The following is a 115,343-nucleotide window of genomic DNA, read 5'->3' on the forward strand; positions in this document are numbered from 1 at the left end:
CGCGTTCTTACGCTGGCGCCAGCGTCATCAATAACCCCGGAACCAACAGACGCCGGGACTTATCCGGCCGGAGAATTCATACAGCGAGCCCGACGTTCGTCTACCCGTTTTGCAAACCATGCGGTGGTCAGATTACGCGTGATCTTCGGGCTTTCCAGTTGAATCCCCGGCAACATCTCTCTCGGTAGCGCTTTGCCTGCTTTGGTTTCCGCCAGCTGATACACCTTCTCGTACAGCGCCGTCTCTTCGAATGCCAGACTGTCGCCTTTCTCCAGTTGGCGACGAATCTCGCTCTCACTCATTCCCAGTGTGTTTGCCAGTTTACGTATCGCCAATTCTGTTTTGCCTGGCTCTTTGCTGTCGTAACGGATCAGATCGCCATCAAGCGCCAGTTTTACACCGCTGGCTTTGGCCACCGCATTCTGGAAAGCCGCATTACGACTGGCATACCAGCCAGCGTTAAAATCGGCGAAACGGAAAATAGGCGCACTGTAATTCGCAGGATAATTCAGCAGATGGTACGTACCGAACCACAGTCCGCCCCGGCGGGAGAAGACCTCCTGGCGCACCGTGCCTTCCATTTTCCACGGATACCCTTTGGTATGCTGCTCGGCAAACGCGATGCTAACCTGCATTGGGCCACCCGTGTGAACCGGATTGAGCGAACCAAACAGCGTCTGCCCCATGGGCACCATATTAATAAAATCATCAAAAATGGCGCTGAGCTGTTTCTCCGTTTTCACCGAGTCCAGACGTTCGCTGTAGCTCTTCCCTGTCGGGGAATTGATTTTCAACGCCGTATGGACCAGGAAAACGGGGATGTGCATACGCTCGGCACGTTTGTCGATCTCCTGCCAGGCAATTTTACTCAGGCCAGGCACGGCGGGGTCCGCCTGATAATTTGACTCTTGCTGTGCCACCGCCAGTACCGAACAAACATTTTCAACCGTCGGCGCCAGCCCCTGACTCTCAAAAGCCTTTGCCAGATCCTTCGCCCATGCCTCCCTGTCTTTCACACTTGCCGGCATTTTCTGGCGTACCACGCCTGCCACATCTACCGGTTTTTCACCCTTTTTTAAGGGCTGCGAGGGTTGGGTACTACAACCTGCCAACACCAGCACAGCCAGTAATGATAAGGGATAAAGACGGGATACCGCCGGCATAATGTTTCCTTTTGTTAGCCAAATGTGTTGGTCACTTCCTGAATTTCTTGCCCATCCAGTTCACGTTCAAAGCTGCGTAAACGTTTATAGATAGACATCAGCTCAACCAGCGTGGTCCACGAATTAATCAGATACTGGAAGGAGCCGCGCACCTGACCAAACACGTTGGTGATTTGCGTCATCAGACCCAACGTAATGGTACCCGCAACAATCGACGGAAACAGCAGGAACAGACCGAAAACATTATCCACCTGCAAATAGAGGATGCGGGCAATGTTGAAATACATATAGTGAAAATAGAGGCGGAAATAGTTCTGGCGCACCGCGCTGAATAATTCCCGTATGGTGGGCGGCGTAGCGCGACTGCCGTCATCTTCGCCGTAAACCAGTTCTTTACGATAAGCCGCTTCAACGCGCTGGTTTTTAAATTCCAGCCCCGGCAGTTTGATCCCCACCACGGCCAGCAAGCCGGTCCCCATCAGCGACCAGACGATCGCGGCAATCACCAGACCGTAAGGAATATGCCCCACCACCGGCAGTTCCGGCACATGCGCGGAAAGCGTGACCAGCACCGGCAAAAAAGCGATCAACGTCATGATGGCATTAATGAAACTCACGCCCATATCTTCGAGGGTAGATGCAAAGCGCATGGTGTCTTCCTGCACACGCTGCGCGGCGCCTTCAATGTGACGCAGGTGCTGCCAGTGCGCCATATAATGTTCGTTCATGGCGGTACGCCAGCGGAACACATAGTGGCTCACAAAGAAATTGTTCATCACGCCGATGACCACAGCGATCAGTGCAATACCGAGAAACACGCCCACTTCATGATAGAACTGCCCGATAGTCACTTTATGTGGCGAACTTAATGCCGTCTGGATCAAGTCATAGAATGGGGCATACCAGGCGTTGACGGCGACCCCCACTTCAACCAGAAACCAGGTGACGAAGATAATCAACGACGTGCCAAGAATTGACCAGTACTGCCAGCGGTGCGGGCTATAGATAAACCAGAACAGCGCAAACAGCCCCACGCAAATAATGTAGTAAGCGTAAAAAACCAGGTAGTCCAGCGACCAGAATCGCGCAGCGCTGATGGGAATATTACCGGACGCGCCCGTGATATGCGCAACCCAGGTTCCCCCACCCGCTTGCCAGAATATGACGGCAACCAACGCCCAAATAAATGCCGAGATAAAAAACGGCCCCGGCTTGGGGAAAAAAGACTTAAACATGATGCTCTCCTGCTAACTTCTTATCGTTATGACGACTGCTGCTTATTTTTGCGCCATAAACGGCGGTAATGCAGATCTGCGCCCACGAAAAACGAGACGGAACCGACCATTGTGACCAGGATCGTGGCGCTTAGTTCGCTTTCCAGGCTTCAGGAATTGTTTCGACGGGTTTCACAAAAACGAAATTCTCCGGCGTCCCGAGGTTACCACAAGCGTGGGATCACAAAAGCGAACTTTCACTCTCAAGAAAAAAAGCCCCATTTACTCGCCGTTACGTTTTTCACACTATCATTGCTCTATTTAGCGCTTTGCAGGCGCCGCTGAGTAGTATATACAACAAATCGTTCAGATCGCGTCGAGGCGGTCTGAAAGAAGAAGTGTGTAAACTCACACTGTTCTCTTCAATTAACTTATGGACACCACCGTTGAAACGTAGTCTGCTTTTTTCTGCCGCGCTGTGTGCGGCGTCATTGACACCTGTCCACGCGGCCCAACCGGGCCTCGATCCGGTTTTTGCTTCCGATATCGTCGATCGTTACGCCGAACATATTTATTACGGCAGCGGCGCCACGGGAATGGCGCTGGTTGTGATAGATGGAAATCAACGTGTGTTCCGTAGCTTTGGTGAAACACGACCAGGAAATAACGTCCATCCGCAGTTAGATTCTGTCATTCGTATTGCGTCGCTCACCAAATTGATGACCAGTGAAATGCTGGTGAAATTACTCGATCAGGGTACGGTGAATCTGCACGATCCGTTGAGTAAATATGCGCCCCCTGGCGCACGCGTACCGACATATCAGGGAACGCCGATTACGCTGGTGAATCTGGCGACCCATACCAGTGCCTTGCCGCGTGAACAACCTGGCGGTGCGGCGCATCGTCCGGTCTTTGTCTGGCCGACCCGTGAACAACGCTGGAGCTATCTCTCTACCGCAACTTTAAAAGCGGCGCCGGGTTCGCAGGCATCTTATTCTAACCTCGCGTTCGACCTGCTGGCTGACGCACTGGCAACGGCCTCAGGCAAGCCTTACACCCAGATTTTTGAAGAGCAGATCACCCGTCCGCTCGGAATGAAAGACACGACGTTTACCCCCTCGCCCGATCAGTGCAAGCGCCTGATGGTCGCGGAAAAAGGCGCCAGCCCGTGCAATAACACGTTAGCGGCCGTTGGCAGCGGCGGCGTGTACTCAACGCCAGGGGATATGATGCGCTGGATGCAGCAGTATCTTTCTTCTGATTTTTATCACCGCAGCAACCAGGCTGACCGCATGCAGACACTCATCTATCAGCGCGCGCAGTTGAGGAAAGTGATCGGCATGGACGTCCCTGGCAAAGCTGATGCCCTGGGGCTGGGTTGGGTTTACATGGCGCCGAAGAACGGGCGTCCGGGGATAATTCAGAAAACAGGCGGCGGCGGTGGTTTTATTACCTACATGGCAATGATCCCACAACACAATGTCGGCGCGTTTATCGTGGTAACGCGTTCTCCGTTGACCCGGTTTACCAGTATGAGCGACGGCCTCAACGAGCTGGTCACGGAGTTGAGCGGAAATAAACCGCGGGTGGTTCCCGCATCCTGAGTTAGTACTCTGAAGGCAAACGAGTGATGCCAACCAGTTTGCCTTTATTCATTACGATATAACCGCCCTTACGTAGAGCAGCAAGCACTTCGGCAACAACGGAGCGTGAAATCCGCGTTCTCTGGTGAATATAATTCATAACACCAATGCGAAAACGCAGTTCTTCATCCCACTCATTCATTGAGATCAACGTTGCCCGGATTTGTTCATAGGAGTTATGACCAATCAGCTCTAAATCACGCAATTCCATAATACGGTTTTTCCATGCCAGCCAGCAAAATGCCTCACGCCACAGATTATTTTTTTCAATTATGTTTATCGTTTGAGAAGAAGGAAGATGATATCCAGCGCAATTACCTTCCGTTATTAATTTATACTGCATATCATTTTTCATAACACCATCAGACAGCCCAATGATAAAGGGAGCCTGAGCAATACCTACAAGTATATGTTCTCCTCTCCATAGAGAAACGGCACCACTTAAGATAACAAACGTATTGCCCTTATGGTTATCATTAGAAAAAACAGTTTGTTTTTCGTTACACAACTCGAAGCAAGTGCCATATTTAGACAAACATTGATCGAGTTTACCAAATTCATTAACTGGTTTACTCAACGAGAGCATTTTTCGTCCTATGCAATAATGCCCATCAAATCCTTGACGGGCATTTCTTAGATTAAATAACTTTTAGTAATTTCCTCAGGGAGAAATAATTACCAGGTATATTTAACACCCACGTTTGCGGCCCAGTCTTGATCTACGTCACCACCACCGAGATAGTTAGCATCGGTATAAGCGCTGAAGTTTTTGGTGAAGCTGAACTGAGTACCCAAGCCAACACGTACCGCAGAACCTTCGGTGCCGTTGTCGATAGAGTCGCCGTTTACGTCAGCATCGTTGTTGGCGTCGTCGTAAACGTAGGCCAGTTTGAAGTACGGAGTCAGAGCCTGATCCTGGCTGTAAGTGAAGGTATAACCTGTATCTACACCCAGTTCATAGCGCATGCTGTCGTATGACTGGCCGTCAACTTTCATGTCGTTGCTCAGCTGGTAGTCATCACCAGACTGGAACAAGCCAGATACGCTGCCGTACGGAGTGACATAACCTGCATCACCCACTTTCCAGTCGTAACCCAGTTTCAGACCGAAGCCCCAGGCATCAGAGTTGGTGCTGCCGTCAACGTAAGTACCGTCGCTCATGGAGGCAGACAGATCGTTGTTGAAGTGAGAGTAACTCAGGCTACCATCAACAAAAATGTCGTTCGCAAAGTGAGCAGAAGAGTAGATGTAGGCAGTCTGACTGTCTTGATCCACCTGACCTGTACGGTCATTCATATCGCCTTTCGCAAAGCCTGCTGCCGCACCCACAGTCCACTTAGCGTTGTTACCGTCAACTTTGGTATCAACACCCACCATGATGCCGTTGACATCCTGATCGTAGTTAATGGTGCCGTTGTCGCCGTTGAAGTTACCACCAAAGTAACTAACCCATGCGCCACCATTATCTGTCAGGCCATGACGCGAGTTGCTCAGACGCGTACCTACGGTATCCTGCTCCAGATTCCAGATATTGCTGTTAGCAGACGGAATGCTCAGCGCCATGTTCGCGTAGTCGGTCAACTCCATCTGTTGCATTACAACTGTATTGCCTTTCTGCTCAGCCTGATAAGTGTAAGCGCCCAGATCGGCTTTGTTTGCCGCAGAGAAGGTTGCGGTGCTGTTCTTGTCATTCACATAGATCAGCTCTTTACCGCTGTAGTCAGCAACGGAGCCTGCACCTGTCGCGTTGTCGATACGTACTTTGTAGTTACCGGTTGCAGCTGCAACGTGGTCACCTGCATTATCCACTTCGGACTGGTCAGCAGAACTGTCGGCATCGCCATTACCATTAATGGTCAGGTGACCATCAGAGTTCATCGCAACCACACCGTAACCGTAGTTAGACTTCGTGGTGTCATTGGTACGGTCGTTGGTCAGGTCGGCATCCAGCACATAATCGCTGCTGTGAATGTCGAACACACCGGCATGGATATTACCGCCAGTATCAGTCGTGCTGGTCAGATTCAATACATCTGTACTGAACGGGCTGGCATCATACTGATCAACATTGACATCCAGCAGACCGCCGTTAGTCACGGTGATGGTGTTGGCATACAGCGCGGCATCAGCCTCATTCCAGCCAGCAGAGACATCGTCAGCCAGAGATACGGTACTGTTGTCGATAGTCAGAGTATCCGTTGCAACATGACCATCTTCTCCGATATTCAGGGCAGAACCGCCGGTCAGAGAGATGGAGTCAGAAACCAGTCGGGAATCCGCTACATTGACCTGAGAGCCGCTGTTGATGCTCAGCGTATCAATCAGAGATGCTTTGGTGGTATCCCACTCAGAACCGCCGTTCAGCGTTACGTTGAACAGACCGCTTTGATAAACTTCGTTGCCAACAACGTGACCGTCTTCATCATAAGCGGTACCGTCACTGTTAATGCCATAGGTGGACGATGGCCACAGGCTATTGGCTGCGATATCGATCAATGTTGCAGTCGCATCAGTACCCGCAGCTACGCTGTCATATACACCATCACCATCGGTATCGACCTGATGTACGGACATTGCCGCACCGACCCATTTGCTACCATTATTCAGGGTAACATCCATGCGGTCAGTACCATCCCAGCCGTTGGTGTCGACATTGGCGTCAGTATCACGATAGGAATCAGCACCGTTCGGGAAGAAGTTTTCGTCGAAGTTGCTGGAGAACACAACATCGCCCATCAGAGTAGAATTGCTGAGATTGACCGTCGTCTGCATCGCATTGTCTGCATACGGATTCGCAATTGCGGCAATCGCAACGTCATTAGCAGTCAGAGTATTGCTATAGTCACTTGCGTTATTGGTATTGCCGAACCAACCTGAAGTTCCTTCATCTGACCATGAACCTGAAGTCACGGTAGAATCAGTTACAGTGATGGTATTGTTGAACACTTCGCCGCTGTTTACGCCAGTGCTAACGGTGTTGTCGTCAATATCTTCCCACTCGTAGCCCTGGGTCAGAGTGATTCCCGCAACGTGTGAGTTATTTTGAATCGCCAGATCGACTTCCTGATCCAGCGTGATGGCGGTACCCAGGTTATAAACGTCTACAACGTGAGTATCGGCGGTACCATCAGTGTTAGTGCCATTATAGGTATAATGCTCGTAATTATCGTCGATCGTTGAGTTATCAACGGTGAGCGCCAGGCGATCATAAACATAGCCCGTATCACGACCATCTGCACAATCGCTTGTCATGCACTCGGAAGTAATCATTCCGTGCACGGTGCTGTTTTTGATTGTCAGGCTATTACTATTGGTATTCGTTGAAAGACCATCATCCAGATAGTAGGTTGAGATGACGCCGTTAACGGTCGCGTTATTGATTACCGGGTAGATATCACCGTTATAAACGCTATCGGTCGCGTAGTTGTTCCAGCCGACGTAACCATCATAATAAACGCCATCAGCATAAGTTGCGTCGTTATAGTGCGTAAACGTTGTGTAAGTAGTACCAGAAATGTCAGTGGAAGCATTTGCCTGAGAAGTGATTGCCAAAGTGCAGGCTAATGCTAATTTTGAGACTACGAGTTTCTTTTTCCAGGAGTGCATTTGTCATCCCTCCTCAGGGACGTAATATCGTTGATCCATCAATTATCAATGCGTAGAAAACATTATGTTTCGCAAGAAAGATTATGCGGTACCCACACTAAAAGGTTCAATTATTCTTTCCCGGCAGTCCGAAATCGGACAATAAACAAAAGCATCAGAAACCATCTAATAAAAACCAAAAAACACCATTAAAAATTAATGCGTTACATGTAAATAAAAAGGAGGAAACATACAAACCATCAATAATAAACCCAAGTAAAAACAAAACAACCAATAAATAACCAACGACCATTTAAATAATAACACAATAAAATATATTGACGTTTGAAATATGCGACAAATAACAATTCAACACACCAATATAAATATTTAGCCAGCTATAACAAAATATTGCTCAAATATTTATTTAATTAATCATGCAAGCAAAAGCATAAGGCCAACTTTCGTAAAACACTCGCGCGCAGGTTCAGGTATACTACCGCCTTCGATTCCACAAACATCAGGCATACCATGACAGACTTAATCCAACGCCCTCGCCGCCTGCGCAAATCTGCTGCGCTTCGCGCCATGTTTGAAGAGACAACACTCAGCTTAAATGACCTGGTGTTGCCGATCTTTGTTGAAGAAGAACTCGACGACCATAAAGCAATTGAAGCGATGCCCGGCGTCATGCGCATTCCAGAAAAGCATCTCGCGCGTGAAATTGAGCGCATTGCTAACGCGGGCATTCGTTCCGTCATGACCTTTGGCATTTCACACCATACCGATGACACCGGCAGCGATGCCTGGAAGGAAGATGGTCTGGTGGCTCGTATGTCACGTATCTGCAAACAAACTGTGCCGGAAATGATTGTCATGTCTGACACCTGTTTCTGCGAATACACATCACACGGTCATTGTGGCGTACTGTGCGAACACGGCGTCGATAACGACACAACGCTGGTCAATCTGGGTAAGCAAGCGGTCGTGGCTGCGGCGGCGGGCGCTGACTTTATCGCCCCTTCCGCGGCAATGGACGGTCAGGTACAGGCAATCCGCCAGGCGCTTGATGCCGCAGGTTTTACCGACACTGCCATCATGTCCTATTCGACGAAATTCGCCTCCTCTTTCTATGGCCCATTCCGAGAAGCGGCAGGCACGGCGCTGAAAGGCGATCGTAAAACCTACCAGATGAATCCGATGAACCGTCGTGAGGCGATCCGCGAATCACTGCTCGACGAAGCGCAGGGCGCTGACTGCCTGATGGTGAAACCGGCTGGCGCATATCTGGATATTTTGCGTGATATCCGTGAACGCACCGAACTGCCGATCGGGGCTTATCAGGTAAGCGGCGAATACGCGATGATCAAATTTGCCGCCATGGCTGGCGCGATTGATGAAGAGAAAGTGGTGCTGGAAAGCTTAGGCGCGATCAAACGTGCTGGCGCAGATCTGATCTTCAGCTACTTTGCACTGGATCTGGCTGAGAAAAAAATCCTGCGTTAAGTTGTTTTGCCGGATGGCGGCTTCGCCGTATCCGGCCTACAAAAATGTAGGTCCGGTAAGCGAAGCGCCATTAGTCATTCATCAGCCCGCCCGGAAGTAAGGCTTATCGCCCAGGATAGTCGCCCGGTGCATAATGCGCCGCTGCGGCGGGTAATCGGCGTTGGCGTAATGTTGCGTCACCCGATTATCCCAAATCGCCACATCATCGGGTTGCCAGCGCCAGCGCACCTGGAACTCAGGTTTTGTGATGTGGGCAAACAGGAGTCCGAGTAGCGCTTCACTCTCTTTTTTCGTCACATCGACAATCCTCGTGGTAAAACCTTCATTCACAAACAGCGCCTGCTTACCGCTCACCGGATGGGTACGCACGACCGGATGCAGCAATGGCGGGTGTTTTGCCACCGCCTCTAACCAACGCTGATGATCGTCTTCGCTTTTGCGATATTTATATTCCTGGAACGATTTGCGGAAATCATGCTCCGCGTGAAGGCCGCTCAACAACTGGCGAAAAGGCGCTGAAAGAGCTTCGTACGCCGCAATCCCACTGGTCCATAATGTATCACCGCCAGTTGACGGCAACTCTTTGGCCGCCAGAATCGCCCCGGCAGGCGGCGTTTCAATAAACGTCACATCGGTGTGCCAGTTGTCGTTGTCTGGCGGATTGTCGTTGTGGGTATCCAGCACGATAATCTCATCGACCCCTTCGGCATGCGGGTAGACCGGATGAATATGCAGCTCGCCGAAACGCAGCGCCAGCGCGCGCTGTTGCTGCGGCGTGATGGCCTGCTCGCGCAGGAACACCACCTGATGGCGCAGCAACGCGTGATACAGCTGTTCAAACTGGTTATCGCTCAGCGGGCGGGTTAAATCCGCACCGGAAACCTGCGCGCCAATATACGGCCCCAGCGGGGTAATACTCAGACGTTCACTCATTGTACTTCTCCATGCCAGGGCGTCAGGCGTCGCTGGAGCGCACGCAGACCCAGTTCTAAAAGAAAGGCAATCACCGCAATCACCGCGATCCCCGCCAGCACCACATCGGTCGCCAAAAATTCCCCCGCCGACTGCACCATAAAGCCTAAACCTCGCGTTGCCGCAATCAGCTCCGCTGCGACCAGCGTTGACCAGCCAACGCCCAGCCCAATACGTAATCCGGTGAGAATTTCCGGTAACGCGCCGGGCAGGGTAACAAACCACAGCACCTGCAGGCGGCTGGCGCCCAGCGATCTTGCCGCGCGAAGGCGAACCTGCTGCGCGCTTTTTACTCCCGCCAGCGCCGACATCGCGACAGGCGCAAAAATAGCCAGATAGATCAGCAGGATCTTGGACGTCTCGCCAATGCCAAACCAGATAACCATCAGCGGTAGATAGGCGAGCGGCGGCACCGGGCGGTAAAGCTCAATAATGGGATCAAGAATGCCGCGTACCGTCGGACTTAACCCCATCGCGATCCCGACCGGAATACCGATAATCACCGCTGCCAGCATCGCCAGCACAATACGGGTAAGACTGGCTGCCAGATGTTGCCACAGCGTGGCGTCCATAAAGCCCTGTGGCCCGGCGATGGCGATCAGCTTTTGCAATACCTGCTCCGGCGGCGGCAGAAACAACGGGCTGATCAACTGCAACGCCGCCACCGTCCACCACACGGCGAGGATAACCGTCAGCGTTGCGAGACTTAACGTTATCTGTCGCGAGAATGGCCAGCGCCATTTCAACGTCCGCTGACGCGGTTTATCACCAATCACCACACTCATGAAAAGGCCTCCCGTTGCTCAAAGACGCGGCTTAACACATATTCGCGGGTCTCAATAAACTGCGGATCGGATTTAATGCTGCGACTCGGTTCGCCCGCAACAAAACGGCGGGCAAAGTCCAGCGGCAGGCGTTCCAGCACCCGGCCTGGCCCTGGAGACAACAGCACCAGTTCGGTGGCCATAAATACCGCCTCCTCAATATCATGCGTAATCAGCAGTACCTTTTTGCCCGTCTCATGCCAGAGCGTCAGCAACAGGGTTTGCATCTGCTCGCGGGTAAAAGCATCCAGCGCGCCGAAAGGTTCATCCAGCAACAAAAGCTGCGGATTCGCCGCCAGCGCGCGAGCAATCCCCACCCGCTGGCGCTGCCCGCCGGAAAGCTGCCAGATAAAGCGTTTTCCCGCCACTTCCAGCCCGACCTTTTTCAGCATCTCCTGGGCTACCTGCTGACGCTGCGCTTTCTCTACGCCCGCCAGTTGCAGACCAAAAGCGACGTTATCCTGCACGTTACGCCAGGGAAGCAGACCTTCGTGCTGAAAGACCACACCACGCTCTGCGCCCGGGCCATCCACCGGTTTGCCATCCAGCAGGATGCTGCCGCGCTGATACGGCACAAATCCGGCAATCAGGTTCAGCAGTGTGGTTTTTCCACAGCCCGACGGCCCCAGCACCACCAGCAGTTCGCCGCTGTCGAGCGTCAGGCTGATATCGTCCAGCGCCGGTTTACCGCCGTAATCCGCAAAGAGATGGGAAATTTGCAGCATCAACGCCTCCTTTATTGCACGAAGCGGTCGGTGACGTACTGGCTGTAATCTGTCGCCACGGCGGGCACTTTGCCCTGCTCTTTGAGGAACTGTGCGGTGTCGATAATCGCTTTGTTTACCGGTCCGGTGAGTTCAGCCGTCTGTTGTTGCGGCGTCAGATAGGTGTTGCCTTTCACCAGTCCCGGCACGTCAGCTTCGGGTACACCGCTTAAGCGCGACAGTTTGCTGATGTTTTCTGGCTGTTTCAGCCATTCTTCAGGATTCGCGAGATAGGGTTGCTGGGCATCGATGGCGCTTTTGGCGAACGCTTTCACCACCTCCGGATGCTTCTCGGCAAAGTCTTTACGGACTACCCAGACATCCAGCGTCGGCGCGCCCCACTCCCCCACCTTTTCGGAGTCGGTCAGCACCTTGCCGTCTTTTTCCAGCGCGTTCACCGCAGGCGCCCAGACGTAGGCGCCGTCGATATCCCCGCGCTGCCAGGCGGCAATAATCGCAGGCGGTTGCAGATTCACAATCTCCACCTGGCCGGGCTTAATCCCCCAGTGCTTTAACGCCGCCAGCAGGCTGTAATGGGTGGTCGAAATAAAAGGGACGGCGATCCGTTTGCCGATCAAATCTTCGGGCTTGCTGATGTTTTTCTTCACTACCAGTGCTTCAGAATTGCCGAGCTTTGACGCCAGCAGAAAGACTTCAATCGGTACCTGCTGGCTGGCGGCTACCGCCAATGGGCTGGAACCGAGATTGCCGATCTGCACATCGCCGGAGGCCAGCGCACGAACGATGCTCGCGCCGCTGTCGAACTTGCGCCAGTCGACGGTGGCCCCGCTCTCTTTGGCGAATGTGTTGTCTGCCTGCGCCACCTTCGCCGGTTCCGCAGATGTCTGATACGCGACGGTGACGTTAACCGCCTGAGCCTGAAAAGCGATGAATGCCAGTGCGGCAATGACGGTGTTACGCGATGTTAAAGCCATATTGTCTGCTCCCCTGTCTTGTTATGGGGGCAGTATTTCGTGGTGGCGGGGTTTGATAAAGGAATTAAAAATTCTGGCTAAGAACAAAGCGTTTTTAGAAAAAAAGTGGCAATGGTTAGCGATTTTGCGCAGTAACAAGAGACACGCCTGGCACCAATGCCGGATACAGATGCCCCAGACAAAACATTGCAATTTTGTTACATTCATTACATAAATACGTCCCGGTGATTGCCAGCACAGTGCTGACAGGCATCATAGGGTCATAATTTGGCTAGAGAAGATGAATATGATTCGTGTTGTGCTGGTGGATGACCACGTGGTGGTTCGTTCCGGCTTTGCGCAATTATTAGGCCTCGAAGACGATCTCGAGGTCACCGGTCAATACAGCAGTGCTGCCGAGGCATGGCCTTCTCTGATACGCCATGACGTCAACGTCGCCGTAATGGATATTGCCATGCCGGATGAAAACGGCCTGAGCCTGTTGAAGCGACTGCGCGCGCAAAAACCCGACTTCCGCGCCATCATCCTCAGCATCTATGATACGCCAGCCTTTGTGCAGAGCGCGCTGGATGCCGGAGCCAGCGGCTACCTGACCAAACGCTGCGGACCCGAAGAGTTAGTGCAGGCAGTACGTTCCGTCGGCATGGGCGGCCATTATCTGTGCGCCGACGCGTTACGGGCGTTACGCGGTGGTAACCAACAGCCGCAGGTGCTGGATGTCCTCACCCCACGAGAACGCGAAGTGTTTGATCTCCTTGTGAAAGGTGAAAGCGTAAAGGAGATCGCCTTCCGACTCGATCTGAGCCATAAAACGGTTCACGTGCATCGCGCGAATGTGCTGGGCAAACTACAGTGCCACAGCACTATCGAGCTGGTGCATTTCGCGCTCGACCATCAGTTGCTGACGGGGCATTAAATGTCACGCAGCGTTCGTCACTGGGTGATCTCACTGTTCATTGTGTTGGCCTGGGGAACGGGCTGGTTGATGCTGTGGACGCTTGGATTTTATCTGACCCATAACGGTCAGCAGGCGGCGCTGTTTTTGCCGCACGGCGTCTATCTTGCGCTGCTGATCCTGCTGTCGCGCCGCTACTGGCCCGCTTTGGTGCTGCCACCGATACTGATGCTGCTCTGGCTACACAACGAGCAGTTGCTGAATGGGTATATTCTGCTGGCCGCACCGCTCATTAGTCTGATCCCCGCCAGCATTACTCAGACTTTCTGGCACCGGTTTCCCCTTTACTGGCAACGGCTAACGCTGCTGCTAGCGGCGGTTACCGCGACCTCATTACTTAACACCGCCCTGCTTTCACCGTTTATGAAAATCCCGGCGATGCTGCCCGGCCTCGCCTCGTTTACCGGGGGCGTGCTGCTGACGCCGTTCGTTTATCTGATCTTCGAATTTTTGCGCCAGCAGCATCGCTATCATCTGCTGGGGCTGGATACGAGTAACCCTCCGCTGCGCACGTCGCTCATCATCTGGTGCAGCCTGTTCTTTATTATCGGTATCGGCACTCAAATGGTGCTATCGCCAGAAATTGAACGCCTGCTGCTGATTGTTGTGTTTTTGCCCAACGTGGTCATGGCGTGGAAGTTTGGCTGGCAGGGCGGCGTGCTCTCCGGCCTGTTAGGAAGCATGATGATCACCATTGCCCGTCAGGTCGGCGTGGGATTCAGTAATCTCATTGAGCTGGAGATCTTCCTGGCAACTCAGGCGCTGCTCGGCATTGGTCTGGGAATTGCCATTAGCCGCCAACAGCATCTGGCGCAAAACCTGCATCACTATCGTCAACGCCTTGAGGCCGAATTAGCAGCCCGACGGGCGTTGACTGAAAAACTGATCCACACCGAGGAAGACACGCGAAAAAACCTCGCGCGCGAACTGCACGACGAAATCGGCCAAAACATTACCGCCATTCAGATCCAGTCACAGCTGGTGAAACGGGCGCGCGATCCAGAGCAAACGCTGGCTGCCGCCGCTCAAATAAACGATCTTGCCCGACGTATTCATCACTCGACCCGCCAGTTGTTACGCCAGTTACGTCCGCCCGCCCTCGATGAGCTGTCGTTTAAAGAGGCGTTGCATCATCTGGTCAACGAATTTGCCTTTACCGAGCGCGGCATTACCTGCCGCTTTGATTACCAGATAGCGCAACCGCCAGAGAGTGAAACGGTGCAATTCACCCTCTACCGCCTGTTACAAGAGCTACTGAATAACGTCTGTAAACATGCCGGTGCCAGCGAGATATCCATCGTGTTGCGCGAGCACAACGCACTCTTACATCTGGAAGTGAAAGATAACGGCGTGGGTATCATCTCAACAAAAATCCCCGGATTCGGTATTCAGGGAATGCGCGAACGCGTGAATGCGCTTGGCGGAGAATTGACGCTGGAATCGCAGCACGGCACGCGGGTAATTGTTAACTTGCCCACAGTTTTGCAACAAACCCCGTATTAACCAGGAAAAAGTCTTAGTCACTGCGGACTTTCTCTCATCCCCTTTGGTTTTCACTTTCCTATAGTCAGCGCAAACGGAGACGCCATGCACGCACGCCCAGCTACTGAAACAGACCAACAATACCGGATGCTACGTCCCCGGTTGCTGATGTGCATGGTCATCGGGTACGCCGCGTTTTATCTGACGCGTAAAAGCGTGAACTACATACTCCCGGCGCTGCAAACGGATCTTGGACTGGATAAAGGCGATATCGGCCTGCTGGGGTCGCTGTTTTACCTGACCTACGGCCTGTCGAAATTCACCGCCGGGCTATGGCACGACAGCCACGGGCAGCGCTGGTTTATGGGCGCAGGACTGTTCGCCACCGGACTGCTGAACGTGGTATTCGCCTTTGGCGAGTCACTGACGTTGCTGCTGGCGGTCTGGACGCTAAACGGATTTTTTCAGGGCTGGGGATGGCCGCCCTGCGCCCGCTTGCTCACCCACTGGTATTCGCGCAACGAACGCGGTTTCTGGTGGGGCTGCTGGAATATGTCGATCAACATTGGCGGGGCCATTATCCCGCTCATTAGCGCCTTCGCCGCCCATTCATGGGGCTGGCAGGCGGCGATGCTGACACCGGGGATCATCAGCATGGCATTAGGTATTTGGTTGACGCTGCAACTGAAAGGTACGCCCCAGGAAGAGGGATTACCAACGGTAGGTGAATGGCGACATGACCCGCTGGAACTCCGTCAGCAGCAGCAAAGCCCGCCGATGGGGTTAGGGCAAATGTTACGCACCACAATGCTGAAGAACCCGATGATCTGGCTGCTGGGCGTCTCTTACGTGCTGGTCTATCTGATTCGTATTGCGCTCAACGACTGGGGCAACATCTGGCTGACGGAAAGCCACGGCGTCAATCTGCTCAGCGCCAACGCGACGGTGATGCTGTTTGAAGTCGGCGGGTTGCTTGGCGCACTGTTCGCCGGATGGGGCTCAGATTTACTGTTCAGCGGCCAGCGGGCACCGATGATTTTGCTGTTCACGCTGGGGCTGATGGTCTCCGTCGCCGCGCTCTGGCTGGCGCCTGTGCATCACTACGCGCTGCTGGCGGTCTGTTTCTTTACGGTGGGCTTCTTTGTCTTTGGCCCGCAAATGTTGATTGGCCTCGCGGCTGTCGAATGCGGACACAAAGCGGCAGCAGGCTCCATCACCGGTTTTCTCGGCCTGTTTGCCTATCTGGGCGCCGCGTTGGCTGGCTGGCCTCTGTCGCAGGTGATTGAACACTATGGCTGGTCCGGGATGTTCAGTTTGCTCTCGGTCGCCGCCGTATTTATGGGTTTATTGCTGATGCCGCTATTGATGGCGGGTATTACAACCTCTCCCGGTCAAAGGATAAAACAATGAAAAAAACGCTGGTCACTACCCTGATTGCTTCCGGCATTGCGCTGGCAACCTTAAGCGGTGCAGCACAGGCCAAGGGTCGCCTGGTGGTTTACTGCAGCGCCACCAACGAAATGTGTGAAGCGGAAACCAAAGCCTTCGGCGATAAATATGACGTGAAAACGTCGTTCATCCGTAACGGTTCTGGCAGCACGCTGGCGAAGGTCGATGCCGAGAAGAAAAACCCGCAGGCCGATGTCTGGTACGGCGGCACCCTCGATCCGCAGTCTCAGGCCGGTGAAATGGATCTTCTACAGCCTTACAAATCGCCGAATCTGGAGCAGGTAATGGAGAAATTCCGCGACCCGGCGAAAGTTAAAGGCAACTACTCTTCTGCGGTCTACGTCGGTATTCTCGGCTTTGGCGTTAACACCCAGCGTCTGAAAGAGAAAAATCTGCCGGTGCCGAAGTGCTGGAAAGATCTGACCAAACCTGAATACAAAGGCGAGATTCAGATTGCCGATCCGCAAAGTTCCGGCACCGCTTACACCGCGCTGGCGACCTTCGCCCAACTGTGGGGCGAAGACCAGGCCTTTGATTACCTGAAACAACTGAACGCCAACGTCTCTCAGTACACCAAATCCGGGATTGCCCCGGCGCGTAACGCGGCGCGTGGTGAAACCGCCATCGGCATCGGTTTCCTGCACGACTATTCGCTGGAAAAAGAACAGGGCGCACCGCTGGAGCTGATCTCCCCGTGCGAAGGGACCGGCTATGAAATTGGCGGCGTCAGCATCCTGAAGGGCGCACGTAACCTCGACAACGCCAAACTGTTCGTCGACTGGGTGCTGTCGAAAGACGCACAGGAACTGGCATGGAAGAAAGGCAAGTCCTATCAGATCCTGACCAACACCACTGCTGAAACCTCACCGAACTCGCTGAAGCTCGATGACCTGAAACTGATCAACTACGACATGGATAAATACGGTTCTACAGATGTACGTAAAGCATTGATCAATAAATGGGTCAGCGAAGTGAAGATGGGTAAATAAGCATCACGATGACTTTCTCCAGGTAAGGTTACGTAGGCCGGATTAGGCAACGCCGCCATCCGGCAATTATCGTCACCCTGAATGCCGGATGGCGCCTACGCTTATCCGGCCTACGTCAGGATTGAGCACCGGAAAACGTATGTCACACACACTTGCACTCCATCCCGTGAAAAAACGGGATGCGATATTCCTTTGGGTTTTGCTGGGCTGGCTGGCGTTTGCCCTGCTGCCAAGCTGGAGCCTCGATTACGGCCTGCTGGAATCCACGGGCGATGAAATTCTTGAGTCCTACGGCTGGTCTCAGTTCAATATCAGCTGGTTATGGTATCTGCTGCCGAGTCTGCTGCTGGTACGCCCGTTCCAGGAGGCGAAACGCGAACAGCGTAGCCGCCATTACCTTGACGCGGGCTGGGCGCTACTGTGCATGGCGTTTATCGTCATCAGCGCCACCATTGAAGGGCGCGGTTTAGGCTATGCGACTATCGTGCTGTTTGTCGCGCTGGGCGCGATCATGACGCTGGCGCTGACCCGCCTCGAATGGCTGGGCGGCGACCGTTTTGTGATCGGTTCACTGGTCGCCATCGTGGCACTAATCGGCGTCTTTATCGTCTGGCCGAGCATCGCCATTTTTATCCCGATGTTCACCAACGACGCAGGCGAATTCGCCCCGCTGGCGTTTATGACCGTGCTGTCGCAGGCGCATATTATTCAGGTGATCCTCAACTCCATCGCCCTGTCGATTGCGGTGGGCGTAGGGTGTACCTTCTTCGGGCTGGTGCTGGCGATCTACACCACCCGCATCGCCAAACGCAGCGCCATTATCGGGCGCATCTTCTCCATTTTGCCGATCGTCACGCCGCCGTTTGTGGTCGGGTTAGGCGTCACGCTGATGATGGGCCGCTCCGGCTATGTCACCGAGCTGATGGTCGACTGGTTCGGCTTAACCAATACCAACTGGCTGTACGGTTTTACCGGAATCTGGCTGGCACAGGTGCTGGCGTTCACCCCGATGGCCTTTATGATCCTCGACGGGGCGATCAAAACCATTCATCCCTCGCTCGAAGAGGCGTCATACACTCTGCGCGCCAGCCGCTGGCAGACCTTTAACGGCGTCTTTGTTCCGCTGCTGAAACCGGCGCTGGCGAACGCGTTTTTGATCGTGATCGTCCAGTCGCTGGCCGATTTCAGTAACCCGCTGGTGCTCGGCGGTAACTTCGACGTATTAGCGACGCAAATCTACTTCTACATCACCGGCTCGCAGCTCGATTATCAGGCTGCCAGCACCCTCGGCGCGTTCCTGCTGCTGTTCTCACTGCTGGTGTTCTGCATCCAGTACATGTGGATCGGCAAACGTTCTTACGTCACCGTTTCTGGTAAGTCCTACCGTGGCGACGTGCAGCCGCTGCCGGTGACGCTGGTGTGGAGCGTGATCGCCATTCTGGCGGTGTGGGTAGCCTTTAACGCCCTGCTCTACGGCAGCATTTTCTACGGCAGTTTCACCGTCAACTGGGGCGTGGACTACACCCTGACGCTGGATAACTTCATCAAGCTGTTCGGCCAGGGGATGAGCGACGGGGCGTGGCCTTCACTGCTTGATACCCTGCTCTACGCCGGCATCGCCGCGCCGATCACCGCCGCCTTCGGTTTGCTGATCGCCTGGGTGGTGGTACGCCAGCAGTTCAAAGGTAAAAAGACCATTGAGTTCACCACCATGCTGTGCTTTGCCGTACCGGGTACCGTGGCGGGCGTCTCGTATATTCTCGCCTTTAACAGCGCCCCGGTTTACCTCACCGGAACGGCGGCGATAGTGATTATCTCAATGGTGATGCGTAACGTACCGGTCGGCATCCGTGCCGGGATCGCTGGCCTCGGTCAGATCGACAAATCACTCGATGAAGCCTCCCTCAGCCTGCGCGCCGGGAGCTTACGCACCATTACGCACATTCTGCTACCGCTGCTGCGCCCGGCGATCCTTTCGGCGCTGATCTACAGTTTCGTACGCGCCATTACCACCGTCAGCGCTATTGTCTTTCTCGTCACGCCGGACACCCGCGTGGCAACGGCCTACATCCTGAACCGCGTGGAAGACGGCGAATACGGGGTGGCGATCGCCTACGGCTCGATTCTGATCGTGGTGATGCTGGCGATTATTTTCCTCTTTGACTGGCTGATCGGGGAAGCTCGAATCTCCCGTTCAAAAGCCAAAAACCAGGCGTAATGGAGCGCACTATGAGTCAGAAAAATTTTGTTGAACTGCGCAACGTCACCAAACGTTTCGGTAACAACACGGTTATCGACAATATCAATCTCACCATCCCGCAGGGGCAAATGGTGACGCTGCTCGGCCCTTCTGGCTGCGGGAAGACCACCATTCTGCGTCTGGTCGCCGGGCTGGAGAAGCCGAGCGAAGGGCAGATTTTTATTGATGGCGAAGACGTCACCCATCGCTCTATTCAGCAGCGCGATATCTGCATGGTGTTTCAGTCTTATGCCCTGTTTCCGCATATGTCGTTGGGCGAAAACGTCGGCTATGGTCTGAAGATGCTCGGCGTATCACGCAGCGAAGTGAAAGCACGCGTCAAAGAGGCGCTGGCGATGGTGGATCTGGAAGGATTCGAAGACCGCTATGTTGATCAGATCTCCGGCGGTCAGCAGCAGCGCGTGGCGCTGGCCCGCGCGTTGATCCTCAAACCAAAAGTGCTGCTGTTTGATGAACCGCTGAGTAACCTCGACGCCAACCTGCGCCGCAGCATGCGCGATAAAATCCGCGAGCTGCAAAAGCAGTTTGATATCACCTCGCTGTATGTGACCCACGATCAGAGCGAGGCCTTCGCGGTGTCCGATACCGTGCTGGTGATGAACAAAGGGCATATCATGCAGATAGGCTCGCCACAGGATCTCTATCGCCAGCCTGCGTCGCGCTTTATGGCGAGCTTTATGGGCGACGCCAACCTGTTCCCGGCCACCTTCAGTCAGGAGTTTGTTGATATCTACGGTTATCGCCTGCCGAGGGCGCTGCATTTTGCCAGTCAGGGAGAAGGTACAGTCGGCGTACGCCCGGAAGCGATTACCTTAAGCGATCGCGGCGAAGAGTGTCAGCGCTGTGTGATTCAGCATGTAGCCTATATGGGACCGCAGTATGAGGTGACGGTAGAGTGGCACGGGCAGGAGATCTTATTGCAGGTTAACGCCACTCGCCTGCAACCGGACGTCGGCGAGCACTACTATCTCGAAATCCACCCGTACGGGATGTTCGTACTGGCAGATGCGGCGTGATGTTGTGCCGGGTGACGCTAAGCTTACCCGGCCTACATTTCTTGCCCGATAAGTGATGTTTTCGCAGGCCTGATACATTTGTAGGCCTGATAAGCGAAGCGCCATCAGACAATCAATGCCCGATGGCGGCTAACGCCTTACCGGCCCTACCGTCAGCTTCGCGTTTTTAAAGCGGCAATATCCTCTGGCGTGGTGCGACAACACCCGCCAATCAACCGCGCCCCCGCCGCCAACCACTGCGGCAGGTAATCCGCCAACCGTGCGCCGCTTTCGCCGTGCTGATGCCAGCTTTTGCTCACCGCGTCGTAATGCTCGCCCGAGTTCGGATAAACCACCAGCGGCAGCGCCGTCAGCCCCTGAAAATGCTGCAACGCGGCGGTGGTATTTTCCAGCGCAATGCAGTTGACGCCAATCGCCACCACCTGTGGGAAATGGCTGAGGAACGCGACCACCTCGCGCAGCGGCGTGCCGTCGCTCAGATGCTCGCTGTCGCGCAGGGTGAAAGAGAACCACGCACGGGCGCGCGGCCAGGCCTTCAACAGTTCTGCCAGCGCTTTGATCTCGACAAAATTCGGCATCGTTTCGCAGGCCAACAGATCGGCACCTGCGTCAAGCAACGCTTCCACGCGTGGGCGATGGAATGCCTGAAACTCTTCGCGGCTACGCAGGTAATCGCCACGGTATTCAGAACCATTGGCAAGAAACGCGCCGTAGGGCCCCACGGAGCCTGCCACCAGCAGCGTGCCCGCCTGCGGGTTTTCCGCCAGATATGCTTCCCGCGCTTTACGCGCCAGTTCAACGCTCTTTCCGATGAGCGCTTTTGATTGCGCCTCATCGAGGCCGCGCGCTGCTAAACCTGCTGGTGTAGCCTGATAGCTGGCGGTAATGGCACACTGCGCGCCCGCGCGATAGTAGTCCAGGTGAACCTCGCGGATCACTTCCGGGTTTTCCACCAACACTTTGGCGGACCAGAGCCTGTCCGCTAACGTACAGCCACGCGCTTCCAGTTCCGTTGCCAGCGCCCCATCCAGCAACAGGAAATCTTGCTTTTCGAGGATGGCGTTCAACGGATTATGCTGCGACATGTTGTGGCTCCTGTAGGGATTTTCGAAATTAATAAGCAGAAAATCACCCTATCACAATGACGCAAACGATAACCTGTACCATCGCCCATTTTTAACGCCCGTTCAAACCGGTTGCTGATGCCACACCCTAAGGGCTGGCGCTTGTCAGAGCGTAAGACGTAATGATTAGAAACAAAAAGGTGCGCCACCGGAGTGCCCCGGAATCCCGTCACCTTTATCGTCGGCTGGCCCCTCTCAGTGGTAGAGTAAAGTGTATTCATAGCAACCGGCATTGGCTGGCGTACGGACACAGGAATTAATGCGCATGGGAAAATCATTCACCGAAGTCAGCAAATTTTTAAGCTATGTCTTACGGCATCAGCCTGACGCGATCGGTCTGGAATTAGACAGCGAAGGATGGGCCGACATCGACATCCTGATTCGCTGCGCGGCCCAGGGAAATAAGCCTCTCGATCGGCAACTGATTCAGTCCATTGTCGAAACCAGCGATAAAAAACGGTTTGCCCTCTCTGCGGATGGACAACGGATACGCGCGGTTCAGGGCCATTCATCCCAACACGTTGATATCCAGTTTGTCGAAAAAATTCCGCCTGCATTGTTATTTCATGGCACAGCAACGCGATTTGTCGACGCCATTCATCAACAGGGACTCATCGCCGGTTCCAGGCAGTATGTCCATTTATCCGCCGATGAAGCGACGGCCACGGCAGTTGGCAAGCGACACGGAAAACCGGTGGTATTGAAGATTGATGCGCGCTTGATGCACGAGAAAGGGATTACATTTTATCAGGCAGATAATGGCGTCTGGTTGACCAAAACGGTGCCGGTAAGTTTTATTTTCTGGGAGGCGTAAGCGGTGCCGAAATTCTGCTTATCTGAGCCACAGAATTTCGGCACGGGTCAGTCCGAATGATTTCAGATCTTGAGCATTTTTACCGTGGCCTCGATGTCTATCTCATCTTCCGAGAAGATTAACGTCGTGCCCTGGAAGGTGGTGATTGCCAGTTTTTTCACCGAGCGCATTTCGCCAGGCTTCGCGTCTGTTTTGGGTCTGATATTGCTCATCAGGATCCCCACCGACAGCACCGCATTCTCTTTATCAATGCCGGTATCGACAGGGACTTCTTCGCTGTACACCAGGAAAGACTTGATCGAGGTGAGCTTAAGGCGCTCGCCCGCAATATAAATATGTTTGCTTTCCGGGACGACTTTCACCGCATACGCGGACAAGCCCTTGTTGTTGGTGGTCGGTTCGAAGGTCACCGCCGCATCTTTCTTGATAAGCTCCGGATTGGCGACCTTAATCACATGAAAATAACGGTTATCACCGTTTTCATCTTTGATAAATCCAAAGCCTTTATCTTTAAACCACGTTGTGATCGTTCCGTTCATCGCCATTACCGCCTGATTAATCGTTTATCTACTCAGTTTTGCAGCGCGCAGTGTAAAGCACAATGCCTGCACAGACTATGCCTTTGGCTTAAGTCTGGATGATCGTTGTTTACCACATCAAATCATCAGGTACTTTAAAGTCGGCATACGGATCTTCTTCATCCTGCTCTTCTGCACTCAGCGCGCTGTGTAACACAATACTGCTCACATCCCGCTGGGCAATCTTATCGGCTACGCTCGCGGGGATAATCGCGTATTCGCTCTCGCTACTGTTATCAACAACCAAACGCGCAATCGCAAGACGACCGTTGATCAGCTGAGCCTGGGTTAGCTTATCCACCATGATTTTTTTGATTAAATTATTGTCGGTGAAGTTAAACCCAATATCGCCTCTTGAAATGTTGATGCGGTTCATTTCAATGAGTTGCTTTACCTGAGCTTTATACTCTTTAGATAACGCAGCCTGTTTTTGTTGTTCGCTGAGCTGCTTGTCACGCTCAAGTTGCGCTTTTTTATTCTCTTCCACGGCCTCTCTTGCCTCACGAGCCTGAACGCGTGATTTTTTAGCCGTTCTCTGGACTTTGGCCATTTTTTTGCTGGTCACTAATCCAGCTTTAAGCATCTGCTCTTGTAAGGTGAGTTTCGTCATCTTCGTATCTAAACCGGTTGAATATTTATGGGGATTATACCTGTATTTTTTGAGGCTGTATCGGGTTGACGTCCCGGGTCACAGCTCATCTTATGGAGTCAGCCCCACGGACGTCCCGCCAGATTTTAGAGCTACGCTGTTCATCTTCTGGGTCAGAAAAAAGAAGATCTCTAAATGTGAATGGCACGATTATGCGGAATACTTACACTGAAGCTCTGACTTTGGGTGGTGCCCGCCTCTTTCAGGTCGTGCGTCGTTTTACTGCTACCGAGGGTAAAACCGATGCCACCGGTGCCCATCAGGCCGCTTTTTTTGGTCTCTTTAAAGCGCCAGGAGGTATCGGTATTGGTGGCGGCCACGATATCGACGTTGTTACCTGCGTGCAGGTTAACAGCATTATCAGCCACAACTGAAGAGCCTTTCACCAACAGATTCAACCGCAAGAAGATGGTGCAGTGGCTGGAGACGTTTCCGGGAGCGCTGAACGACACCGCCGATGTGCCGGTGTATAAGCGCGGGGACGGGCGCTGTATGTAACGGCGGATCGTGACAGATAAAAAGATCCCGGCGACTTGGCCGGGATTTCCGTTATTTCAATGTTTGATATCTTAACTCTATGTTGATTGATTGCAGAACATTCGATATTTGATCTAAGAAAGAAACAACCTGTTCTGGAAGGTCATATTTGAAATAAATCTCTATGATCTTTCGCGTTGTTCCTTGTGATGCTGGGAACACATCATATATCTCTCCGCTTTCAATAAAACTTATGTAAGTATTTATTTTTTCTTGAATTTTATACAAGTGTTCTTCAATGGGCACATCCCAAGTTAAATGATCCGAGATCGCCAAGCTAACTGTATTAGGGTTGTCGCTCGGTATACCAATAGAGTCAATTTTGCTCACATCTTCTACTGACATATTTACCTCTTTGGTGTTTTATCTGGTCTGATAATGTCAATTTTTGTCGGTGGTATCATAGTCCCACCTTCAAATCCTGGTTTTCCAGCTCCTGTTACAGTGGCGCCATTCTTTTCTATTTCAGGGTAACCAACTTTCTGATTGGGAGTCAGTGGAGCAGTCGACGAGCTCTTACACTCAATGCACGTAATATTACCTTGCTTGTCCTTGCTGATGATATCAATCCTGACATTCGTCCCACCTGGAGTTTTCACGGTAATCTCTCTTGCAGACACCGACTTATCGACACTATGTTCTTGGTAAACCTTATCCTCAAAAACCTTACCTTGTTCGTAATTCTGACGAACTTGATTTGATGGATTTGGTGAAGAAGTACCAGACTTTGCGCCCTCAGTGAAAATGTAATAGCCACCGTTATTCGAATAAATGACATTTCCGGCGGAGTCTACTTTACCAGTGTTGTTATAAACACCCCCCTTGGGTCCGACGACATTCCCGGAAGCGTTTGCTGCATAGCCTGAAGGTAGCTTTGTAGCAGCAGTGCCGGGCTTACCTGCTTTAGATGCACCGATGTTAACAGTATTACCATCCTCATCAACAAGGCCAGGTTTCATCATCGGGTTTATGTCAAAGATCTTTAATGGGCGATTACCATGCAGGCTCTTGATTTCCTCTTCATCGTCGCTGAGCGCATTATTCTCCGCAACATTCTTCCCGGCACTCGCCCCGGCAGCTGCACCAGACACATTCCCGCCTGCAATACCGCCAGCCATGCCCGCTGAAAGTGTTGCCAGTGTGCTCACGGTTTGCTTCTGGTCTTCCGTCAGCTTCGACGGGTCTGTGTTCGGGTAGAGACTTCTGGCGATAGCTACCGCGACCAGCTCACCGGACCCCGCGCCGACAGCGCCTGCCGCCGCGTTGTTACCCTGAAGCGCCGCCGTCACACCGCCGAGAATGGCGTGGGCAATGGCTTTTGCTGCTGTGTTGTCGTCAATACCCGCATGATGGCCGATGATGTTCGCCAGCTCAGGTGCCGAAGCCCCCGCCAGCGCGCCACCGATATTGCCGCCCGCCAGACCCTGCAACGCCGCCGTGGCCGCCTGGATACCGCGCTGGATATCGCTGCCGGTGCCGAACTTCTCCATTTCCTCTTTGTAAGCCTGCGAATTCCGCAGGCCAGCAAGATAATCCTGGCGCTGTTTCTCTGTCGCATTGGCTGGCAGTGTGGTTTTCGAATTGCTCTGGGCTTTCTTCAGTCCGTTCAGATCACCCTGCGTCCGCGCTATGTCCGCCACCTGGCTGCCGATTTCGCTGATCATCCCCACCGCTTTCAGGCGGTTCTGCTCTTTTTCCTTGTCGAAAATCGGGCTGATGCTGTCGTTGGTGTGCTCCGTGTCGCGGCTCAGATCCGCCACGTCCTGTTTCTGGTTTGCCGTGTCGCGGACAGTGATAGTCCCGTCAGCGATTGCCGCCTGGGTGGTGCCTTCCGCGTGACCGCTGTTGCCCGCCGCCGAAATCATCCCGCCCGGCATGTTGCCCTTGAACGTCTCCCCGAAGCTGCCGCCACCGCTCAGACTGATGCCCGAGTGCTGGGTTTTAAAGTCCGCCTCATTGTGGATATCGCTGAAGCCCAGCGTCCCGGTGTCGAGGCTGTTTTTATCCGCCGTTGCCGTGGATGCGATAACCGCCCCGTCAAGCTGCGTGTGGTTGCCGACGGTGATGTCAAAACCACCGTCTCCGGCAAACAGCCCGGTCTGCTCAGACACCGAGTCAAAGCGACTCTTCATCTTGTCCTGGCTGGCGTTGATGTAACCGGAGCCAGACATGCTGCCGAAGGTGAAGCTGCCGCCTGCCGCCACGCTGGTCTGCTTGCTGTCGTACTTGTTGGTGTCCTGCAGGCTGCTCATCAGCAGGTCGTGACCGACGTCAGCAATGATTGTATTGCCGTTGACCTGCGCCCCGTCGAGCACCGTGTCGTTCCCGCTTTTGATGGTGACAGTTTTGCCGCTGTCTATCGTGGTCTCGGTCCAGTCGGTGCCGTTGCCTTTGTCTTTCCCGTGCGTTGGCAAACACGCTGATGCCCCAGTTGCCGACGCCATAGGAGGTTGAGATAAGGAATAATAGATGACATCTTAACGAAATTATTAAAAACGCAACGTTACATGAATCGATATTAATTTCTGAAGCGGCCTCGCAATTTTTAATATTGCCCAACAACTTTATACTGTGTTTTTATTCAGCAAGGTATAATAGACACAGAGAAAAATAAGGTCACAACAGAAAAGTAACATAAAACGATAAATTCAGATTATTAAAGAACGCGATATGAAAGTGTAACCAGCACCTTCATACCGCTAACCACAAACAACTAAACAGGAGTTGAATATGGCTGACACAAATATTAAGCCAGAAGTTACTATCGCCAAAACAGATTCTGAAACTTTGGCCAATATTTCCAGAAATCGCGAAGCGGTACGCAAAAATGGCGACTGCGCGCTGGAAAAGAAAGCAGAAGGTATTTCTAAAAGCGTACGACGTATGACGGTGAGTTATGTCAGCACCCGCCACTACGATCGCCAGACCAAGAGAACCCGGCGCTACACCCGCTGTGCCAGCCTGCGCCTGAACGGGCGCTGGATGGAAGATGCCGGGTTTACTTCCGGAACCGAACTCGATGTTCGCGTGATGCCGGGCTGCCTGGTCATCACCACCCGCCCGGTGGAGACATCGTTTATGAAAGACCTGAACAAGATCAGTCGTTTGCCGGAGAAAGAGCAGGAGCATGTGAGGCGGTTTTTGCAGGGGGTGGCGGCGAAGGTAGTGCTTGAGGCGGTGTGAATGGGGAAGAAAACCCGCTGGATAAGGGCGGGTTTATCCTATTGTAGTTTTGATATATTAATTAGTCTTTCAGCTATTTTTTGTTCAGTACAGCTATCTCTGCCGAAAAACTGTTGACACCCACGTTACCGCCCTACTGATATTCACATACCCCTGAACAATAATAACTACTCTTGGGTAATTATCTTAATACTATTCCCATCCGGAATATCTCTTATTTGCAATGCAAGATTTGCTCTTGCTATCAGAGATTTATAAGTACATTCCAAATACAGGTTCTCAATATCATATGAACCTCCAGTGACAAATGGAATTTTAGGAACCAATCGATGACATGGTGGAATAGCCCCATGTAATTTTTGCCATGAATGCGCCAAAGAATAACCAGTTAATACATTATAATCATTCAATATCACATGACACCAGTCATTAATAGTTTCTGCTATTTTACTAAAATCTGCGGTTTCTGGATCAAAGCTATAAATCCCATCGTCTCGTACGCAAAACTGACTGCCAAACACATCCTCCGCAAAATACAATGCGTCAAGAGCCATATCATTGTAATAAGATATCCAAAGCGATTTTTCATTCCAGTCGAGCAAACCTATTTCTTCATCTGTTGATTCATAGGGGAAAACATGCAAAGCCGACTCAAAACCATAAAATCCATTTTTTACTGCTAATAATTCCTTCAGTTGTTCACATACGGATGAGCTAGTTAACGCAGAAAAATTATGGCTCGCTTGTTTAGTTGATAACTCATCACCACAAATGGATACTAATTTTTTAATATAAAAACTCATTTTTTATTTCCTCCATCAGTTTTAATGGTAACAGACGTGCCATCCGGTAAGTTACGACACTGTGCACCAATACAAGCTCCCGCTCCTCGGTTATCAGAAGGCGTGATTGGTCTAACAGAAGAGCCCGCCCCTCCTTCTTTAAACATTGCCGGTGGGTATTCATCGCGATCTAATCCTTTTACTGGAGGAGTATCTTGCAATGATTCCCGTCGCCGTTGCGCTGCACCACTACGATCTATAGTCAATACGGCTGGTTTACCCGCAGCCTGAGCATCTTCAATATGCTTAGCAGATTCAGGATACTTAGATTTGTTGATGATTATAACCTTACCACCATTACCCTGCACGTCTCCATCTTCATCCGTCAGCCCAATTTTCAATGGATTAATCGGAATAATTTTTATTGGACGATTACCATGCAGGCTCTTGATTTCCTCTTCATCATCGCTGAGCGTATTATTCTCCGCCGCATTCTTCCCTGCCTGCGCCCCCGTCGTTGTGCCGCTTGAGTTACCACTAACGATATTCCCCGCAAGCCCTGACGCTATCGTTGCCAGATTGCTGATGTACTGCTTATCGCTTTCGCTCAGATCGCTGTTCTTTTTACCCGGGAACATCTGGTCTTGAATGGCTCGGGCAGCCAGTTCTCCCGTCAACGCTCCCGCAGCACCTGCCGCCGCACTCTTGCCCTGTAACGAGGCCACCACACCGCCCAGCAGGGCATGAGCGATCAGCGCATCATCGTCGCTGAGGCCAGAACGATGCCCGATGATATTTGCCAGCTCCGGAGCCGATGCCCCTGCCAGTGCGCCCGCCAGATCTCCACCGCCAGCCAGCACGGTCAGTGCGGCAGTTGCCGCCTGGATACCGCGCTGAACCGCACCGCCCGTGCCGTAGAACGTCGACGCATTGTTGTACGCACGTTCTTCCACCGCAGCATCTGTGACCGCTTTTCCTTCCCCAGCCAGCTGCTGGCGTGCTTCTTCCAGTGATGCCGGATCTTTCGCCGCTTTACGCCCGGCCAGCTCACCCTGAGATCTGGCAATGTCTGCGGCCTGGCCACTAATGTCGCTGATAAGCCCGATTGCTTTCAGGCGGTTCTGCTCTTTTTCCTTGTCAAAGATCGGGCTGATGCTGCCGTTGGCATGCTCCGTGTCGTGGCTCAGGTCTGCCACGTCCTGTTTCTGGCTGGCCTTATCGCGGATGGTGACAGAGCCGTCAGCGATTGCCGCCTGAGTCGTTCCCTCTGCGTGGCCTTTGTGGCCACCGCCTGCCAGCAGCGTACTCGCCGCATTGCTGGCAAACCGCCCGGCGATACTGCCCCCGGTGTTAAACGAGCCGCCCGCGTGCTGGGTTTTAAAGTCCGCCTCATTGTGGATATCGCTGAAGCCCAGCGTCCCGGTATCGAGGCTGTTTTTATCCGCCGTCGCCGTGGATGCGATAACCGCCCCGTCAAGCTGCGTGTGGTTGCCGACGGTGATGTCAAAACCACCGTCACCGGCAAACAGCCCGGTCTGCTCAGACACCGAGTCAAAGCGACTCTTCATCTTGTCCTGGCTGGCGTTGATGTAACCGGAGCCAGACATGCTGCCGAAGGTGAAGCTGCCGTCTGCCGCCACGCTGGTCTGCTTGCTGTCGTACTTGTTGGTGTCCTGCTGGCTGCCCATCAGCAGGTCGTGACCGACGTCGGCGACAATTTTATTGCCGTTGACCTGCGCTCCGTCGAGTACGGTGTCGTTCCCGCTTTTGACAGTGACAGTTTTGCCGCTGTCTATCGTGGTCTCGGTCCAGTCGGTGCCGTTGCCCTTGTCTTTCCCGTGGGCCGCATTGACGTTGGCAAACACGCTGATGCCCGCGCCGTTGCCGCCCGCACCGATACTCACGCCCACACCGCCGCCGCTGCTGCTGTTCTTGCCGCTCGACTGCTGAGTATTCGCCGCGCCGCCCAGCAGAATGTCGTTCTGCGCGTCCAGCGTGGTGTCGCCGCCCGCTTTCAGCTGGCTGCCGGCAATCACGATATCGCCGCTGTTCGGACCTTTGCCTTTCCCGTTCGCGGTGATGGAGAGGTTATTGCCCGCGTTCAGCGTGCTGCCCGTCACCGCATCGCCGATATGCGCCAGGTTTCCCGCCGAAATCGCCACGCTACCGCCCGTAGAGCCCACGGTGCTGAAGCTCTGACTTTGGGTGGTGCCCGCCTCTTTCAGGTCGTGCGTCGTTTTACTGCTACCGAGGGTAAAACCGATGCCGCCGGCGCCCATCAGGCCGCTTTTTTTGGTCTCTTTAAAGCGCCAGGAGGTGTCGGTATTGGTGGCGGCCACGATATCGACGTTGTTACCTGCGTGCAGGTTAACAGCATTATCTGCCACAACTGAAGAGCCTTTCACCAGCAGATTCAACCGCAAGAAGATGGTGCAGTGGCTGGAGACGTTTCCGGGCGCGCTGAACGATACCGGTGATATGCCGGTGTATAAGCGCGAGGACGGGCACTGTATGTAACGGCGGATCGTGACAGATAAAAATATCCCGCCGGGTTAAGGGCGGGATTTTTGTTATTTACGAACGGTTTATTAATTGCTCTCTTGCTTCATTCAAGCTCGGAGAGTTTGCACCACCGGAAAAATCAGGATCAGCTGATTGAACAGGGTCATCTTCCCATCCACAAATAGGGCATATTTCATAGCAACCAAGCTCATCTATTGTTTTATTTCCACAGCATGGGCAAGGGTAAGTTTCACTATTCATCATTGCTTATTCCAATATTCGAGGCCTTTCTGTGGTTTAAACATTGTACGTGGCACACCATTTACGTCTTTCGAGGCAAATGTGTTAGTTGTTGGATTGTAATACAGAGTATCTCCATTAGGTCTGGTTTTAGTCAAAGTGCCTGCTGGCGGAGTCGTTACGAAGTTATGTGTAGCATCAACATATTGCTTCGAATTCTGGTACTCAGGGAATTCAGATTTATGTTTTTCCCAATGTCCATAAGCATTTGGCACTGGTTCATCTTTCTTAGTTTTGGTCCAAATTTTAGTATCTTTGGATTTTCCGCCTTTAGCTATCCCGCCGCCAGCCAGACTTTCCTCACCATTCTCATCAAGGACACCGACCTTCAGCATCGGGTTGATATCAAGGATGTTAACTTTATCCTTTTTACTCAGCGCATTATTCTCAACCGCATTCTTCCCGGCGCTAGCGCCTGTCGCCGCACCTGCCGTATCACCACCTGCAAGACCACCCGCAATACCTGCCGAGATGCTTGCCAGAGAACTGATGGTCTGCCGTTGATCTTCCGTCAGATCAGAAGTTTTCACACCAGGGTAATAGATTTCCGCAATGGCTCGCGCAATCAGTTCACCCGATGCAGCTCCAGCAGCGCCTGCCGCCGCGCTGTTCCCCTGAATAGCAGCCACTGCACCGCCCAGGATCGCATGCGCTATCGCGTTGACCGCAGGATCACCTTCCGTCGATTTCAGCATATGCGCCAGCTCAGGTGCCGAAGCCCCCGCCAGCGCGCCACCGATATTGCCGCCCGCCAGACCCTGCAACGCCGCCGTGGCCGCCTGGATACCGCGCTGGATATCGCTGCCGGTGCCGAACTTCTCCATTTCCTCTTTGTAAGCCTGCGAATTCCGCAGGCCAGCAAGATAATCCTGGCGTTCTTTCTCTGTCGCATTGGCTGGCAGTGTGGTTTTCGAATTGCTCCGGGCTTTCTTCAGTCCGTTCAGATCACCCTGCGTCCGTGCTATGTCCGCCACCTGGCCGCCAATTTCGCTGATCATCCCCACCGCTTTCAGGCGGTTCTGCTCTTTCTCCTTGTCGAAGATCGGGCTGATGCTGTCGTTGGCGTGCTCCGTGTCGCGGCTCAGATCCGCCACGTCCTGTTTCTGGCTGGCCTTGTCGCGGATGGTTATCGTGCCGTCAGCGACAGCCGCCTGGGTGGTCCCTTCCGCGTGGCCGCTGTTGCCCGCCGCCGAAATCATCCCGCCCGGCATGTTGCCCTTGAACGTCTCCCCGAAGCTGCCGCCGCCGCTCAGACTGATGCCCGAGTGCTGAGTTTTGAAATCCGCCTCGTTGTGGATATCGCTGAAGCCCAGCGTCCCGGTATCGAGGCTGTTTTTATCCGCCGTTGCCGTGGATGCGATAACCGCCCCGTCGAGCTGTGTATGATTGCCGACGGTGATGTCAAAACCACCGTCACCGGCAAACAGCCCGGTCTGCTCAGACACCGAGTCAAAGCGACTCTTCATCTTGTCCTGGGAGGCAGAGATGTAACCGGAGCCAGACATGCTGCCGAAGGTGAAGCTGCCGCCTGCCGCCACGCTGGTCTGCTTGCTGTCGTACTTGTTGGTGTCCTGCTGGCTGCTCATCAGCAGGTCGTGACCGACGTCGGCAATGATTGTATTGCCGTTGACCTGCGCCCCGTCGATTACGGTGTCGTTCCCGCTTTTGATGGTGACAGTTTTGCCGCTGTCTATCGTGGTCTCGGTCCAGTCGGTGCCGTTGCCTTTGTCTTTCCCGTGCGTTGGCAAACACGCTGATGCCCCAGTTGCCGACGCCATAGGAGGTTGAGATAAGGAATAATAGATGACATCTTAACGAAATTATTAAAAACGCAACGTTACATGAATCGATATTAATTTCTGAAGCGGCCTCGCAATTTTTAATATTGCCCAACAACTTTATACTGTGTTTTTATTCAGCAAGGTATAATGGACACAGAGAAAAATATGGCCACAACAGAAAAGTAACATAAAACGATAAATTCAGATTATTAAAGAACGCGATATGAAGGTGTAACCAGCACCTTCATACCGCTAACCACAAACAACTAATACGGAGTTGAATATGGCTGACACAAATATTAAGCCAGAAGTCACTATTGCCAAAACAGATTCTGAAACTTTGGCCAATATTTCCAGAAATCGCGAAGCGGTACGCAAAAATGGCGACTGCGCGCTGGAAAAGAAAGCAGAAGGTATTTCTAAAAGCGTACGACGTATGACGGTGAGTTATGTCAGCACCCGCCACTACGATCGCCAGACCAAGAGAACCCGGCGCTACACCCGCTGTGCCAGCCTGCGCCTGAACGGGCGCTGGATGGAAGATGCCGGGTTTACTTCCGGAACCGAACTCGATGTTCGCGTGATGCCGGGCTGCCTGGTCATCACCACCCGGGCCACGGAGACACCCTTTATGAAAGAACTGAACAACATCAGCCAATTACCAGAAGAAGAACAGCAGCAGGTGATGGCATTTTTGCAGGGCGTGGCGGCCAGAGTGGCGCTTGAGTCGGCGTAAGTGAGATAAAAAAATCCCGCCGGGTAAGGGCGGGGTTTATGATTGTGAGGATCAGTTGGGATCTGAGGGCGATTTTTCTCGGGCCTTGCGCTTGCGTTCGTCTATTTTAGCGAAGATCCATGAACCCACCCCTCCTGCAGAACCCGCGATAGTGCTTACAACGATGATATCTATAATTACGTCTCGCGTTAAATTCACCTTGCCATCAAAAATCAAGTCAATAACAGCACTAGCTATAAAGAAAAAAATGAAACAACAAGCAACAAGATAAATAACACTTAAAAATAAAAGTTTTAAGCTTATTTTTTGATTGTTTTTATTCATCAGCACCATTCGCCCCCTTCTTATTTATTTTATCTTTAACTTTATTACCAATAAATTCGCCGCCAACAGAACCAATTACATCACTAACAAAGCCAGAGTTTGGGCCTAAAACTGGTTTCAATACAGGCGGTGCAATCACACTAACCGTACTACCAAATGCCCAACCAGCCCCAGTCCCGGTTAAAGCACCTTTATCAGGCCCATCAGTAAATAGAGTTCCACCTGCCGCGATCCCTGCGTTCTGCCATATACTCCGTCCTGGTGCCAGTGCTCCAGTAATGCCTGCCGAGGCACTTCCCCAGTAATCCCAGCCTTTGTTTTCGTTGCCGGGTTTGCTCAGGTCGTACCACTGATACATACCATTAGCGCTTTCCGATATTACGGCACCGCCCACAACTTTTCCTACTGATGCTGCCGGACCCAAATAAGCGGCTCCTGCTATCAGCACGCCATCCTTATAACCATTCACGATCACTTTCGTGATATTAGTGCTGTCCGGCATATCGCCTTTTGCGATCTTATCCAGCCCGGCCTGCGTTTCTTCCGGTGTCAGGTTATTGTTTACCGCATACTGGTTCCATGATGCAGCCGCCGCAGCATTGCTTTCAAAACCATTACCAAAGCTCAGCGCATTATTCTCAACAACAACTCTTTCCTGTGCGGCTTTCTGTCGCTAACCCGGCTTTTCCCTGTCCTTTCCGTAGGTTACAACCTTTTTTGTCTGTTATACCTTCGCCCCAGGGATTTTTTGCACTGTTAAGCGTTTTTTGTCTCACCAACACCACAACCCTTGCAGTGACTTTTTGTTCTCATGATCCACTTTTTAGAATAAGTGGAAGATGAATGAGGTTTATGAAAATTCCCGAAGTTGATTAATCACACTATGTACCGTTCCTCGTGGAAGTATTGCTTCTTTAACTTTTCTTCCACAATCTGTGCTCCATACTAACCTATCGCCATTGCTTGTTTTGAGAAAATAAAGATAACAACCGTTATCACCCATCGCAGTACATGTTAAATCAAACAATCCATCAATTAGCACTTCGCCATCTCCGATAAAATAATTTCTGGCATTTTTGTAAAGAGCGATTGCATCAATAGATAAATCATTGACACTTAAGTCGGTGATGGTTGCCTTCGAATAAAAGCTAAACGTTGTTGTCAATTCAAAAACATCTACAACATCAAATAGTTTATTGCCCTCAATATATAACGAAAACATCCCATTTCGCCATATGTCTCCGGGTGTATTCCAAGATTCAACCACATCGAACTGAAATGCAAAAATAAAAGGATCACCGTAAATCATTTAATTCTTACCCCTAGTTGTTTCTGAACAGCACTTGGTATTTGGTCACTTGTCAGAGCATTTTTATCACCAGTGCTGCCGTTCCAGTGATATTGGCCATTTGTTCCTTCAAATCTATGCACATTTCCCTGATTATCAACAGCAAATCTAACTTCTTTATTCGAAAATTGCTTTGTACTAGGGATCGACTGCTCAAAGAGGCTAATCGAATCCTTAGGCTCAATCCCAGCATTAGGCCTATTACCCTGTTGTCCTAATGTATGTTTGGGATTCGACTTGTAAACCAAACCATTATTGGCCGTAACTGGCTCAGATACAGGGATCGCGCTTCCCTTACCTTTTCCAATCCCGCCTCCACCTTTCAGTGGATCGCCATTCGCATCTTCGATCCCGATTTTCAGCATCGGGTTGATATCAAAGATGTTAATTTTGTCTTTCTTGCTTAGCGCGTTATTCTCCGCCGCATTCTTCCCGGCACTGGCTCCCGTCGCGGCTCCAGCGGCGTTCCCCGTAGCGATCCCACCAGCCATGCCCGCTGAAAGACTCGCCAGTGAACTGACCGTCTGTTTCTGCTCTTCAGTGAGATTTTTCACGCCCGGATATAGCAGTTCGGAAATTGCACGTGCCGCCAGCTCGCCACTCCCTGCACCAATCGCTCCTGCCGCTGCACTGTTACCCTGAATAGCAGCCACTGCACCGCCCAGGATCGCATGCGCTATCGCGTTGACCGCAGGATCACCTTCCGTTGATTTCAGCAGATGCGCCAGCTCCGGCGCCGAAGCCCCCGCCAGCGCGCCACCGATATTGCCGCCCGCCAGCCCCTGCAACGCCGCCGTGGCCGCCTGGATACCGCGCTGGATATCGCTGCCGGTGCCGAACTTCTCCATTTCCTCTTTGTAGGTCTGCGAGTTACGCAGGTTTGCAAGATACTCCTGCCGCTGCTCTTCCGTCGCATTCGCCGGAAGATCGCCGTATTTCTCTTTTGCTGCTTTCAGTCCGTTCAGATCACCCTGCGTCCGCGCTATGTCCGCCACCTGGCTGCCGATTTCGCTGATCATCCCCACCGCTTTCAGGCGGTTCTGCTCTTTTTCCTTGTCGAAAATCGGGCTGATGCTGTCGTTGGCGTGCTCGGTATCGCGGCTCAGATCAGCCACATTCTGCTTCTGATTGTCCTTGTCGCGGATGGTTATCGTGCCGTCAGCGACAGCCGCCTGGGTGGTCCCTTCCGCGTGGCCACTGTTGCCCGCCGCCGAAATCATCCCGCCCGGCATGTTGCCCTTGAACGTCTCCCCGAAGCTGCCGCCACCGCTCAGGCTGATACCCGAGTGCTGGGTTTTAAAGTCCGCCTCATTGTGGATATCGCTGAAGCCCAGCGTCCCGGTGTCGAGGCTGTTTTTATCCGCCGTTGCCGTGGATGCGATAACCGCCCCGTCAAGCTGCGTGTGGTTGCCGACGGTGATGTCAAAACCACCGTCTCCGGCAAACAGCCCGGTCTGCTCAGACACCGAGTCAAAGCGACTCTTCATCTTGTCCTGGGAGGCAGAGATGTAACCGGAGCCAGACATGCTGCCGAAGGTGAAGCTTCCGCCTGCCGCCACGCTGGTCTGCTTGCTGTCGTACTTGTTGGTGTCCTGCTGGCTGCTCATCAGCAGGTCGTGACCGACGTCAGCAATGATTGTATTGCCGTTGACCTGCGCCCCGTCGAGCACCGTATCGTTCCCGCTTTTGACAGTGACAGTTTTGCCGCTGTCTATCGTGGTCTCGGTCCAGTCGGTGCCGTTGCCCTTGTCTTTCCCGTGGGCCGCATTGACGTTGGCAAACACGCTGATGCCCGCGCCGTTGCCGCCCGCACCGATACTCACGCCCACACCGCCGCCGCTGCTGCTGTTCTTGCCGCTCGACTGCTGAGTATTCGCCGCGCCGCCCAGCAGAATGTCGTTCTGCGCGTCCAGCGTGGTGTCGCCGCCCGCTTTCAGCTGGCTGCCGGCAATCACGATATCGCCGCTGTTCGGACCTTTGCCTTTCCCGTTCGCGGTGATGGAGAGGTTATTGCCCGCGTTCAGCGTGCTGCCCGTCACCGCATCGCTTTCGGCATGCTGCTGCGATTTGGATTTCTGGGTAGTCAGCGAGAGGCTCACGCCCATCGCGTTCGGGTCGCCCGTGGTCGCGGCCATATCCACCGCCTGCCCGGCCTGCACGCCCGAGAGGGCAGCTTTGGTCGCCTGCAACGCAGCCAGACGGCCATCGCTCTCCTCATGCGCATCCTGCACCGCGCTCACCGCGTTGTTAATCGCGCTGCCCACCGTGCCGGAGAGTGCCACCGTCAGCCCGCTTTTCTTCTGCTCGAAGGTTTCATCACGGGTGCGTTTGTCGTGTCCTGGTTCAATGATGACGCTGCTGCCGCTGAGGCTTAAATCTTTCCCGGCGACCAGATCCGCACCGCCGATATGCGCCTGATTTCCCGCCGAAATCGCCACGCTACCGCCCGTAGAGCCCACGGTACTGAAGCTCTGACTTTGGGTGGTGCCCGCCTCTTTCAGGTCGTGCGTCGTTTTACTGCTACCGAGGGTAAAACCGATGCCACCGGTGCCCATCAGGCCGCTTTTTTTGGTCTCTTTAAAGCGCCAGGAGGTGTCGGTATTGGTGGCGGCCACGATATCGACGTTGTTACCTGCGTTCAGGTTAACAGCATTATCTGCCACAACTGAAGAGCCTTTCACCAGCAGATTGTTCCCTGCCTGCACCTGCACGTTGTCACCACTCAGCAGCGTGCCCGCTTCACGGGTAGCGCTGTCTTCCTCGATGGTGTGCGTGGTTTTTTTACTGAGAAGTCCTTTTTTGGTTTTGGTTTTTTCCTGGTAGTGGTAATCGCTTTCGGTGGCGGTGGTGAGATTCACATCCCGGCCTGCCGCGACGCCGATATCCCCGCTGGCCGTCACCTGTGCGGCTTCCGAGTTCACATCCCGCCCGGCGATTATCGTGGTGTTGCCGCCGCTGGCAATTTCAGTTCCCTGCTGGCGCACCGATTCATCGATAACCGTTTTCTTTTTCGAACGCGAGCTGCTGCCGTCGGTGGTTTCTTCCGCCAGCAGGTTCACATCCCGCCCGGCCTGGATGCCGACATTCTTCTCCGCCGCCAGCCCTGCCGCCTGCGAGTTGATGTCCTGCCCGGCTGTCAGCACCAGGTTTTCGCCTGCGGAAACCGTGGTGCGGTCAAGTCCGCTGCTGTGCGACTCGCTGCCGCCGTTACGGCTGCTGTCGCTGGTCTGCTCCGCGTACAGATTGAGATCGTTGCCCGCCGCAAGCCGGGCGCTGCTGCCCGCTTTCACATCGCTGGCGGTCACACTGAGGTTGTTTCCGGCACTGATACCAAGATTGCCGCCCGCGCTGATGCTGCTGCCCTGCCAGTCCACTGATGAACGGTGGGTATCCGCGACCCAGCGTCCGGAGCGACCCTGCGCGTCGTTAATCTGGTTGGCATTGACCGCAATATCCCCCCAGGCATTCATCAGCAGTGAATCGCCCGCAGCAAGATTCGCGCCGGTGACGGTGATATCTTTCCCTGCCGAAAGCGACAGCCCGTCCTGTGCGGTAATCGACGCCGTTGCGCCCAGCAGTGTGTCTTTGAAGTTCACCGTGCTGTATTTACTTTGCGCGGTGATGTCAATCTGCTCTGCCAGCGTCAGGTTATTGATGCTGCCGTCGAGGCTCTCCAGTGCCACCGTTTTTCCGCTGATGGTGGAGCTGATGTTATTGATATCACCAATGGCGCTCAGGTCGAGGTTTCCCCCCGCCTGTATCAGGCCATTGTTGAGGTTGTTAATACTGTTCTGGCTGTCGAGGGTCAGATTGTTCTTCGCCAGTATCGAACTACCGGAGTTGGTGATATTGCCGCCCGCAAGCTGAACGTTATTCCCGGAAATGACGCTGCCGTTGTTCACGGTCACATCTTTCGGCGACAGGTAGAGCTTCGGTATCATCACCGTTTCGCCGTTGATGGTCGCCGTTTCCCACCACATCATGCTCTGCTCAAGCGAGGCTATCTGCTCAGCAGTCAGGGCCACACCAAACTTCAGCCCCAGTGACTGCTGCGCACTGGCAGCGTTGTCCATCAGGTAGCGCATCTGCTCGAGGTCTGAGCCAATGCCGTTGATGTAACGACTGCCCGTCTGGTTCAGCATGGCGTTACTGACGTAGCGCGTGTCGAACGCCGCATCGCCCAGGAAACGGTAGTCGTATTCCGGGTTCAGTTTGAGGCGATCCAGCATGTAGGCCGAGCCCAGGAACTGGTTTTGATCGGTATATGCGCTGTTGGTTTCACGCGGCGCATCGCCCGGTTTAATACCCAGTAATGCGTTCAGATCGCCAAACAGACTTTGATCAAGCTGACCCAGCCCGTTAAGTTTTGGGTTAACGTTGATCAGGTACGGGCTTTTCGGGTTATCAGAGACAACAAAGTATCCATTATTACCAGAAGGCAACGGATACGCGCTGATATCCACCGTTTTCCCCTGATAATGCCCCGATTCACGGCCTTTGGTCGTATTCAGAGAGGCGTCAGTGATATCCGCACGACTGAGTCCATTCAACTGCCCCAGGCTGGCGTTATTTTTCTCTGTTACGGAAATCGAGTCCAATGCAGTATTCGCAACGCTACCGCTATCCAGCGAACCACCACCGTTGATTTGTTGCAGCGCGTTTTGTAGCTGATCATTCCACTGCGGGGAGTTGACGCTAACAGCCTCGTTGCCCGCCAGCGTTTGCTTTTGCACCCCGCCGCTGATGCCCTGGTGGCTTAGGGTGTTCAGGGTTGGGGTCAGGATAGTATTAACCACCCCACCCGCGTTGGACGATGTTGTTTCATTGCCAATAGCGGTAGAGAAGTTTGCTGCTACATTACCACCGGCCTGAATAACCGAACGATAGATATCCCCATTTTCCTGGACACGGTCATGTCCTTCCAGAGTGAACTTTATCGTCGTCTCTTTTGGCAGCAAAATAGTTTCACCATTACTGGTCCTGCCTTCGTTATAGCGAGGAGGTAAAACATCTACGCTGTCTACAGCAAATTTTTTGTTCGAATACTTATCTGGGGAATATTTATAAATAAAATAATCAGTTAACGTTCCCGACTGCCAGCTTTGATTATTTAACGTGTTACCTGAAAGGGCGATATTGTTGTTTGCAAGAATATTACTGGCCAGGTTATCCAGAGAATAAGCACTCATTGTCAGATTGCGCCCGGACGCAATACGAGAGGCTCCCCCGGAACTGGTGACATCTGTTCTTATCTGGCTGGAAATGAATTTTTGCGGCGCAGAGTCTGCAAAAGGTGCGTAGTAGTACTGGTAATAATGATGGTAGCTACAGGCTCCATGCGCATTGCAGGCACCTGATTCTTTTGTGTAGGAATATCCATTGACGCCGTAGCTTCCTTCCGGTAATTGGTTGATATCGACATCAAGAGTCGCGCCCCCCATTCCAGGAATACTATTTGATCCTGCAATTTGCGTTTGGTTTGCTTTCAACCCGTCCCGCTGATTCAGCAGATGCCCGGTTTTGATCGTGATATCACCGTTCTGCGTTTCAATATTCCCGGAGGTGTTGATGACTTCACTGTTGGCATTTCCCGCCGCATCTTTCTGCATCCACAAGGAGTTACCCGCAAGAATATCGCCGCGCTGGTTGGTGATGCTGTTGGCATACAGCGCCAGATTATTTGCCGCATACAGCAGTGCCGTATTGATGATGGCACCCGGAGCGTTAAGCGTGAGCGTTCCGCGCGTACCGGTGAAACCGTCCACGGTAATATTGCCGCGACTGGTGACAGCAATGTCGCCACCGCCCTGCACCGTTCCGGCGGCATTGAGCATCACACTGCCGCCGCTGAGCGTGCTCGCGCCACTGCCGGTAGTGATTTGCCCGTTATTACTGAGCTGACCGCCCGCCGTCAGATTAACCGCCTGCCCCTGAATGACGCTTCGGTTGTCAATGGCGCCATCACTGGTGACGGAAAGCGTTTTTCCGGCGGCAAGTGCACTGTTAGCGGTAAAGGCATTCGCCAGCTTCAGGGTCATATTTCCCAGCGCGACGACCTGCCCCAGCGCTGCCAGACCTTTACTCTGAAGAGACAAATCGCCGCCGCTGAACAGTTTGCCTGTCGCATTCTGGTTTACCTGATCGGCGTTGACGGTCAGTCGCGCATTACCCAGCAACGTGCCGTTGTTGGTCAACTGGTTGTAATTGACCGTCAACTGGCCTGCCTGTGTGGTGCCCTGGTTGGTAAAATGGTTGCCCGCAAGCGTTGCACTGTCGGCAAGCCAGGTCCCACCGTTCGTCGCGGTTGTTGCATTAAGGATGAGTTGAGTCGCCTGTAGCCAGCCTGCGCCGGAATACTGTGGAGTGGTCAACGTCAATCCAGCGCCGGAAAGCAGTTTGCCCTCGTTAAGCGCCCGGGTCGTGGCGTTAAGGCGGGTATCACCGCCGCCCTGTATCAAGCCGTAGTTGGACATGACAGGCGTGGTCACTGCTAGCCCCTGACGGCTGACAATCTCGCCGCCTGCGTTATTGGTCAGCGCACCGCTGAGGCTCAACGTCGCGCCATTATCGCCCTGCAATCGCCCGCTGTTGGTCAACGCGCCAGACGTAATGCCCAGCGTCGCTCCCTGAATTTTTCCCTCGTTAGCCACAGACGCCGCATTCAGATTCAACGCACCGCCGGTCAGCATACTGCCCGCTTTCTGCTGCCTGACCGCGCCTGACATCGCTAGCGTCAGACCGTTTACCCCGCTGACAGCCCCAGTGTTATCAAGCGTCGTTCCCTTCAGCGTCAGATTCTTTGCCGCCCATTGCCCGTTATTCGTCAGGGAAAGCGCCTGTAGCGTGCCGTTGCCCAGCGCCGTAATTTTACTGCCAGCTCCGGAGGTCAAATTATTCGCCAGTATAAGCTGCAGCGCATCGGCGCTTTGTATCGCCCCGTGGTTAGTCAGCGACTGCGCACTGAGCAGAACAGACTGCCCCTGCCACGATCCGGCATTGGTCACATCACCAGATGTCACCTTCAATGTTCCCTGCGTCAGCAGTGAGCCGCCAGCACCGTTAATCAGTTCCTGCTGAGGTGTGGCCATCGCCATCCGCGCCATAAGGCGCTGGCGGGCTTCCAGCGTCAGACTTTGCAGGCCGGTCAGCGTTCCCTGATTGTTAATACGATTCTGGTGTACCGCCAGGTTGTTTCCCTGCACGGTACCGCTGTTGGCAAGCTGTTGTCCGTCGAGGGTAACTTCGCTTTCACTCAGGATTTTCCCGCTGTTATCAAGTTGCGACGCGGTCAGTGACATCGCCCCCTGACTCATCAGCTCGCCGGGATGGGTAAGGCTGTTGCTGATGTTCGCCGTAAGCTCACCAGAGCTCACCAGCGAGCCTTTGTGCTGCCAGTCATTAGCCGCCACCGATACCTGTTGCCCCTGCAACGTTCCCTGGGTAGCGATATTCCCGGCGTTAAGGGTCAGCACGCCGCCGCTCAGCGTACGAGATGTCGCGCCAGTGGTGAGCGTATCGCCGGAGAGCGTCAGAGCGTTAGTCCCCTGCCACAGCCCCGCGTTATTTAACATCGCAGCGGAAAGGGTAAGCGTATCACCCGCAATTCGCCCGGCGTTGTTCAGGTCATTCGCCGTGAATGAAAGTGCGCCCCCGCTCTGAATCTGCCCCTGGTTGGCGAGCTGCCCGTTCAGTATCCCCTTCAGGCCATGTTGACCGTTGAGCACGCCGCTGTTATTCAGTGAGTTTGCGGTAAGCGCGATCGTATCGCCCTGCATCACGCCGTCGTGACTCACCGCCTTCGCGTTAACCGTTAGCGCGTTGCGGGTTAACCATTTGCCTGTCGCCTCCGTTGTGAGGGTATCCGCAGTCACCGAAACGCTGTCGTTGCCCTGCACCAGCCCGCTGTTACGAAGGGATTTTCCGTCGAGAGTGAGATTCTGCGCAGCCAACGTGCCGTCGTTATCAAGCCTGTTTGCGTCGAATGAAGCAGTATGTTTCGCGATCAGCTTGCCCTGATTATTCAGCGAATCATTAAGTGTAAAACCGAGCGTATCCGCATGGATTTCGCCGTCACTGGAAAACCGGTCGCCCGCCAGCGTAAAACGGCCATTCGCCAGTACCAGCCCGTGGTTCTCCAGTGAATGGAGGTCCAGTGCCAACCCGGTACCGCTCACCATTTGCCCGGATTTGCCGTTAATCACATCGCGCGTGGTCAGTTGCAGTGCACTGTTGCCCTGTAATAGCCCATTGTTCGTCAGTTGCGGGATGTTCAACGTCAGGGTGTTTGCCGCCAGTTGACCGTCATTAAGCACCTGCGCCGCCGCCAGTTCAAACACCCCCTGGCTTAAGAATGCCCCCTGGTTTTCCAGTGCGTTGGCGACCGTTACCCGCAGATTGTCCTGCGCCTGTATGCCGCTGCGGTTGTGCAGAGTGTCCGTCTTCAACGTCACATCACGGCTTTCTATCTGCCCCAGGTTGTCCAGCGTTTTTCCGGTCAGCGCCAACATCTGCGCACTTACCACCTGTCCACCCGCCTGGTTGGTAAAACTGTCGCCATCCCAGCTCAGCGACTGGTTGCCCTGCAGAATGCCGCTGCTCTGTAAATCGCCATGCAGCGTCAGTACCTTCGCCATCAGCGTACCGCTGTTGTTGGTACGGACTGCACGAATATCCATATTCTGCTGACTAAGCACTTTCCCCTGGCTGGTAAATGCACCGCTGACATGTGCGGTCAGCCCCGCTTCACCCAGCGCGTTGCCTGTGTTAATCCACTCCCCGGTGGCCAGATTCAGTGTATTCCCCTGCAACAGGCCTGCATTGGTGAGCGAACGGTTATTCAGCGCCAGTGTTCCGGCAGTCAGCAGTTTGCCGCTTTTCTGGTTGACCAGGCTGTCGCCTGTCGCGGTCAATAATGTGAGCCCCTGCAACGTACCACTGTTGTTAACCGCACGACCTTGTAGTCGGAATGCATTCCCGGTCAGCAGACCGCTGTTCATCAGTTCCGGCGTCGTAACTTCAAGCCCGCCATCAGCAATCACATTGCCGTCAATACCGTTATCCAGCTTCCCGCTCAGCGTCAGCAATAACGTGGTGGCGCTAAGCTCCCCATTATTGGTCAATACCGCGCCATCTAGCGCCAGGGAGTGGCCTGCATGCAGCACACCGCTGTTAACGGCCTCTTTCGCAGTGAGAACAAGGTTCGTTGTTCCCTGTATGTTGCCCTGGTTTTTCAGTGCCCCAACGGTCAGTGACGTCCTGTCTGCGGCGATTAACCCGCTGTTATCCAGCGCATCGCCAGTCAGGGTCACCAGGTTATCTGCCAGTAACCGCCCCCCAGCGTCGCTGGTCATCGTGGCGTAATTGCCGTTGATATTAACACCGTTGATTTCACCGGCATTGCTCAGCTGGTCACCGGTGAGGTGCAGACTGCCGCCTGTGGTGACCAGCCCGCTATTGTTAAACTGCGGGATGTTAAGCGTCAGGTCGTGAGCACTATAAAGGGTGCCTTTTGCGAGGTTATCCAGCGTCCCGGTATTCAGCGCCAACGTCTTGTTGCCCTGCATCAGACCGCTATTAACAATGTGCTGGCTCTGGAGGGTTAAGGTATCGGCTATCAGCGAACCGCTGCTGGTGATAAGTTCAGGTGCAAAAATCGAGATGTGGTCCGCACTGGCGCTCCCGCTATGAGTTATCTTCGCGCCGCTGAGCGCCAGGGTATCGGCCAGCAGTTCGCCGTGGTTATCAACAGACTGCGCCGCACGGAAATCAACGCGAGTCCCCGTGGATTTTCCACCGTGACTGAGCCTATTAGATGTCAAGTCCAGGGCGCCTTTTGCTGCCTGCACGCCGTCCAGAATTACGTTTTCTGCGTTTATCGCGAGGTCTTTTCCGCTCTGCAGATGGCTATCCGTGCCCGTTGTAAGTTGTTTTCCTTTGACGCCAAGCGCACCACCAGCGTTGACCTGACCGTTCAGACTGACGTTTTGATCAACATTAATCTGCACATCCCCTTGCCCGGTGGTCAGTGAGTCTTTCGCTCCCGTGAAATGCGTCGCACTGACCGTCAACGCCTGATCGCCGGAAAGGGTGCCATTTTGTTCAACGACACCGGCCCGCACCGCCAGTGCGCCGCTGGACAGCAAACTGCCCTCATTACGCAGTGTACCGTCTGCCAGAATGTTCGCATCGGCCATTGCGCTCAGTGTGCCCTGCTGGATAAGCGTTTTCGCTTTCACCGCAAGTGCACCGCCGCTTGCCAGCGTCCCCCGGTTCACCAGCGACTCGCTGTTCACCGAAACACCGTTACCCTGCAGCACACCATTGTTTTCGATGTTTAACGCGGACGCGTCAAGACGACCTTTCGCCGCAAGTGTGCCGCCGTTAACGACATGCGAACCAGAAAGCGTCAGGTCGCCACCCGCGTTAACCTGCCCCTGACTGTTAATATCGCCGGCACTCAGGTTTAACGACCTTCCGGCATCGGCCCGACTGGTATTATCCAGTGCGAGCTGTTGCGCCTTCAGCGTCAGCCCGTTGTCGGCGGAGATCGCACTCCCACTCGCCGACAGGCGACCTTTACTGTTAAGAGCGACGTCGGCATTGCTACCCAGCGTGGTACGTGCCAGTGTCAGCCCGTGAGTCCCTGCGACGTCCAGTTGTTTCTTACTGGTCAGGCTGCCGTCGGTGATTGTCAGCGTACCGTCGCTACCAAGCGATGCGGTATTCTGACTGACGAGAGTGGCACCGGTAATCGTGGCATCCTGTTTAGCGGCAACCTTCAACCCACCCGTTGCGGCAATCCCACCGCCACGGATTGTCATATTGCCATCGCTGGCAAGTTGCACGTCTGCACCACTGGAGAGATTTGCCTCCTGCAACGCCAGTGCCCCAGAGCTACTGATGTCCATCCTGCCACCGGTTTTATGGCTCCCGGTCAGCGACACGCCGTCTCCCCGAGCGGTAAGCGCACCGCTGGCAAGGCTGGACTTAACGGTTAATTTGCCACTGGCATCAAGGGTGATATCCCCCTGACGGGCATTGAGATTGCCCAGGTTAACCCCCAGACCTTTTTCACTGGAGACCAGGCGAATTCGGTTGGCATACATCCCGCCTAACGCGCCGGTATCTACCGCCACTTTCGGCGCGTCTCCCTCGCCTTTCAGACTGCTTATCTGACCATTTGCCGCTACGCGGTTGCTCCCGGCGATGACATTAAGATTTTTAGCGTGCAGTTGCGCGTTGATTTCCGTGGCACGGGCAATGATTGACACCGCGTCGCTCTGGCTGCCATCCAGCCCCTTACCTTCAATGGTGATACTGCCTTTGCTCACATCTAACGACTGGAGATTACCGTTAGCATCCAGCACCGGTTTACCGGTGGTCAGGGTGACGTTTGGCGTGTTGATAAATCCACAGCCGTTACAGGTAATCCCATAGGGGTTGGCAACGATTACGTTGGCGGCTTTGCCCGCTACTTCGGTGTAACCTTGTAGCTGCGAACGGTTGGTCCCTGTGACTTCGTTGATGATCCCCGCAGCTTCCCTTCCGGGCTGCAGGTTCGGGTTGTTCTGAACGATGCCGCCAAGTTGGGTTTGATTAAATTGCCCGGTGGTGTTGTTAAGGATCAGCCCCTCTTTGCCCACGTTGTAATCATTGTATTTGTTATGTGAGATTCCTGACTGATTCGGTGTGGCAATATTGACCACCGGCACTCCGTTGGCCGCCTTATCCATCTGCGTATTACCGGTCGGGGTGATCGTGGCAGCAATCGCCGGGAATAACGGCTGAGTCGTCAACAGCACGCTCAGTAAGACGCTAATCGCGCGTTGAGAAAAACGAACCTGATCCTTTTCCATCGTCCTTGTCCCTTAAAATGCCACTGATACGCGGTAATACACATTGAGGTGATCCGGTGCCAGCCAGTCCGGATAGTTCACTGGGGTTCCTACGGTAAACTGGCTGGAGAACCAACGACCTGAACTGGTTAATCCCAGCGCGGCTCCCCACAACGTGCCGGAAGCATAGCGATCAAAGCTATCCTGTTTCAGCCAACCGCCGTCGAATGCCGCCATTGCACCAATCTGCCCGAGCATGGGTAGCGTAAAGAGTGAATAATTCACTTCATTTCGCCAGTAGCCGCCATTGTCCCCGGAAATGTATTGCTCTTTGTAGCCGCGTACTGACGTCTCGCCGCCCAGCGTTAAACGTTCGCTGCCGTAAAGCCGGTCCGGAGACCATTGAAAATAGACGCTGCTCAGCCACCACAGTTTCTCTGCCAGCGGGCGCTGAAAACTGCCGTTAACGCTCCATTTGCGAAATTCCGCTTTTGGCACATCACCCTGTTTGTGGTTGTCATCCTCTGCGCCAAGCCACGGCACCCCCTGAGTAAACGTGGGGTTGAGCGTAGCAACGCCGGAAGCTATTTTTTGCGTATGGTTGATGCCCACTGAAACGCTGGAAAGTTTGCGACTGCTGGTCTCCAGCAACACGTCATTCAGCTTGTTGTGGTTAATTCGATGTGTCAGACCCAGCGATGATGCCGTCTTGATATCGCCATTACGAAACAGCACCCAGGAGCCATTCAGACGATGCGTTTCGCTATCACCACTGGAACGCCATAAATAGCCATTGTTATCGATAGTGCTGAGGTAGTTACTCCAGCTATAGCTGTAATCAAGCAGTCCGTAACCGTAAGGAAGACTCACGCCAGCGGCAAAATTTTGCGCATCCTTGCTGTTGGAAAAATCACTACTTCGCCCGCCGCTGATAAACCATTTATCCGCCAGGCCGAGCATATTGTTAGCGAATAACGCCCCGCTCAGTTGCCCCGTCCCGGTACTCTTTTGGCCGCTGTTATCAAAGCTCACTGAGCCATTAAGCGGAAATTCTGGTGCGGCAGTCAGGTTAACTATCGAGAACCCCTGCTGGCCCCCCGGTAAAATTTCGATTTCAACCGGTGTCTGACGAACCCGGTTAAGTTGTTCCATTCCCTGTTCGATATCGCGCAGATTAAGAATTTTGCCTTCCAGCCCCGGGAAGGTCATCTTCAGCGTGCGCAACGGTACGCCTTCCAGACGAATTTGCTGCAGTTTTCCCTCAAGTACGGCAATGTGCAGTACACCGGATGAGAGGTCTTGTTCGGTTAAAAAGGCGCGACTGGTGATATAACCACGACTGATGTACCAGTCAGAAATCGCGTTCGTCAGTTCAGTCAGTCGGGGGACATCCAGGCATTGATTCACCCACGGCGCAGTCAGTTTCGCGGCGGCAGAGGCTGACAATTTCGTTGTGCCGTCAACGTCAATCCGCGAAATCGTAAAACACCGGCCTTCGGACGCGGTGGGGGCCACCGGGGGCGTCGCGCCGGGAAGGGTAACACTCCGCTCTAACTCTTCACGTTGACGCTGGTTGTCATCGAGCAACTGCTGCTGTTGCTGCTGAATAGTATTACGATCGGCTGGTGATAACGGTGCGGCAGAAACGGGGGCGAAGGACACTAAAAACAGTCCTGCCAGTAAAACTGCCATTTTTTCTTCCCTGAACTTCACCACAACCCCCAATTAAAAGTCCGATCATGGACTTGACTGTAATTAAGTCACGCAAAAAAGCACAATATGCAAATAAAAGTAAAGGCATTAAGTGCTATTTCATTTATATCCTATTGCTTTTAAGAATAAATTGTTTTTTAAGTTAAATTTTCACTCCGTCCATATGGCCCAATCCCATCGTTACTTGCCCATTTGCCCACATTCATCTTCTGGACAACACTCTACGATGGCACCACTGACTCACCACGTGGAGTAAACATCATGAACATCACCCAAATCCGTAATGCCACACAGCTCATCACCTTTGGCCACAAAACGTTTCTGGTAGACCCCATGCTGGCTCCGCAAGGCGCATATCCAGGATTTGCCGGAACGGCGCGCGCGGAGATCCGTAATCCGACGGTGGAATTACCGTGCGATATTGACACGCTGTTGAAAGTCGATGTCCTGATCGTCACCCACCTGCATGAAGATCACTGGGATGAAGTCGCGGCTCGCACAATACCCAAGGACAAACCTGTCTACGTGCAAAATGCCCAGGATGCACAAACGTTGCGGGATCAGGGCTTCACCCGGCTTACCGTTTTGTCGGATAATACCGTGTTGGGCGACATCACCCTGCGTAAAACCGGCGGTCAGCACGGTTCGGATCGCGCTTACGCGGTTCCGCAAATGGCGGAACGTTTAGGGGAGGCTTGTGGGGTCATTTTCCAGCATCCTGAGGAGAAAACGCTGTATCTGGTCGGCGATACGATCTGGCGCGACGAGGTGGAAGCCGCGATGTCGACCTTCCAGCCTGACGTGGTGGTCGTGAATGCAGGGTTTGCGCACGTCCTCGGTTTTGGCCCGATCATTATGGGCGCGGAAGATGTGCTAAAAACCCACTTCGCGCTGCCGCAGGCACAGATTGTGGCCACCCATATGGAAGCCATAAACCACTGCCTGCTCACCCGTGACGCGCTCAGGCAGTATGCCCGGGATAACCAAATTGCAGAATTCGTGAACGTGCCGGAGGATGGTGAAACGCTCACATTTTAATGACTCACGATGAGGAATCTTATGCACCCTGTCACCGTCGCCATTATCGCCGTTGAAGATTTCAGCCCTTTCCACTTCTCGGTACCCTGCATCATTTTCAGCGAAAAAATGGCTGCGAAAAAACGATTTGAGGTACAGATCTGTGCAGAAAAGCCAGGAATTGTCAGCTCACAGGATGGATTTTCGGTTACCGCCTCTCACAGCTATGAGGCGGTGACCGATGCAGACATCGTAGTCATCCCTTACTGGAACACCACGGCGAATCGCCCACCGCAGCGTTTACTTAACGCGCTGATTAGCGCGCGGAATAATGGCGCGCAGATTGTCGGGCTTTGTCTGGGAGCCTTCGTTCTGGGCTACGCGGGTTTGCTTGACGGTAAACGCGCCGCCACCCACTGGGAATTTGAGCAGGATTTTCAGGCGCGCTTCCCCACAACTCACCTTGATATTAACGCTTTGTACGTGGACAACGAGGGCATTATTACCTCGGCAGGAACCGCCGCGGCACTGGATTGCTGCCTGTACGTTATCCGTCAACGCTTTGGCAGCGTGGTAGCTAATCAGATTGCCCGGCGGATGATTGTCCCACCGCATCGCGAGGGGGGTCAGGCACAGTTTATCGAACAACCCGTGCCAAAAAACACCCAGGATGAGCGCATCAACGCGCTAATCGATTATTTACGCATGCACATCCACGAACAGCATAACCTGGACTCGCTGGCGCAGCAGGTGATGATGAGCCGCCGCACCTTGACGCGTCATTTTATGAAAGCCACAGGATCGAGCGTGGCCGAGTGGCTAATTACCGAGCGTCTGCGCCGCAGCCAGGAACTGCTGGAGTCCAGCCATCTCCCGGTCGAGCGGATTGCGGAACAGGTCGGGTTTCTTTCACCGGTGACCTGGCGCCAGCATTTTAAATCTCATTTTGGCGTCAGCCCCGCTGAATGGCGCAAAACCTTCCAGGGCGTGGCGTGAGCGAGCGCTTAACCTCGTTTTTTCGCCAGCCAAATGGTATGCCCTGTGCAGTGGGGATCTTCCATCATCATATCTACGACCTCAAAGCCGATCGCCGACAGGAGGGCGCGGTACTCTTGTGGGGCAAGACTGGCATGGAACAACGGTTCACCCTCAAATTGCCCCATGGAGATCCCGTTTTCGGGGCCGCTGGTAAACATTAACGCACTGCCAGAATGGCTCAACTGGGCAAAAATCGGGAACATCTTTTGTTGGTCCTGCTGGGTTAAATGGAAAAAGCTGTCCCACGCAATCAGACCGTCAAAGGTTTCATTGAGCGTTAATTCGCGCATATCCTGCTCCAGCCAGCGCTGACTGGGAAAGGACGCCCGGGCGCGCGCCAGCATCGCCGCAGAACCATCAACACCGGTAAGCTGGAAACCTTGCTGGATAAAATAGTCAGCAATCGGCTGACCATTCCCACAACCGATATCGAGAATGCTTCCCTTCCCGCCAATGACGGCGATGAATTTATCCAGCCAGCATTTTTCGAACAGTGTCCGCGAGCGCTGGCTGGCATAGGCATCAGCGTGACGTCGGTAGATAGACAAAATGTTCTTTGCCGCAGAGTCACTCACATTTCCCTCACTATTTTCTGCTGTTCTATCATTAGGTTAAGCATAAATACTCCAGATCTGCCATCACGAGATCCATTCCCCTGGAATGAGCCTCGCAGAACAAGAACCACAAATAACCAAAACCGTCTGCGTTGTGGCATGATAGCGCGTGGATAACGTAATGATCAGGGTGATGAGTGTGAAACCGGTAACACTTTACGATGTGGCAGACCATGCAGGTGTCTCTTATCAGACTGTCTCCCGCGTGGTGAATCAGGCCAGTCACGTTTCCGCCAAAACCCGTGAAAAAGTCGAAGCCGCGATGGCGGAGCTCAATTACATTCCCAACCGTGTCGCCCAGCAGTTGGCGGGTAAACAGACCCCACTCATTGGCGTTGCTACCGCCAACCTTGCGCTGCACGCCCCTTCGCAAATTGTCGCGGCGATTAAATCCCGCGCCGACAGTTCTGGCGCCAGCGTGGTGATCGCCATGGTCGAACGCAGCGGCGTGGAGGCCTGCAAAGCGGCGGTGCATAACCTGCTTTCCCAGCGTGTAACCGGGCTGATTATCAACTACCCGCTGGAAGAAAACGATGCCATCGCTGTCGCGGAAACCTGCGGCAACGTTCCGGTACTGTTTCTCGACGTATCCGACCTCTCCCCGATTAACAGCATTATTTTTTCCCATGACGACGGCGCGCGTCTGGGCGTTGAACATCTGGTCGAGTATGGGCATCAGCGCATTGCGCTACTGGCCGGGCCGCATTCGTCTGTTTCCGCCCGACTAAGGTTGGCAGGTTGGCATAAATATCTGGCCGACTATCAGCTACAGCCGGTCGCAGAAAGACAAGGGGACTGGAGCGCGATGTCCGGTTTTTTACAGACACAGCAAATGCTCAATGCGGGGATCATCCCCGACGCGATGCTGGTGGCTAACGATCAGATGGCACTGGGCGCGATGCGGGCAATCAGCGAGTTTGGTCTGCGCGTGGGAAGCGATATCTCCGTTATTGGCTATGACGATACCGAGGACAGTGCCTGCTACATCCCGCCGCTCACGACCATCAGACAGGATTTCGCGCTGCTCGGGCAGACCAGCGTCGACAGACTGCTAAAACTCTCTCAGGGTAAAGCTGTCACGGGTAACCAATTGCTACCCGTTAGCCTGGTTAAGCGCAAAACGGTACACCATCCCGGTTCCCAGGCAGCCTCTCCTCAGGCGCTGGCTGATTCACTTATTCAACTGGCGCGGCAGATTTCGCAGCTCAAACCAAAAATGTGAACGCATAACAATTATGTGAGTCAGTTCACTCATTGAGCGTCCCATCCTTTACAGCAAGAATCCATTGTTCGTATTTTGTTTTAAATTGTGAGCGGATAACAAATTTAAACAGGATACAGCTATGACCCTGAATACAGATTCACTCGTCGCCGTGCTGGCTCGGCGCGACTGGGAAAACCCCGGTGTCACGCAGCATCATCGCCTTGAAGCGCATCCTCCGTTTTATAGCTGGCGTACTGCTGATGAAGCGAAAAATAATCTGCCGTCAGGGCAACGACGAAGCCTCAACGGTGTATGGAAATTTGCCTGGTTTGCCTCCCCGGAAGCGGTCCCGGAAAGCTGGCTTTCGGGGGATTTGCCGCATACTGATACCATTACCGTACCCTCAAACTGGCAAATGGAAGGCTACGACGTCCCCATCTATTCGAACATCACCTATCCGTTCCCGGTGAATCCCCCGTATGTTCCGGCTGAGAACCCCACGGGATGTTACTCGCTCACATTTGATATTAATGAAAGCTGGCGGCAGTCAGGGCAGACCCGCATTATTTTTGATGGCGTGAACTCAGCTTTTCATCTGTGGTGCAATGGCCGCTGGGTGGGCTATGGCCAGGACAGTCGTCTGCCCTCCGAATTTGATCTCAGCGATTTTCTGCTCACGGGGGAAAACCGACTGGCGGTGATGGTGCTGCGCTGGAGCGACGGCAGCTATCTGGAAGATCAGGACATGTGGCGCATGAGCGGTATCTTCCGCGATGTCTCTTTGCTGCATAAACCGGATACGCAAATCCGCGACCTGCGCGTCAACACCCATTTTAACGATGATTTCAGCCGTGCTGTGCTGGAGACGGACGTCAGACTGGCGGGCGTCCCGCGTGACGATCTCCGCGTCACCGTACAACTGTGGCAGGGAGACACGCTAACCGGGACAAGCACCTCACCGTTTGGCAGCGATATCATTGATGAGCGCGGCGCATACGCAGACCGCACGACGCTGCGCATTAACGTCGAGCGCCCGGCGCTGTGGAGCGCAGAAACGCCAAATCTGTACCGCGCCGTCGTTCAGTTGCACACGCCAGACGGTACGCTAATTGAGGCGGAAGCCTGTGACGTCGGCTTCCGCCAGGTCTGCATTGAAAATGGACTGTTGCTGCTGAACGGCAAACCGCTGCTAATCCGTGGCGCCAACCGCCATGAACATCACCCAAAAAACGGTCAGGTGATGGACGAAGAGACTATGGTGCAGGACATCCTGCTGATGAAGCAGAACAACTTTAACGCCGTGCGCTGCGCCCATTACCCGAATCATCCGCTTTGGTATACCCTGTGCGACCGCTACGGGCTGTATGTGGTGGATGAAGCCAATATCGAAACCCACGGTATGGTGCCGATGAATCGCCTGAGCGACGATCCGACCTGGCTGCCTGCCATGAGCCAGCGCGTCACGCGTATGGTACAGCGCGATCGTAACCACCCCTGCATTATCATCTGGTCGCTGGGCAACGAATCCGGCCACGGCGCTAATCATGACGCGCTGTACCGTTGGCTGAAATCCGAAGATCCCTCTCGCCCGGTTCAGTATGAAGGCGGCGGCGCGAATACTGCCGCAACCGACATCATCTGCCCGATGTATGCCCGCGTCGATCAGGATCAACCCTTCCCCGCCGTCCCGAAATGGTCGATAAAAAAATGGCTGTCGATGCCCGGCGAACAGCGTCCGCTGATCCTCTGCGAATACGCCCACGCGATGGGCAACAGCCTCGGCGGTTATGCCAAATACTGGCAGGCTTTTCGCCAGTATCCACGCCTGCAGGGCGGATTTGTCTGGGACTGGGTCGATCAGTCACTGATCAAACATGACGAAAACGGTCAGCCCTGGTCCGCCTACGGCGGCGACTTTGGTGACACGCCCAACGATCGCCAGTTCTGTATGAATGGGCTGGTATTTGCCGATCGCACGCCGCATCCCGCGCTGTATGAAGCGAAACACGCACAGCAGTTTTTTCAGTTTTCGCAACTGCCGGGCGCAGAATGCACGATTGAAGTAACCAGCGAATATCTGTTCCGCCATAGCGATAACGAGATTCTGCACTGGTCACTGGCGCGGGAGGGTAAACCGCTGGCCGCAGGTAAAGTGACGCTGGATATCCCGCCGCAGGGATGCCAGGTCATCACGCTACCGGAACTCCCGCAACCGGAAACCGCAGGTCAGCTGTGGCTGACGGTACATGTAGAGCAACCGCAGGCAACCGCCTGGTCGCAGGCCGGACATATCAGCGCCTGGCAGCAGTGGAAGCTTAGCGAGAAACTCTGCACGCAACTGCCTTCGCGCGCCAACAAAGCCCCGCAGCTCACCGCCAGCGAGACAGCATTCAACATTACGGCGAACGATAAACGCTGGGAATTCAGCCGCCAGCAGGGGGTACTGACACAGTACTGGATCAATGAAGAAGCGCAGTTGCTGACCCCGCTTATCGACCAGTTCACGCGTGCGCCGCTGGACAACGATATCGGGGTGAGTGAAGTCACGCGCATCGACCCGAACGCGTGGGTTGAACGCTGGAAGGCCGCCGGGCATTACCAGTTGCAAGCAGTGCTGCTGCAATGCGACGCCGACGCACTCGCCAGCGCGGTGCAGATCACGACCACTCATGCCTGGCAATATCAGGGCGAAACGCTGTTTATCAGCCGTAAAACGTACCGAATCGACGGTCATGGTGAGATGCAGATAAGCGTGGATGTTGAGGTCGCCAGCGGTACGCCGCATCCGGCGCGTATCGGTCTGAGTTGCCAGCTCGCCCAGATCGCAGAACGGGTGAACTGGCTGGGACTGGGTCCACACGAAAACTATCCGGATCGCCTTTCCTCCGCCTGTTTCGACCGTTGGGATCTCCCGCTGGATGAGATGTATACCGCCTACGTCTTCCCCAGCGAAAACGGCCTGCGCTGCGGCACCCGCGAGCTGAAATATGGCGCACACCGCTGGCGCGGCGACTTCCACTTCAACATCAGCCGCTACAGCCAGCAGCAACTGATGACCACCAGCCACCGCCATTTGCTACAACCGGAAGCCGGGACCTGGCTCAATATTGATGGCTTCCATATGGGCGTCGGCGGCGATGACTCGTGGAGTCCTTCCGTCTCGCCGGAATTCCAGCTCAGCACCGGGCGTTATCATTACCATCTGGTCTGGGGTCAAAAATAATAATAATCGGGCAGGTTCGCACCTGCCCGCATTCATCGTAAGGAAGTCCACTATGTATTATTTAAAAAACACTAACTTCTGGATGTTCGGCTTTTTCTTCTTCTTTTACTTTTTCATTATGGGTGCCTATTTCCCCTTCTTCCCTATCTGGCTACACGATATAAACCATATCAGCAAAGGGGACACCGGTGTCATTTTTGCCTGTATTTCGCTGTTCTCACTGCTATTCCAGCCGATATTCGGTCTGCTTTCCGATAAACTTGGCTTGCGTAAACATTTGCTGTGGGTCATTACCGGAATGCTGGTAATGTTTGCCCCGTTCTTTATTTACGTCTTTGGCCCACTACTACAAGCTAATATTTTACTGGGTTCTATTGTCGGCGGGATTTATCTCGGTTTTATTTACAACGCCGGTGCCCCCGCGATTGAAGCCTATATTGAAAAGACCAGTCGCCGGAGCAACTTTGAATTTGGCCGCGCGCGTATGTTTGGCTGCGTGGGTTGGGCGCTGTGCGCCTCAATTGCCGGGATTATGTTTACCATCAATAACCAGTTTGTCTTCTGGTTAGGCTCCGGATGCGCGGTCATTCTGGCAATGCTGCTGTTCTTCTCGAAAACAGATGCGCCTTCTTCCGCAAAGGTTGCAGACGCAGTGGGTGCTAACCACTCCGCCTTCAGTCTGAAACTGGCGCTGGAGTTATTTAAACAGCCTAAACTCTTGTTCCTCTCCCTATACGTGGTCGGTGTTTCCTGTACTTACGACGTGTTTGACCAACAGTTCGCCAATTTCTTCACCTCGTTTTTTACTACCGGTGAACAAGGCACTCGCGTATTTGGCTATGTCACCACCATGGGGGAATTACTCAACGCCACCATCATGTTCTTTGCGCCGCTGATCGTGAATCGCATTGGCGGAAAAAATGCCCTACTGCTTGCGGGTACAATCATGTCGGTGCGGATTATCGGCTCCTCATTCGCCACCTCCGCACTGGAGGTTGTCATCCTCAAAACGCTGCATATGTTTGAAATACCGTTCCTGATCGTCGGCTGCTTCAAATACATCACCAGCCAGTTTGAGGTGCGTTTCTCAGCCACGATTTATCTGGTGTGTTTTTGTTTCTTCAAACAGTTAGCGATGATTTTCATGTCTGTATTAGCCGGAAACATGTATGAGAGTATTGGTTTCCAGGGGGCTTATCTGGTACTGGGCATCATTGCGCTCAGCTTCACGCTGATTTCAGTCTTTACCCTCAGTGGACCGGGGCCGTTTTCCCGCTATTTCGTACAAACAGAAAAGCAATTCTGAAAATAAAATACAAGGATGGAATATCACCAATGAACATTTCTATGAGAGACAGAATAATAGCAGGAAAACTGTTTACCGATATGTGCGAAGGTCTTCCAGAAGAGAGACTGCGCGGAAAAGAGTTAATGTATGAATTTAACCACTCGCGTCCATCTGAGGTTGAAAAGAGGGAAAAACTGATTCGCGAAATGTTTGGGACCGTCGGAGAACATGCCTGGATAGAGCCCCCTATTTATTTCTCTTATGGCACCAATATTCATCTTGGCGATAACTTCTATGCTAATTTTAACTTTACCATTGTAGATGATTATACGGTCACTATTGGTGATAATGTTCTGATTGCGCCGAATGTCACTATCTCTGTCACTGGACACCCCGTTCACCATGAATTGAGAAAATCCGGAGAAATGTTTTCCTTTCCAGTCACTATCGGCAATAACGTATGGATTGGGAGTAATGTGGTCATCAACCCCGGTATCACGATTGGAGATAATTCCGTTATTGGTGCGGGCAGCGTAGTCACACAAGATATTCCATCTGATACTGTTGCCGTGGGTATTCCCTGTCGAGTGATAAGAACCATTAATGAAAGGGATAAAGAATACTATTACAAAAATTATAAGGTGGAGCCGTCAATTTAAGACGTAATGCCGGATACACCACTGACGCGGCTTATCCGGCCTACGCTTAACATGCCAGGCTACTCCTCAATCGCCTGACGGATCTGCTCTAACGACGCGGGATCGTCAATGGTCGTTAGATCGCCCGGATCGCGTCCTTCGCAAATGGCCTGGATCGTACGCCTGAGCATCTTCCCGGATCGCGTCTTCGGCAACTGAGAAACAAACCAGACATGTGCCGGACGACCAAAATTGCCGATCTGACTGTCCACCAGCGCCATGATCGCTTTCTCTTCGCTGTGCGCCACATCGCGGTCTTCCAGACTGTCGCTCAGTTTGGGAATAACAAACGCGACCGCCACCTGCCCCTTCAGCGCATCTTTCACCCCCACCACCGCCACTTCTGCTACGTTCGGGTAGCTGGAGATACTCTCCTCGATTTCACGGGTGCCCAGACGGTGTCCGGCGACATTAATCACATCGTCCGTTCGCCCAAGGATAAAGTAATAGCCGTCGGCATCGCGAATCCCCCAGTCAAAGGTGGCGTAGACCGGGCGGGAGAAAAGCGACCAGTAGGTGTCCACAAAACGCCTGTCATTGCCCCAGATGGTCTGAATACACCCCGGCGGCAGCGGCCCCTCAATGACCAGCATTCCCTTTTCGTTCGCCTGGCAGGGTTCGCCGGTCACCTCATTAAGCAACTGTACGTTGTAGCCATACATGGGGACACCGGGGCTGCCGAGGCGTGACGGCCTGTCGTCCAGTCCACGGGCAATCGCCATAATGGGCCAGCCGGACTCCGTCTGCCAGTAATTGTCGACAACCGGTACGCCTAACGTTTCAGTCACCCAACTGGCGGTCGGTTCGTCCAGCGGTTCGCCCGCCAGGTAGAGCACTTCCAGCGAGGAGAGATCGTGGTTGCGAATCTGCGCGGTCGGGAATTTCTTCAGCACACGAATGGCGGTCGGTGCGGAGAACATCCGACTAACCTGATATTTTTCGACGATTTTCCACCACACACCGCAGTCCGGATACGTCGGCAGCCCTTCATAAACAACCGTTGCCATCCCCGCCAGCAGCGGCGCGTAAACAATGTAGGAGTGTCCGACCACCCAGCCGATATCCGAAGCGCAAAAAAAGACGCCGCCCGCTTTACCGCCAAAAATGGTGTCCATAGTGGTCGCCAGCGCCACCGCATACCCCCCAACGTCACGCTGTACCCCTTTCGGTTTTCCGGTGGTGCCCGAGGTATACAGAATGCAGGAAGTTTCGTTCGATTCCAGCCAGACGACAGGCACCTTCGCGCCGAGATGCTGCTGGCGAAGTGTCGCAAAATCACGATCGCGCCCCGGCACGCACGCCATTTTCGCCAACCCGCGATCCACCAGCAGGACATGGCGTGGCTGATGCTCTGCCTGCGCGATGGCCTCATCCAGCAGCTTTTTATACGGCAGGATTTTACCGCCCCGCGCCCCGGCATCGGCCGAGACAATCAGCACCGGTTTGGCATCGTCAATGCGCGCCGCCACGCTGTGGGAGGCAAAGCCGCCGAACACCACCGAGTGAATCGCGCCAATACGCGCGCAGGCCAGCAAAGTAATGTGCGCCTCGGCAATCATCGGCATATACACCAACACCCGATCGCCACGCTGTACGCCAAGCGACTGTAGCATCGACGCCACCACATTCACTTCGTCATACAACTGGCTGAAGGTGAACGTACGCTCTTCTTCGGTTTCTGATGAGACGGCAATCAACGCCAGCGCGTTGGGTTGCTTCGCCACCCAACGGTCAATGGCGTTATGACACAGATTGGTCGTGCCGCCGCAAAACCAGCGGGCAAACGGCGGATTGCTGTGGTCCAGCACCTGAGTAAAGGGCTGCTGCCAGTCAATACGCTGGGCCTGTTCGGCCCAGAATGATTCAGGTTGTTCGATAGAACGCTGATAAAACTCGCTAAAAGACATAATGCTCTCCTGTTGAACTTACGCCTTACTGCGCGTTGTTAGATCACGTACAGATCCAAATACTCATTAACGGGCATCTGCTCCAGGCGAGTTCTGTCCAGGGAGACTTCCAGGATGCGCTGCTGCTGACGGGTCGGGAACTGACGCGCCAGGTTGATTTTGAATTTATCGACCAGTTTTGGCATGCCGTCTTTACGACGACGCGCGTGACCGATCGGGTACTCCACCACCACCTCTTCAAAGCGCGAACCGTCGGTAAATTCAAGGGTGATAGCGTTAGCGATAGCGCGTTTTTGCGGATCGTGATACTCAGCGGTAAAGGCCGGATCTTCAAAGCAGTTGATCTTCTCGCGCAGAGCGTCGATGCGTTTATCCTGGGCCACGCCGTCTTCATAGTCCGCCGCCGTTAAGCGCCCGAACAACAGTGGGATAGCCACCATATACTGGATACAGTGGTCGCGGTCAGCCGGGTTATTCAACGGCCCTTTTTTGTCGATGATGCGAATACAGGCTTCATGAGTACGGATTGTCACCTTCTCGATGTCCGCAGCGGTTTTACCGGCGGCCTGCATTTGCGCATGGAGGGTCATTGCCGCTTCCACCGCCGTCTGCGAGTGGAATTCCGCCGGGAAGGAGATCTTGAACAGCACATTCTCCATCACGTATGAGCCGTACGGACGCTGGAAGCGGAACGACTCGCCATTGAAAGAGACATCGTAAAAGCCCCAGGTTTTTGCCGTCAGCGCCGACGGATAGCCCATCTCGCCGGTTTTCGCCATCAGCGCCAGACGGACCGCGCGAGACGTGGCATCCCCTGCCGCCCACGATTTACGCGTGCCGGTGTTCGGCGCATGGCGATAGGTGCGTAGCGATTGACCGTCAACCCACGCCAGTGACACCGCATTGAGGATTTCGTCGCGGGTCAGCCCCAGCATTTCGGCAACCACCGCGGTAGAGGCCACTTTCACCAACAGCACGTGATCCAGCCCGACGCGGTTGAAGGAGTTTTCCAGCGCAATACAGCCCTGAATTTCATGGGCTTTGATCATGCCGGTCAGCACTTGCTTCATGGTCAACGGCGCTTTTCCGGCGGCGACCGCGTTACGCGAGAGCCAGTCAGCCGTCGCCAGAATGCCGCCGAGGTTGTCGGAAGGATGGCCCCACTCCGCCGCCAGCCAGGTATCGTTAAAGTCGAGCCAGCGGATCATCGCACCGATGTTAAAAGCGGCCTGTACCGGATCGAGCTGAAACTGGGTGCCCGGCACGCGAACGCCGTTGGGCACCACCGTGCCCGGCACCACCGGCCCCAGCAGTTTTTTACAGGCCGGATATTCCAGCGCTTCCAGGCCACAGCCTAATGTGTCGAGCAGACAGTAATGCGCGGTGTCATACGCCACCTTTGAGGTGATCTCGTAATTCATCACGTAATCAACGATATCAACGATTTCACGGTCAAATTCCGGGCGGACATTCGAAATATGTGCAGACATAGGGTACGTTTCCTTTTTACCCTTCGTCTTTCAAGCTGCATCTGTCCTGGCTTCCTCGCTCACCCCAGTCACTTACTTGTGTAAGCTCCAGGGGATTCGCTGCGTCGCCGCCTTGATGCAACTCGAAATCCATTGGGTAACTATTTAGAGGTTATTAATTAATTGCGTTCATCCAGTGGAACGAAGAGGCGATCTTCCGGGCCGGTGTAATTGGCGGAAGGACGGATAATTTTATTATCCTGGCGCTGTTCGATGATGTGCGCCGCCCAGCCGGTGACGCGGGCTATCACAAACAGCGGTGTAAACATTTCGGTCGGGACGCCCATCATGTTGTAGGAGACCGCCGAGAACCAGTCGAGATTCGGGAACATCTTTTTCGTTTCCCACATCACCTCCTCCAGACGGTCGGCGATGTTGTACATCTTCAACGACCCGCCTTCCTGAGAAAGCTGCTTCGCCACCGTCTTGATCACCTGATGACGCGGATCGGCGATGGTGTAGACCGGATGACCGAAACCAATCACCACCTCTTTGTTTTCCACGCGTTTACGGATGTCGGCCTCGGCCTCGTCCGGCGTTTCATAGCGCTGCTGAATTTCCAGCGACACTTCGTTCGCGCCGCCGTGTTTCGGGCCACGTAGTGCGCCAATCGCGCCAATAATCGCCGAATAGACGTCGGAGCCTGTCCCTGCAATCACCCGGCTGGTAAAGGTGGAAGCATTGAACTCGTGCTCGGCATACAGCACCAGCGAGATGTGCATCGCCTTTTCCCAGCTTTTCGACGGTTTTTCACCGTGCAGCAGATGCAGAAAGTGCCCGCCAACCGAGTCATCGTCGGTTTCCGGCTGGATACGTTCGCCGTTGTGGCTGTAGTGATACCAGTAGAGAAGGATGGAACTGAGCGAGGCCAGCAGCTTGTCAGCGATGTCGCGAGCGCCGGAGACGGTGTGCCCCTCTTTTTCCGGCAGCGTACAGCCCAATGCGGAAACGCCCGTGCGCATAACGTCCATCGGGTGCGACGCCGCAGGCAGCGCTTCCAGCACGGTACGCACATTGGCAGGTAATCCGCGCAGCGCTTTTAATTTGATTTTATACGCCTGGAGTTCATCGCGGGTCGGCAGCTTGCCGTGAATCAGCAAATGCGCCACTTCTTCAAATTCGCAATGCTGGGCCAGGTCGAGAATATCGTAGCCGCGATAGTGCAAATCGTTACCACTTTTACCGACAGTGCACAGCGCGGTATTTCCCGCCGCGACTCCAGAAAGGGCCACTGATTTTTTCGGTTTAATGACATGGGTATTATTTTGCAGGATCGTCGTGTCGCTCATAGTGTCCTCGTCATTTTTTTATATATGTAAGGTACAAATTCATCTTGTCGACCGGATAAACGCAGTGCCATCCGGCATTGCCTGATGGCGGCTTCGCTTTATCAGGCCTACGAATTACGTTTGGCAAACAGCGCGTCGAGCTTCTCTTCGTACTGGTAGTAATTGATGCTCTCGTACAGTTCGTTACGCGTTTGCATAATGTCGATAACGTTCTTTTGCGTTCCTTCCTGGCGCAGCACGTTATAGACACGCTCGGCGGCGCGGTTCATTGCGCGAAACGCAGACAAGGGATAGAGCGCCATGGCGACGTTGGCGCTGCGCAGTTCATCAGTGGTAAACAGCGGTGTTGCGCCAAACTCGGTGATGTTAGCGAGGATAGGTACCTGTACCGCGTCGGCAAACTGGCGATACATTGAAAGCTCGGTGATCGCCTCCGGGAACACCATGTCGGCCCCGGCTTCAACGTACGCCCGGGCACGTTCGATAGCCGCATCCAGACCTTCGACCGCCAGCGCATCGGTACGCGCCATGATGACAAAATCGGGATCGGTGCGGGCATCGACCGCCGCCCGGATCCTGTCCACCATCTCCTCTTTCGAGACAATGGCTTTATTGGGGCGATGACCACAACGCTTGGCACCCACCTGATCTTCAATATGCAGAGCAGCGGCACCGGCTTTGATCATCGATTTCACCGTACGCGCAACGCTGAACGCTGAAGAGCCAAAACCGATATCGGCATCCACCAGCAGCGGCAGCGGGCAAACGTCGGTAATACGGCGAATGTCGGTCAGCACATCATCCAGCGTGGAGATCCCCAGATCCGGCAGTCCCAGCGAACCGGCCGCGACACCGCCGCCAGAGAGATAAATCGCCTGATATCCGGCGCGCTGGGCCAGAAGAGCGTGATTCGCGTTGATGGTGCCGACTATCTGCAATGGGTTTTCTTTGGTGAGCGCGGCGCGAAACGCCTGCCCCGGAGAATGTAGAGACATATTCCGTCCTTTTGTTATCAACTTGTTTCTTTGGTTGATTCACATAAAGCAAGGGCTATGCCAACGCAGGCGGGAAGACAATCATTCTATTTTTATTCGTTTTAAAACAATAAATTAGATGTTTGAATGATATTCAAAGTGAAAAAATGCGTGCCAGTTAACGTTTCATGAAACGCGTGCTGCTGTTTCATTGCAACATTTATGAAACAAGACTAAACCCAATACTCTGTTCCTTCATTTTTTTGGGCGACTATGGCGGATACGCACCTTCCAACGCGGGTAAATAATGATGATAAACCGGTGATCTGGACGGTCTCGGTGACGCGCCTGTTCGAGCTGTTTCGCGACATCAGTCTCGAGTTCGATCACCAGGCGACCATCACCCCGATCCAGCTCGGCTTTGAAAAAGCCGTGACCTATATCCGCAAGAAGCTGGCTAGCGAACGCTGCGATGCGATTATCGCCGCGGGATCTAACGGCGCGTATTTGAAAAGTCGACTGTCCATTCCCGTGATCCTGATTAAACCCAGCGGCTTTGACGTCTTACAGGCGCTGGCGAAAGCAGGCAAGCTAACCTCTTCGATCGGCGTAGTGACCTATCAGGAGACGCTGCCAGCCCTGATGGCGTTCCAAAAAACCTTTAAGCTGCGCCTGGAACAACGCAGCTATATCACCGAAGAAGACGCGCGCGGGCAAATTAATGAACTGAAGGCAAATGGCACTGAAGCCGTGGTCGGCGCGGGGCTGATCACCGATCTGGCAGAAGAAGCGGGTATGACGGGGATCTTTATTTATTCGGCCGCCACCGTGCGTCAGGCTTTTAGCGACGCGCTGGATATGACCCGTCTGACGCGGCGACAACACCGCCCGTACGCCTCTGAAAACGGGTTACGCACCCGTTATGAATTGGGCGATATGCGCGGTCATTCGCTGCAAATGGAGCAGGTTCGACACACGATTATGCTCTACGCCCGTTCCCGCGCGCCCGTTCTGATTCAGGGGGAAACGGGCACCGGGAAGGAGCTGGCAGCTCAGGCCATTCATCGCGAATATTTTACCCGTCAGGGCGGTCGCAGCGGCAGGCGTTCCCCGCCTTTTGTCGCCGTCAATTGCGGGGCGATTGCCGAATCCTTACTCGAAGCGGAGTTGTTTGGTTACGAAGAGGGAGCCTTTACCGGTTCACGGCGCGGAGGACGTGCCGGACTGTTTGAGATAGCCCACGGCGGGACGCTGTTTCTGGATGAGATAGGCGAGATGCCCCTGCCGCTACAAACCCGGCTATTGCGCGTACTGGAAGAAAAAGAAGTGACGCGCGTCGGCGGCCACCAGCCCATCCCGGTGGATGTGCGGGTGATTAGCGCCACCCACTGCAATCTGGAACAGCAGATGAAACAGGGACAATTTCGTACCGATCTGTTTTATCGTCTCAGTATTTTGCGCCTGACGCTGCCCGCGCTACGTGAGCGCCATCCCGACATTGTGCCGCTGGCGGAAGGATTTTTAAAACAGTCGCTGGCCGCATTAGAGGCACCGTTTAGCGAATCGATACGCGAAGGCTTACAGCAAAGCCAGGCGATCCTGCTGCGTTATGGCTGGCCAGGGAATATTCGTGAGTTGCGCAATATGATGGAACGTCTGGCGCTTTTCTTAAGCGTTGAGCCGCAACCTGCGCTCGATGTCCATTTTCTACAGCGACTGTTACCGGAACTGACTGTCACAGACGAAGCGCCCTCCTCCCCCACATCTCTCACGGCGCAAGAGGTTCTCGCACAGTTTAACGGGGATAAAACCGCAGCAGCACGGTATCTGGGTGTGAGCAGAACAACATTCTGGCGGCGATTAAAAGAATAACCCGCCAGCGAAACCGGCGGGTTTTGTATATCAGAGAAGCGCGTTATTTCTTTTTATAAATATTGGCGGTGCCATGGATTTTATTATCCGTCTGGCCTGATGTAAGTACGACAACATCGGCACCTTGTTCATCTGCCTTCTTCAGCAGATCTTCCTTCGCATCAGAAGTAGAGACTTCGTTGCTCGTAGAAATGGTACCCACTTTGGTATACTGTGATTCTACTTTTTCAAACTCGACTTTCGTCATCAACTCAGCTGCATACGCATTTGAAACCACTAACGCCAACGCCCCAATCAATACTTTATATCCTGTCTTCATATAAAAACTCCCATTTTTGTTATTACGCTATCATCACACATGAATGTTACGGCACCCTTCAAGGATGATTAATAAGTAGTTCATGTCCTACAAAAAATCCAGCGCGAAAAGCAGTATAAATTGATTTTGCGTGGCGGCAGCGACAACCCCGCCTGCGCCAACGCCTGCCGGGCTAACGCCACCGCCAGAATCCGGATGACTTACAGCATGTTGAGACCAATATCACCCTGCGCTTCAGTGGCGGGCGGCAGCCATGCAACATCGGCATTCAGAATAATACAAACTCCGCCATAATATATTTGCAATTCTCTTAAAGAAGAGACCTATTATCTTAACTCTACGCTATTATGTCATTTTATTATTATCAGCAAAACACAGAAACGGTGCTGGCGATATTATTTTATATTTTAAACACTCAAAAAAAACACCTGATATAAAAATCAATAGACCACCATTATCTGTTTATCTACACACAGAATAAACGCCAGCCTTTTCTGATACAGCAAATACAGAAAGCGGTAAGGATCTTTTCAGCAGCTTCAACGTCGGGTGACGATCTGCAACCGTCATTCTTCCTGTCAGAATAACCTCACTTGTTTGTGATCCCTCTCTCACTCGCGCCGTTTTGCTACCAATAAGATGATGTTAATTCACCCATTATTCGGAAGTGTTACCTATGGACCCCATCCACGCCGTTGTGCTCACCGTGAGCCTGTTCGTGTTAACGTTTTTTAACCCTGGTGCGAATCTCTTTGTGGTGGTGCAAACCAGTCTGGCATCCGGTCGGCGGGCTGGCGTATTGACCGGTCTGGGCGTGGCGTTGGGAGATGCGTTTTATTCCGGTCTTGGGTTATTCGGTATGGCAACATTGATTACCCAATGCGAGGAGCTATTTTCAATTATCAAAATCGTCGGCGGGGCCTACCTGCTGTGGTTTGCATGGAACAGTATTCGCCACCAGGCGACGCCGCAAATGTCCGCCCTTTCGCAACCGATTTCCGCCCCGTGGTATGTCTTTTTTCGCCGTGGGCTAATCACCGATCTCTCCAATCCACAGACCGTATTGTTTTTTATCAGTATTTTTTCTGTAACGTTGAGCGCAGAAACACCGACATGGGCCAGGCTGATGGCCTGGGCTGGCATTGTGCTCTCCTCCGTTATCTGGCGAATTTTCCTCAGTCAGGCTTTTTCTCTGCCAGCGGTTCGTCGCGGTTATGCGCGGGTTAATCGCGTCGCCAGTCGCGTTATCGGCGCCATTATTGGTGCTTTCGCCCTCAAACTCATTTACGAGGGCGTTACGCACCGGTAATTCATCCTCATCGTCAGATGAAAAAAATCTACAGCCCCCCTGCTTCGCTGACATCCTCTATAATTTCAGTGAAGTGCATAAGCGTTAGACAATGAGTGCCTCAGCGCGCCCTGGCCTCACTCTTTAGCTTGACCATCGCACTGAAATTCCTCGTAATATCCACCCAACTCTTTAATGGTATTTACATTCGGCGGAAAGATGGAACAGGTAGAACCCGGTAACGACAAATTACTCCTTACAGAATGGCAGACGTTGCTACACCAAACCTCCCCTGAGGTTCACGAGATTTTGACCTCGTTAACCGACGAGGAGATCCGTCATCTGGTTACCGTCTTTTATGACTATATGCTTTCACACGCCGAGAGCGCGCTGTTCCTCAATACCGAGCAGGTGGCAACCCGACTCAGCCACAGCATGTTTCACTGGTTACGCAGCGTGCTGGGTAGCGCGCACGAAGATCTCCACCAACTGCTGGCCAAACAGCGCGATATTGGTGTCGTTCATGCCCGTATTGGCCTGCCGATAGATCTGGTCGCCCGTGGCGCGCGTAGATTGAAAGATGAGCTGTATCGCCTGCTGAAGGCAAAATCCGTTTACCCGACGACCGTGCTTAGCGATGCGATTTGCTTTAGCAGTCTGGCAATGGACACGGCGATAGAGGCAATGACCGTCTCTTACTCCCCCAATTACCAAAATTCAATGAACACGCAGGAACAGTATCGCCTGTTGACGATTTACGATGATGTCAACGTAGAGCGGGAACGCCAGATCCGCTCCCTGACGGACTGGGAAAATCAGTTTATCTACAATATCGCCACCGGCTTGCCTGTCGAAGAGCTGATCTTTCTGTCGAAATCTGACTTTGGTATGTGGCTATCGCATAAGGGAAAACACATTCTCGGTAACGGAAAACTACTTTCCGGGATGGAGCAGCTTATTCAGCAGATCGACGGCAACCTGACTCAGGTATTACTGAATGGCCAACAGCCTTCAGCAGAAGAACGGATGAGTTTGTTACAGGATATTCGCCAGTTATCTGCGCAAATCCACTTCCTCCTGTCCTCCATGTTTGAAGAGCTGGTGAAACAAGAGAACGGCAAAGATTCGCTGACGCAGTTGCTTAACCGCCGCTTTATTCCCACCATTATGCGCCGTGAAATTTCCCTTGCACTGCATTCGCGTAAACCGTTCGTTTTGGCCATGCTCGACATTGATTATTTCAAACAGATCAACGATCGCTATGGGCATAATGCCGGAGACACCACGCTAAAAAATGTCGCCGCGGTCATTTATGAACATATCCGCAGCAGCGATTACGTTTTCCGCTACGGCGGCGAAGAGTTTATGGTACTGCTTGTCGAATCCGAGGTGTCGCAGGCGAGCATCATTCTGGAAACGCTGCGGACAAAAATTGCCGCTTTACGTATTTCAGCATCACCGGTTGAAACCTTCTCGGTCACCACCAGCATTGGCATCGCCGAGTACGATTATCACCCGGACTACAAACAACTGATTGAGAAAGCGGACCAGGCGCTTTATCTCGCCAAAAGCAACGGACGAAATCGCGTGGAAATTTATCGTCGCTAGCCCCTTTACACCTCTGACTTTTCGGGTGGCATTGCGGGTGATGCGTACCAATTTTCCTTTGCCACCATCACCGCCCCTTTCGGTTGCATAACAAAGTTCGGCGACATAATTTGCACATTAAATTCGTTGAAAACGTCCTGAATATTGCTATGCAACGCATCGCGGGCGGTCGCCAGCGACGTATCGGGCTGCAGACGAACCTGTAGCTCATAAGCGATATACCAGTCCATCAGGCTGAGCTGGCGCACCAACGGCGGCTGCGTATGATCGATGCCCTGGGCGCGATTGGCCGCCAGTTCAAGCATGGCATGCACCTGACGCCAGGGGGTGTCATAACCGATAGTGACGCCCACGGTTAAGTTGACGCCGCCGTCCGGATTTTGCGCGCTGAGATTGGTAATTTTGCCACTGACTACCACCGCATTGGGAACCGTCACGACGTAATTTTCCCGGGTAATAATCTTGGTAGCCAGCATACCGATTTCACTCACCAGCCCTTCATTATCGGCAATACGGATAACGTCACCTTTGCGCAGCGCGCGTGAATAGATGAGTACCAGCCCGCTCATGGCGTGATTCATCACCCCCGCAGAGCCGAGTGTGAGCATTAAACCGAAAAAGACGCTAATGCCTTTAAACGCCAGTGAATTCGCGCCAGGAAGAAAAGGATACGCCGCCGAGAGCGCAAACAACCACACCACAACAGATATCAATTTTCGGGTCGCGCCGACCGTTTCAGGGTGAATGCCAGGCAGCGTCAATCGCCCGGCCTCCACCTGATTCAGAATCACTTTGAGCAATTTTAAAATAAGCGCGGTGATGGCAAAGATGAGCAGGACAATCATTAACCCCGGTAATGCGGAGACAATCGACAGCGCGATTTCCCTGACCACACGCACTGACCAGTCGCCCAGCGATTCCCCCCACACACGGGTCCATGGGAACAGACTGAATATCCAGCTTAGCCAGACATAGAACGCCATAATACCGAGCAAAATCATCAACAATGCATACAATCGGGTTTCAATCGCACCGACGAAACGCCGCCAGTTTTGCGGGACCCAACTGCGGTTTTCGAAAATTTTACGTCGATAATGACGACGTACCCACCGCCAGGAGCGGTAAGCGCCATACCAGAACAGCGTGAGTCCCAGTAAGCCTGCGGCGGTTTTCACGGCGGCGAGGGCAAGCCAGCCGCGGTCATACTGGTCGCGCAGCGAGGTGCGCTGGATCTCCATTCGCGCCAGTACGCGCTGCGCCGCCTGGTCGAGCGTCAGGTCATCCCCTTCATCCAGATCCCCTTCCGCCAATAGCATGACCGGCTTACCGTTCATCACGATCAGCCGCCCCTGCTGGCGATAGCGGGTAACAGGCACGATTTTCAACGGTTCGCGCACGTCCGCCTGGGTAAAATTTCGCAATGTATTGTGGATACGTAGAACGCGTTCTTCTGGCGTGGTCAGGCCAAACTTCGCCTGTAACATGACAATGGGCTGGTGAAAAATATAAACCGTGCGCGCACGCTCTTGTTCTGTGGGCTGCTGCCGGGGTTCCGCCGCCCGGGAAGGGAATGCCAGAATGACCATAAAACACGCCAAAATAGTGAGCAGCATCCTGTTCATCACCACCACCTAAAATGTGCAATTATCGTTATTATTCATAGAGTCAAAAAATAGAGGTCGTTATTACTCTTTTTGAGCATAGACCAGCCTGGTGCTTTTTCATCTACCAACACGCGATCACATTTCAGCGTTGCCCGATAGTATTCCGCTCTTTTTCGATGCGATATAAACCTTATATTACGTTTACATTGCCTCCTGTTGACGCTATTCCCTTTATCGACTACCACCCCGCCCCTGACACTTTAATCCTGATAGATTAGCCACAATGTTAAATTAAATTTATCAAATCAATTATTCATATGGATTAACTGGCTGAATGTTAACAGCGGGTTATATTTAATTGCGAGGGTTACAGAATGTAACTTTAGGGATCGTACTGATATTCACCACTAAACCTAAAAAATGTGAGAATCATAATGAGACTAAAACCCATCGCCAGAGGGCTTGCTCTGGCAGGCTTGTTAACAACACTTATTGTTCCAGCCTACGCCGACACCGCCTCTAAGGATGCCACATCCGCCACTAAGCAAGCTAACGAACAACTCTACAACCAGCTTCCGTTCTCCGACAACACTGACTTTACCGACGCCCACAAAGGTTTTATTGCTGCCCTTCCTTCCGACATTATTCATGGCGAACAGGGGAACGTGGTCTGGAACCCACAGCAGTATGCCTTTATTAAAGAAGGGGAAAAAGCGCCTGATACGGTAAACCCAAGCCTCTGGCGTCAGGCCCAACTTATTAACATCAGCGGCCTGTTTGAAGTCACTGAGGGTGTATACCAAATCCGCAACCTTGACCTGTCGAATATGACCATCATCGAAGGGAAAGAGGGGATTACCGTCGTCGACCCGCTGGTTTCTGCTGAAACCGCAAAAGTCGGTATGGATCTCTACTTTAAAAACCGCGGTAACAAACCGGTGGTCGCTGTTATCTACACTCACAGCCACGTTGACCACTATGGCGGCGTGCGCGGCGTGGTGGATGAAGCCGATGTGAAATCCGGTAAAGTGAAAGTGTATGCGCCTGCTGGCTTTATGGAAGCCGCCGTCGCGGAAAACATTATGGCCGGTAATGTAATGAGTCGCCGTGCCAGTTATATGTACGGCAACCTGCTGAAGCCGGATGCCAAAGGTCAGGTGGGTGCGGGGCTGGGGACGACGACCTCTGCCGGTACCGTCACCCTGATTGCGCCGACCAATATCATTGAGAAAGACGGCCAGAAGGAAGTCATTGATGGCCTGACCTATGACTTTATGCTAGCACCAGGCTCCGAAGCGCCTTCCGAAATGCTGTGGTTTATCGAAGAGAAAAAACTCATTGAATCCGCAGAAGACGTGACCCACACCCTGCACAACACCTACTCCCTGCGCGGCGCGAAAATTCGCGAGCCGCTGCCGTGGTCAAAATACATTAACGAAGCGATTGTTCGCTGGGGCGACAAAGCTGAAATTCTGATGGCGCAGCACCACTGGCCGACGTGGGGTAACGAGAATGTCGTCAAACTGCTGAAGAGCCAGCGTGATCTCTATCGTTATATCAACGACCAGACCTTGCGTATGGCCAACGAAGGCCTGACCCGCGATGAGATTGCCGCCAACTTTAAACTGCCTGATTCACTGGCGCATACGTGGGCTAACCGTGGTTACTACGGTTCGGTCAGCCACGATGTGAAAGCCACCTACGTGCTCTATCTCGGCTGGTTTGACGGCAATCCGGCGACCCTGGACGAACTGCCGCCAGAAGAAGCGGCGAAGAAATTCGTCGAATACATGGGCGGCGCGGACGCCATCCTGCAAAAAGCGAAAACCGACTTTGACCAGGGTAACTACCGTTGGGTCGCCCAGGTGGTCAGTAAAGTGGTGTTCGCCGATCCGGGTAACCAGGATGCGCGTAACCTGGAAGCGGATGCGCTGGAGCAACTGGGCTATCAGGCCGAGTCCGGCCCGTGGCGTAACTTCTACCTGACCGGCGCGCAGGAACTGCGTAATGGCGTGGTGAAAGGCCCAACACCGAACACCGCCAGCCCGGATACCGTACGTGCGATGACCCCGGAAATGTTCTTTGATTATCTGGCGGTGCATATCAACGGTCAAAAAGCCGGTGATGCGAAATCGGTGTTCAACATCGACCTCGGTAGCGACGGCGGCAAGTACAAGCTGGAGCTGGAGAACGGCGTGCTGAACCACACCGCTAATGCCGAAGCGAAAGAGGCTGACGCGACCATTTCACTGAATCGCGACACGCTGAACAAAATTATCCTGAAAGAGGTCACGCTGAAACAGGCACAGGAGAGTGGCGACGTGAAGGTGACCGGTGATGGCACCAAACTCGACCAGATGCTCGGCTATATGGATAAATTTGAATTCTGGTTCAACATCGTCACGCCTTAACCCCATCCCCCCCCCCCCCCCCCCCGCGAACACATCACGGGGGTGTTGCGATTCCTCTGTCGTAGCGACCCCATGAGTTAAGGGAATGACTCCCCCCTCCTCCCGGATGCCTGAGGATAAGCGGTTGGCAGCGCAGTATTGTTCAGATTAGACTGAACGCTCCCAACGACTTAGTGAGATACTCCATTGAATAAAAACATTCTTTCTTACTCACTGCCATTGCTGTTGGCGGCAGTGGTGACATCAGCCTGTGCGAAGCAACCCGCCGCGCTCCACTCTCCAGAAGCGGGCGTACTGTGCGACCAGTATATTTGCGCCGACAGCGCGAAGGGCGTTTCCCGCGATAAGACCGAAAAATACCTCGGTGAAAAAGCCGCAAAGAGACTGTTTTCACAGGGGGAATTTGATACGACCGAGTTTACCTTTGCCAACGGTACTTTCTGCGATGTCAAAGAACGCTTATGCCGTGAAGACCGGTACTACGGCGCAGACGGAAAACGTAGCGGCGCGATTTCAACGAAGTATACCGCGCTACTTTTCGGGAAGTGAGGGTAAGGCGGCAGGACGGGGGAACGTTCATCTCTGCCCCACTCTGCCGGAAGCCATTCTGATTAAAGGCTCCCTTCAAAAGGCAAAACCGGCACATTGCGTGCCGGTTTTTTTACGGATTTACATCACCACTTATCAGGCGTTGGTCACCGGTTTTGGCTCAGTTTTCACCTGGGCGTTTGCCAGCATACGACGCACCGGAACAATAAGTACGGTCAGCACCGCAGCACAGATCAGCAGCGCAATGGAGCAACGCGCGAAGAGATCGGGCAGCATATCCAGTTGATCGGCTTTCACATGACCGCCAATCAAACCTGCCGCCAGATTGCCCAGCGCGCTGGCGCAGAACCACAGTCCCATCATCTGACCGCGCATTCTGTCTGGCGCCAGCAGCGTCATGGTGGCCAACCCAATCGGGCTCAGACACAGTTCGCCAAGCGTCAGCATCAGGATACTCCCGACCAGCCACAGCGGCGATACACCTGCTCCGTCGTTACTCAGGACGTTTTGCGCAGCCAGCATCATCAAACCAAAACCTGCGGCGGCACACAAAATACCGATCACGAACTTGGTAATACTGCTCGGACGCACGTTTTTCTGCGCCAGCTTCGGCCATACCCAGCTAAATACCGGCGCCAGCAGAATAATGAACAACGCATTGATCGACTGGAACCACACGGCAGGAATTTCAAAATCGCCGATCATGCGGTTGGTATAGTCGTTAGCAAACAGGTTGAACGACGTTGGCTTCTGCTCAAAGGCAGACCAGAAGAAGGCGGCAGAAACCAGCAGAATAAAGCAGACCAGCAGTCTGGCGCGCTCTTTGCGGCTAAGACCGGCAAACACAAACAGATAAATGAAGTAGAGCGCGACTGAAGCCGCAATCACGTAAACCAGCATACTGGCCACCGCGACCGGGTTAATCACAATCACACCCTGAGCGATCAGCGTCACGACGATAGCCATACCGACCGCCAGCGCCAACAGCCAGCCCCCCACGCCCTTCTTCTTCGCGACAGGACTATTCCAGGTTGAATCCAGGCCCACTTCACTGTCATAGCGTTTCATCGACGGAACGGCAAACACGCGGAAGATAATCAACGCCACCAGCATTCCGATGCCGCCGATACCAAAGCCCCAGTGCCAGCCGTGGGATTTAATCAACCAGCCGGAGATCAGCGGCGCGATAAACGACCCGATATTGATCCCCATATAAAACAAAGAGAAACCACCGTCACGACGCGCATCGCCTTTCTTATACAGCGTCCCCACCATCACCGAGATACAGGTTTTGAATAAGCCGGAACCGAGGACGATAAACATCAGGCCGATAAAGAACAGGTTATCTCCCATCCAGGCGGACAGTGCGATAGAGAGGTGGCCGAGCGCAATCAGAATGGATCCGTACCAGACGGCCTTCTGCTGGCCGAGCCAGTTATCCGCCAGCCAGCCGCCGGGCAGAGCGGCAAGATACATGGTACCGGCAAAAATACCCACAATGGCGGAGGCATTTTCACGGGCCAGCCCCATACCGCCGTCGTAAACGGTCGCAGCCATAAACAGAATCAGTAAGGGACGAATACCGTAAAACGAAAATCGCTCCCACATTTCTGTGAAGAACAGCGACCCCAACGGATAGGGATGGCCGAAGAACGTTCGGCTTTCGTTTTGATTAACAGTGGAAGACATAAATTCTCCTGGAGAGGTGTTGTCGTGTTTGTAAACACCAGAATGCACGCCGTCCTTTATGACGCTGGTCGTTGCTTTACATTCGGCGAAATATTATTTAACCATTTGATAACCGGTTGCTAGTTTTGTCTAGTACCAAATAGCATAATTTAAGATGAAAAGTCGACAAACATCTACTTACACAGATTTTATGTCGGCAAACGGTGAATAATAATTGACATCGAAATTTGTTCAAAATCCGGACGAGTTTTCTTTAATAAACATAGAGTTAATAAATATGTTTTTGCATTTAACGTTTGTCGACATGGAATAACCACGTTGGCTGTGTTGATGTAAACAAGATGACGTTGGTTCCATGTACTCCTCAAGAGAGTGGGCTAATTCCCCTGATACCGATCAACGTGTTCTGGTAAGGAAGGTCAAAAAAGGGGCAGGAATAAATGCGGGAAGAATGACAGGATAATTTTATATTTATTTGATTTTATAGAATTTTTAGATGATACGTAGCAGCAAGGGTCAAACAAATCAGCAATTCTGGGTTTATCGGTATACAAAAGACGTCACTCGCCCGTAAAACGTGAGCAATGCCTCATAAATACAATAATCTATAAGCAAATCCCCGGAAACTGATCCAATCAGTCGTCCGGGGAGCGGATTATACTGTCGCAGGCGTACTCTGCGAATCGTAGAATTTCAACGATTAGAAGTTGTATTTAATCCCTAAACGATAACGGAATTCCATTTCATCTTCTTCGTCCACGGTGTTATAACGTGGTACATAACCAACTTCAGTATAAGGCGTCCATTGCTTATTAATCGGCATTGCCGCCGTCAAGTTGAACAACCAGTAACCGTTGTCACCCTCATAATCATCATAGTTAGTAAAGCGACGCTCTACATCACCCATAACTGAGAAATGAGAGTTTGCGTATCCTAACTCCCAGTTAAACTGGTTATAGTTTTTGTTAGCAACGTTTGGATCTTCATCATTCTGGATACCACCACGCCAACGAAGAGTTGTCACCCAGTTCTCGTTGAGTTTATAAATGGCTTTAACCTGTGCACGATAGCCAACAAATTTATCACCATTATCGAGGTTTAACGCTGGCGCTAACGTCAGTTTATCGTTGATGACGTAGTTCTTGCCTAATTCCCATTCACTGCCGCTACCAGAGAAAGAACCGTTACCTTCTTTGAAACCATCACTCTGAACCTTTGTGCTTTCTTCCATTTTACCTTCAACGCTGGCGAAAACACCATTTGGCGCCGTGTGTGAAAGTTTTAAACGGTTAGCTTGTGTCTTACTGTCTTGTTTATACTCGTGGCGATAATCAAGTGTTAATGCCTGAGCGCTTGCGGAAGACAAAACTAATGCAATGCAACTCAGTTTAAAAGCACGCGTCATTATTTATTCCTATTTTATTAAACTAAAAACGCACTCCGAAACAATTTCAGAGTAAAAAAAACAGACTATAAATTAACCATTGTTGGCAGCTGCCTAAGAGCAGACGACACCTGAGTAAAACGCGCCCATGACCCGATCATGAGAACGTTAAACAAACGGGGAGATGTCATTAGATTGCAATAAAAAAACAACAATCACAGTAATCTTTCGGTTACATAAAAACGGTCTTAAAACCATTATCTAAAATTAAAAAAATAACACCGCAAGAAAACAAGAACATCAAACCTGACAATATAAAACACCATTTCACAATTAAGAACTGTGACTTGTGAAATGGTTTTTTTATCTCTAAAATTAAATAAATTAGGTTATTTAAACATTGCATACAAATTATTTACAGACATGAAAAATTTAATCAAATAATGAGTTTGGAATAGTAAACAATTCAATCAGCAGTAATGATGAACGCCGTTATTCTCAGGATATTGACGGTTATTCGTCCTGGTATACTGTTTGCACAGTTCCATTGAAAAAATGTTACAGTTAGAGAATGGATTAGTTAAATAAAGGGTCAGAAAGCAAATTAGTCATTAAGGCGTGGAATAAAAAGCGACCTGCAAGGGGAAGCTGCCATTATGTCGACGTTTAATAATGGGTCAGTAATTCATTAACTGATTTGATGTGCGCTGGAGATAGTCTGTGAAAGCGGTGGCCAGTTTTCGTTGACCACCGTAAACCCATGCCAGGACACTGCCTAATCGGTGAATATCAGGATAAAGTGAGCCCCGCCCAGAGGGGAGTTCTCAACCCTGATTTGCCCGCCATAGCTGTGCACGATTTCGGTCGCCACGGCGAGGCCTATCCCCTGGCCGGATGAGCTGTCGGCACGCACCCCGCGCAAGAATATGTGTTGCAACTTGTCCGGCGCGATACCAGGACCATCGTCCTCGACCTCAATCTTCAGCCGATCGTAGTGATGGCTGACGGTCACCTTGATTTCACTGATAGCAAACTTGAACGCATTATCGAGGAGATTGCCCATCAGCTCCATCAGATCGCCCTGTTCGCCTGCAAAAAAGACATCATCATCGAATAAAAAACGGGTCTGCAATTTCTTGTGGCGGTAGACCCTGGAGAGGCTCGCCAACAGTTTCTCAATGAGGGGCACCGGTTCAGTTCCCTTGCTGGCGAGGCGCTTACGCCCGGAGACCGCACGACGAAGCTGATACTGAATAATCTGATCCATAATAATGATCTGATCTTCGATATTGTCATGGCTCTCCCGACCGGACCTGAACTCCTGCGTTGTAATCTGTATCAAAGACAGACGGGTCTTCAGGCTGTGCGCCAGATCGTTCAAGGCGTGCTGGTAGCGTTGAGTCTGTTGTCGCTCATTTTCCAGTAGCTGGTTGACCGATTCGGTTAAGGGCAGTAATTCCCGCTCGTAATTATGGGAGAGCGCTTCCCGTTTACCTTCCCGGATCTCATCTATCTGACGCGCCATGGTGCGCAGAGAAGAAAGGCTCCAGAAACAGGCGAGCATCAGCAGGACACCGAGTAACGAATAGGCCAACAGTGCCTGGCGAATGCACCAGTAAAGATAGGCACGCGTGTGGGCACGGAAGTCTGAGTCGGAGTTGAACATCACCACATAGTAGGTAGTGGGACCATCACCATGGTTGCGCTGGAAGCGCAGGCTGTAGATAAAGTAGCTCTCGCCACTCTTGATGGTGTAATGCTTGAAAAAATAATCCTGAGATAACCCCCCAAGGTAGTTCATCAGATCCTGACACAGGGTTTCTTTGGACTTGATCACCTCCGGTATAAACAGGCTCGACCAGCTCAGTTGGCCATCGGCGCGACAGATCAATGTGTCCAACTCAGGATCGCTGATATCCTGCCTGGTGTTGTCAAAATTCTTGAACCCGTGCGAAGCCGGATGCCCGGCAGAGAGTAGCCTGGAAAGATTCTCCTGCATGCGGGTGCTGACCTTCTGGGACTGTTCTTCGGCGTGCCCCAGATAGAGCACATAGACCGAGAAAGACATAATGACCGCAATGATCAACATGGCACTCATTATCAGCTTGAAATGGAGGGAGCGAAGGATCAGTTGCATGGGTTCTCGACAGCAGATATAAAGCCGGATAGTCGTACTCAGCTGCAGGAAATATTAAAAATATAACCCTGACGACGGATAGTGGAAATGGGCAGAATGGTTCCTTCTGGATCCAGCTTTTTGCGCAGACGGCTTACCATCACCTCCACGACATTCGGATCCCCCTCACCATCGCCATAAAGCTGGTCAAGCAGTTGTTGCTTAGAGACGACCTGGAGGGCATTTCGCATCAAATACTCCAGGATCTGATACTCAAAGCTGGTCAGCACGACCGCCTCGCTACCGATGGTCAACACTTTACGGGAGAGATCCAGTTCATAATTTCCCACCTTCACTCTGGGAGAAATGAAACCGGCGCTGCGCCGCACTAAGGCGTTAAGCCGCGCCAGCAGCTCATCTTTCTGAAACGGTTTGACCATATAGTCATCGGCCCCGGCCTCCAGCCCTTCCACTTTATCCTGCCAGTTGCCACGGGCGGTCAACACAATGATGGGAAAGGGGATTCGCCGCGCTCTCAACTCACTAATGAGTTGCACACCACTTAGATCAGGTAAACCGAGATCGATAATGGCCACATCAATAGGGTAATCGGCCGCATAGTGCAGTGCTACCCGGGCACGATCTGTGCTGTATACCTGATTGTCGGACTCAGTCAATAAACTGGTTAAATGATGATTAAGCAACTTGTCGTCTTCGACCAGGAGTATTTTCATAAGGCACACACACTTGCAACACTAAAGTTGCCAATTAAAGAATTTAACTTAGGGAGAGTCAATCGAATTTTAATCAAATAATCGAAACGTTGTATCAAAAATATGGGATGCAACTCACATAAAAAAACGAACACTCCTTAAAAAAAGTTATGCCCCTCCATATTATGTTTTATTGCCAACCCTCTATTTTTACTTTTCGGCCAATAAGTACACCTGTTTATTATAAGGATTTACCCTTGAAATGGGACATATGTCTTTTTTCAACGGTATGCGTTATTTCCGACCATGCCGGTGGTTTTACATCTCTATTTAATGGCAAACGTGAGGTCATCGTCGGGTCATAATGATTTCCGCAATGTCGAAATCCAACATACTATCAATATCGATAGAGTCATCCTGCCTCATAATGTAGGCGTATGATTTATCGCCATAGATACGGGTTAAAGAACCCACAAACGTCCTGTCAAAAATATAGATAGCCCCATTAATCCTGTAATGGTCTTCTAATTCCTGGCTTCTGACATTATATTTTTCCTGAACAAATCCAGACATAGAATGATCTGCCGACAGTTTATTACATAACTGGACAGGATGCTCCATTTTACAGACAGAAATAACGCTCAACGCGTCCATTTTCTCATACAACTCGTGAGCCTCAACAATGTTTGAGGCTGTCCGTAGCGGTGATGTAGGCTGCAGTAAGGTGATCGTATTCACGTTTCCCCACTGCGCCTCAACAATCGCAACCATATGAGAAATAACGTCATTTGTTGTTGCCGTATCACTCGCCAGTATCGCAGGTCTTAAGCAAGGCACAATGGCGCCATAGTGCTCTGCGATATCCGAGATTTCCTGACAATCGGTACTCACCAGCACCAGATCAAATAATGTACTGTTTAGCGCAGCCTCAATAGACCAGGCGATCATGGGTTTACCGGATAAATTTTTTATATTCTTGCCGGGTAGACGCCTGCTCCCCCCACGCGCTGGGATGATGGCTATTTTCATTTACCACACCAACTGATGAATATCGGCCTGAGCACGATGGAAATCATCAAGACGACCAATATCTAACCAATATTCGTGAATGGGAAACATCAAGACACTGGAGCCATTATTGATATTCGAATCCAGCAGCGCGGGCATATCAATGGATATCCCTTTGGGCACGCTTTTAAGAACCGTCTGGCTTAACATATAAATGCCCGCATTAACGAAATAACGGTGGATCGGTTTTTCTGTCATTTCGATGACTTTTTCACCATCGCAATTGATGACGCCATAAGGCACCTGATATTCATACTGGCGAATACACATGGTGGCTGCCGGTGAGTGCGTATCATGAAATAGCATGAAACGTTCAAAATCGAGCGAGGTCAGCACATCGCCATTGATCATAATCAGGGGTAAGTCAGGGATGTTGTCGGGTAGCAACCCCAATGCTCCGCCGGTGCCAAGAGGCGTTTCTTCGTGCACATATTCAATATTAACCCCCCAGTGACGCCCATCACCAAAATAATCCCTGATAATGTCTGGCAAATAGTGGGTTGAAATATATATATTTTTGAATCCGGTTTTTGCAAAACGCTCAACCAGGATTTCCAGCATCGGCTTTCCGCCAATTTTCAGCATCGGCTTTGGACAATGATCCGTCAGCGGTTTCAGGCGTGTACCGAAACCACCCGCCATGATAAAGACAGGATTTTCATATCGCCGATGAGCCGAAGCCGTCTCCCAGGTTTCCAGGCCGACCAGGCGACCATCATCTGCCACCACCGGAATAGAAAGAATACTGCGCGTCTTCATTTCTGAGAGGACTTCATTTCGGCTGCAATTCATGGGAGACGTCACGGGATTGCAGTTCATGACCTCTGCAACGGCAGTGCTCAGACTCACGTCAGCCAGAATTGCGCGTCTGATATCGCCATCCGTGACGACCCCCAACAGCCTCTCCTGATCATCAACGACCATGGCCACGCGCAGGGCTTCTTCATTGACGATAGACAAGGCATCACGCAGAGAATCCTGGGGTGATAACAAGATCTTTTTCCAATCTTTGCTCATTGCAATATTATCCCTGTTTATTATTCCGCTCGGTCAGATAAGGACGGGCAGGATAGACAATGTGATTTTCAGGCAAATTACGGGTCAATATCGCCCCCGCGCCGACAACAGCCTCGTTACCCAGTTGAAGCCCCTGGATAACGACGGCTCCGCTACCAACATGCACGCGCTCTCCCAGAGTCACGCCACCACATAGCACGGCGCGCGGGGCAAGATGAGCGTGGCTGCCCACCACGCTGTCATGCTCGACAATGGCACCAGTATTGATGATGGTGTTGTCACCAATCTGCGCACCGCTTTGTACAATGGCACCCGGCATCACCTGCGCCCCCTGTCCGAGGCTTGCATGGGGAGAGATAACCGCTTCCTGTGCAACTACACAGGCAAAGCGATATCCCTTTTCTCTATAGCGCGAGAAGATTCGGGCGCGCAGTTCGCATCCCGGTAGTGAGCCAATCCCGTTGACCAACACGCATTCTTCGGGGGGGACCGTCATACAGAGTGTCTCGTCCTGCCACAGCGGTAACCCAGCCAACGCCCCTTTGCCTGATGAGCCCGGCGCAACCAACGCAAGGATCGTCTGTCCCTGTCGGGTGAGGATATCGGCCAGTACTGAAGCATGGCCCCCTGCGCCTATCATAATCAGCGGCTTATTCACGAATCAGATCTCCCGCCAGGTAGGCATGGCTTGCTCGCTTGCCAATAACATCCCACCAGGAATAGGGGCTCATGCCATCGCCGGGTCGCATGATCGCCACGTTATGCTCATTGAGCACCACACCCGGAGCGATGTCGCAGGCCGCCACCAGGCTCTTTCTGGCAATGGCTTTGTTTTTCAGCTCACACGGACGCGGTCCCTTGATGCCATTGCCGAGCGCCATCTCCACATTGCGGATCGCATTGACCATGTCGGCCAGCTCAGACGGCTCCAGTGACGCCTTGTGATCGGGCCCGGCCATCGTTTTATCGAGGGTAAAGTGTTTTTCGATAAGACAGGCGCCGCGCGCAACTGCCGCAACAGGCACCGTTATTCCTTCGCTATGATCGGAGTAACCCACCGGTAAGCCGAAGGCCTGAGCCAGAGTGTCCATCGCGTTAAGATTGATATCAGACATCGGCGCCGGGTATTCGGTGGTGCAATGCAGCAGCGTCACTTTTTCGCGCAGCGCCGCCTGCCCCTGCGGTGAGGCATAGTCCGCCATAAAGGATTCCATCCCCGGCGTTGCATCGTGTTCCCGGACCATGCCAAAGGCGATGACCGCCAGGGCTGATTCCACCTCGGCCAGGGTCGCCATTCCAGTGGACACAATCAGGTTGCAGCCACTGCGGGCATGCCTGAGGACAAAGGGCGCATTGGTCAGCTCACCAGAGGGAATTTTCAGGGTTTGCAGCTTGAGATCCCGGACCAGGAAATCAAGACTGTCGTCATCAAAAGCCGTGGAAAGAAATCCGATCCCCAGCGTTTCGCAATGGCGGATGAGGCTAAGATGCGCGTCAAAAGAAAGCTCTAATCGGGAGAGCATGGCGAGCTGGCTTTCCGATTTACCCGTATTGGCCGTCTGGTAATGGGCTTGCCGGGCATTGCCGGTGACCAGCTTATTTGCCCTGAATGTTTGAAATTTCACGATGTCTGCACCGGCCTGATGGGCGGCATCGACAAGCGCATGGGCCAGGGACTCATCACCATTATGGTTGACGCCTGCCTCTGCGATAATGCGGATCATTGGGGTAAACTCCTGGCGATATCATGAAAAGCTTTGGCTGATGTCAGCGGAAAACGACGCAGCACAGCCACAATGCGGGTGCTCACATCCCCCATGCCATAAGGATTAGCAAAGGCACTGGCGGGGAGAGGACACAGCGCGTCCTTGATGGCAGACGAGATAGAGGCGTGAACGGGCTGGCAATTCACCACGCTGGCAGCCGCCATTCTCCCCTTCTGCCGCTGCCCTATATTCACCGTTGGCACCCTCAGCGAAGGAACTTCGATGATGCCGCTGGAAGAGTTGCCAATAACGGCAGCGCAATGTTTGACCGCACTGAGATATCGCTGGTGGCCCAGGGAGGGGATAGCCAGTACCCGCCCGGGCTGTAACGCCGCATAGTGTTTAAGCAGCGGAATGAGTTGTCGCCCGCCATCATCCGCGTTGGGATACGTCACGATCACCTGGTAGCCAGGATAATCATCCAGCGCGTTCAGCAACGCCTGAAAGCTCTCTACCGCGGGTTCTGCAGAGAGGGTGACAGGATGGTAAGTCAGCACGAAATAGGGTTTGTCGAGTGCGAATCCGAGGGATGCGCTCAACGCATCCCTGGACATCAGCGCTGTCCTGTTGATGTTTTCAAGCCCCACAGCCCCCAGATTGAACACGCGCTCAGGCGCTTCTCCAAGCTGGATCACGCGCTGACGATAGGCTTCATTGGCGGTGAAATGAAGATAACTTAGCTTGGTGATCGCATGACGAATGGCATCATCGTAAGCGCCTTCGGTAATTTCACCGCCATGCAGGTGAGCAACGGGAATTCGCATGATCATCGCCGCCTGTGCCATCGCCAGCGCCTCGTAACGATCCCCGAGGATCACCAGCACATCCGGCGTAAGTCGTGCCAGGGCATCGGCCATGCCGATCAGTGCAAGCCCCATGCTTTTGATGACGCCCACCGCGGTGTCAGAAGAGAGCAGCATCTCAACGCGCTCATCTATCTGAAAACCATCTTGTTCTATCTGCCGGTAGGTCAGTCCGAATTCGGGTGACAAATGCGCGCCGGAAACCACCGTTTTCAGTTCCAGATCGGGAGCCGCAGCGATCTCTTTCATCAACCAATAGAGCAACCCATACTCCGCCCGGGTGCCGGTAAAGACAGCAATTCGTCTCATTGCGTCAGACCTCAACAGGCGAACTGGGCAGGTTAATCACCCGGCTTTCAAGCCACTCGGAGACCTTCAGTTCCCCGCGAGGCGCACCAGCAAACATGGGCAGTCGATGCATCAATTTCCAGACGGGGCGAGTCATCACGCCACTGGCGTTGGTTTCTGTCAGCAACGCGTCACGCTGAGCCTCGCTCTCGCAGATGATGGCGTTGAGCCAGTAGTTGGAACTCGCGTATCCAGGTTCCCGTACAAACTGACAGTCTTGCCCCCGGAAGAACTCCGCGTAGTGGTGTGCTAATGCCCGTTTCTGTTTCAGGAACGTCGGGAGTGCCTCCATCTGAGCGCACCCCAGCGCAGCATTGAGGTTCGGGAGGCGGTAGTTAAACCCCGGTTCATCGTGGAAGAATTCGTAAGGATGGGGCACCTTAGCCGTCGTTGTAACATGCCGGGTATGAACGCCCTGCTCTACACGCCGACATAACACCATGCCGCCGCCACCCGTGGTGATTATCTTGTTGCCGTTGAAACTGAGGGTGCCAAAGTCGCCTACCGTCCCCGTATGTTGGCCCATGTAGAAGGATCCCAGGCTTTCAGCCGCATCCTCGATCAGTATCAGACGCCATTGCTGGCACAGCAGCAGTAATTCATCCAGTTCAGCAGGGTGGCCGAAGGTGTGCATCGGCACAACAGCCTTGATACGCTGCCCCGTTCGCTTGTGGTAGCACCCCAACTCGGTCAGCACAGCATGCTCTTGTAGATACTCGTCAACGGCTCGCGGGCAGAGGCTCAGACTGGTTTTCGAGACATCGACAAAGACAGGTTGCGCTCCCATGTGGTAAAGCGCATTGCAGGTTGCCACAAACGTCAGGGCCTGGGTGATCACCAGGTCGTTTCGCTTAATACCGGCCATGTATAAGGCGGCATGAAGCGCCGCCGTTCCGTTGACGGTAGCAACCGCACGCGTACTGCCGGTAAACGCTTCTATCCGGCGTTCAAATTCACCGACATAGTTACCCACGCTGGACACAAACGAACTCTCAATCGTGTCCGTGACGTTAATGCGTTCCTTTTCAGAAAAAACCGGCGCATGCAACGGGATAACCCCATTGGTTTTATAAATATCGCGAATAAACGCGACCAGACGGGATGATTGCATTTGATCCACCTTACATCTTTGCATCAAGGGACTTACCGGTTTCCTGATGACCAAAATCGGGTACCACCTCAAAGAAAAGGGAAACGAGGTCGTCCTTGCTCCATTGACGATTTGCTCTCATCGCATGAATTTTTTGCTCAAATATTTCCAGCAATTCTGACGGGTATATGGCCGCATTTTTAATCACGCCGATATTGTTGAATCGCGCCATATCCAGAATTTCTTTTTCCGTGAAGAACTCTTCAACCTCTTTTTCGCCTGTCGTATCGCTGGTGGTGAACAGGCAGGGCCAACGCCCCTGCTCCGGCAATGTCTTTGCAAGCTCGCGCGCCTCATTTTCATCCCGACAGAGATACGGCTCATATCCCCGCTGTTTGAGGTATTTGGCGGCGATCTCAGCAAAGGTGATGAGATGCTGTTCTTCGCGCAATTTAGGGAAGAAAATGTCTCTGTTTTCACCGAAAATGCATGACATCAAACACAGTTCACCGGCTTCCTGCGGTGTCACGAAATAACGTTTTATATCGTTCGGGGCCACTATCGGTTGATGCTTCTGCAGCCTCTGATTAAAACCGTGAAGCAGGGAACCATCTGAGAACGCCACATTGGCAAAGCGCGCGGTAGAGATAGCGATTTGCTCACTTCTGCGCATCAGGAACATCTCCATAATTCGCTTGGAAGCGCCCATCATATTGACGGGGTTGGCCGCCTTATCGGTGGACACACAGAAGTATTTTTTAACGCCTGCCGCAATCGACTGTCGAAGCGTCTTGTCAGTATTGAAGACGTTGACGTCGATCATTCTCATCAAGGTATATGGATCTTTTTCACTGCGTACGTGCTTGAGTGCAGACAAATTAAGAACATAGTCATACTGGCCATCTGCCTCGATAAACGCGTCATACTCGAGAGAACCGATATCCAGGGCAAAGGTCTGAAAATCCCCTTCGATATAGCCCAGTGAACTGCGGATATCACGAACGAGTTCGACGATGTTGTTTTCACTAATATCAACAACATGCAGTTTTTTTGGCTGACGTTTGAAAATCTCCCGGGTGACGGCCTGACCGATAGAGCCTGCGCCCCCTAAAACAAGAAAGCGGGACTGGGAAACGCGTTGATTCAGCGCTGATCCAACATCGCCTATGTCATCAACAAACAAGGCGTCGGTTCGCCCAATGAGGGGAAGTATTGAAAGCATGGTGATTCCTGGCAAAAATTGTAATGTGTTTATCTCAACAGCCCACATCCCGTTCCGGGCAGCTTATTTACGGATCTCAATGACCCGGCCCGCGTCATCCTGACGTTGCCTGATGCTGGTTTTCTCTGTATCGCCTTCACGCAACCACCCCAAAGCGCCGTTTTCAGTCACATCGTCCAGCACACCGCAGCGGATAGTCTCTGTGCCGTTCTGCAACTCAGCACCTTCGGAATAGCGTTTACCGTCGAAGTAACAGGCACGTTCGCTCAGGCTGTCGGTATTAATGTTGAATTCAGTCCGGTTCGCCACAGCCTGTGCGGACAGCAGCGATAACAGCGTGAACATCAGGCGCGTTCTCATCGATTTCCTCACTTCACATTAGAATCACATATTTCTTCTGGGCATTAAGGATCCCCAGAATCATGTGCTGCTGAGTGCCCTGACTGCCCACGGGGCTATACTCCGTCCAGTGATAACCCCAGGTATGCAGGTCTTCCCGCCCCGTAGGCACGGCGAAGCAGTCGAAACGGAAGTCCGCCTCTTTGATTGCTGCGAGGGTAAATGCCTGCAGATCTTTGCGTGTTACCGTGTTCATGTGCTCGCACACCGCGGTAAAGTCCGGGCTCGTCTCATTGATAGCCAGGATGCACGGGAACCCCATCCGAATCAGATTGTCCAGGCTCTTCTCCAGGGCGATGAACTCATTCGGGTGGCTGATATAAAAACCCAGCACCAACGTCTTTTGCGGAAACGTCAGACCCGATCCCCGCTGGATATCGCTCATTGTCCTCATCCCCGCTAAAGACTGGCTGGTGTATTTATCCCAATACGGATAAGGGATTTCACCACGTCGATAGAGTTCGCTATAGAGCACAATCTGCCGTTCTTCCACGATACCCAGCAGCAGCGCCAGTCGTTGCAGGGGCCACTGACGCAACGCCACCTCGCGCGGCACGTTTTTCTCAGGCGGCGCGAGAATGAAGGGGATCTGCTCCTTGCTCAGGCTAAGATGGGTGCTGGACATAAAGCCGCAGATGCCCCGAAAAGGGGTCTTGAGCATTAGCAGCAATTCCATCGGCATAGATGCCGGCAGGGGAATCAGCCGGGGATATTGGCGAACAATATGGTCATTTACGATGTACCCCGCCGGATGACCCTTAAAGAGCAAAACAGGCTTGCCGCTAATATGAAGGGGGGAACCCGACTTGCGGATATGCTTGAGTAAATCGTGATGGAGTCGGATGATCCCGCGCGCCGCCAGGCCTTGTGCGTCCTGAACGTTTTGCGACGTTCCCAGCACGATGATCGCCTCCTCGCACCCGACCAGCAGACGCTCCAGAGATGCCCTGTCAACCCCAACGGCGCGGAACAACCATGCCTGCTGATGGGGGGCCAGCAAATCAAAATCCCCCCAGTCGGTCCGCTCCATATGGGAGAGCAGTTCGTCGGCCAGCGATTTTAAGGCGGGCAAGCGGGTCATAATGTCAGGTCGTACCATGTGGTAGCGGGTAGGATAGAACCGGTGCCACCCCTGCCCCACGATTATCTTGTCCTGTCCGGGACCACTAAAGCCGACGCTACGAGGAGATTCATAGAGATAGCTCTCGAGACGAGACAGTATCGCTTCCCTTTGTGTCAGCCGCTCCGGTTCATCGCTTAACTTGAGCAACTCACAGTAGTCGAATGTTCCATCTTCATAGAGATGCAGCATCCGCACCGGATATTTGAGAAAGTGCAGCGCATTAAGCAGCGGTGCCAGCGCATCCGAGCTATAGATAAGATTGGAGTGAATCTCAACCTCGATGCGCCCATGCTGCTCGCACAGCGCAATCAATCGCTCGTAAACCCCAATGACAGGGGCGATGCCCTGCTTAAAATGCTGATGGCGCGGGTGCAGCTGTTCGCCATCCTGCAAGGTCGAACGTCCCCAGGTGGTGAGGGACGTTGTGTGCTCTTCTTCGCTATGACGGCAAAAATGGAGCAACTGTTGCAACATGGGCATCGTAAAGGGATCAAGGTAGATCCGCACCAGATGGGGGAGAGGCTGAGTCATCAAACTTTTCTCTGTCTTCGCTGACGTTCACGGCATTATTGTCTGGTAAAAAGCAAATAGCGTGCCAACAATGAATCATCCTCCAACTCCCCCGGCCTTACGGAAACACGTCGGCAATTTTCGGCCGGACTCTCCCCACACCTGACCACCTGAATTGTTGTTTAAACAGCCAGACGGAAATTACTGAAAGTCAGAATGCGAAAGCGACACCACGGTCCGGCTGAAAATCGATGAGACGTTGACGGCTGACCGGGGCCGCCCGCAGGGACGCGGGCGGAGGGGACGGCCTGCAGGGATGCAGGCTCGACCCCGACCCGAAAGGCAGACGGAATAAGGCGAATATATCGCGAAGCGACGATTTTCCCGCCGGGAGCCAGGGTTGCAAGGGAGGCGGCGGCGAGCCTCCCTTGCACGTTCACGGGTAGGGTGGTTTCAGAAAAGCAGTAGGCATAAGGTGAACGGAACCCTTCGCAAAATCAGCATGTTGTCCGTTCCGGGTAAATGCCACATGGCTTTTTAGTTTGCCAGCGCTGAACTCATCAGCATTACCCCATCTCCCCCTCTTTTTCGTCGTTATCGACCTGCCCAAATAAAAATATCTCTCGTCATTTAAGTTACTGCCCCAACCTGCCGTTTTTTCACTAGATGGACAGGTAGCCCGGCCAGCCGGGACCTTCTTCGATATGCGTAATGTCGTATTACGTTTCAGCTAGCTCTTAATAAGGAATATTGTCATGGCTATTTCTATTCAAACTAACTACGCCTCCCTGGTGGCTCAGAACTCCCTGGCCAAGTCCACCGAATCCCTGAACACCTCCATGGAGCGTCTGGGTACGGGTTTTCGCATCAACAGCGCCAAAGATGATGCCGCGGGCCTGACCATCGCCAACCGCATGAACACCGACATGGTGGGTATGAACGCCGGTATCAGTAACATTGAAAAGACCCAGGACATGCTGCAAACCGCTGACCAGGCGATGGCTGAACTGACCAGCATCACTGACCGTATGACCGAACTGGCCACCCAGGCATCGAACGGCACCAACTCCACCGCCGACCTGGCAGCCATGGATGAAGAGTTCCAGAAACTGGCCACCGAAGCTAACCGTATCTACAACGACACCCAGTACGCGGGCAACGACCTGTTCGGCAAGCTGTCTGCCGGTTCTATGAATGTGCAGATCGGCCGTAATGGCTCTGCTGACTCCATCAGTGTCGATGTTTCTGCCGAAATGACAAAAATGGGCTCTTCACTCGCTGCATTGAGCGGTATGTCATTCGTTTCCGGTAGCGGCAGCTCAATGACCACGACCGGCAGCGCCCAGGATATCCTGACCGAACTGAGCGACACCTCTGACGACATCTCGGCTGCCCGTTCTGCCACCGGTGCTTATATCAACTCCCTGGAACACACCAAGAGCAACCTGATGAACGTGGAGATGAACACGGAGGTGGCGAAAGGGCGAATCATGGACGCCGACTTCGCGGAAGAAGGGGCAAACATGTCCAAGCAGATGATGCTGCAACAGTCCGGCACCATGGTGATGGCCAACGCCAAATCAATGAGCGGCCTGGCCCTGAACCTGATCGGCTAATTACCCGGCTTACCGTCTCACTGAATGGACTGCCCCGGCAGTCCATTTTTTTGTGATGGTCCTGAATATGCGACGTCTACATTTCCGTAATAAAAATCGGCACGATTTTTGCTTTTACGATGTTCAGCGCTCACTGAGAGGCATACACACACTATGATTAACCCCTCCTATCTGGCCAACTACTTCACCGCCCTCGAGCGGGCGCCTTACGATGAGCGCTATCAGGCCCAGATGGCCGACGTGGACGCTCAGATTACCGCCTGGGGAGAAATTGAAACCGCTATTACCAGCGTACAAACGGCAGCAAAAGCGCTGTATGCGGACAACGACGGCTTCAACACCACCAAAGCATCGGTATTACCGGAAAACTCCGGCGCGACCGTATCAACCGGTGCGGGCGCCATTCCGGGTCACCACGAACTCTATGTCGAGCAGGTCGCCAAGGCGCAGCAGGAGTCGCTCAACTTCGGTACCAGCGGCAATGTGCCTGCCGGCACCCTGACGATTGATGGCACTGACGCCGATGGCAACCCGCTGAGTCTGGTTATCGACACCGGCACACTCACCCCGCCCACCGTTGAGTCGCTCTCCAATGCCATCAACGCCCAGGGCGATGATCTGGGGATCTCAGCCTCGGTACTGAAGGACGATACCGGCAACTACAACCTGGTGGTGACCAGTGACGATACCGGCGTCGAGAATGGGTTTACCATCACCTTTTCTGACCCTTCCGTTACCCAGAAAACGCTGAGCCAGGCGCAAAACGCCATCGTCTGGTACGGCGGTCAGAACACTGGCATCCGTTACGAGTCCCAGAGCAATACCATCAGCGACATGATCCCCGGCGTCACCATCAACGTTACCCAACCGGGCCAGTTGACGATTGATGTCATACCGGACACCGAAGCGATCACCACCGACGTACAAGCCTTTGTCGACAGCTACAACGCGATGCTCGACGTGTTCACCACCCATGTGAACACCCCGGAAGGCGCGCTGTACGCCAACGGCTCGGCACGCGGCATCCAGAACAGTCTCAAGCAGACGTTCTATACCGTCAGCCCGGACGGCATGATGATGGCCAACTACGGCATCACCTCCGATCCCTACACCGGCAAGCTGACGCTGGATACCGAAGAGCTGCAAACCGCGCTCACCGAGAACCCCGAAGATGTGGCGGCCCTGTTCAAAGACGTGGCCACGCAAATCGACGATCTCGTTTACAACTACACGTCCACCAGCGGCACCATCTACAACGCCCAGCAAAGCCTGGACAAAGAAAAAGCCGGCATCCAGTCCGATATGGACGCGCTCGATCGGCGTATGGATAAGGTCTACCAGCAGTACCTGAAAGAATTCACTGAAATGGCTGAGTACATCAGCATCATGAATGCCACCTCGGCCATGTTCCAATAACCAGGCAGGAGTCGCCATGTTTGACAATGACAACCCGCTAATCGCCTATCGGCAGAATGCCGGAGCCGCCCGTATCGCCGCCGCCAGCCCACAGCAACTGGTCGTCATCCTGCTCGATCACCTGCTCGACGAACTGGATTATATCGAAAACTATATCGCCACCATGCAGCTCAACCGCAAGGGCGACAGTATCAGCAAGTGCCTGGAGATCCTGCATGTTCTGGATGCCAGTCTGGATATCCAGAACGGTGGGAAGCTGGCTGAAACCCTGCACCAGCTCTACGACTTTTGCAGCCGCCGCCTTCTGACCGTCAACCTGCGCAATCAGCCTGAGCCTCTGCAAGAGGTACGTCGGGTGATTATTCCGCTCAAGGAAGGCTGGGAAGGTACTACGTGATAAGCCGTATCAAAGAGCATGGTGAGCAACTGCTCGCCACCATGGAAGAGGCAGCGGCAAAACGCCAGTGGAGGACATTAATTCGCCTGGATGGCCAGCTTGCCGACCTGTTACGCCGTCTCGGGCATCAGCCAGCCCTTAAAAACCAATTGCCAATGACCGAATGGCAGGCCCGCCATCGGCAGATAATTACCCAACTGGAAGCCCGCCAGGCATGGCTGGGCGAGCGCCTGCGCGGCGACAGTGAATTGCGGGAAGGCAAACGCACCTATCGTGAAGTTCAGTTGTACGGAGGAGAAAAGCAGTGATTCAACCCACACCAGGTTTGCCGTACGGAAGCCAGGCTTCCCCTGCACCCGGAAGTTTCGTTGCCTTGTCCCAGGCAAGACCAGGGGCCGCTTTCCGCTTTGATAACAATACGGGTTTCCCGGCAGTGGACGAGCTGATGGTGGAGATCGAACAACTGCGCAAAATCGCAGCGAATGAACCGGACCTGCTGGCCCGGCTGGATGAGATGCTGGAAGCGCTCCGCGCCCACAACGAGGGAAACAAAGATGCGCCCGCCAGGCTGGTGGAGACGGTAAGCCAGTTGTGGCAGCGCCAACCCCAGGACCCCGCTATCGTGGCTCAGGTACAGCAGGTTTTCTCCACGCTACAACAGGCGCTGGCAGCAGAACCCAGGAGCGAATCCCTGATTGCGCAGTTGCGGGGCATGCAGGCGATGTCTCCGGCACCCCAGCGGCAAGGCGCAGAGTTGACCGTGGCCGAGCTTCAGAAACAGGCGCCGCATCAGACAGGCAAGCTAACCAATGGCGCCCCCCTGGCCCCTCTACAGACGCAGGCGCTCCTGACACAGCCAAAACCAGACTCTCAGTTGCTCTCTTTGCTGAGTACGATGGCGCTGAATAGCGAACAACTGAGTGAGCTGACAAGCCAGGTCCAGTTGCGCCAGACGCAGCCTTTGCTCCCCGTCGCGACAAACACGGTGAGTCGGCCGATGCCTGGCTCAGGCGGGCATGAGTTTTCCCCTTTGACCCTGGACAGACAGCCTTCCCTGTGGGCCGAGCAGATGCTGGCGCCGCTGGTGGACCGCCTGCGGGTACAGAACCACCTGGGGGTAAAACAGGCAACCCTGCGACTCGATCCGCCCGATCTGGGCAAACTCAATCTCCAGGTGCGAACCGAGGATGACAGAGTCTTTATCCAGATCTCGGCCACCAACCCGGCGGTCAGGGATCAACTGCTGCAATTAAGCGACAAGCTGCGACAGGATCTGCTGTCCGGACAGTCGTACAGCCAGGTCGACGTCGAAATCGGCCAGCACGGCGATCAAACCAGCGACCGGCAGACCAGTGATGATGAAAAGCACATTGCCCTCGCCGCCGAAGGGCACGATGAACCCGAGGCTCGCTCGCTTGCAACGACCTCCGATTATCATCTGGACACCTATGTCTGATTACCCTCTTTTCCTTTTATAACGAGACAGTTATCCATGGCAAAAAATATTATTATCGGCCTTCTTCTGGTGTTGCTGGCTGGCGGTGGTGGTTATTTCTATCTCGGTGGGATGGAAGGAATACAGAAATGGCGGGAGACGTCTGATGCTGAACAAAGCGAAGGCCAACCTGAACTGCGGCTCTATACCATCGAAAAGGTCCTGTTAACCCTGCCGGAGGCGGGTCAAACCCGGCTGCATCACGGCCAGCTTGATGTTGTGCTGACAAGCTTCGATCCCCAAACCGTCGCGACCCTGAAGAAACTGGATCCACTGCTGCGCAATATCATCGTCGAGACATTCTCCGACAAGACATTCGACCAGCTCAGAGAAATGAAAAATTTCAACACGCTGCAAAAGGATCTTCAGAGTGCGTTCGTGGTGGCGCTTGCCAGGTACAAGATCAACCTCGAACTGGTGGATGTGAAAATCAGTAAGATGGTCTTGCAATAACAGGTGCCGTGATGTCGATGTTTGCCACCCACGATTCCGCGCTCTTCGAACAGTTCCAGGAGCGCAAACATATTGAAAGCGATCTGCTTCGCCAGTATCTGCCGCTCGTCCACAAGCTCGTCAACCAATTGCACAGCCATGCGGGTCCCATTATGGGACGAGAAGACATGATCCAGCTCGGGTTAATGGCACTGCTGGATGCGCTACGCCGCTATCCTGGGCAACTGGATGGCGGATTTATCAGCTATAGCAAACAGAAAATCAGAGGCGCGATCCTTGATGAGCTAAGAAGACTCGACTGGCGTTCGCGCGGCGCGCGCCAGGAAGCCCATCGCCTCAACGATGCGACCCGCCTGCTGACCCAACAGCTCAGCCGCTCTCCCAAACCGGATGAACTGGCAGCAGAGATGGGTATCACCCTTGACGAATTGCGAACGCTGGAACAGGAGTCCCACGCGAATGCCTTGCAGAGTCTGGAGACACTGCTTGAGCAAGGCGAGCATTGCCATCCCGCGAGCAGTGACACCACAGAACCCCTGGAGAGACAACGTTGGCTGGCACAGGCCCTTGGGCAACTGCCTGAGCCCGATCGACTGGTGCTGAGCCTCTACTATCAGCATGAGCTGAACATGAAAGAAATTGCCGTCGTCATGCAAAGAACCGAGGCCCGGGTATGCCAGTTGCATAAGCAGGCTATCTCCCGTCTGCAGGCGGTATTACAAAATGAAATGGAGTCGTACTGATGTTAAAAATTGTAGGCATCCTCGTGGTGCTGATCGCCGTCATCGGTGGTTATATCTTTGCGGGCGGCGCGATCCGCATGCTCTGGCAGCCCGCCGAATACATTATCATTCTGGGGGCGGCTGGGGGCGCCATGCTGCTGGCCAACGACAAGGAAGTGCTGAAAAGCATCTGCACCCAATGCAAGCGGGCCTTTGTGAAACATGATGATGGCGACCTGTACCAGCAGTTTATCCTGCTGACTATGGAGGTGCTGGAAAACACCAAGCGCCAGGGGCTTAAGTACCTGGACGAACACATTGAAAACCCGCAGGAAAGTACACTCTTTGCCAAATATCCGCTGATTCTGGATGAGATCCAGCTGGTGACTTTTCTCACCGACAACCTGCGCCTGCTTTCAATGGGCAGGATAGAAGGGTACGAACTGGAGGCCATCCTCGACAAAGAGATCGGCGCAATCGCCGAAAAACGGTTCTCCGCTTCTCAGGCCGTCGGCACGATTGCCGAAGCCATGCCGGGCTTTGGTATCCTGGCGGCGGTTCTGGGGATAGTCATCACCATGGGCAACATTGATGCCGGTATTGTCATTGTCGGTCTCAAAGTTGCGGGCGCGCTGATCGGCACCTTCTTCGGTATCTTCATGTGCTACGGCGTACTCAGCCCGCTGTCTGAAGCCATGAAAGCGACGGTCGATCGCGATATGACGCTGCTCTACGCCTGCCGCGAAGTCCTGATCAACTTCGCTGCCGGAAAATCCCCGTTGATGTCCATTGACGCCGGTCGCCGCATGATCCCGGAAAAATACAAACCCACTTTCGCCATCATGGAAAGCTGGATTGAAGAGGCTAAGGCGCGATGACCGAAAACAGCGATTCCGATAAGAGACGCAAAGGGTCGGTCATCATCAAACGGGTGACCAAAGTGAGCAGTGGTCAGCATACCGGTGCCTGGAAGGTCGCCTTTGCCGACTTCGCCATCTCTATGATGGCGCTGTTCCTGGTGCTCTGGATCATGGGGGCGACGACGGAAAAAGAGCGCAAGCAGATGGCGGAAGCCGTGGCCAGCAACAAGATAGTGGAACTGGACGGCGCCTCTGCGTTGCTGGAGGGGGCTGGCGGCAACTCTGTGCTGGAGGAGACGGTAACCTCGTCATTGCCCTCGACACAAGAGGAAGAAGAGACGCCAGAGAAGGCAAACGAGAACAAGATTAAGGAGGCTCTCGCCAGACAAGCTTCCTGGTACGAATCTCAGGCGCAGCTTGGCCAGTTGGCTGAAGATCTGTCCAGCACAATCCAGGCGATGAAAGTCAGCGACAGCGTCGTTATCGAAGTGGTTGAGCAAGGGGTGAGAGTCCGCTTTCAGGATCAGGCCAAAAAGCCGCTGTTCGCCAGCGGCAGTCGGGAACTTAGCGGCTATTTTGTCAAGATATTGCGATCTCTCGCGCCGGTCTTCGCCAGGATCAACAATCGGGTGATGATCACGGGTCACTCTGATGCCACGCCGCTCAACAATGCCTTTTATTCCAACTGGGAACTGTCCACAGAGCGCGCTATCACGGCACGTCACGTACTGGTACAAAACGGCATGAAACCTGAGCAAGTGATCCAACTGGCGGGCTATGCCGACACCATGCCTATTCAGGACAAAGATCCGTTAGATCCAGTCAACCGTCGTATTGAGATATTGATTCTGACCGAAAAAGGGGAAAAAGAGCTGAAGAAGATGTTCAGAAACAGCGCGGCCCCGATTCCCTCCGGGACTCCCTCTTCTGCGCCAGCCACACCACAGGTTAAACAGTGAAAACCAGGTTATGCGCAGCAAATGAAACTATAGCCTGAACCCGCATCCCAGCGGGTTCTTCCGGTCTTACGGAAACACGTCGGCAATTTTCAGCCGGACCAGCCCACACCAGGCCACCTGAGTTTTTGTTTAAACAGACAAACGGAAATCCCTGAAGTCAGGGTTCTTCTCGCCAGCGCTCGCCGACGGCCAGGATGTTCTGTACGGTTCCTCGCTGGACATTGGCCTGGGTCGTGAACAGCACCAGCGGATGGGATGACTCCTTATCAAAGCTGGACATCACATGAGTCATCAGGGCATCGAGTTCATCCGTTCCCAAATCGTTGGGCTGTGCCTGCAATTGCCCCATCCATTGACTCTGCATCTGCTGCAACAGGAAGAAGTGCGACTCTATCTCACGGCCCAGACGACCGATTCGCCCCTGGGCCAGGGTGAGATCCTCTTCATTGCCTAACTTCCAGAGGCCAATTTCTCGCCAGGAGATATCGGGTTCCAGTTGCAATTTAATCGGCTCCCCCGTTGGAATACGGACGCCCCCACCCCGGACGTAGAGCTGTCCGTTGACCGCCTTCCACTGCTCGATCGGCACACTAAACACCAGCCCACCCTCTTCACCGGGTCGCGAGCGGATCCCCAGTCGCGCAAATGCGCGGCCAATCTGGCGGATGCGGACATCCAGTAACGAATCCCCCTTAATGCTAAGACCGGCGCGCACCGGACGCCCCCCCAGTAATATCAGCTCGAGGTGCTCATCACGCCCCGCAGGCGTTAGCAGGTTCAGACCCGGAATGGAAAACTCCCGGATATCCTGATAACCGAGTAATGCCGGGCGAATCCCCTGGGTCAACAGACGCAGACCACGATAGTGAGTCTGGAACGGGATCCGGGCCACCAGCCGCTTCTGCTCCTGCAACTGGTTCGTCCAGCCTTTGAAGGAACCTGCCTCTTTGATGGCAGCGAAGAGCTGCAACAGATCGCGCAGCCCCTGTCTGACCAGCAACAGCGCGCGCAGGGTAATCTGCACTGCCGTCGCCTGCTGTTGGAGGGAACCCACCTGGGCCCAAAAGCGGTGTAAATCATAGCGTCCCGGAAGCGGGCGTAATAGCGGAGCAGGCAGTTGCTCCAGTTCCGGGCCTTTTCGTGATTCCGTAACGGGGGAGCCCAGAGGCGTCGTAAAACGCCGCCTCTGAAGCCCGTCAAGCTGACCGGTGCGTGGGGTAGTATTAGCAACCTTCATGCATTACATCATCTGGAATAAATTCATCTGAGACATATCCAGATAGGTTTTCTGTACCGCCTGCAGCGCGACCATCGATTCGGAAAGGTCCATTGCCGCTTTTGCGTAATCCAGGTCGCCAAACTGCCCCTGTAACTGTTGGTTGAACATCAGAACATCAGTATGAGAGAGCTGCATGTCATCGACCATGTTCATGCGTCCCCCCAACTCGGCAATCTGCATGTTAATCGCATCCTGAAAATCACCGACGGCGGTCAGCAGATCATTAGATGCCTGGGCAACCTGCTCCGGAGTGGCGTTAGGATCGCGCAGCACCTCCACCGTATCGTCAATGGTGTTGAAGATGTCATCACCGCTGCCGAAAAGGTGATCAAACGGGCTAAAGGCCGCATCAATGCTGGTACCTTCCCCCACCGGCACCGGACGCGTGCCATTGTCGCCCTTGTAGACCCAGGTGGTCTCACCGGTTGCCGGATCGGTCTCTTCAACCAGAGGAGGCGTGTCGGTCACATTGCCGCCAAACATATAGAAACCGGTCGGCGAGGTACCATTGAACTGCATCGCCAGCGCCTCGTTCAGCTCTTCCAGTTCGGCGGCATACGCCTCCAGTTCTTCCGGAGAGGCTGAACCAGAACCAATATTGATCGCGATCTCCATGACCCGATCGCAGATAGAGTTCATCTGGCTCAGGTAACTGTCGGCCGACATGAAAATGGACTCCAGATTATTGAGGTTGTCCATATAGGTGTTGATCTGGTTTTCACTGTGGCGCAGATCCTGAATGGCGCGGGCCGCCAGGGGATCGTCAGAAGGGCGCAGCAAGCGGTTGCCGGTGGCCATCTTCGCCGCCGTCTCATAGTAACTGGCGTTTGATTTGACCATCGCACTGTACATGGTCGTGTTCATCATGTTGGAACTGACACGCATAGGAGTTTCTCACAAGATAGTCTTACGCTTCTCCCACCCTCAGGCCGGAGAGGACGCCATTAGAACATGTTCAGGATGGTAGAAAATAACTCATCGCTGGTGGCAATAACCTGGGCATTGGCGACATAGTTCTGCTGATACGTCATCAGGTTCATCGCCTCCTCATCCATACTGACCCCGCTGACCGATGACCAGGAGTAATACGCCTGCTCCATGGTGCTCAGCGCCATCTCGTAGGCTTCACGCGCACTGGACGCGGCGCTGGCGACATGACTGTAGACCGCGTTATAGCTGTCGTTGAAGGTATAAGAGCCTCCTCCGAGCGAGTCAAACACAAAGGACTGGTTCTGTATGTTAAGCATGTTTTGCAGGTTGCTGTTGTCACCGGCACCGCTGGTCGGCGAAGAGGCAAAGGCCAGATCCGCATTGGTAAATCCCTCGGCCAGGGCGATGGTGCCTGCCGGATCTGCCGGATCATAGGTGAACATCGGTTTGCCCGGATTGCCGTTGAGATCGTAGCCGACCACTTGCCAGCTATTGATGGCATCGGCGAACTCCTGCGCAAACTCGTCGACATAAGCCTGCGCGGGAATCAACTCTTCCTGATAGTACTCGTAGGTTGCGCCCAGCGCGCCGCCGATATCCGGGTTGAGGTAATAGACATCTTCACCAAAACGCAGCTCCAGCTTTCCATCGGAAGGCTGAGTGCCGGAGGTAAAACCGAGGGTCGCAGCCTCCCCCTGACTGACCAGCGGCTGCCCCTGAGGCAACGTGACCTGGATGGTTCCGTCACCACAGTCAACCACGCTGATATCGAGCATTTCGGAGAGCTGCAGCACCGCGACATCGCGCTTATCCTGTAAGGCGCTGACATCCTGTCCCGACGCCATCCCCTCCTGGATCTGCATGTTTAAATCGGCAATCTGTTGGGTGAGCGAGTTCACTTCCTTCACCATCGACTGCATCGACTTGTTGACCTGTTCGAGCTGGTTTTCCAGGTTACCGTTAATGTTGTGCATCTGGTTGCACAGCTCGCGGGACGTATTCAGCACGTCCTCACGCAGGGCCGTGTTACCGGGGTCCGCCATACAGGCGCTGAGCGCGGCGAAATAGCCGTCTAATCCCATCCCCAGATTTCCGCCGTCGGTCGCGAAGGTGTTCTCCAGGGCCAGCATATAGCCCGCATACGCGCCGCTGTAGCCCACTGCAGTACCGGCATCCCAGGCCTGTGCCACCAGATACTGATCGGAGATCCGCTGTACGCCATCGATACTCACTGTACCGTCGGCATTGGAACTCAGCGCCAGGGTATGCCGGCTGTAGCCCGGCGTACTGGCATTGGCGATATTACCGGCGGTGACGTTCAGCCAGGCCTGGGATGCCTGCAAGCCGGACATCCCGATCTGCGTCATGTTGCTCATGATGTTTTACTCTCGCTACCCACTCGGTTGATAAAGGGATGATCCTGACTGGCATCCATGAGAGACACGCTGGCATAGTCATTCAAACCTTCCTCTACCACTCTGCCCGATGCGTCCTCTTCCCCTTTAAGGGCGACATTATTCTCTGCCGACTTAAATGCCGTCGTCAGTTCGCCCTGCTGCTGGGTCTGGCTGAACTGCCTGACGAGCATCTCGGCCAGACCAAACTGCCCCTGGGCGCCCAGTTGCTGCGCGAGTTGTTCATCACCCAGTTCACGATAAAAACGCTGGGTGTCGCTTGAAAACGGCGAATCTTCTGCCGCCAGTGCATCGGTGGCATCGCGCATATGCTTGAGTACCGTCTTGAGAAAATGCGTCTCAAACAAGGAAGCCGCCTGCTCCAGAGCCTCCTGCGGATTCTCCTGCTTGATCTTGTTGAGGGATTGCAGGTCGTAGTAGGCTCTCTCGGATTGCTCGATAGACTTCATGTTATTCACCTTGTTATATGACGATAAGGTCAGCATCTAACGCGCCCGCTTTATCAAGCGCTTGCAATATGGACATCAAATCGCTGGCGGTGGCACCCAGTTCATTCAACGATTTGACAATCTTGTCCAGCGACGTCCCCTCGGGCATCACGGTTATCCGTGATTGTCCTTCGGTCATGTTCACCGTAGAGCGACGCACCCTCTCCGTGGTTCCCCCTGCCAGCGCATTCGGTTGACTGACCCGGGTGTCTTCACTTATCGCCACCGTCAGATTGCCATGCGTGACCGCCGCCTTTTTCACATAGACGGTATCGCTCATCACCACGGTACCGGTCCGACTGTTCAGGACAATGCGGGGGCGCTGGCGCCCTTCTTTAACCTGAATTTCTTCCAGCATCGCCAGGAAACTCACCCTGGCGCTGGGGTCGCTCGGCGCCTTGACCCGCACCGAACCGGCGTTGTAGGCCGAGGCGACCCCACCACCAAACCGGGCGGTGATGGCCCCTTCGATATTGCGCGCCAGATTGAAGCTCGGCGTCTTCAGGTTCAGGCTGACATAAGCATTGCCGGTGGGGCTGGCAGGCACCGCTTTCTCCACCACCGCACCGCCTGGAACCCTGCCGACGGTCGGCACATTCACCGTAACGCTGGAGCCATCGCTGCCTTCTGCAGAGGCGCCCCCGACGACCAGGTTGCCCTGCGCGAAGGCGTAGACTTCACCGTCCACACCGTAGAGGGGGGTCAGCAGCAGCGTGCCTCCCCGCAGGCTCTTGGCATCCCCCACCGAGGAGACGGTGATGTCGATGACCTGGCCGGGCGAGGTCACATTACTGATCTCAGCATGAATCGACACCGCCGCGACGTTTTTGGTTTTGGCCTGATCCTCCTCCTGGATCCCAAACTGGCGCAGCATGTTGCTCATGGATTGCGCCGTGAAGGTCACCTGGTTGCGATCCCCTGAACCGTCGAGGCCGACGACCAGTCCGTAACCCACCAGTTGGTTTTTCCGCTCCCCGCCGATTTCAACCAGATTAAGCAGCGGTGTGGATTTGGTCTGCGCAAACGTGGGCAACAGGGCCAGCCAACATAACAACACTATGCGTATGCTCTGTCTCATGTTCAGAATGGACTCAAAGGACTATAGAAAAACTTGGTCAGCCAACCCGGATTGTTGCTGTCGGACATGGTGCCCTCACCGGAATAGCTAATACGAGCATCCGCCAGACGCTGGGAGGAGACACGGTTCAGGCCATCGATGTCCTCAACGCGCACCAGGCCACTCAGACGGATATACTCGTCGCCCTGATTAAGCTTGAGCCACTTCTCGCCCCGCACATGCAGATTGCCGTTAGGTAATACGCTGGCAACGACCACGGTGATTGCCCCCTGCAACGAGTTCTTCTGGGAACTCTGCGCGCTACCATCGAAGTCGCGATTCGCGTTGACACTCCCCTTGAAATTTTTAGGGGTAAACGAACTGCTGCTCGCATCGGCCCCCACAGAGACATCGCTGTTTTTGCCATAACTGGTGTCGGCCTGCTTGCTGGACGATGTTTTTTCATCCAGGGTGACCGTCAGCATATCGCCGACCCGGTAGGCGCGCCGGTCCTGAAACAGCGTCATCACGTAGCTACGGTTGTACAGGGTGCCCTGGCTCGCATAAGTGACCGGCTGAGGCGTCAGTTGAGGAGGCGCATAATTCTCCTCTTCCACCTGTTTTTTCGAGTCAAGGGAGGGCATCGTGCACCCCTGCATCAACAGCCCCATCATCACCACGACGCACCATTTTGGCCAATTGCTCATGTTATTCCTTACAGCATCCGGTTGAGGGTTTGCAGCATCTCATCGGCGGCGGTCATCACCTTGGCATTCATCTCATAGGCTCGCTGAGTGGCGATCATGTCGACCATTTCCTGGGCCACGTTAACGTTGGCGCCTTCCAGCGTCCCCTGCTTGATGATGCCAAAATAATCTTCGCCCGGAACACCTTCGTTGGGCGCGCCCGACCCCTGAGTCTCAATGAAGAGGTTGCCACCGATAGGCTCCAGGCCGCCTGGGTTGATGAAACTGGCCAGCATAATGTTCCCCAACTCTTCCGGCTCGGCAGAACCCGCAACGACAGCCGACACGGTTCCGTCGGTGCCGATACTGATCCCCGTCGCATTCTCAGGGATCGTTATCTGCGGGATCAGAGGCAAACCAGAGGCATTCACTAACATGCCATCGCTATTGACATGGAACTGACCATCACGCGAGTAAGCCGTGGTGCCGTCCGGCATCTCTATCTGAAAGAAGCCCTTGCCGATGATGGACGCATCGGTTTCCGCCCCTGTGGTGAGGGCCGTCCCCTGCACAAACATCTTCTGGGTGCCGATAACCTGAACACCGGTACCGATCTGCAAGCCGTTCGGACGCTGGTTCTGCGAGTCCATCTGCGCGCCCGCCTGGAACTGCTTCTGATAGAAGAGATCGTTGAAGACCATTCGATCCTTCTTAAAGGCGATGGTGTTCACGTTGGCCAGGTTGTTGGAAATCGCCGTCATTTTGGCGTCCTGGGCCGTCAGACCTGTCTGACTAACAAAAAGGGTACCTTGCATTACTTTCTCACTTAATTAGTTATCAGGCGGGTCTGATGAGACGGGTCGACGCCTGGCTGAGTTCTTCTGCGGTTTTCATCATCTTCACCTGCAGTTCAAACTGCCGACTGGTGGTGAGGATGGCGACCATCTCTTCAACCGGATTGACGTTACTGGCTTCGAGGAAACCGCTCGCGACCGCCACCGTATCATCCGCTGGCAGGGAGGCCGCCGCGGTCCGGGGACGGAAGAACCCTTCCGCATCCTTGACCAGATTCGCCGTCTCCGGCTTCACGCGTTTGAGCGTCGCCACTTCCAGCAACACTTCGCCCCCGGAATCGGGAACCACGCTGACCCGTCCCTGCTCGGTGATGCTGATCGACCGGTAATCGGGGATCTCAATCTGCTGGCCATCCATGTCGAGTACCGGGAATTGCCCCAGCATCAGGATGCCCTGCTCATCGATATGCATGCTGCCAGCCCGGGTGTAACGCTCCTGACCGTTGACCTGCACGGCCAGCAGCCCCTCACCACGAATGCCGACATCCAGTTCATTGCCCGTATGTTCAAGCACCCCTGGCGAAAACTTGCTCCCCACCCCCATCGGGACCGCGATATGGCGAGTGGAAAAGCCATCGCCGCCCACCGCATAGCTGTGGGCCCGCTCATAATCGGCGCGAAACCCGGTGGTATTGACGTTGGCAAGGTTATTGGCGTGCACCTGCTGAGAGAGCATGCTGCGATTCGCCCCGCTCATGGCGGTGTAGATCAGCTTATCCATCAGATGGCCTGCATCAGCACTTGATCAAGCTGGCTCTGCACTGCGATGGCCTTGGTGTTAGCCTGATAGTTACGCTGCACTTCCATCATGTAGACCATTTCACCCGTGACGTTGGTAGAGGAGTTCTGCAACGACTGGGACTCAATGCCGCCATAAACCCCCGTGCCTGGCGTACCGTACAGCGGCTGACCGGAGGTCGAGGTCTGGGTCCAACTGGTATTGTCTGCCACGGCGAGCGCTTCCGGGTTCGGGAACGTGGCCAGCACGATTTGCCCCTGCAGCATCGTTTCGCCGTTGGAGTAGGTCGCATAAATATTGCCGTACTCATCGACCGTCACACCGGTCTGCTCGCCCGACGGATAACCGTTAGAGGAGTTAAGCTGATTACTGAACGGGGCCGCATACTGGGTGGTTTCGCTCAGATCGACATCGATGGTCAGCGTGTTGGCGCCCTCAAGCAGAGGATCGCCAGCAGGAATACTCAGGGTAAAATTGCCGCCGGAAACCAGGTTGCCGTTCGCGTCGAACTGCAGGGTTTGTGGCCCGGCTGGCGTACAAAAGTTATTCGCATCCTGACCATCCACATAGACCTGCACTTCCCAGGTACCGTCCGCCGTCTTGGTATAGTACTGAGAGACGGTGTGCTGGTTGCCCATTGAGTCATAGACCACCGTCGAGTTGGTGCTGTGATAACTGTTAGGATCGGAAGGGTCGAAAGTGGTGGTCGCACGGTCGATCGGCTCTGCACTCTGATCCAGGTTCATCCCCAGATCCACTTCGCTGGTTGACTGGGGAGGCATTGAACCGTTATCCAGCTGCAGATCGTCCAACTGACCGGTCATCACGTTGCCGTTTTCATCAACCGGATAGCCCTGTACCCGGTTGCCGTTGCTGTCGACGATGTAGCCGTCTTCATCCTGATGGAAGTTACCCGCGCGGGTGTAATAGACCTGGCCGTCGCTCCCCTGGGTGATGAAGAATCCATCCCCGGTAATCGCCATATCGAGGTCGCGCCCGGTGAAGGTTGTGGTGCCCAGTGCGGAAAAGTTCTGGGTGGTATAGCCCGACGATACCCCCGCGGCCTGACCGCCCGCGTAAAGCGCCGAGAAAGTGGTGGTGGATTCCATGTAGCCCACGGTTGCGGCGTTGGCGATATCCATGCTGATGGTGTTCAGGCTCTGGCTGGCGGCATTCAGACCGCTTACCGAAATTGCATAACTCATAGTCTTTTACCCTCTGTCGTTTCGTCTCCACCTTGCGTGGGAGGAGCGCTAATCTTCGAAATATCAAACAACGGCACCATGCCGACGCCCTCAACATCCAGCATTAAGCCTTCCTGACCCTTGAGGGTCACGGAGTTCACGACGCCACTGAAATAGGTCGGTGTAGTGCTAATTTCATCGCCGATCACCGTCTCGGCTTCGATACGGTACTCACCTTCGGGCAGGCCCAGAACGTTGCCATCCAGCACAAATGCTTTCTCGCCAGCCGTCTGTGGCCCCAACGTGACGGTGCCCACTTCCGCGTCAAACTCGTCATAAATCCGGATGCTAACGTTGTCGTAATCCTTATCCAGCACCAGTTCCCCTTCCAGCAGGGTATCGGGACCGAGGGTCACGGTGTCATCAGGCGCCGTGACCGTGTTGCCGATCAACTGCTCAGTCGAGACCACCAGGTTGTTTTCTGCCACCGCATAGAGCGCGTTCATCGTCATACGCATGTATTCCATGCTGGTCACCTGGGCGAACATCGCCATCTGGGTCACGAACTCGGTGCTGTCGACGGGGTTAGTGGGGTCCTGATAGGTCAACTGCGCCAGCATCAGGTCGACGAAGACGTTCGCCACCTGAGGCGGTTGGGTCGCCTCCTCCGAGCCAGAACCATCCGTTGGTTGCTCAGGATCTTCCGGGGTGGATTCCGTTACGGCGGCGGTCGGCGGTGTTGTGGCAGCCTGGGCGCCAGGCGCGCTCATGGGGGCAACCATGCCGTTGACCTGCGACAGCATGTTCTGAGCGCCCGGCAAGCGATTACCCGGATACGTATTCACAGGGTTGAAACCCGCCAGATTCATCAGACCCTATCTCCCAGACGCAACAGGCTTTGTTGCATGCTCTTAGCCTGGTTCAGCATCTCCACATTGGCTTCGTAGTTACGCGAGGCGGCAAGCATGTCGGCCATCTCCTCCACCACATTGACGTTGGAGTAGTACACATAGCCCTCGGCGTCTGCCAACGGATTATCCGGTTCGTGGCGCTTCTGTACGGGCTGATCCGTCTGGACTATTCCCTGAACCCCGACGCCGGCGGAGGCGGCGCGCTCGGTGACATTTAGCGTGGGATCGTTGTAAATCGTGCTAAACACGGGCTTCAGGGAGCGATAGGCCCCGGCTTCACTACCGCTGACCGCGTCGGCATTGGCCAGGTTGCTCGAAATGGTATTGAGCCTCAGGCTGTTCGCGTTGATGGCCGTACCCGCAATATCGTAAATTTTTCCGAAGGACATGGCGTGTTTCTGTCTCGTCTTATCTGTTTAATGTTGAATGATTATTTGCCGTCGATGGCCGTCGCGAGTCCGTTAAACTTGCTGTTGAGAAACTCCAGACTGGTCTGGAAATCCATCGCATTCTCGGCAACCCTCGCCTGTTCGATACCCGCTTCGACCGTATTGCCATCACGGCTCACCTGATAAGGCTGGCGATATTTCAGGTTCATTCCGGTCTGAGTCATGCTCATTGCCGGGATAGGGGCGACGATGTCATCCGGGGAGGAACCCTGTCCCTCGGGGACGGCGAGTCGAAACTCGAGATCCCGTGCCGCGTAGTTGGGGGTATCAGCATTGGCTAGATTACTGGCCAGGACCCTGCTACGCTCGACGCGAAAATCGAGCGCCTCGGGATGAATGCCAAGCGCTTTTTCGAAGCTAATTCCCATCCATCCTCCTCCTTACAGTTCAGTAGAGATGAAACGACATACGCACTTAGCAATTATCGGGCCAACATTTAATTTTTGTCGCACTCATCGTCGGGTTGCACAATTTCCCCCACGGCTGACGGGATTTTTTCTCGCCGCTGCGTTATTGCTGATCGGTGGGAAGAGCCTTGCTTCGACGGCATTGCCAGCCCACCCCGCGCCTGTCGATTCGACCGCCCGGAAGACCGCGCCGACGCCCGGTGTCGATCCCAATGCCCTGAAGCAGTTTGTTCGCGATTACTGGCAACAGCGCTTTACCCAGTATGCACAGCGCGTCAACTGGCGTGATTACCACTGGCAAAGCGAGATCAGCATCCCGGAGGCGGTCAGTAAACTTCCTCCCTGTCGTCAGCCATACCGGGTCGAAGACTCCCAGGTGAAGTTCCCCGTTGGCCGACACTCCCTGCGTTTGCGCTGCCCGGACTCCCCTGGCTGGGTCATTACGACCCGCAGTCAAATCTCCGTCCTGATGCCCGTCGTCGTTGCGCGGGTGGCGACTGGTCAAGATCACTATCTGCAGGAAAGCGACCTGGCTGTTACCCAGGTTCTGCTCACGCCCCAGATGGACGATGTGATGACCGACCCGGCCCAGGCCATTGGACGTCGCCCCCAGCGGTCGCTACGGGCAGGTCAGCCTGTGCGTAACCGGATGCTTGAAGCGGCGCTGTTGGTACGTAAAGGCGACAAGGTGAGTCTGACGCTGGCAGAAGGTGAGATGTCTATTTCCATGCAGGGTACTGCCCTGCAGGACGGGCAGAAGGGGGAAACCATCAGCATTAAAAACGAAAAAAGCGGAAAGGTTATTTCCGCTTCGGTCTCTGGTCCTGGTCAGTTGCTGATCGTCAATGAAACACCAAAGGTGAACCCTCAAGAATAAAACGGCATGTTTATTGCTTGTCTCATCGCCCACTCGTTGTCGGGTGGGCTCCCCGCGGGGAGCGCTGTTTTAAAGAGAGCAATAAACGATGTCTGACGCATGCCTGACCCAACATCTCGCCATCATCGCCAGCCGCTGGCCCGTGCTGGCCACAATACTTAGCCAGACGCCGCCACTGTCCTCGGCAAGCATAATGGAAGGGCATTGCGGAACCCTGCTGGTCGACGGCATCCAACTGACCAGTCGCCATGACCGGATAAGCGAAGCGCAGCAGCAGGCGAATAGCCTGCCCGTAAAGCCGCATCTCAACGTCTATGGCACTGGGCTTGGCTGTCTGCCGCGCATCCTGCTGCAACGACCCACGTTGACACAACTCAATGTCTTCATCATGAACCGCGCGCTGTTCCTGCTGACCCTGACGCTGCTGGAAAACGAGGACTGGCTGCAAGATCCGAGAGTCTGCCTGGCATTGGCCGCCGACGAAGATGAGATTCGCCTGCCCTTCTTTGCCTTGCCTGCCGAGCTACGCCTGGCGGAAGACGCGGCAAGCGGAATACGTGACCGCCTGATCAGGGAAATTTCACTTCCCCATACCAATCGTCGTTACGAGCAACATCTCCCTGCGCTGCGACAACGGCTTGCCGACAACCGTCGCCTGCTCAAGCGGGACGGTGATGTGGCCTCGCTCTTCGCCAGCGCCACGGGCCGCCAGGCGTTAGTTATCGGCGCAGGCCCCACGCTGAAGTCGCATCTGCCCCGCTTACAGGCACTGCAATGCCAGCCGGAACGACCGCTGCTGATTGCCGTCGACACCGCCTGCCGCGCCCTGTTTGCGCACGGCATCCAGCCGGACTGGGTGGTCTCCATCGACCACCTGATTGATGAAGAGAAACTTCCGCCCGCTGACTGCGGGCTGGTGTACTTCCCGCTGGTCCCCACCAAAACGTTAATGGCCTGGCGCGGAAAACGGCTGGCAGCCTGGTCCAGCAGCCCACTTTATCAACCGCTGCGTAAAGCGCTGCCAAAGGCGCTGCTCTATTCGGGAGGAAGCGTCATTCATCCCGCCGTCGATCTCGCGGTGCAGATGGGCTGTCGGGACGTTATCCTGCTGGGGGCAGACTTTGCCTTTCCTGGCGGAGAAACCCATACGGGCTGGGCAGTTGGTGCCCTGAACACTACGCTCGAGCAGGCAAAACACTGGGTGCTGAATGGGCATGATCAGCGCATCCGTACCAACATCAGCTTTACCGGCTATCGTATTCAGCTTGAACGCTATATTGCCGCGCACCCCGAGGTTTGCTTCTGGAACGGCAGTCGGGAAGGCGCCAGGATTGCGGATTGCCGTTATCATCCGGAGTTCACCTCATGACGATCGCCTCACAGCTCACGCATCTTGCGCAGCAGTTCCGCCTGGGTCTGTCTCTGGATGCGGCAATAGCGCTTCCGCCCCTGATGAAATCGTTGCTTCCTCTGCTCCCTTCGCTTTCGCCAACGGCGCAGCGCCAGTTACCGCAGATAATGTCAGCGATCCTCGCCTGTCAGGAACGCGAAGACTGGCTGGGTCTTGCCGACTGGCTGGAATATGAATTACTCCACGTGCTGTCTGACCCAGCCCCATGTCATGGCGAATGAGACATTGAATATTTTTCGTAAAAAATGCGATCATGGCTAAAGTCTGGCCGTAAAACGGTCGCTTATCTGTCTTAACCAGAGTGCCAGGTTGGTTCTGTCGGGGCTAACCAGCATATCGTTTCGTCAGCTTGTTCAGAGTGGCTTGATTATGAACATTACATCACCAAACGGGAGCTTTCCCGAAAACTCACTGCAGAATGCCTACGCTAAACAAACGCAGGTAGCGTCGGAAATCGCGGCAAGTGAAAAAAACGTTCCTCAGCAGGTCAACGCGCCGACAAACGTCGCGAAAGATCAAAAGCTCGGAACAAAGGGACCGAATGACGCGCCGTTCACCCTGCCGCCAACAGAGTGTCCTGCCGATGTGCCGGTGAATGCCCCGGTGTCCGCAGCACTGGCCCGGGCGCTTGCCGATGAGCTACGCCAGTTTCCCGATATTGATCATGCCAAAGTGGCTGACGTCATGGAGCAGCTCAACAGCGATAAGTTCGCCGTGAGCAACGATGCCCTCGCCGACGCCATGATGAACTTCTATCAAAGTGGGAGATAAGCCGACGTGAGCAACGCGACCGATCGCCTGCGCCAGTTGATTGTGGATATCAATCAGGATGTCGTCTCCTGGCAGCAGATGGAACTGTTGCTCAAGGAGCAGCACAGCAACCTGATTCGCCGCAATAATCCGGCTATCCATCACAACAATGAACAACAGGTGCAACTGTTGGATACCCTGCGTAGCCGGGCTGAACGGCGTGTGAAACTGCTGCACGCTTTCGGATTACAGGCCAGCACGAGCGATCTGCAACGGCTGGCCAACAAATTGCCTGCGGCGATTTCAGAAAAGTTGGTAGACCAGTGGCAAACCCTGGAAACCAGCGTCGTTCGCTGCAAAAAACTCAATGACCACAATGGCCGACTGCTGGCGAATCAACAGCTGTTGATCCGTAAACTGCTCAACACGCAAGAAGATTTCTACCAACCCGCAACCTGATGACGCCCGTCACTGCGACAGAGGATTTTCGCCTGTTTCTGTCGCCCCCTCCCCTGAAAAGCGTGCTTGCACGCGTTACGAAACAGCACAACCGACTTCCTGATACCGTTTACCCTTTATGAATATTGTTCAAAAATAGCGCCCTACCATAGATATGTTCAGATAAGTTCATTGGCTGGGCATCATGTCTCTCGTATGTACAGCTTCAGTTAAGTTAACTCTGCTTTAATTTCTCGTAAATTTTATTGTGATCCCGTCTCGTCACTCACGTATTTATTCGCTCATTACAGGTATTTATTCGTTCAATGATCTTGCTGCTTGAATCAGATAAAGTGTGCGCAGACGAAATTCTCACTCATCTCAGTGAAGAATATGCTCGTCGCGTAGTCTGGCAGCCAGGTTTGCTGGATATAGCCTCTCTAAGCACCACTATCCCGAGCCTGGTCATTCTGGGCCGGGGTCTGTCTCAGGTGCAGGCCCTTAGCTATATTCGCCAGTTGCATACGTTACCTATCCTGTTGATTAGCCCAATGGATCAAGCCGAATGGGCCAGCACGGCCTTAGGCAACGGCGTCAGTGATTATTTGCTCTATCCCTTTAGTCTCCAGCAACTGAATCAACAGATAACCAGCCTGCTCAATGCAAACTCGCTGCAGACCCGCGGCATGATCATGAGTTCGCCGACCTCCCGCCGTCTGTTGATGATGGCGCATCGGGTTGCTCTGGCCGAAGCGCCTGTGCTCATCAGAGGCGAAACGGGGACGGGCAAGGAGATGTTGGCCCAATTTATCCACACTAACTCCAGCCGGAAAGAAGGCCCCTTTGTGGCCGTCAACTGCGCCGCGATTCCCGAGAACATGCTGGAAGCCATCCTGTTTGGTTACGTTAAAGGGGCGTTCACCGGCGCTTACACCGGACAAGCCGGTAAGTTTGAACTGGCCAACAACGGCACCCTCTTTCTGGATGAGATTGCAGAGATGCCTCCCCCTCTGCAGGCGAAGCTGCTGCGCGTGTTGCAGGAGTGGGAAGTCGAACGACTGGGAAGCAACAAGGTCATTCCACTCAATGTCCGACTCATCACGGCCACCAATCAGAATCTGCGGGAAGCGGTGAGTCAGGGGCGTTTTCGCGAGGACCTTCTCTATCGTCTGGATATTTTGCCGCTCGTCATTCCTCCCCTGCGCCAGCGCCGGGAAGAACTGGACCGATTGATCGCTCACTTCGTGCAAAAACACGGGGATCAGGCGTTTGCTCACGCCATTAAATTAAGCCCGTGCGCGCAGAAAGCCTTATTAGCGCACAACTGGCCCGGCAATATTCGGGAACTGGAGAACCGCGTACAGCGTGCGCTGGTGATGTGCCGCAGCACGGTGCTGCTCGCGGCTGATTTCGATTTACCGTCTGTTCCACCTACGCAGGAAATTATTGTTGCCGCCCCACAAACTCAGGTTGAACTGACCCCTTCGGCCTCCCTACAGGAGAGCCGCAAACACGGTGAGTTCCAACACATTTTAGACACGCTACGCCATTGCCGCGGACACCGGAGTATGACCGCCAAAGCCCTTGGCATTACCCCCAGAGCTCTGCGCTACAAACTCGCCGAGATGCGGCAAAGAGGCATCATCACTGATGATGCGTAACCCGTTTTTTATTATTTGGCCACACTATGAACACGATTAATGACTCACAGCAGGCAATGATGCAGCGGATGACAACGATGCAAACGGCTGCCCAGCAACCGCTGTTTGCCTCCCAACAGCAAAACAACACGCAAAACACCTCCTTCGAGAGTGTCTTTCATGCGGCCCTGAATGGGGTGGACAGCCACCAGCAAAACGCAGCCAACCTGGCGACGCAAATCGAAACGGGTGCCAGCGACGACCTGACTGGCGCGATGATCGCCAGTCAGAAAGCCAGTCTCAGTTTTTCGGCCCTTACCCAGGTCCGCAACAAACTGATGACGGCCTATGACGAAGTCATGAAGATGCCTTTGTAAGGCCGGGGAAGTAGCGAGTAACGAATGAGGCAAAAATTCAAAACGATTTGGGACAATATCAGCAAGCCGCTGCCCGCAATCACCCTATTACGGAATAAAGTACCCCAGCTCATGCTATTGGGCATGTTGACCTGTCTGATAGCAGTACTCGTCGTACTGTTTCTCTGGTCTTCCCAGGGGAATTACCGGCCCCTCTATGGTCAGCAGGAGCGCTTCGACAGTGCTCAAATCATGGCCATCCTCGATCAGGAACACATTGCTTATCGTCTGTTGGATACGACAGGACAGGTGTTGGTTGAAGAAGATAAATTATCGCAGGCGCGAATGTTGCTGGCGGCAAAAGGCGTACAGGCCAAACTGCCGGTAGGACTGGAATCGCTGGAGAAAGAGTCAACCCTGGGCACCAGTCAGTTCGTTGAAAATGCCCGTTACCGTCGTGGGTTAGAGGGAGAGCTGGCGCGCACCATCATGAGCATGCAGGGGATTGATTTTGCCAGGGTCCATCTGGCTATCCCGGACAAAATGATCTTCCTGCGTGGCAATGAGGAGAAACCGTCGGCCTCCGTGATGCTTGAGCTTTCCGCTGCAAACTCCCGGATGGAGCCAGGGCAAGTGCTGGCTATCGTGAACCTGGTCAAAGGCAGCGTCTCCAATCTCACCACCGAAAACATCTCTGTCGTCGATCAGTATGGTCATCTGCTGACACAGGATCTCAACGATGAACTTTCCGGAACCCGGTTGACCAGCCATCAACTCGACTATCAGAAGCAAGTTGAGCGCAGTTATGAACGTCGCGTCAGCGAGATGCTGCAACCCGTGCTCGGTGCCAACAATTACAAGGTGCAGGTCACGGCACACCTGATCTTCGACAACGTGGAAGAGACCCGGGAATCCCTCGACAAGAGTCCTGTCGTACGCGAAGAACGTCTGCAAAAAGACGCCTCGCAGGGAGGCCAGTTGAGCGGGATCCCCGGCGCCCTGAGCAACCGTCCGCCGGTCACAGACCCACAGCAACAGGGCAATCAGGCACAAACGCCACCCGCCACGGCTGAGCGTCTGATTAATGAGAAAGATGAGCAGCAGCGTCGCTATGATGTGGGACGCACCATCACCCACACCAAATACCAGCAGGGGCGTCTGAATAATCTCAGTGTCTCCGTGGTACTGAATCAGACCGTGTCACCGGAAAAAGGCTGGAGCGCTGAGCAACTGACCAATATCCGGCAGATGGCGCTGGATGCGGTGGGCTTCGATCAGACGCGTGGCGACCAGCTCAGCCTGAATGTGTTTCCTTTCTCGGAAGATGGCATCAATCCTGCACTGGATAGCCAATGGTGGCAGGAGCCGGTTTTGCTGATCTACGCCCGTTATCTGGTCGCCACCATTCTCGGTCTGTGTCTCATATTCTTTGTGATCCGCAAGTTGATGCAGCACCTGATCCAACGCTCCCCGGCGAATGGCAGCGATAACGCAGAGAACGCCTCTGCCACACAAGTGACGTCCGACAAGAGAGAAAGCGAAGAGAGCGAATATTTCAGAAAACACAACCGCAATCTGGCGTTTGATAAAGTTCGCCTGAATGAACTTCCAGACACGAATTCGCCTTTGCGGGATAAATTGGCCCACTTGCAGTTGCTGGCGGACCACGACCCCAAACGCGTCGCCGAAGTATTAGAACAGTGGATGAATAGCAGGTGATTACCCGCCATGAATGAAGAGTACGAGCAACAACCGCTCAAAAGTGCCGAACAGGCAGGTCTACTGCTGTTAACACTGAGCGAGCACCAGGCTGGCAACATTCTGCGCAGCCTGAGTCGGGAACATGTACAGGATATCGTCCGGGCCATGGCAGAAGTCGGCCATGTCAAGAATCAGCACCTGGACATGGCTTTGCAGAGGATGTTCATCGACTATCGCGAACTTAGCGGCATCTCTCGTGCCTCCCGTGGCTTTCTTGAGAGAACGCTCGATGTCGCCCTTGGGCCAGAACTGGCCAAAGGGGTGATCAACGACGTTTACGGAGAACAGATTCGGGAGACCATGCATCAGTTGCAGTGGATCTCCCCCAGCCTGATCGCCGCCAATCTGCAGCATGAAATGCTGCCGTTGCAGGCAACCTTCCTCGCGTTGCTGCCGCAGGACGTCTCTGCCGAGGTGATGAAGCACCTGCCGCAAGCGCAGCACGACAGACTGATTCTGAACATGGCGAATTTGCGGGAAATTAACCAAAACATGGTGGCGGAGCTGGAGAAAATCATTCAGCAGTGCCTGACCATGGTCCAGCAAGGCGTTCAAACGTCGGTGAGCGGTGTCGAACAAGCGGCGGGCCTGATTTCCCGTTACCCAGGTAACAGCGCCAAATTGCTTGAGACCGTGCGCGAACATGACCAGGGACTGGCTGAAGAAATTGAGAACAGCATGTATCGCTTCTCCATTCTTGAGCGCCAGCCTGAGGCCACTATCGTCAGACTCTGCCAGGAAGTGGAGCCAGAGGTGTGGGCCAGAGCCTTCAAAGGGGCGTCGCCGTCCCTGCGTCAGGCCATACTGCGCTGCCTGCCGAAACGCCAGGCCAATGCAATTCAGGAACAGATGCAGGTCATGGGCGGCCTCCCCGCCAGCGTGGTCAGAGGTGCGGAAGCGGAGATCATGGCTAAAGTGCGTGAGCTCATCGCAGACAATGAAAATGCAGAAGGCGGCGAGCCTTTCGAGTTTCGCCTCTTTGAAGAGAAGGTGTTGGAGTAACCCATGTCACAGCCTGGCAAAAAAGACGGACCCCCACGCAGTGTCCATCGCTACCATTTTCCACCGCTATCCCAGCAGGAGCCCCTGCCGGAGGAGCAACCTTATGCCTCCCCACAACAGATCGCGGCCAAATATCAGGCCCTGATGGA

General features: G+C 53.7%; 93 protein-coding genes and 4 pseudogenes (2 of these 97 cut by a window edge). 42 read left to right on the top strand and 55 right to left on the bottom strand.

Annotated features, from left to right (window positions below):
* Positions 1-34 carry the final stretch of a YaiY family protein gene (locus P2W74_RS17640; RefSeq protein WP_276292630.1) on the top strand. Its footprint begins 275 nt before the window's first position, so the window shows 34 of its 309 coding nt (coding positions 276-309); its start codon lies beyond the left edge, outside the window; the stop codon is at positions 32-34.
* A 25-nt stretch (positions 35-59) separates the two neighbouring features.
* On the opposite strand, the gene P2W74_RS17645 is transcribed toward P2W74_RS17640, so the two are convergent.
* Both P2W74_RS17645 and sbmA read right to left on the bottom strand, forming a co-directional pair.
* Entirely contained in the window at positions 60-1,163 is a 1,104-nt protein-coding gene (locus tag P2W74_RS17645) for a DUF1615 domain-containing protein (protein WP_276292631.1), read from the bottom strand.
* A 14-nt stretch (positions 1,164-1,177) separates the two neighbouring features.
* Positions 1,178-2,398 (bottom strand): peptide antibiotic transporter SbmA, encoded by a 1,221-nt coding sequence (sbmA, locus tag P2W74_RS17650; RefSeq protein WP_276292632.1) that lies wholly within the window; start codon positions 2,396-2,398, stop codon positions 1,178-1,180.
* Between the two features lie 425 nt (positions 2,399-2,823).
* On the opposite strand from sbmA, the gene ampH reads away from it, so the two are divergent.
* On the top strand, positions 2,824-3,981 hold the full coding sequence (gene ampH / locus P2W74_RS17655; protein WP_276292633.1) for a D-alanyl-D-alanine-carboxypeptidase/endopeptidase AmpH: 1,158 nt from the start codon (positions 2,824-2,826) through the stop codon (positions 3,979-3,981).
* Position 3,982: 1 nt separating this feature from the next.
* On the opposite strand, the gene iprA is transcribed toward ampH, so the two are convergent.
* Positions 3,983-4,606: a hydrogen peroxide resistance inhibitor IprA gene (gene iprA, locus P2W74_RS17660; protein ID WP_276292634.1), complete on the bottom strand. Its 624-nt coding sequence runs from the start codon at positions 4,604-4,606 to the stop codon at positions 3,983-3,985.
* A gap of 89 nt (positions 4,607-4,695) precedes the next feature.
* Complete coding sequence (ehaB, locus tag P2W74_RS17665; RefSeq protein WP_276292635.1) at positions 4,696-7,626, bottom strand: autotransporter adhesin EhaB; 2,931 nt, start codon at positions 7,624-7,626, stop codon at positions 4,696-4,698.
* A gap of 510 nt (positions 7,627-8,136) precedes the next feature.
* On the opposite strand from ehaB, the gene hemB reads away from it, so the two are divergent.
* The gene (hemB, locus tag P2W74_RS17670) at positions 8,137-9,111 is read left to right on the top strand and encodes a porphobilinogen synthase (RefSeq protein ID WP_276292636.1); all 975 of its coding nucleotides are present in this window, start codon (positions 8,137-8,139) and stop codon (positions 9,109-9,111) included.
* Between the two features lie 81 nt (positions 9,112-9,192).
* On the opposite strand, the gene tauD is transcribed toward hemB, so the two are convergent.
* The 4 genes from tauD to tauA are packed head-to-tail and all read right to left on the bottom strand — an operon-like array spanning position 9,193 to position 12,606.
* Positions 9,193-10,044 carry a taurine dioxygenase gene (gene tauD / locus P2W74_RS17675; protein WP_276292637.1) on the bottom strand — a complete coding sequence of 284 codons (852 nt, stop codon included), beginning with the start codon at positions 10,042-10,044 and terminating at the stop codon, positions 9,193-9,195.
* Positions 10,041-10,868 carry a taurine ABC transporter permease TauC gene (gene tauC / locus P2W74_RS17680; RefSeq protein ID WP_276292638.1) on the bottom strand — a complete coding sequence of 276 codons (828 nt, stop codon included), beginning with the start codon at positions 10,866-10,868 and terminating at the stop codon, positions 10,041-10,043. The genes tauD and tauC overlap by 4 nt, the downstream gene beginning before the upstream one ends.
* The gene (gene tauB / locus P2W74_RS17685; RefSeq protein ID WP_276292639.1) at positions 10,865-11,632 is read right to left on the bottom strand and encodes a taurine ABC transporter ATP-binding subunit; all 768 of its coding nucleotides are present in this window, start codon (positions 11,630-11,632) and stop codon (positions 10,865-10,867) included. The genes tauC and tauB overlap by 4 nt, the downstream gene beginning before the upstream one ends.
* An 11-nt stretch (positions 11,633-11,643) precedes the next feature.
* Positions 11,644-12,606 carry a taurine ABC transporter substrate-binding protein gene (gene tauA, locus P2W74_RS17690; protein WP_276292640.1) on the bottom strand — a complete coding sequence of 321 codons (963 nt, stop codon included), beginning with the start codon at positions 12,604-12,606 and terminating at the stop codon, positions 11,644-11,646.
* 286 nt (positions 12,607-12,892) lie between these two features.
* On the opposite strand from tauA, the gene P2W74_RS17695 reads away from it, so the two are divergent.
* The 6 genes from P2W74_RS17695 to fbpC all read left to right on the top strand — a co-directional run bounded on the left by P2W74_RS17695 (position 12,893) and on the right by fbpC (position 20,757).
* Positions 12,893-13,522 (top strand): response regulator transcription factor, encoded by a 630-nt coding sequence (locus tag P2W74_RS17695; RefSeq protein ID WP_276292641.1) that lies wholly within the window; start codon positions 12,893-12,895, stop codon positions 13,520-13,522.
* Positions 13,523-15,064 (top strand): MASE1 domain-containing sensor histidine kinase, encoded by a 1,542-nt coding sequence (locus P2W74_RS17700; RefSeq protein WP_276292642.1) that lies wholly within the window; start codon positions 13,523-13,525, stop codon positions 15,062-15,064. It abuts the gene before it with no gap.
* Between the two features lie 84 nt (positions 15,065-15,148).
* On the top strand, positions 15,149-16,453 hold the full coding sequence (uhpC, locus tag P2W74_RS17705) for an MFS transporter family glucose-6-phosphate receptor UhpC (RefSeq protein WP_276292643.1): 1,305 nt from the start codon (positions 15,149-15,151) through the stop codon (positions 16,451-16,453).
* On the top strand, positions 16,450-17,481 hold the full coding sequence (locus tag P2W74_RS17710) for an ABC transporter substrate-binding protein (protein WP_276292644.1): 1,032 nt from the start codon (positions 16,450-16,452) through the stop codon (positions 17,479-17,481). The genes uhpC and P2W74_RS17710 overlap by 4 nt, the downstream gene beginning before the upstream one ends.
* A 139-nt stretch (positions 17,482-17,620) precedes the next feature.
* The gene (locus P2W74_RS17715) at positions 17,621-19,699 is read left to right on the top strand and encodes an ABC transporter permease (RefSeq protein ID WP_276292645.1); all 2,079 of its coding nucleotides are present in this window, start codon (positions 17,621-17,623) and stop codon (positions 19,697-19,699) included.
* An 11-nt stretch (positions 19,700-19,710) separates the two neighbouring features.
* Entirely contained in the window at positions 19,711-20,757 is a 1,047-nt protein-coding gene (fbpC, locus tag P2W74_RS17720; protein WP_192611304.1) for a ferric ABC transporter ATP-binding protein, read from the top strand.
* Between the two features lie 152 nt (positions 20,758-20,909).
* On the opposite strand, the gene mmuM is transcribed toward fbpC, so the two are convergent.
* Positions 20,910-21,842: a homocysteine S-methyltransferase gene (mmuM, locus tag P2W74_RS17725; RefSeq protein ID WP_276292646.1), complete on the bottom strand. Its 933-nt coding sequence runs from the start codon at positions 21,840-21,842 to the stop codon at positions 20,910-20,912.
* 304 nt (positions 21,843-22,146) lie between these two features.
* Between mmuM and P2W74_RS17730 the strand changes: the two genes are divergently transcribed.
* A complete protein-coding gene (locus P2W74_RS17730) occupies positions 22,147-22,695 on the top strand; it encodes an RNA 2'-phosphotransferase (protein WP_276292647.1) in 549 nt (182 codons plus the stop codon).
* Between the two features lie 62 nt (positions 22,696-22,757).
* Here the strand turns inward: P2W74_RS17730 and P2W74_RS17735 are convergent, their stop codons facing one another.
* From P2W74_RS17735 to P2W74_RS17755, 5 genes and pseudogenes are all read right to left on the bottom strand, one after another.
* Positions 22,758-23,240 (bottom strand): cold-shock protein, encoded by a 483-nt coding sequence (locus P2W74_RS17735; protein ID WP_276292648.1) that lies wholly within the window; start codon positions 23,238-23,240, stop codon positions 22,758-22,760.
* Positions 23,241-23,343: 103 nt separating this feature from the next.
* Entirely contained in the window at positions 23,344-23,883 is a 540-nt protein-coding gene (locus tag P2W74_RS17740; protein ID WP_276292649.1) for a DUF2058 domain-containing protein, read from the bottom strand.
* Between the two features lie 173 nt (positions 23,884-24,056).
* Positions 24,057-24,317: pseudogene (locus P2W74_RS17745) on the bottom strand (hemagglutinin repeat-containing protein); the annotation flags it as partial.
* A gap of 154 nt (positions 24,318-24,471) precedes the next feature.
* Positions 24,472-24,804: a DUF6572 domain-containing protein gene (locus P2W74_RS17750; protein ID WP_192611299.1), complete on the bottom strand. Its 333-nt coding sequence runs from the start codon at positions 24,802-24,804 to the stop codon at positions 24,472-24,474.
* 683 nt (positions 24,805-25,487) lie between these two features.
* Positions 25,488-26,861 (bottom strand): annotated as a pseudogene (locus P2W74_RS17755) (hemagglutinin repeat-containing protein); the annotation flags it as partial.
* Positions 26,862-27,189: 328 nt separating this feature from the next.
* Here P2W74_RS17755 and P2W74_RS17760 point away from each other — a divergent pair.
* On the top strand, positions 27,190-27,642 hold the full coding sequence (locus tag P2W74_RS17760; RefSeq protein WP_276292651.1) for a SymE family type I addiction module toxin: 453 nt from the start codon (positions 27,190-27,192) through the stop codon (positions 27,640-27,642).
* Between the two features lie 167 nt (positions 27,643-27,809).
* Here the strand turns inward: P2W74_RS17760 and P2W74_RS17765 are convergent, their stop codons facing one another.
* The 4 genes and pseudogenes from P2W74_RS17765 to P2W74_RS17785 all read right to left on the bottom strand — a co-directional run.
* A complete protein-coding gene (locus tag P2W74_RS17765) occupies positions 27,810-28,445 on the bottom strand; it encodes an SMI1/KNR4 family protein (RefSeq protein ID WP_276292652.1) in 636 nt (211 codons plus the stop codon).
* A 449-nt stretch (positions 28,446-28,894) separates the two neighbouring features.
* Positions 28,895-30,838: pseudogene (locus P2W74_RS17775) on the bottom strand (hemagglutinin repeat-containing protein); the annotation flags it as partial.
* Positions 30,839-30,998: 160 nt separating this feature from the next.
* Complete coding sequence (locus tag P2W74_RS17780) at positions 30,999-31,187, bottom strand: CPCC family cysteine-rich protein (protein ID WP_276295219.1); 189 nt, start codon at positions 31,185-31,187, stop codon at positions 30,999-31,001.
* A 410-nt stretch (positions 31,188-31,597) separates the two neighbouring features.
* A pseudogene (locus P2W74_RS17785) lies at positions 31,598-32,962 on the bottom strand (VENN motif pre-toxin domain-containing protein); the annotation flags it as partial.
* A 328-nt stretch (positions 32,963-33,290) separates the two neighbouring features.
* Between P2W74_RS17785 and P2W74_RS17790 the strand changes: the two are divergent.
* Positions 33,291-33,743 carry a SymE family type I addiction module toxin gene (locus P2W74_RS17790; RefSeq protein WP_276292653.1) on the top strand — a complete coding sequence of 151 codons (453 nt, stop codon included), beginning with the start codon at positions 33,291-33,293 and terminating at the stop codon, positions 33,741-33,743.
* Positions 33,744-33,794: 51 nt separating this feature from the next.
* On the opposite strand, the gene P2W74_RS17795 is transcribed toward P2W74_RS17790, so the two are convergent.
* The 5 genes from P2W74_RS17795 to P2W74_RS17815 form a co-directional block, all read right to left on the bottom strand.
* Positions 33,795-34,076: a hypothetical protein gene (locus P2W74_RS17795; RefSeq protein WP_276292654.1), complete on the bottom strand. Its 282-nt coding sequence runs from the start codon at positions 34,074-34,076 to the stop codon at positions 33,795-33,797.
* On the bottom strand, positions 34,060-34,569 hold the full coding sequence (locus P2W74_RS17800) for an adhesin (protein ID WP_276292655.1): 510 nt from the start codon (positions 34,567-34,569) through the stop codon (positions 34,060-34,062). Before P2W74_RS17800 ends, P2W74_RS17795 begins: the two co-directional genes overlap by 17 nt.
* 348 nt (positions 34,570-34,917) lie before the next feature.
* Complete coding sequence (locus P2W74_RS17805) at positions 34,918-35,376, bottom strand: immunity 42 family protein (RefSeq protein ID WP_276292656.1); 459 nt, start codon at positions 35,374-35,376, stop codon at positions 34,918-34,920.
* Positions 35,373-47,270, bottom strand: coding sequence for a hemagglutinin repeat-containing protein (locus P2W74_RS17810; RefSeq protein WP_276292657.1), 11,898 nt, complete (start codon positions 47,268-47,270; stop codon positions 35,373-35,375). The genes P2W74_RS17805 and P2W74_RS17810 overlap by 4 nt, the downstream gene beginning before the upstream one ends.
* A gap of 12 nt (positions 47,271-47,282) precedes the next feature.
* Entirely contained in the window at positions 47,283-48,941 is a 1,659-nt protein-coding gene (locus P2W74_RS17815; protein WP_276292658.1) for a ShlB/FhaC/HecB family hemolysin secretion/activation protein, read from the bottom strand.
* Positions 48,942-49,223: 282 nt separating this feature from the next.
* On the opposite strand from P2W74_RS17815, the gene P2W74_RS17820 reads away from it, so the two are divergent.
* Together P2W74_RS17820 and P2W74_RS17825 are read left to right on the top strand one after the other, a co-directional pair.
* Positions 49,224-50,000, top strand: coding sequence for an MBL fold metallo-hydrolase (locus P2W74_RS17820; protein WP_276292659.1), 777 nt, complete (start codon positions 49,224-49,226; stop codon positions 49,998-50,000).
* A 21-nt stretch (positions 50,001-50,021) separates the two neighbouring features.
* Positions 50,022-50,975 (top strand): GlxA family transcriptional regulator, encoded by a 954-nt coding sequence (locus tag P2W74_RS17825; RefSeq protein ID WP_276292660.1) that lies wholly within the window; start codon positions 50,022-50,024, stop codon positions 50,973-50,975.
* An 8-nt stretch (positions 50,976-50,983) separates the two neighbouring features.
* Here the strand turns inward: P2W74_RS17825 and P2W74_RS17830 are convergent, their stop codons facing one another.
* Complete coding sequence (locus tag P2W74_RS17830) at positions 50,984-51,592, bottom strand: class I SAM-dependent DNA methyltransferase (RefSeq protein ID WP_276292661.1); 609 nt, start codon at positions 51,590-51,592, stop codon at positions 50,984-50,986.
* A 169-nt stretch (positions 51,593-51,761) separates the two neighbouring features.
* Here P2W74_RS17830 and P2W74_RS17835 point away from each other — a divergent pair, with 169 nt between their 5' ends.
* The 4 genes from P2W74_RS17835 (at position 51,762) to lacA (ending at position 58,005) form a co-directional block, all read left to right on the top strand.
* Positions 51,762-52,853 (top strand): LacI family DNA-binding transcriptional regulator, encoded by a 1,092-nt coding sequence (locus P2W74_RS17835; protein ID WP_276295220.1) that lies wholly within the window; start codon positions 51,762-51,764, stop codon positions 52,851-52,853.
* Between the two features lie 121 nt (positions 52,854-52,974).
* On the top strand, positions 52,975-56,058 hold the full coding sequence (locus tag P2W74_RS17840) for a beta-galactosidase (protein ID WP_276292662.1): 3,084 nt from the start codon (positions 52,975-52,977) through the stop codon (positions 56,056-56,058).
* A gap of 52 nt (positions 56,059-56,110) precedes the next feature.
* Entirely contained in the window at positions 56,111-57,364 is a 1,254-nt protein-coding gene (locus P2W74_RS17845) for an MFS transporter (protein WP_276292663.1), read from the top strand.
* 29 nt (positions 57,365-57,393) lie between these two features.
* Positions 57,394-58,005, top strand: a complete 612-nt coding sequence (gene lacA, locus P2W74_RS17850; RefSeq protein ID WP_276292664.1) for a galactoside O-acetyltransferase — start codon at positions 57,394-57,396, stop codon at positions 58,003-58,005.
* Positions 58,006-58,064: 59 nt separating this feature from the next.
* Here lacA and prpE read toward each other — a convergent pair whose 3' ends face one another.
* From prpE to prpB, 4 genes are all read right to left on the bottom strand, one after another.
* On the bottom strand, positions 58,065-59,951 hold the full coding sequence (prpE, locus tag P2W74_RS17855) for a propionate--CoA ligase (RefSeq protein ID WP_276292665.1): 1,887 nt from the start codon (positions 59,949-59,951) through the stop codon (positions 58,065-58,067).
* Between the two features lie 38 nt (positions 59,952-59,989).
* Complete coding sequence (locus tag P2W74_RS17860; protein ID WP_276292666.1) at positions 59,990-61,441, bottom strand: bifunctional 2-methylcitrate dehydratase/aconitate hydratase; 1,452 nt, start codon at positions 61,439-61,441, stop codon at positions 59,990-59,992.
* Between the two features lie 158 nt (positions 61,442-61,599).
* Positions 61,600-62,769 carry a bifunctional 2-methylcitrate synthase/citrate synthase gene (prpC, locus tag P2W74_RS17865; protein WP_276292667.1) on the bottom strand — a complete coding sequence of 390 codons (1,170 nt, stop codon included), beginning with the start codon at positions 62,767-62,769 and terminating at the stop codon, positions 61,600-61,602.
* 107 nt (positions 62,770-62,876) lie between these two features.
* Entirely contained in the window at positions 62,877-63,764 is an 888-nt protein-coding gene (gene prpB / locus P2W74_RS17870; RefSeq protein ID WP_276292668.1) for a methylisocitrate lyase, read from the bottom strand.
* A 252-nt stretch (positions 63,765-64,016) separates the two neighbouring features.
* Here prpB and prpR point away from each other — a divergent pair, with 252 nt between their 5' ends.
* Positions 64,017-65,615, top strand: coding sequence for a propionate catabolism operon regulatory protein PrpR (gene prpR / locus P2W74_RS17875; protein WP_276292669.1), 1,599 nt, complete (start codon positions 64,017-64,019; stop codon positions 65,613-65,615).
* 43 nt (positions 65,616-65,658) lie between these two features.
* Here the strand turns inward: prpR and yahO are convergent, their stop codons facing one another.
* Positions 65,659-65,934 (bottom strand): DUF1471 family periplasmic protein YahO, encoded by a 276-nt coding sequence (gene yahO, locus P2W74_RS17880; protein WP_203358738.1) that lies wholly within the window; start codon positions 65,932-65,934, stop codon positions 65,659-65,661.
* Between the two features lie 676 nt (positions 65,935-66,610).
* Here yahO and P2W74_RS17885 point away from each other — a divergent pair.
* Together P2W74_RS17885 and P2W74_RS17890 are read left to right on the top strand one after the other, a co-directional pair.
* Entirely contained in the window at positions 66,611-67,243 is a 633-nt protein-coding gene (locus P2W74_RS17885; protein ID WP_276292670.1) for a LysE family transporter, read from the top strand.
* A 198-nt stretch (positions 67,244-67,441) separates the two neighbouring features.
* Complete coding sequence (locus P2W74_RS17890) at positions 67,442-68,830, top strand: diguanylate cyclase (RefSeq protein ID WP_276292671.1); 1,389 nt, start codon at positions 67,442-67,444, stop codon at positions 68,828-68,830.
* A 5-nt stretch (positions 68,831-68,835) separates the two neighbouring features.
* On the opposite strand, the gene P2W74_RS17895 is transcribed toward P2W74_RS17890, so the two are convergent.
* A complete protein-coding gene (locus P2W74_RS17895; protein WP_276292672.1) occupies positions 68,836-70,452 on the bottom strand; it encodes a mechanosensitive ion channel family protein in 1,617 nt (538 codons plus the stop codon).
* A 416-nt stretch (positions 70,453-70,868) separates the two neighbouring features.
* On the opposite strand from P2W74_RS17895, the gene P2W74_RS17900 reads away from it, so the two are divergent.
* Both P2W74_RS17900 and P2W74_RS17905 read left to right on the top strand, forming a co-directional pair.
* Positions 70,869-72,845, top strand: a complete 1,977-nt coding sequence (locus tag P2W74_RS17900; protein WP_276292673.1) for an alkyl/aryl-sulfatase — start codon at positions 70,869-70,871, stop codon at positions 72,843-72,845.
* Positions 72,846-73,031: 186 nt separating this feature from the next.
* On the top strand, positions 73,032-73,394 hold the full coding sequence (locus P2W74_RS17905) for a YcgJ family protein (protein WP_407649449.1): 363 nt from the start codon (positions 73,032-73,034) through the stop codon (positions 73,392-73,394).
* 135 nt (positions 73,395-73,529) lie between these two features.
* On the opposite strand, the gene P2W74_RS17910 is transcribed toward P2W74_RS17905, so the two are convergent.
* The 13 genes from P2W74_RS17910 to P2W74_RS17970 form a co-directional block, all read right to left on the bottom strand.
* A complete protein-coding gene (locus tag P2W74_RS17910) occupies positions 73,530-75,083 on the bottom strand; it encodes a peptide MFS transporter (protein WP_276292674.1) in 1,554 nt (517 codons plus the stop codon).
* 700 nt (positions 75,084-75,783) lie between these two features.
* Entirely contained in the window at positions 75,784-76,488 is a 705-nt protein-coding gene (locus P2W74_RS17915; protein ID WP_203358748.1) for an oligogalacturonate-specific porin KdgM family protein, read from the bottom strand.
* A gap of 754 nt (positions 76,489-77,242) precedes the next feature.
* A complete protein-coding gene (locus tag P2W74_RS17920; protein ID WP_276292675.1) occupies positions 77,243-78,565 on the bottom strand; it encodes an ATP-binding protein in 1,323 nt (440 codons plus the stop codon).
* A gap of 77 nt (positions 78,566-78,642) precedes the next feature.
* Complete coding sequence (locus P2W74_RS17925; protein WP_276292676.1) at positions 78,643-79,317, bottom strand: response regulator; 675 nt, start codon at positions 79,315-79,317, stop codon at positions 78,643-78,645.
* Between the two features lie 327 nt (positions 79,318-79,644).
* Positions 79,645-80,325 (bottom strand): acylneuraminate cytidylyltransferase family protein, encoded by a 681-nt coding sequence (locus P2W74_RS17930; protein WP_276292677.1) that lies wholly within the window; start codon positions 80,323-80,325, stop codon positions 79,645-79,647.
* Positions 80,326-81,381: a nucleotidyltransferase family protein gene (locus tag P2W74_RS17935; RefSeq protein ID WP_276292678.1), complete on the bottom strand. Its 1,056-nt coding sequence runs from the start codon at positions 81,379-81,381 to the stop codon at positions 80,326-80,328.
* A gap of 7 nt (positions 81,382-81,388) precedes the next feature.
* Positions 81,389-82,039: an acetyltransferase gene (locus P2W74_RS17940; protein ID WP_276292679.1), complete on the bottom strand. Its 651-nt coding sequence runs from the start codon at positions 82,037-82,039 to the stop codon at positions 81,389-81,391.
* Entirely contained in the window at positions 82,032-83,105 is a 1,074-nt protein-coding gene (gene neuB / locus P2W74_RS17945; RefSeq protein WP_276292680.1) for an N-acetylneuraminate synthase, read from the bottom strand. Before neuB ends, P2W74_RS17940 begins: the two co-directional genes overlap by 8 nt.
* The gene (gene neuC, locus P2W74_RS17950) at positions 83,102-84,259 is read right to left on the bottom strand and encodes a UDP-N-acetylglucosamine 2-epimerase (protein WP_276292681.1); all 1,158 of its coding nucleotides are present in this window, start codon (positions 84,257-84,259) and stop codon (positions 83,102-83,104) included. The genes neuB and neuC overlap by 4 nt, the downstream gene beginning before the upstream one ends.
* A gap of 4 nt (positions 84,260-84,263) precedes the next feature.
* The gene (locus P2W74_RS17955; RefSeq protein ID WP_276292682.1) at positions 84,264-85,409 is read right to left on the bottom strand and encodes a LegC family aminotransferase; all 1,146 of its coding nucleotides are present in this window, start codon (positions 85,407-85,409) and stop codon (positions 84,264-84,266) included.
* A gap of 10 nt (positions 85,410-85,419) precedes the next feature.
* Positions 85,420-86,610, bottom strand: a complete 1,191-nt coding sequence (locus tag P2W74_RS17960) for a UDP-N-acetylglucosamine 4,6-dehydratase (RefSeq protein WP_276292683.1) — start codon at positions 86,608-86,610, stop codon at positions 85,420-85,422.
* A 63-nt stretch (positions 86,611-86,673) separates the two neighbouring features.
* Positions 86,674-86,970 (bottom strand): DUF1496 domain-containing protein, encoded by a 297-nt coding sequence (locus P2W74_RS17965; protein WP_276292684.1) that lies wholly within the window; start codon positions 86,968-86,970, stop codon positions 86,674-86,676.
* A 13-nt stretch (positions 86,971-86,983) separates the two neighbouring features.
* On the bottom strand, positions 86,984-88,663 hold the full coding sequence (locus P2W74_RS17970) for a hypothetical protein (protein WP_276292685.1): 1,680 nt from the start codon (positions 88,661-88,663) through the stop codon (positions 86,984-86,986).
* Between the two features lie 734 nt (positions 88,664-89,397).
* Here P2W74_RS17970 and P2W74_RS17975 point away from each other — a divergent pair.
* From P2W74_RS17975 to P2W74_RS18015, 9 genes are all read left to right on the top strand, one after another.
* A complete protein-coding gene (locus P2W74_RS17975; RefSeq protein ID WP_276292686.1) occupies positions 89,398-90,258 on the top strand; it encodes a flagellin N-terminal helical domain-containing protein in 861 nt (286 codons plus the stop codon).
* Between the two features lie 153 nt (positions 90,259-90,411).
* Entirely contained in the window at positions 90,412-91,674 is a 1,263-nt protein-coding gene (gene fliD / locus P2W74_RS17980; protein ID WP_276292687.1) for a flagellar filament capping protein FliD, read from the top strand.
* Positions 91,675-91,690: 16 nt separating this feature from the next.
* A complete protein-coding gene (gene fliS / locus P2W74_RS17985; RefSeq protein ID WP_192611251.1) occupies positions 91,691-92,071 on the top strand; it encodes a flagellar export chaperone FliS in 381 nt (126 codons plus the stop codon).
* The gene (locus P2W74_RS17990) at positions 92,068-92,379 is read left to right on the top strand and encodes a hypothetical protein (RefSeq protein ID WP_276292688.1); all 312 of its coding nucleotides are present in this window, start codon (positions 92,068-92,070) and stop codon (positions 92,377-92,379) included. The genes fliS and P2W74_RS17990 overlap by 4 nt, the downstream gene beginning before the upstream one ends.
* On the top strand, positions 92,376-93,527 hold the full coding sequence (locus tag P2W74_RS17995) for a flagellar hook-length control protein FliK (RefSeq protein WP_276292689.1): 1,152 nt from the start codon (positions 92,376-92,378) through the stop codon (positions 93,525-93,527). Before P2W74_RS17990 ends, P2W74_RS17995 begins: the two co-directional genes overlap by 4 nt.
* A 36-nt stretch (positions 93,528-93,563) precedes the next feature.
* Positions 93,564-94,019, top strand: coding sequence for a flagellar basal body-associated FliL family protein (locus P2W74_RS18000; RefSeq protein WP_276292690.1), 456 nt, complete (start codon positions 93,564-93,566; stop codon positions 94,017-94,019).
* A gap of 11 nt (positions 94,020-94,030) precedes the next feature.
* Positions 94,031-94,762, top strand: coding sequence for a FliA/WhiG family RNA polymerase sigma factor (locus P2W74_RS18005; RefSeq protein WP_276292691.1), 732 nt, complete (start codon positions 94,031-94,033; stop codon positions 94,760-94,762).
* Positions 94,762-95,619, top strand: coding sequence for a flagellar motor stator protein MotA (gene motA, locus P2W74_RS18010; RefSeq protein ID WP_276292692.1), 858 nt, complete (start codon positions 94,762-94,764; stop codon positions 95,617-95,619). The genes P2W74_RS18005 and motA overlap by 1 nt, the downstream gene beginning before the upstream one ends.
* Positions 95,616-96,560 (top strand): flagellar motor protein MotB, encoded by a 945-nt coding sequence (locus P2W74_RS18015; RefSeq protein ID WP_276292693.1) that lies wholly within the window; start codon positions 95,616-95,618, stop codon positions 96,558-96,560. Before motA ends, P2W74_RS18015 begins: the two co-directional genes overlap by 4 nt.
* 157 nt (positions 96,561-96,717) lie before the next feature.
* On the opposite strand, the gene P2W74_RS18020 is transcribed toward P2W74_RS18015, so the two are convergent.
* Genes P2W74_RS18020 through flgB form a run of 12 tightly spaced genes read right to left on the bottom strand, consistent with a single transcriptional unit; the run spans position 96,718 to position 106,920 of the window.
* Positions 96,718-97,797, bottom strand: coding sequence for a hypothetical protein (locus P2W74_RS18020; RefSeq protein WP_276292694.1), 1,080 nt, complete (start codon positions 97,795-97,797; stop codon positions 96,718-96,720).
* A gap of 3 nt (positions 97,798-97,800) precedes the next feature.
* Positions 97,801-98,724 carry a flagellar hook-associated protein FlgL gene (gene flgL, locus P2W74_RS18025; protein WP_276292695.1) on the bottom strand — a complete coding sequence of 308 codons (924 nt, stop codon included), beginning with the start codon at positions 98,722-98,724 and terminating at the stop codon, positions 97,801-97,803.
* A 59-nt stretch (positions 98,725-98,783) separates the two neighbouring features.
* A complete protein-coding gene (gene flgK / locus P2W74_RS18030) occupies positions 98,784-100,145 on the bottom strand; it encodes a flagellar hook-associated protein FlgK (protein WP_276292696.1) in 1,362 nt (453 codons plus the stop codon).
* A complete protein-coding gene (locus P2W74_RS18035) occupies positions 100,142-100,633 on the bottom strand; it encodes a rod-binding protein (protein ID WP_276292697.1) in 492 nt (163 codons plus the stop codon). The genes flgK and P2W74_RS18035 overlap by 4 nt, the downstream gene beginning before the upstream one ends.
* Before the next feature lie 13 nt (positions 100,634-100,646).
* On the bottom strand, positions 100,647-101,750 hold the full coding sequence (locus P2W74_RS18040; RefSeq protein WP_412767197.1) for a flagellar basal body P-ring protein FlgI: 1,104 nt from the start codon (positions 101,748-101,750) through the stop codon (positions 100,647-100,649).
* A 2-nt stretch (positions 101,751-101,752) separates the two neighbouring features.
* Entirely contained in the window at positions 101,753-102,436 is a 684-nt protein-coding gene (gene flgH / locus P2W74_RS18045; protein WP_276292699.1) for a flagellar basal body L-ring protein FlgH, read from the bottom strand.
* Positions 102,437-102,444: 8 nt separating this feature from the next.
* Entirely contained in the window at positions 102,445-103,230 is a 786-nt protein-coding gene (gene flgG, locus P2W74_RS18050; RefSeq protein WP_276292700.1) for a flagellar basal-body rod protein FlgG, read from the bottom strand.
* Positions 103,231-103,252: 22 nt separating this feature from the next.
* Positions 103,253-103,990, bottom strand: a complete 738-nt coding sequence (locus tag P2W74_RS18055; RefSeq protein ID WP_276292701.1) for a flagellar basal body rod protein FlgF — start codon at positions 103,988-103,990, stop codon at positions 103,253-103,255.
* On the bottom strand, positions 103,990-105,213 hold the full coding sequence (gene flgE, locus P2W74_RS18060) for a flagellar hook protein FlgE (protein WP_276292702.1): 1,224 nt from the start codon (positions 105,211-105,213) through the stop codon (positions 103,990-103,992). Before flgE ends, P2W74_RS18055 begins: the two co-directional genes overlap by 1 nt.
* Positions 105,210-106,037: a flagellar hook assembly protein FlgD gene (locus P2W74_RS18065; protein WP_276292703.1), complete on the bottom strand. Its 828-nt coding sequence runs from the start codon at positions 106,035-106,037 to the stop codon at positions 105,210-105,212. The genes flgE and P2W74_RS18065 overlap by 4 nt, the downstream gene beginning before the upstream one ends.
* A gap of 23 nt (positions 106,038-106,060) precedes the next feature.
* Positions 106,061-106,492, bottom strand: coding sequence for a flagellar basal body rod protein FlgC (gene flgC / locus P2W74_RS18070; RefSeq protein WP_276292704.1), 432 nt, complete (start codon positions 106,490-106,492; stop codon positions 106,061-106,063).
* Between the two features lie 41 nt (positions 106,493-106,533).
* A complete protein-coding gene (gene flgB, locus P2W74_RS18075) occupies positions 106,534-106,920 on the bottom strand; it encodes a flagellar basal body rod protein FlgB (protein WP_203358778.1) in 387 nt (128 codons plus the stop codon).
* A 28-nt stretch (positions 106,921-106,948) separates the two neighbouring features.
* On the opposite strand from flgB, the gene flgA reads away from it, so the two are divergent.
* The 10 genes from flgA to P2W74_RS18125 all read left to right on the top strand — a co-directional run.
* Positions 106,949-107,836, top strand: a complete 888-nt coding sequence (gene flgA / locus P2W74_RS18080; RefSeq protein ID WP_276292705.1) for a flagellar basal body P-ring formation chaperone FlgA — start codon at positions 106,949-106,951, stop codon at positions 107,834-107,836.
* Positions 107,837-107,924: 88 nt separating this feature from the next.
* Entirely contained in the window at positions 107,925-109,205 is a 1,281-nt protein-coding gene (locus P2W74_RS18085; RefSeq protein WP_276292706.1) for a motility associated factor glycosyltransferase family protein, read from the top strand.
* Positions 109,202-109,468 carry a hypothetical protein gene (locus tag P2W74_RS18090; protein ID WP_276292707.1) on the top strand — a complete coding sequence of 89 codons (267 nt, stop codon included), beginning with the start codon at positions 109,202-109,204 and terminating at the stop codon, positions 109,466-109,468. Before P2W74_RS18085 ends, P2W74_RS18090 begins: the two co-directional genes overlap by 4 nt.
* A 148-nt stretch (positions 109,469-109,616) precedes the next feature.
* Positions 109,617-110,018 carry a flagellar biosynthesis anti-sigma factor FlgM gene (locus tag P2W74_RS18095; RefSeq protein ID WP_276292708.1) on the top strand — a complete coding sequence of 134 codons (402 nt, stop codon included), beginning with the start codon at positions 109,617-109,619 and terminating at the stop codon, positions 110,016-110,018.
* A 6-nt stretch (positions 110,019-110,024) separates the two neighbouring features.
* Positions 110,025-110,456: a flagellar protein FlgN gene (locus P2W74_RS18100; RefSeq protein ID WP_276292709.1), complete on the top strand. Its 432-nt coding sequence runs from the start codon at positions 110,025-110,027 to the stop codon at positions 110,454-110,456.
* Between the two features lie 305 nt (positions 110,457-110,761).
* Positions 110,762-112,096, top strand: coding sequence for a sigma-54-dependent transcriptional regulator (locus tag P2W74_RS18105; protein WP_276292710.1), 1,335 nt, complete (start codon positions 110,762-110,764; stop codon positions 112,094-112,096).
* A 26-nt stretch (positions 112,097-112,122) separates the two neighbouring features.
* Positions 112,123-112,452 carry a flagellar hook-basal body complex protein FliE gene (gene fliE / locus P2W74_RS18110; protein WP_276292711.1) on the top strand — a complete coding sequence of 110 codons (330 nt, stop codon included), beginning with the start codon at positions 112,123-112,125 and terminating at the stop codon, positions 112,450-112,452.
* A gap of 24 nt (positions 112,453-112,476) precedes the next feature.
* Complete coding sequence (gene fliF, locus P2W74_RS18115; RefSeq protein WP_276292712.1) at positions 112,477-114,150, top strand: flagellar basal-body MS-ring/collar protein FliF; 1,674 nt, start codon at positions 112,477-112,479, stop codon at positions 114,148-114,150.
* Between the two features lie 9 nt (positions 114,151-114,159).
* Positions 114,160-115,194 (top strand): FliG C-terminal domain-containing protein, encoded by a 1,035-nt coding sequence (locus P2W74_RS18120; RefSeq protein ID WP_276292713.1) that lies wholly within the window; start codon positions 114,160-114,162, stop codon positions 115,192-115,194.
* Positions 115,195-115,197: 3 nt separating this feature from the next.
* On the top strand, positions 115,198-115,343 hold the beginning of the coding sequence (locus tag P2W74_RS18125) for a FliH/SctL family protein (protein WP_276292714.1). It continues 721 nt past the right edge of the window; 146 of the gene's 867 nt are visible here — the first part of the coding sequence; the start codon lies at positions 115,198-115,200; its stop codon lies beyond the right edge, outside the window.

Origin of the sequence: Citrobacter enshiensis (assembly GCF_029338175.1) — a bacterium.
In the GTDB taxonomy this organism is placed as follows: domain Bacteria; phylum Pseudomonadota; class Gammaproteobacteria; order Enterobacterales; family Enterobacteriaceae; genus Citrobacter_D; species Citrobacter_D enshiensis.

Excerpts from the sequence above, each read along its gene's own strand:
- P2W74_RS17845 (WP_276292663.1), top strand. The coding sequence starts at position 56,111 with ATGTATTATTTAAAAAACACTAACTTCTGGATGTTCGGCTTTTTCTTC.
- P2W74_RS18020 (WP_276292694.1), bottom strand. The coding sequence starts at position 97,797 with ATGAAGGTTGCTAATACTACCCCACGCACCGGTCAGCTTGACGGGCTT.
- flgG (WP_276292700.1), bottom strand. The coding sequence starts at position 103,230 with ATGCAAGGTACCCTTTTTGTTAGTCAGACAGGTCTGACGGCCCAGGAC.
- hemB (WP_276292636.1), top strand. The coding sequence starts at position 8,137 with ATGACAGACTTAATCCAACGCCCTCGCCGCCTGCGCAAATCTGCTGCG.
- P2W74_RS17780 (WP_276295219.1), bottom strand. The coding sequence starts at position 31,187 with ATGAATAGTGAAACTTACCCTTGCCCATGCTGTGGAAATAAAACAATA.
- yahO (WP_203358738.1), bottom strand. The coding sequence starts at position 65,934 with ATGAAGACAGGATATAAAGTATTGATTGGGGCGTTGGCGTTAGTGGTT.
- tauB (WP_276292639.1), bottom strand. The coding sequence starts at position 11,632 with ATGCTGCAAATTTCCCATCTCTTTGCGGATTACGGCGGTAAACCGGCG.
- P2W74_RS17970 (WP_276292685.1), bottom strand. The coding sequence starts at position 88,663 with ATGACTCAGCCTCTCCCCCATCTGGTGCGGATCTACCTTGATCCCTTT.
- ehaB (WP_276292635.1), bottom strand. The coding sequence starts at position 7,626 with ATGCACTCCTGGAAAAAGAAACTCGTAGTCTCAAAATTAGCATTAGCC.
- P2W74_RS17960 (WP_276292683.1), bottom strand. The coding sequence starts at position 86,610 with ATGCTTTCAATACTTCCCCTCATTGGGCGAACCGACGCCTTGTTTGTT.
- P2W74_RS18055 (WP_276292701.1), bottom strand. The coding sequence starts at position 103,990 with ATGGATAAGCTGATCTACACCGCCATGAGCGGGGCGAATCGCAGCATG.
- flgH (WP_276292699.1), bottom strand. The coding sequence starts at position 102,436 with ATGAGCAATTGGCCAAAATGGTGCGTCGTGGTGATGATGGGGCTGTTG.
- P2W74_RS17920 (WP_276292675.1), bottom strand. The coding sequence starts at position 78,565 with ATGAGTGCCATGTTGATCATTGCGGTCATTATGTCTTTCTCGGTCTAT.
- P2W74_RS17930 (WP_276292677.1), bottom strand. The coding sequence starts at position 80,325 with ATGAAAATAGCCATCATCCCAGCGCGTGGGGGGAGCAGGCGTCTACCC.
- P2W74_RS18090 (WP_276292707.1), top strand. The coding sequence starts at position 109,202 with ATGACGATCGCCTCACAGCTCACGCATCTTGCGCAGCAGTTCCGCCTG.
- P2W74_RS17645 (WP_276292631.1), bottom strand. The coding sequence starts at position 1,163 with ATGCCGGCGGTATCCCGTCTTTATCCCTTATCATTACTGGCTGTGCTG.
- P2W74_RS17740 (WP_276292649.1), bottom strand. The coding sequence starts at position 23,883 with ATGACGAAACTCACCTTACAAGAGCAGATGCTTAAAGCTGGATTAGTG.
- P2W74_RS18120 (WP_276292713.1), top strand. The coding sequence starts at position 114,160 with ATGAATGAAGAGTACGAGCAACAACCGCTCAAAAGTGCCGAACAGGCA.
- flgE (WP_276292702.1), bottom strand. The coding sequence starts at position 105,213 with ATGAGTTATGCAATTTCGGTAAGCGGTCTGAATGCCGCCAGCCAGAGC.
- P2W74_RS18005 (WP_276292691.1), top strand. The coding sequence starts at position 94,031 with ATGTCGATGTTTGCCACCCACGATTCCGCGCTCTTCGAACAGTTCCAG.
- P2W74_RS17695 (WP_276292641.1), top strand. The coding sequence starts at position 12,893 with ATGATTCGTGTTGTGCTGGTGGATGACCACGTGGTGGTTCGTTCCGGC.
- uhpC (WP_276292643.1), top strand. The coding sequence starts at position 15,149 with ATGCACGCACGCCCAGCTACTGAAACAGACCAACAATACCGGATGCTA.
- P2W74_RS18015 (WP_276292693.1), top strand. The coding sequence starts at position 95,616 with ATGACCGAAAACAGCGATTCCGATAAGAGACGCAAAGGGTCGGTCATC.
- P2W74_RS17895 (WP_276292672.1), bottom strand. The coding sequence starts at position 70,452 with ATGAACAGGATGCTGCTCACTATTTTGGCGTGTTTTATGGTCATTCTG.
- P2W74_RS17765 (WP_276292652.1), bottom strand. The coding sequence starts at position 28,445 with ATGAGTTTTTATATTAAAAAATTAGTATCCATTTGTGGTGATGAGTTA.
- fliS (WP_192611251.1), top strand. The coding sequence starts at position 91,691 with ATGTTTGACAATGACAACCCGCTAATCGCCTATCGGCAGAATGCCGGA.
- P2W74_RS18040 (WP_412767197.1), bottom strand. The coding sequence starts at position 101,750 with ATGAGACAGAGCATACGCATAGTGTTGTTATGTTGGCTGGCCCTGTTG.
- tauD (WP_276292637.1), bottom strand. The coding sequence starts at position 10,044 with ATGAGTGAACGTCTGAGTATTACCCCGCTGGGGCCGTATATTGGCGCG.
- P2W74_RS17790 (WP_276292653.1), top strand. The coding sequence starts at position 33,291 with ATGGCTGACACAAATATTAAGCCAGAAGTCACTATTGCCAAAACAGAT.
- P2W74_RS17925 (WP_276292676.1), bottom strand. The coding sequence starts at position 79,317 with ATGAAAATACTCCTGGTCGAAGACGACAAGTTGCTTAATCATCATTTA.
- P2W74_RS17935 (WP_276292678.1), bottom strand. The coding sequence starts at position 81,381 with ATGAGCAAAGATTGGAAAAAGATCTTGTTATCACCCCAGGATTCTCTG.
- flgL (WP_276292695.1), bottom strand. The coding sequence starts at position 98,724 with ATGCGTGTCAGTTCCAACATGATGAACACGACCATGTACAGTGCGATG.
- flgA (WP_276292705.1), top strand. The coding sequence starts at position 106,949 with ATGAAACGACATACGCACTTAGCAATTATCGGGCCAACATTTAATTTT.
- P2W74_RS17710 (WP_276292644.1), top strand. The coding sequence starts at position 16,450 with ATGAAAAAAACGCTGGTCACTACCCTGATTGCTTCCGGCATTGCGCTG.
- P2W74_RS17715 (WP_276292645.1), top strand. The coding sequence starts at position 17,621 with ATGTCACACACACTTGCACTCCATCCCGTGAAAAAACGGGATGCGATA.
- prpE (WP_276292665.1), bottom strand. The coding sequence starts at position 59,951 with ATGTCTTTTAGCGAGTTTTATCAGCGTTCTATCGAACAACCTGAATCA.
- prpB (WP_276292668.1), bottom strand. The coding sequence starts at position 63,764 with ATGTCTCTACATTCTCCGGGGCAGGCGTTTCGCGCCGCGCTCACCAAA.
- P2W74_RS17760 (WP_276292651.1), top strand. The coding sequence starts at position 27,190 with ATGGCTGACACAAATATTAAGCCAGAAGTTACTATCGCCAAAACAGAT.
- P2W74_RS17975 (WP_276292686.1), top strand. The coding sequence starts at position 89,398 with ATGGCTATTTCTATTCAAACTAACTACGCCTCCCTGGTGGCTCAGAAC.
- P2W74_RS17890 (WP_276292671.1), top strand. The coding sequence starts at position 67,442 with ATGGAACAGGTAGAACCCGGTAACGACAAATTACTCCTTACAGAATGG.
- lacA (WP_276292664.1), top strand. The coding sequence starts at position 57,394 with ATGAACATTTCTATGAGAGACAGAATAATAGCAGGAAAACTGTTTACC.
- P2W74_RS17910 (WP_276292674.1), bottom strand. The coding sequence starts at position 75,083 with ATGTCTTCCACTGTTAATCAAAACGAAAGCCGAACGTTCTTCGGCCAT.
- P2W74_RS17860 (WP_276292666.1), bottom strand. The coding sequence starts at position 61,441 with ATGTCTGCACATATTTCGAATGTCCGCCCGGAATTTGACCGTGAAATC.
- P2W74_RS17735 (WP_276292648.1), bottom strand. The coding sequence starts at position 23,240 with ATGGCGATGAACGGAACGATCACAACGTGGTTTAAAGATAAAGGCTTT.
- neuB (WP_276292680.1), bottom strand. The coding sequence starts at position 83,105 with ATGATCCGCATTATCGCAGAGGCAGGCGTCAACCATAATGGTGATGAG.
- P2W74_RS17915 (WP_203358748.1), bottom strand. The coding sequence starts at position 76,488 with ATGACGCGTGCTTTTAAACTGAGTTGCATTGCATTAGTTTTGTCTTCC.
- flgC (WP_276292704.1), bottom strand. The coding sequence starts at position 106,492 with ATGTCCTTCGGAAAAATTTACGATATTGCGGGTACGGCCATCAACGCG.
- flgB (WP_203358778.1), bottom strand. The coding sequence starts at position 106,920 with ATGGGAATTAGCTTCGAAAAAGCGCTTGGCATTCATCCCGAGGCGCTC.
- iprA (WP_276292634.1), bottom strand. The coding sequence starts at position 4,606 with ATGCTCTCGTTGAGTAAACCAGTTAATGAATTTGGTAAACTCGATCAA.
- sbmA (WP_276292632.1), bottom strand. The coding sequence starts at position 2,398 with ATGTTTAAGTCTTTTTTCCCCAAGCCGGGGCCGTTTTTTATCTCGGCA.
- P2W74_RS17700 (WP_276292642.1), top strand. The coding sequence starts at position 13,523 with ATGTCACGCAGCGTTCGTCACTGGGTGATCTCACTGTTCATTGTGTTG.
- P2W74_RS18085 (WP_276292706.1), top strand. The coding sequence starts at position 107,925 with ATGTCTGACGCATGCCTGACCCAACATCTCGCCATCATCGCCAGCCGC.
- flgK (WP_276292696.1), bottom strand. The coding sequence starts at position 100,145 with ATGAGCAACATGACGCAGATCGGGATGTCCGGCTTGCAGGCATCCCAG.
- motA (WP_276292692.1), top strand. The coding sequence starts at position 94,762 with ATGTTAAAAATTGTAGGCATCCTCGTGGTGCTGATCGCCGTCATCGGT.
- P2W74_RS17805 (WP_276292656.1), bottom strand. The coding sequence starts at position 35,376 with ATGATTTACGGTGATCCTTTTATTTTTGCATTTCAGTTCGATGTGGTT.
- prpR (WP_276292669.1), top strand. The coding sequence starts at position 64,017 with ATGGCGGATACGCACCTTCCAACGCGGGTAAATAATGATGATAAACCG.
- prpC (WP_276292667.1), bottom strand. The coding sequence starts at position 62,769 with ATGAGCGACACGACGATCCTGCAAAATAATACCCATGTCATTAAACCG.
- P2W74_RS17820 (WP_276292659.1), top strand. The coding sequence starts at position 49,224 with ATGAACATCACCCAAATCCGTAATGCCACACAGCTCATCACCTTTGGC.
- P2W74_RS17965 (WP_276292684.1), bottom strand. The coding sequence starts at position 86,970 with ATGAGAACGCGCCTGATGTTCACGCTGTTATCGCTGCTGTCCGCACAG.
- P2W74_RS17900 (WP_276292673.1), top strand. The coding sequence starts at position 70,869 with ATGAGACTAAAACCCATCGCCAGAGGGCTTGCTCTGGCAGGCTTGTTA.
- P2W74_RS17840 (WP_276292662.1), top strand. The coding sequence starts at position 52,975 with ATGACCCTGAATACAGATTCACTCGTCGCCGTGCTGGCTCGGCGCGAC.
- P2W74_RS17810 (WP_276292657.1), bottom strand. The coding sequence starts at position 47,270 with ATGGAAAAGGATCAGGTTCGTTTTTCTCAACGCGCGATTAGCGTCTTA.
- P2W74_RS18000 (WP_276292690.1), top strand. The coding sequence starts at position 93,564 with ATGGCAAAAAATATTATTATCGGCCTTCTTCTGGTGTTGCTGGCTGGC.
- tauA (WP_276292640.1), bottom strand. The coding sequence starts at position 12,606 with ATGGCTTTAACATCGCGTAACACCGTCATTGCCGCACTGGCATTCATC.
- tauC (WP_276292638.1), bottom strand. The coding sequence starts at position 10,868 with ATGAGTGTGGTGATTGGTGATAAACCGCGTCAGCGGACGTTGAAATGG.
- P2W74_RS17730 (WP_276292647.1), top strand. The coding sequence starts at position 22,147 with ATGGGAAAATCATTCACCGAAGTCAGCAAATTTTTAAGCTATGTCTTA.
- P2W74_RS17750 (WP_192611299.1), bottom strand. The coding sequence starts at position 24,804 with ATGTCAGTAGAAGATGTGAGCAAAATTGACTCTATTGGTATACCGAGC.
- neuC (WP_276292681.1), bottom strand. The coding sequence starts at position 84,259 with ATGAGACGAATTGCTGTCTTTACCGGCACCCGGGCGGAGTATGGGTTG.
- fliE (WP_276292711.1), top strand. The coding sequence starts at position 112,123 with ATGAACACGATTAATGACTCACAGCAGGCAATGATGCAGCGGATGACA.
- P2W74_RS17885 (WP_276292670.1), top strand. The coding sequence starts at position 66,611 with ATGGACCCCATCCACGCCGTTGTGCTCACCGTGAGCCTGTTCGTGTTA.
- P2W74_RS17815 (WP_276292658.1), bottom strand. The coding sequence starts at position 48,941 with ATGGCAGTTTTACTGGCAGGACTGTTTTTAGTGTCCTTCGCCCCCGTT.
- fliD (WP_276292687.1), top strand. The coding sequence starts at position 90,412 with ATGATTAACCCCTCCTATCTGGCCAACTACTTCACCGCCCTCGAGCGG.
- P2W74_RS18035 (WP_276292697.1), bottom strand. The coding sequence starts at position 100,633 with ATGAAGTCTATCGAGCAATCCGAGAGAGCCTACTACGACCTGCAATCC.
- P2W74_RS17800 (WP_276292655.1), bottom strand. The coding sequence starts at position 34,569 with ATGCCGGACAGCACTAATATCACGAAAGTGATCGTGAATGGTTATAAG.
- P2W74_RS18105 (WP_276292710.1), top strand. The coding sequence starts at position 110,762 with ATGATCTTGCTGCTTGAATCAGATAAAGTGTGCGCAGACGAAATTCTC.
- fbpC (WP_192611304.1), top strand. The coding sequence starts at position 19,711 with ATGAGTCAGAAAAATTTTGTTGAACTGCGCAACGTCACCAAACGTTTC.
- P2W74_RS18095 (WP_276292708.1), top strand. The coding sequence starts at position 109,617 with ATGAACATTACATCACCAAACGGGAGCTTTCCCGAAAACTCACTGCAG.
- mmuM (WP_276292646.1), bottom strand. The coding sequence starts at position 21,842 with ATGTCGCAGCATAATCCGTTGAACGCCATCCTCGAAAAGCAAGATTTC.
- P2W74_RS17825 (WP_276292660.1), top strand. The coding sequence starts at position 50,022 with ATGCACCCTGTCACCGTCGCCATTATCGCCGTTGAAGATTTCAGCCCT.
- P2W74_RS17795 (WP_276292654.1), bottom strand. The coding sequence starts at position 34,076 with ATGGTGCTGATGAATAAAAACAATCAAAAAATAAGCTTAAAACTTTTA.
- P2W74_RS17955 (WP_276292682.1), bottom strand. The coding sequence starts at position 85,409 with ATGCAATCATCCCGTCTGGTCGCGTTTATTCGCGATATTTATAAAACC.
- fliF (WP_276292712.1), top strand. The coding sequence starts at position 112,477 with ATGAGGCAAAAATTCAAAACGATTTGGGACAATATCAGCAAGCCGCTG.